This is a genomic window from Actinomadura scrupuli, assembly GCF_050971785.1.
GTDB lineage: Bacteria > Actinomycetota > Actinomycetes > Streptosporangiales > Streptosporangiaceae > Actinomadura_E > Actinomadura_E scrupuli.
The window spans coordinates 1-110,875 of sequence record NZ_JBPCCU010000013.1 but is presented as its reverse complement, the minus strand read 5'-3'; the positions used below and the strand labels follow the sequence as shown (position 1 = coordinate 110,875).

General features: G+C 72.8%; 105 protein-coding genes and 1 tRNA gene (1 of these 106 cut by a window edge). 51 read left to right on the top strand and 55 right to left on the bottom strand.

Translation table 11 applies throughout. The features are described 5' to 3' along the window. Window positions 1-34, top strand: partial view of a hypothetical protein gene (locus ACRYCC_RS39750; protein ID WP_433819255.1) — the final stretch only. 953 nt of this gene lie to the left of the window's left edge; only the last 34 of its 987 coding nucleotides appear in the window; the start codon falls outside the window, past its left edge; the stop codon is at window positions 32-34. Window positions 35-437: 403 nt separating this feature from the next. On the opposite strand, the gene ACRYCC_RS39745 is transcribed toward ACRYCC_RS39750, so the two are convergent. After that, window positions 438-1,700: a beta-ketoacyl-[acyl-carrier-protein] synthase family protein gene (locus ACRYCC_RS39745; protein ID WP_433819254.1), complete on the bottom strand. Its 1,263-nt coding sequence runs from the start codon at window positions 1,698-1,700 to the stop codon at window positions 438-440. A gap of 201 nt (window positions 1,701-1,901) precedes the next feature. Between ACRYCC_RS39745 and ACRYCC_RS39740 the strand changes: the two genes are divergently transcribed. The 3 genes from ACRYCC_RS39740 (at window position 1,902) to ACRYCC_RS39730 (ending at window position 7,744) form a co-directional block, all read left to right on the top strand. Then, window positions 1,902-4,394 carry a DEAD/DEAH box helicase gene (locus ACRYCC_RS39740; RefSeq protein ID WP_433819253.1) on the top strand — a complete coding sequence of 831 codons (2,493 nt, stop codon included), beginning with the start codon at window positions 1,902-1,904 and terminating at the stop codon, window positions 4,392-4,394. 36 nt (window positions 4,395-4,430) lie between these two features. Beyond that, entirely contained in the window at window positions 4,431-5,420 is a 990-nt protein-coding gene (locus ACRYCC_RS39735; protein ID WP_433819252.1) for a ketopantoate reductase family protein, read from the top strand. A 509-nt stretch (window positions 5,421-5,929) separates the two neighbouring features. After that, the gene (locus ACRYCC_RS39730; protein ID WP_433819251.1) at window positions 5,930-7,744 is read left to right on the top strand and encodes a phosphoenolpyruvate carboxykinase (GTP); all 1,815 of its coding nucleotides are present in this window, start codon (window positions 5,930-5,932) and stop codon (window positions 7,742-7,744) included. An 84-nt stretch (window positions 7,745-7,828) separates the two neighbouring features. Here the strand turns inward: ACRYCC_RS39730 and ACRYCC_RS39725 are convergent, their stop codons facing one another. After that, window positions 7,829-8,848: a DUF2510 domain-containing protein gene (locus tag ACRYCC_RS39725; protein WP_433819250.1), complete on the bottom strand. Its 1,020-nt coding sequence runs from the start codon at window positions 8,846-8,848 to the stop codon at window positions 7,829-7,831. 255 nt (window positions 8,849-9,103) lie between these two features. Between ACRYCC_RS39725 and ACRYCC_RS39720 the strand changes: the two genes are divergently transcribed. The 3 genes from ACRYCC_RS39720 to pepN all read left to right on the top strand — a co-directional run bounded on the left by ACRYCC_RS39720 (window position 9,104) and on the right by pepN (window position 13,823). After that, complete coding sequence (locus ACRYCC_RS39720; RefSeq protein ID WP_433819249.1) at window positions 9,104-10,309, top strand: lipase family protein; 1,206 nt, start codon at window positions 9,104-9,106, stop codon at window positions 10,307-10,309. 89 nt (window positions 10,310-10,398) lie between these two features. Then, the gene (locus ACRYCC_RS39715) at window positions 10,399-11,115 is read left to right on the top strand and encodes a maleylpyruvate isomerase family mycothiol-dependent enzyme (RefSeq protein ID WP_433819248.1); all 717 of its coding nucleotides are present in this window, start codon (window positions 10,399-10,401) and stop codon (window positions 11,113-11,115) included. Between the two features lie 131 nt (window positions 11,116-11,246). Continuing rightward, complete coding sequence (gene pepN, locus ACRYCC_RS39710; RefSeq protein WP_433819247.1) at window positions 11,247-13,823, top strand: aminopeptidase N; 2,577 nt, start codon at window positions 11,247-11,249, stop codon at window positions 13,821-13,823. 25 nt (window positions 13,824-13,848) lie between these two features. Here pepN and ACRYCC_RS39705 read toward each other — a convergent pair whose 3' ends face one another. Continuing rightward, window positions 13,849-14,568: a TetR/AcrR family transcriptional regulator gene (locus tag ACRYCC_RS39705; RefSeq protein ID WP_433819246.1), complete on the bottom strand. Its 720-nt coding sequence runs from the start codon at window positions 14,566-14,568 to the stop codon at window positions 13,849-13,851. 126 nt (window positions 14,569-14,694) lie between these two features. Here ACRYCC_RS39705 and ACRYCC_RS39700 point away from each other — a divergent pair, with 126 nt between their 5' ends. The 5 genes from ACRYCC_RS39700 (at window position 14,695) to ACRYCC_RS39680 (ending at window position 18,895) form a co-directional block, all read left to right on the top strand. Continuing rightward, window positions 14,695-15,147 carry a nitroreductase family deazaflavin-dependent oxidoreductase gene (locus tag ACRYCC_RS39700; protein WP_433819245.1) on the top strand — a complete coding sequence of 151 codons (453 nt, stop codon included), beginning with the start codon at window positions 14,695-14,697 and terminating at the stop codon, window positions 15,145-15,147. Window positions 15,148-15,243: 96 nt separating this feature from the next. Next, entirely contained in the window at window positions 15,244-15,792 is a 549-nt protein-coding gene (locus ACRYCC_RS39695) for a GtrA family protein (protein WP_433819244.1), read from the top strand. 57 nt (window positions 15,793-15,849) lie between these two features. Next, window positions 15,850-16,815: an endonuclease/exonuclease/phosphatase family protein gene (locus ACRYCC_RS39690; protein WP_433819243.1), complete on the top strand. Its 966-nt coding sequence runs from the start codon at window positions 15,850-15,852 to the stop codon at window positions 16,813-16,815. A 254-nt stretch (window positions 16,816-17,069) separates the two neighbouring features. Continuing rightward, entirely contained in the window at window positions 17,070-18,425 is a 1,356-nt protein-coding gene (locus ACRYCC_RS39685; RefSeq protein WP_433819242.1) for a transaminase, read from the top strand. Further along, entirely contained in the window at window positions 18,422-18,895 is a 474-nt protein-coding gene (locus ACRYCC_RS39680) for an Lrp/AsnC family transcriptional regulator (RefSeq protein WP_433819241.1), read from the top strand. The genes ACRYCC_RS39685 and ACRYCC_RS39680 overlap by 4 nt, the downstream gene beginning before the upstream one ends. 4 nt (window positions 18,896-18,899) lie before the next feature. Here the strand turns inward: ACRYCC_RS39680 and ACRYCC_RS39675 are convergent, their stop codons facing one another. The 3 genes from ACRYCC_RS39675 to ACRYCC_RS39665 all read right to left on the bottom strand — a co-directional run bounded on the left by ACRYCC_RS39675 (window position 18,900) and on the right by ACRYCC_RS39665 (window position 21,878). Next, a complete protein-coding gene (locus ACRYCC_RS39675) occupies window positions 18,900-19,256 on the bottom strand; it encodes a DUF427 domain-containing protein (RefSeq protein WP_433819240.1) in 357 nt (118 codons plus the stop codon). Between the two features lie 140 nt (window positions 19,257-19,396). Further along, window positions 19,397-20,932 carry a glycosyltransferase family 39 protein gene (locus ACRYCC_RS39670; RefSeq protein ID WP_433819239.1) on the bottom strand — a complete coding sequence of 512 codons (1,536 nt, stop codon included), beginning with the start codon at window positions 20,930-20,932 and terminating at the stop codon, window positions 19,397-19,399. Between the two features lie 79 nt (window positions 20,933-21,011). Continuing rightward, on the bottom strand, window positions 21,012-21,878 hold the full coding sequence (locus ACRYCC_RS39665; protein WP_433819238.1) for a MarR family winged helix-turn-helix transcriptional regulator: 867 nt from the start codon (window positions 21,876-21,878) through the stop codon (window positions 21,012-21,014). 108 nt (window positions 21,879-21,986) lie between these two features. Between ACRYCC_RS39665 and ACRYCC_RS39660 the strand changes: the two genes are divergently transcribed. The 4 genes from ACRYCC_RS39660 to ACRYCC_RS39645 all read left to right on the top strand — a co-directional run bounded on the left by ACRYCC_RS39660 (window position 21,987) and on the right by ACRYCC_RS39645 (window position 25,055). Next, window positions 21,987-23,546: an MFS transporter gene (locus tag ACRYCC_RS39660; RefSeq protein ID WP_433819237.1), complete on the top strand. Its 1,560-nt coding sequence runs from the start codon at window positions 21,987-21,989 to the stop codon at window positions 23,544-23,546. 75 nt (window positions 23,547-23,621) lie between these two features. Beyond that, window positions 23,622-24,047 carry a MarR family winged helix-turn-helix transcriptional regulator gene (locus tag ACRYCC_RS39655; protein ID WP_433819236.1) on the top strand — a complete coding sequence of 142 codons (426 nt, stop codon included), beginning with the start codon at window positions 23,622-23,624 and terminating at the stop codon, window positions 24,045-24,047. 156 nt (window positions 24,048-24,203) lie between these two features. Next, complete coding sequence (locus ACRYCC_RS39650) at window positions 24,204-24,563, top strand: helix-turn-helix domain-containing protein (protein ID WP_433819383.1); 360 nt, start codon at window positions 24,204-24,206, stop codon at window positions 24,561-24,563. Between the two features lie 81 nt (window positions 24,564-24,644). After that, window positions 24,645-25,055 carry a VOC family protein gene (locus ACRYCC_RS39645; protein WP_433819235.1) on the top strand — a complete coding sequence of 137 codons (411 nt, stop codon included), beginning with the start codon at window positions 24,645-24,647 and terminating at the stop codon, window positions 25,053-25,055. Window positions 25,056-25,150: 95 nt separating this feature from the next. On the opposite strand, the gene ACRYCC_RS39640 is transcribed toward ACRYCC_RS39645, so the two are convergent. The 5 genes from ACRYCC_RS39640 to ACRYCC_RS39620 form a co-directional block, all read right to left on the bottom strand. Beyond that, the gene (locus ACRYCC_RS39640) at window positions 25,151-26,470 is read right to left on the bottom strand and encodes an AAA domain-containing protein (protein WP_433819234.1); all 1,320 of its coding nucleotides are present in this window, start codon (window positions 26,468-26,470) and stop codon (window positions 25,151-25,153) included. After that, the gene (locus ACRYCC_RS39635) at window positions 26,467-27,957 is read right to left on the bottom strand and encodes a hypothetical protein (RefSeq protein WP_433819233.1); all 1,491 of its coding nucleotides are present in this window, start codon (window positions 27,955-27,957) and stop codon (window positions 26,467-26,469) included. Before ACRYCC_RS39635 ends, ACRYCC_RS39640 begins: the two co-directional genes overlap by 4 nt. Then, entirely contained in the window at window positions 27,954-29,063 is a 1,110-nt protein-coding gene (locus tag ACRYCC_RS39630) for a hypothetical protein (protein WP_433819232.1), read from the bottom strand. The genes ACRYCC_RS39635 and ACRYCC_RS39630 overlap by 4 nt, the downstream gene beginning before the upstream one ends. Further along, window positions 29,054-29,866 carry a hypothetical protein gene (locus tag ACRYCC_RS39625; RefSeq protein WP_433819231.1) on the bottom strand — a complete coding sequence of 271 codons (813 nt, stop codon included), beginning with the start codon at window positions 29,864-29,866 and terminating at the stop codon, window positions 29,054-29,056. Before ACRYCC_RS39625 ends, ACRYCC_RS39630 begins: the two co-directional genes overlap by 10 nt. 63 nt (window positions 29,867-29,929) lie before the next feature. Then, complete coding sequence (locus tag ACRYCC_RS39620; protein ID WP_433819230.1) at window positions 29,930-30,328, bottom strand: PPOX class F420-dependent oxidoreductase; 399 nt, start codon at window positions 30,326-30,328, stop codon at window positions 29,930-29,932. A 173-nt stretch (window positions 30,329-30,501) separates the two neighbouring features. Between ACRYCC_RS39620 and ACRYCC_RS39615 the strand changes: the two genes are divergently transcribed. The 4 genes from ACRYCC_RS39615 to ACRYCC_RS39600 all read left to right on the top strand — a co-directional run bounded on the left by ACRYCC_RS39615 (window position 30,502) and on the right by ACRYCC_RS39600 (window position 35,786). Further along, window positions 30,502-31,752, top strand: coding sequence for a sensor histidine kinase (locus ACRYCC_RS39615; RefSeq protein WP_433819229.1), 1,251 nt, complete (start codon window positions 30,502-30,504; stop codon window positions 31,750-31,752). Further along, a complete protein-coding gene (locus ACRYCC_RS39610; RefSeq protein ID WP_433819228.1) occupies window positions 31,749-32,414 on the top strand; it encodes a response regulator in 666 nt (221 codons plus the stop codon). Before ACRYCC_RS39615 ends, ACRYCC_RS39610 begins: the two co-directional genes overlap by 4 nt. A gap of 133 nt (window positions 32,415-32,547) precedes the next feature. Beyond that, the gene (locus ACRYCC_RS39605) at window positions 32,548-33,282 is read left to right on the top strand and encodes an ABC transporter ATP-binding protein (RefSeq protein WP_433819227.1); all 735 of its coding nucleotides are present in this window, start codon (window positions 32,548-32,550) and stop codon (window positions 33,280-33,282) included. After that, window positions 33,282-35,786: an ABC transporter permease gene (locus tag ACRYCC_RS39600; protein WP_433819226.1), complete on the top strand. Its 2,505-nt coding sequence runs from the start codon at window positions 33,282-33,284 to the stop codon at window positions 35,784-35,786. The genes ACRYCC_RS39605 and ACRYCC_RS39600 overlap by 1 nt, the downstream gene beginning before the upstream one ends. 66 nt (window positions 35,787-35,852) lie before the next feature. Here the strand turns inward: ACRYCC_RS39600 and ACRYCC_RS39595 are convergent, their stop codons facing one another. Continuing rightward, on the bottom strand, window positions 35,853-37,169 hold the full coding sequence (locus tag ACRYCC_RS39595) for a sensor histidine kinase (protein WP_433819225.1): 1,317 nt from the start codon (window positions 37,167-37,169) through the stop codon (window positions 35,853-35,855). Window positions 37,170-37,534: 365 nt separating this feature from the next. Here ACRYCC_RS39595 and ACRYCC_RS39590 point away from each other — a divergent pair, with 365 nt between their 5' ends. After that, window positions 37,535-38,032 carry a DUF4232 domain-containing protein gene (locus tag ACRYCC_RS39590; protein WP_433819224.1) on the top strand — a complete coding sequence of 166 codons (498 nt, stop codon included), beginning with the start codon at window positions 37,535-37,537 and terminating at the stop codon, window positions 38,030-38,032. Between the two features lie 77 nt (window positions 38,033-38,109). Further along, window positions 38,110-38,183 (top strand) — tRNA-Pro (locus ACRYCC_RS39585). A gap of 32 nt (window positions 38,184-38,215) precedes the next feature. Here ACRYCC_RS39585 and mtnA read toward each other — a convergent pair. Continuing rightward, window positions 38,216-39,274: an S-methyl-5-thioribose-1-phosphate isomerase gene (gene mtnA / locus ACRYCC_RS39580; protein ID WP_433819223.1), complete on the bottom strand. Its 1,059-nt coding sequence runs from the start codon at window positions 39,272-39,274 to the stop codon at window positions 38,216-38,218. Between the two features lie 122 nt (window positions 39,275-39,396). On the opposite strand from mtnA, the gene ACRYCC_RS39575 reads away from it, so the two are divergent. Continuing rightward, entirely contained in the window at window positions 39,397-41,664 is a 2,268-nt protein-coding gene (locus tag ACRYCC_RS39575; protein WP_433819222.1) for an FdhF/YdeP family oxidoreductase, read from the top strand. Window positions 41,665-41,737: 73 nt separating this feature from the next. Here the strand turns inward: ACRYCC_RS39575 and ACRYCC_RS39570 are convergent, their stop codons facing one another. After that, the gene (locus tag ACRYCC_RS39570; RefSeq protein ID WP_433819221.1) at window positions 41,738-42,577 is read right to left on the bottom strand and encodes an SGNH/GDSL hydrolase family protein; all 840 of its coding nucleotides are present in this window, start codon (window positions 42,575-42,577) and stop codon (window positions 41,738-41,740) included. 181 nt (window positions 42,578-42,758) lie between these two features. On the opposite strand from ACRYCC_RS39570, the gene ACRYCC_RS39565 reads away from it, so the two are divergent. Continuing rightward, entirely contained in the window at window positions 42,759-43,679 is a 921-nt protein-coding gene (locus ACRYCC_RS39565; protein WP_433819220.1) for a hypothetical protein, read from the top strand. Between the two features lie 64 nt (window positions 43,680-43,743). On the opposite strand, the gene ACRYCC_RS39560 is transcribed toward ACRYCC_RS39565, so the two are convergent. The 3 genes from ACRYCC_RS39560 to ACRYCC_RS39550 are packed head-to-tail and all read right to left on the bottom strand — an operon-like array spanning window position 43,744 to window position 46,361. Beyond that, window positions 43,744-44,181 (bottom strand): SRPBCC family protein, encoded by a 438-nt coding sequence (locus ACRYCC_RS39560; RefSeq protein WP_433819219.1) that lies wholly within the window; start codon window positions 44,179-44,181, stop codon window positions 43,744-43,746. 43 nt (window positions 44,182-44,224) lie between these two features. After that, on the bottom strand, window positions 44,225-44,875 hold the full coding sequence (locus tag ACRYCC_RS39555) for a pentapeptide repeat-containing protein (RefSeq protein WP_433819218.1): 651 nt from the start codon (window positions 44,873-44,875) through the stop codon (window positions 44,225-44,227). 22 nt (window positions 44,876-44,897) lie between these two features. Beyond that, the gene (locus ACRYCC_RS39550) at window positions 44,898-46,361 is read right to left on the bottom strand and encodes an MDR family MFS transporter (RefSeq protein ID WP_433819217.1); all 1,464 of its coding nucleotides are present in this window, start codon (window positions 46,359-46,361) and stop codon (window positions 44,898-44,900) included. On the opposite strand from ACRYCC_RS39550, the gene ACRYCC_RS39545 reads away from it, so the two are divergent. Together ACRYCC_RS39545 and ACRYCC_RS39540 are read left to right on the top strand one after the other, a co-directional pair. Beyond that, complete coding sequence (locus ACRYCC_RS39545) at window positions 46,285-46,995, top strand: TetR/AcrR family transcriptional regulator C-terminal domain-containing protein (RefSeq protein WP_433819216.1); 711 nt, start codon at window positions 46,285-46,287, stop codon at window positions 46,993-46,995. The two genes, ACRYCC_RS39550 and ACRYCC_RS39545, sit on opposite strands and share 77 nt — an antisense overlap. 209 nt (window positions 46,996-47,204) lie before the next feature. After that, on the top strand, window positions 47,205-48,011 hold the full coding sequence (locus tag ACRYCC_RS39540; RefSeq protein ID WP_433819215.1) for a helix-turn-helix domain-containing protein: 807 nt from the start codon (window positions 47,205-47,207) through the stop codon (window positions 48,009-48,011). A 25-nt stretch (window positions 48,012-48,036) separates the two neighbouring features. Here ACRYCC_RS39540 and ACRYCC_RS39535 read toward each other — a convergent pair whose 3' ends face one another. Together ACRYCC_RS39535 and ACRYCC_RS39530 are read right to left on the bottom strand one after the other, a co-directional pair. Continuing rightward, entirely contained in the window at window positions 48,037-48,246 is a 210-nt protein-coding gene (locus ACRYCC_RS39535) for a hypothetical protein (RefSeq protein ID WP_433819214.1), read from the bottom strand. A gap of 67 nt (window positions 48,247-48,313) precedes the next feature. Next, entirely contained in the window at window positions 48,314-48,697 is a 384-nt protein-coding gene (locus ACRYCC_RS39530; protein ID WP_433819213.1) for a hypothetical protein, read from the bottom strand. Window positions 48,698-48,907: 210 nt separating this feature from the next. Here ACRYCC_RS39530 and ACRYCC_RS39525 point away from each other — a divergent pair, with 210 nt between their 5' ends. Continuing rightward, entirely contained in the window at window positions 48,908-49,183 is a 276-nt protein-coding gene (locus ACRYCC_RS39525) for a hypothetical protein (protein ID WP_433819212.1), read from the top strand. Here ACRYCC_RS39525 and ACRYCC_RS39520 read toward each other — a convergent pair. The 4 genes from ACRYCC_RS39520 to ACRYCC_RS39505 all read right to left on the bottom strand — a co-directional run bounded on the left by ACRYCC_RS39520 (window position 49,180) and on the right by ACRYCC_RS39505 (window position 51,477). Further along, window positions 49,180-49,848: a GNAT family N-acetyltransferase gene (locus ACRYCC_RS39520; protein ID WP_433819211.1), complete on the bottom strand. Its 669-nt coding sequence runs from the start codon at window positions 49,846-49,848 to the stop codon at window positions 49,180-49,182. The genes ACRYCC_RS39525 and ACRYCC_RS39520 overlap by 4 nt on opposite strands. Before the next feature lie 56 nt (window positions 49,849-49,904). Next, window positions 49,905-50,723 carry a GntR family transcriptional regulator gene (locus ACRYCC_RS39515; RefSeq protein ID WP_433819210.1) on the bottom strand — a complete coding sequence of 273 codons (819 nt, stop codon included), beginning with the start codon at window positions 50,721-50,723 and terminating at the stop codon, window positions 49,905-49,907. Window positions 50,724-50,966: 243 nt separating this feature from the next. Next, window positions 50,967-51,239 carry a hypothetical protein gene (locus tag ACRYCC_RS39510; protein WP_433819209.1) on the bottom strand — a complete coding sequence of 91 codons (273 nt, stop codon included), beginning with the start codon at window positions 51,237-51,239 and terminating at the stop codon, window positions 50,967-50,969. Window positions 51,240-51,303: 64 nt separating this feature from the next. After that, window positions 51,304-51,477, bottom strand: coding sequence for a hypothetical protein (locus tag ACRYCC_RS39505; protein WP_433819208.1), 174 nt, complete (start codon window positions 51,475-51,477; stop codon window positions 51,304-51,306). Window positions 51,478-51,685: 208 nt separating this feature from the next. Between ACRYCC_RS39505 and ACRYCC_RS39500 the strand changes: the two genes are divergently transcribed. The 3 genes from ACRYCC_RS39500 to ACRYCC_RS39490 all read left to right on the top strand — a co-directional run bounded on the left by ACRYCC_RS39500 (window position 51,686) and on the right by ACRYCC_RS39490 (window position 53,695). Continuing rightward, window positions 51,686-52,531 carry a GntR family transcriptional regulator gene (locus tag ACRYCC_RS39500; protein ID WP_433819207.1) on the top strand — a complete coding sequence of 282 codons (846 nt, stop codon included), beginning with the start codon at window positions 51,686-51,688 and terminating at the stop codon, window positions 52,529-52,531. 120 nt (window positions 52,532-52,651) lie between these two features. Next, a complete protein-coding gene (locus tag ACRYCC_RS39495) occupies window positions 52,652-53,044 on the top strand; it encodes a DUF6292 family protein (protein WP_433819206.1) in 393 nt (130 codons plus the stop codon). 360 nt (window positions 53,045-53,404) lie between these two features. Further along, window positions 53,405-53,695: a hypothetical protein gene (locus ACRYCC_RS39490; protein WP_433819205.1), complete on the top strand. Its 291-nt coding sequence runs from the start codon at window positions 53,405-53,407 to the stop codon at window positions 53,693-53,695. A 118-nt stretch (window positions 53,696-53,813) separates the two neighbouring features. Here the strand turns inward: ACRYCC_RS39490 and ACRYCC_RS39485 are convergent, their stop codons facing one another. Both ACRYCC_RS39485 and ACRYCC_RS39480 read right to left on the bottom strand, forming a co-directional pair. Then, window positions 53,814-54,374, bottom strand: a complete 561-nt coding sequence (locus ACRYCC_RS39485) for a TetR/AcrR family transcriptional regulator (protein ID WP_433819204.1) — start codon at window positions 54,372-54,374, stop codon at window positions 53,814-53,816. 2 nt (window positions 54,375-54,376) lie between these two features. After that, window positions 54,377-55,528, bottom strand: a complete 1,152-nt coding sequence (locus ACRYCC_RS39480; protein ID WP_433819203.1) for an acyl-CoA dehydrogenase family protein — start codon at window positions 55,526-55,528, stop codon at window positions 54,377-54,379. A 194-nt stretch (window positions 55,529-55,722) separates the two neighbouring features. On the opposite strand from ACRYCC_RS39480, the gene ACRYCC_RS39475 reads away from it, so the two are divergent. The 4 genes from ACRYCC_RS39475 to ACRYCC_RS39460 all read left to right on the top strand — a co-directional run bounded on the left by ACRYCC_RS39475 (window position 55,723) and on the right by ACRYCC_RS39460 (window position 61,379). Next, the gene (locus ACRYCC_RS39475) at window positions 55,723-56,670 is read left to right on the top strand and encodes a peptidylprolyl isomerase (RefSeq protein ID WP_433819202.1); all 948 of its coding nucleotides are present in this window, start codon (window positions 55,723-55,725) and stop codon (window positions 56,668-56,670) included. A gap of 406 nt (window positions 56,671-57,076) precedes the next feature. After that, complete coding sequence (locus ACRYCC_RS39470; protein WP_433819201.1) at window positions 57,077-57,412, top strand: hypothetical protein; 336 nt, start codon at window positions 57,077-57,079, stop codon at window positions 57,410-57,412. Window positions 57,413-57,659: 247 nt separating this feature from the next. Beyond that, window positions 57,660-57,923, top strand: coding sequence for a hypothetical protein (locus tag ACRYCC_RS39465; RefSeq protein WP_433819200.1), 264 nt, complete (start codon window positions 57,660-57,662; stop codon window positions 57,921-57,923). Window positions 57,924-58,280: 357 nt separating this feature from the next. Then, on the top strand, window positions 58,281-61,379 hold the full coding sequence (locus ACRYCC_RS39460; protein WP_433819199.1) for a M14 family metallopeptidase: 3,099 nt from the start codon (window positions 58,281-58,283) through the stop codon (window positions 61,377-61,379). Window positions 61,380-61,465: 86 nt separating this feature from the next. Here ACRYCC_RS39460 and ACRYCC_RS39455 read toward each other — a convergent pair whose 3' ends face one another. The 3 genes from ACRYCC_RS39455 to ACRYCC_RS39445 form a co-directional block, all read right to left on the bottom strand. Next, window positions 61,466-62,014 carry a DUF302 domain-containing protein gene (locus ACRYCC_RS39455; RefSeq protein ID WP_433819198.1) on the bottom strand — a complete coding sequence of 183 codons (549 nt, stop codon included), beginning with the start codon at window positions 62,012-62,014 and terminating at the stop codon, window positions 61,466-61,468. 53 nt (window positions 62,015-62,067) lie between these two features. After that, entirely contained in the window at window positions 62,068-63,036 is a 969-nt protein-coding gene (locus ACRYCC_RS39450) for a zinc-binding dehydrogenase (RefSeq protein ID WP_433819197.1), read from the bottom strand. 164 nt (window positions 63,037-63,200) lie between these two features. Further along, window positions 63,201-65,108, bottom strand: coding sequence for a zinc metalloprotease (locus ACRYCC_RS39445; protein WP_433819196.1), 1,908 nt, complete (start codon window positions 65,106-65,108; stop codon window positions 63,201-63,203). 317 nt (window positions 65,109-65,425) lie between these two features. Between ACRYCC_RS39445 and ACRYCC_RS39440 the strand changes: the two genes are divergently transcribed. Then, window positions 65,426-66,430, top strand: a complete 1,005-nt coding sequence (locus ACRYCC_RS39440) for a DUF7064 domain-containing protein (protein ID WP_433819195.1) — start codon at window positions 65,426-65,428, stop codon at window positions 66,428-66,430. After that, window positions 66,427-67,491, top strand: coding sequence for a phosphotransferase family protein (locus ACRYCC_RS39435; RefSeq protein ID WP_433819194.1), 1,065 nt, complete (start codon window positions 66,427-66,429; stop codon window positions 67,489-67,491). The genes ACRYCC_RS39440 and ACRYCC_RS39435 overlap by 4 nt, the downstream gene beginning before the upstream one ends. A 243-nt stretch (window positions 67,492-67,734) precedes the next feature. Here the strand turns inward: ACRYCC_RS39435 and ACRYCC_RS39430 are convergent, their stop codons facing one another. The 4 genes from ACRYCC_RS39430 to ACRYCC_RS39415 all read right to left on the bottom strand — a co-directional run bounded on the left by ACRYCC_RS39430 (window position 67,735) and on the right by ACRYCC_RS39415 (window position 70,721). Further along, window positions 67,735-68,430, bottom strand: a complete 696-nt coding sequence (locus ACRYCC_RS39430; protein WP_433819193.1) for a hypothetical protein — start codon at window positions 68,428-68,430, stop codon at window positions 67,735-67,737. A 157-nt stretch (window positions 68,431-68,587) separates the two neighbouring features. Continuing rightward, window positions 68,588-69,739 (bottom strand): IS4 family transposase, encoded by a 1,152-nt coding sequence (locus ACRYCC_RS39425; RefSeq protein WP_433819192.1) that lies wholly within the window; start codon window positions 69,737-69,739, stop codon window positions 68,588-68,590. Between the two features lie 194 nt (window positions 69,740-69,933). After that, entirely contained in the window at window positions 69,934-70,374 is a 441-nt protein-coding gene (locus ACRYCC_RS39420; RefSeq protein ID WP_433819191.1) for an SRPBCC family protein, read from the bottom strand. Beyond that, the gene (locus ACRYCC_RS39415) at window positions 70,371-70,721 is read right to left on the bottom strand and encodes an ArsR/SmtB family transcription factor (protein WP_433819190.1); all 351 of its coding nucleotides are present in this window, start codon (window positions 70,719-70,721) and stop codon (window positions 70,371-70,373) included. The genes ACRYCC_RS39420 and ACRYCC_RS39415 overlap by 4 nt, the downstream gene beginning before the upstream one ends. Before the next feature lie 81 nt (window positions 70,722-70,802). Between ACRYCC_RS39415 and ACRYCC_RS39410 the strand changes: the two genes are divergently transcribed. Both ACRYCC_RS39410 and ACRYCC_RS39405 read left to right on the top strand, forming a co-directional pair. Further along, complete coding sequence (locus ACRYCC_RS39410; RefSeq protein WP_433819189.1) at window positions 70,803-71,069, top strand: hypothetical protein; 267 nt, start codon at window positions 70,803-70,805, stop codon at window positions 71,067-71,069. Between the two features lie 52 nt (window positions 71,070-71,121). Continuing rightward, entirely contained in the window at window positions 71,122-71,865 is a 744-nt protein-coding gene (locus ACRYCC_RS39405; RefSeq protein WP_433819188.1) for an SDR family NAD(P)-dependent oxidoreductase, read from the top strand. A 34-nt stretch (window positions 71,866-71,899) separates the two neighbouring features. On the opposite strand, the gene ACRYCC_RS39400 is transcribed toward ACRYCC_RS39405, so the two are convergent. The 3 genes from ACRYCC_RS39400 to ACRYCC_RS39390 form a co-directional block, all read right to left on the bottom strand. After that, window positions 71,900-72,826 (bottom strand): hypothetical protein, encoded by a 927-nt coding sequence (locus tag ACRYCC_RS39400; RefSeq protein WP_433819187.1) that lies wholly within the window; start codon window positions 72,824-72,826, stop codon window positions 71,900-71,902. Between the two features lie 183 nt (window positions 72,827-73,009). Further along, window positions 73,010-73,390 carry an SSI family serine proteinase inhibitor gene (locus ACRYCC_RS39395; RefSeq protein ID WP_433819186.1) on the bottom strand — a complete coding sequence of 127 codons (381 nt, stop codon included), beginning with the start codon at window positions 73,388-73,390 and terminating at the stop codon, window positions 73,010-73,012. A 122-nt stretch (window positions 73,391-73,512) separates the two neighbouring features. Continuing rightward, window positions 73,513-73,869, bottom strand: a complete 357-nt coding sequence (locus tag ACRYCC_RS39390) for a nucleotide pyrophosphohydrolase (protein WP_433819185.1) — start codon at window positions 73,867-73,869, stop codon at window positions 73,513-73,515. Between the two features lie 215 nt (window positions 73,870-74,084). Here ACRYCC_RS39390 and ACRYCC_RS39385 point away from each other — a divergent pair, with 215 nt between their 5' ends. After that, window positions 74,085-74,522, top strand: coding sequence for a Fur family transcriptional regulator (locus ACRYCC_RS39385; RefSeq protein WP_433819184.1), 438 nt, complete (start codon window positions 74,085-74,087; stop codon window positions 74,520-74,522). 33 nt (window positions 74,523-74,555) lie between these two features. After that, the gene (katG, locus tag ACRYCC_RS39380) at window positions 74,556-76,787 is read left to right on the top strand and encodes a catalase/peroxidase HPI (protein WP_433819183.1); all 2,232 of its coding nucleotides are present in this window, start codon (window positions 74,556-74,558) and stop codon (window positions 76,785-76,787) included. A gap of 114 nt (window positions 76,788-76,901) precedes the next feature. Here the strand turns inward: katG and ACRYCC_RS39375 are convergent, their stop codons facing one another. The 3 genes from ACRYCC_RS39375 to ACRYCC_RS39365 form a co-directional block, all read right to left on the bottom strand. Beyond that, window positions 76,902-77,735: a patatin-like phospholipase family protein gene (locus ACRYCC_RS39375; protein WP_433819182.1), complete on the bottom strand. Its 834-nt coding sequence runs from the start codon at window positions 77,733-77,735 to the stop codon at window positions 76,902-76,904. 153 nt (window positions 77,736-77,888) lie between these two features. Then, on the bottom strand, window positions 77,889-78,236 hold the full coding sequence (locus ACRYCC_RS39370; protein ID WP_433819181.1) for a winged helix-turn-helix domain-containing protein: 348 nt from the start codon (window positions 78,234-78,236) through the stop codon (window positions 77,889-77,891). Beyond that, complete coding sequence (locus ACRYCC_RS39365; RefSeq protein WP_433819180.1) at window positions 78,233-78,685, bottom strand: hypothetical protein; 453 nt, start codon at window positions 78,683-78,685, stop codon at window positions 78,233-78,235. The genes ACRYCC_RS39370 and ACRYCC_RS39365 overlap by 4 nt, the downstream gene beginning before the upstream one ends. A 191-nt stretch (window positions 78,686-78,876) precedes the next feature. Here ACRYCC_RS39365 and ACRYCC_RS39360 point away from each other — a divergent pair, with 191 nt between their 5' ends. After that, window positions 78,877-79,623: a class I SAM-dependent methyltransferase gene (locus ACRYCC_RS39360; RefSeq protein WP_433819179.1), complete on the top strand. Its 747-nt coding sequence runs from the start codon at window positions 78,877-78,879 to the stop codon at window positions 79,621-79,623. A gap of 12 nt (window positions 79,624-79,635) precedes the next feature. Here ACRYCC_RS39360 and ACRYCC_RS39355 read toward each other — a convergent pair whose 3' ends face one another. Both ACRYCC_RS39355 and ACRYCC_RS39350 read right to left on the bottom strand, forming a co-directional pair. Further along, window positions 79,636-81,261, bottom strand: a complete 1,626-nt coding sequence (locus ACRYCC_RS39355; protein ID WP_433819178.1) for a PD-(D/E)XK nuclease family protein — start codon at window positions 81,259-81,261, stop codon at window positions 79,636-79,638. Window positions 81,262-81,557: 296 nt separating this feature from the next. Then, window positions 81,558-82,901: a DUF2786 domain-containing protein gene (locus tag ACRYCC_RS39350; RefSeq protein ID WP_433819177.1), complete on the bottom strand. Its 1,344-nt coding sequence runs from the start codon at window positions 82,899-82,901 to the stop codon at window positions 81,558-81,560. A 172-nt stretch (window positions 82,902-83,073) separates the two neighbouring features. Between ACRYCC_RS39350 and ACRYCC_RS39345 the strand changes: the two genes are divergently transcribed. Next, window positions 83,074-83,715: a restriction endonuclease gene (locus ACRYCC_RS39345; protein ID WP_433819176.1), complete on the top strand. Its 642-nt coding sequence runs from the start codon at window positions 83,074-83,076 to the stop codon at window positions 83,713-83,715. A gap of 148 nt (window positions 83,716-83,863) precedes the next feature. On the opposite strand, the gene ACRYCC_RS39340 is transcribed toward ACRYCC_RS39345, so the two are convergent. From ACRYCC_RS39340 to ACRYCC_RS39325, 4 genes are all read right to left on the bottom strand, one after another. Continuing rightward, window positions 83,864-85,336, bottom strand: coding sequence for a serine/threonine-protein kinase (locus ACRYCC_RS39340; protein WP_433819175.1), 1,473 nt, complete (start codon window positions 85,334-85,336; stop codon window positions 83,864-83,866). Between the two features lie 6 nt (window positions 85,337-85,342). Beyond that, window positions 85,343-87,862, bottom strand: coding sequence for a serine/threonine-protein kinase (locus ACRYCC_RS39335; RefSeq protein WP_433819174.1), 2,520 nt, complete (start codon window positions 87,860-87,862; stop codon window positions 85,343-85,345). Window positions 87,863-88,160: 298 nt separating this feature from the next. Beyond that, on the bottom strand, window positions 88,161-88,790 hold the full coding sequence (locus ACRYCC_RS39330; RefSeq protein WP_433819173.1) for an MBL fold metallo-hydrolase: 630 nt from the start codon (window positions 88,788-88,790) through the stop codon (window positions 88,161-88,163). Then, the gene (locus ACRYCC_RS39325) at window positions 88,790-89,875 is read right to left on the bottom strand and encodes an S-(hydroxymethyl)mycothiol dehydrogenase (RefSeq protein WP_433819172.1); all 1,086 of its coding nucleotides are present in this window, start codon (window positions 89,873-89,875) and stop codon (window positions 88,790-88,792) included. Before ACRYCC_RS39325 ends, ACRYCC_RS39330 begins: the two co-directional genes overlap by 1 nt. Before the next feature lie 59 nt (window positions 89,876-89,934). On the opposite strand from ACRYCC_RS39325, the gene ACRYCC_RS39320 reads away from it, so the two are divergent. Further along, window positions 89,935-90,924, top strand: coding sequence for a C-terminal binding protein (locus ACRYCC_RS39320; protein WP_433819171.1), 990 nt, complete (start codon window positions 89,935-89,937; stop codon window positions 90,922-90,924). Here the strand turns inward: ACRYCC_RS39320 and ACRYCC_RS39315 are convergent. Both ACRYCC_RS39315 and ACRYCC_RS39310 read right to left on the bottom strand, forming a co-directional pair. Further along, window positions 90,872-91,930 (bottom strand): MBL fold metallo-hydrolase, encoded by a 1,059-nt coding sequence (locus tag ACRYCC_RS39315; RefSeq protein ID WP_433819170.1) that lies wholly within the window; start codon window positions 91,928-91,930, stop codon window positions 90,872-90,874. The two genes, ACRYCC_RS39320 and ACRYCC_RS39315, sit on opposite strands and share 53 nt — an antisense overlap. Window positions 91,931-92,107: 177 nt before the next feature. Next, the gene (locus ACRYCC_RS39310) at window positions 92,108-92,518 is read right to left on the bottom strand and encodes a PPOX class F420-dependent oxidoreductase (RefSeq protein WP_433819169.1); all 411 of its coding nucleotides are present in this window, start codon (window positions 92,516-92,518) and stop codon (window positions 92,108-92,110) included. 50 nt (window positions 92,519-92,568) lie between these two features. Between ACRYCC_RS39310 and soxR the strand changes: the two genes are divergently transcribed. Then, on the top strand, window positions 92,569-93,117 hold the full coding sequence (soxR, locus tag ACRYCC_RS39305) for a redox-sensitive transcriptional activator SoxR (RefSeq protein ID WP_433819168.1): 549 nt from the start codon (window positions 92,569-92,571) through the stop codon (window positions 93,115-93,117). Between the two features lie 143 nt (window positions 93,118-93,260). Next, a complete protein-coding gene (locus ACRYCC_RS39300) occupies window positions 93,261-94,937 on the top strand; it encodes a substrate-binding domain-containing protein (RefSeq protein ID WP_433819167.1) in 1,677 nt (558 codons plus the stop codon). Window positions 94,938-94,964: 27 nt separating this feature from the next. Here the strand turns inward: ACRYCC_RS39300 and ACRYCC_RS39295 are convergent, their stop codons facing one another. The 3 genes from ACRYCC_RS39295 to ACRYCC_RS39285 all read right to left on the bottom strand — a co-directional run bounded on the left by ACRYCC_RS39295 (window position 94,965) and on the right by ACRYCC_RS39285 (window position 96,967). Beyond that, a complete protein-coding gene (locus ACRYCC_RS39295; protein WP_433819166.1) occupies window positions 94,965-95,387 on the bottom strand; it encodes a hypothetical protein in 423 nt (140 codons plus the stop codon). An 87-nt stretch (window positions 95,388-95,474) separates the two neighbouring features. Continuing rightward, window positions 95,475-95,810: a PCC domain-containing protein gene (locus tag ACRYCC_RS39290; protein WP_433819165.1), complete on the bottom strand. Its 336-nt coding sequence runs from the start codon at window positions 95,808-95,810 to the stop codon at window positions 95,475-95,477. After that, a complete protein-coding gene (locus tag ACRYCC_RS39285) occupies window positions 95,801-96,967 on the bottom strand; it encodes an NUDIX domain-containing protein (protein WP_433819164.1) in 1,167 nt (388 codons plus the stop codon). The genes ACRYCC_RS39290 and ACRYCC_RS39285 overlap by 10 nt, the downstream gene beginning before the upstream one ends. Before the next feature lie 125 nt (window positions 96,968-97,092). Between ACRYCC_RS39285 and ACRYCC_RS39280 the strand changes: the two genes are divergently transcribed. Beyond that, a complete protein-coding gene (locus ACRYCC_RS39280; protein WP_433819163.1) occupies window positions 97,093-97,878 on the top strand; it encodes a CPBP family intramembrane glutamic endopeptidase in 786 nt (261 codons plus the stop codon). 54 nt (window positions 97,879-97,932) lie between these two features. On the opposite strand, the gene ACRYCC_RS39275 is transcribed toward ACRYCC_RS39280, so the two are convergent. The 3 genes from ACRYCC_RS39275 to ACRYCC_RS39265 all read right to left on the bottom strand — a co-directional run bounded on the left by ACRYCC_RS39275 (window position 97,933) and on the right by ACRYCC_RS39265 (window position 101,905). Further along, entirely contained in the window at window positions 97,933-98,502 is a 570-nt protein-coding gene (locus ACRYCC_RS39275; protein ID WP_433819162.1) for a hypothetical protein, read from the bottom strand. Window positions 98,503-98,624: 122 nt separating this feature from the next. Continuing rightward, the gene (locus ACRYCC_RS39270) at window positions 98,625-100,076 is read right to left on the bottom strand and encodes a hypothetical protein (protein ID WP_433819161.1); all 1,452 of its coding nucleotides are present in this window, start codon (window positions 100,074-100,076) and stop codon (window positions 98,625-98,627) included. Next, window positions 100,073-101,905 (bottom strand): NAD(P)/FAD-dependent oxidoreductase, encoded by a 1,833-nt coding sequence (locus tag ACRYCC_RS39265; protein ID WP_433819160.1) that lies wholly within the window; start codon window positions 101,903-101,905, stop codon window positions 100,073-100,075. Before ACRYCC_RS39265 ends, ACRYCC_RS39270 begins: the two co-directional genes overlap by 4 nt. Before the next feature lie 340 nt (window positions 101,906-102,245). On the opposite strand from ACRYCC_RS39265, the gene ACRYCC_RS39260 reads away from it, so the two are divergent. Then, on the top strand, window positions 102,246-102,668 hold the full coding sequence (locus tag ACRYCC_RS39260; RefSeq protein ID WP_433819159.1) for an ATP-binding protein: 423 nt from the start codon (window positions 102,246-102,248) through the stop codon (window positions 102,666-102,668). Window positions 102,669-102,678: 10 nt separating this feature from the next. Here ACRYCC_RS39260 and ACRYCC_RS39255 read toward each other — a convergent pair whose 3' ends face one another. Then, the gene (locus ACRYCC_RS39255; protein ID WP_433819158.1) at window positions 102,679-103,731 is read right to left on the bottom strand and encodes a phosphotransferase family protein; all 1,053 of its coding nucleotides are present in this window, start codon (window positions 103,729-103,731) and stop codon (window positions 102,679-102,681) included. 124 nt (window positions 103,732-103,855) lie between these two features. Here ACRYCC_RS39255 and ACRYCC_RS39250 point away from each other — a divergent pair, with 124 nt between their 5' ends. The 4 genes from ACRYCC_RS39250 to ACRYCC_RS39235 all read left to right on the top strand — a co-directional run bounded on the left by ACRYCC_RS39250 (window position 103,856) and on the right by ACRYCC_RS39235 (window position 107,940). Continuing rightward, window positions 103,856-105,157, top strand: coding sequence for an acyl-CoA dehydrogenase family protein (locus ACRYCC_RS39250; protein WP_433819157.1), 1,302 nt, complete (start codon window positions 103,856-103,858; stop codon window positions 105,155-105,157). Continuing rightward, window positions 105,150-105,839, top strand: a complete 690-nt coding sequence (locus tag ACRYCC_RS39245) for a TetR/AcrR family transcriptional regulator (RefSeq protein ID WP_433819156.1) — start codon at window positions 105,150-105,152, stop codon at window positions 105,837-105,839. The genes ACRYCC_RS39250 and ACRYCC_RS39245 overlap by 8 nt, the downstream gene beginning before the upstream one ends. Window positions 105,840-105,936: 97 nt before the next feature. Further along, window positions 105,937-106,536, top strand: coding sequence for a hypothetical protein (locus tag ACRYCC_RS39240; protein WP_433819155.1), 600 nt, complete (start codon window positions 105,937-105,939; stop codon window positions 106,534-106,536). Window positions 106,537-106,656: 120 nt separating this feature from the next. Next, the gene (locus tag ACRYCC_RS39235; protein WP_433819154.1) at window positions 106,657-107,940 is read left to right on the top strand and encodes a citrate synthase; all 1,284 of its coding nucleotides are present in this window, start codon (window positions 106,657-106,659) and stop codon (window positions 107,938-107,940) included. A gap of 24 nt (window positions 107,941-107,964) precedes the next feature. Here ACRYCC_RS39235 and ACRYCC_RS39230 read toward each other — a convergent pair whose 3' ends face one another. Then, window positions 107,965-109,143: a L,D-transpeptidase gene (locus ACRYCC_RS39230; RefSeq protein ID WP_433819153.1), complete on the bottom strand. Its 1,179-nt coding sequence runs from the start codon at window positions 109,141-109,143 to the stop codon at window positions 107,965-107,967. Between the two features lie 243 nt (window positions 109,144-109,386). Then, window positions 109,387-110,253: a ribonuclease H family protein gene (locus ACRYCC_RS39225; RefSeq protein ID WP_433819152.1), complete on the bottom strand. Its 867-nt coding sequence runs from the start codon at window positions 110,251-110,253 to the stop codon at window positions 109,387-109,389. Window positions 110,254-110,875 lie beyond the last annotated feature (622 nt).

Genomic DNA, 110,875 nt, shown 5'->3' with positions numbered 1-110,875 from the left:
AGCCCGCGCCCTGGTCCGGTCGCTGCGCGGGTGACGGCCGGCCGCGCCCGCCTTTTCCAGTGCCAAGCCGCATCTTCTGGAATGCTTTTCCAGCCAATCCGGGAGAGCTGTGGAATTGTTCGCGGTATTTGTTTGAAATGTCATCAGTATGGCAAACTCGGTAGTGGCAGGGGGTGCCGGAATTCACTGGTTCATCGCACGGGGCTGACGGGGAAACACGGCTCCGCGAGCGGTCGGCCGAGGCCTGGACATGGGGGAGGGCCGCGGCCGGACCCGGATTCCGGCCCCCCAGGTCACCCCGCCCGCCCGGAGTCCCGGCGGGAGTCCCGGCGGGCCGGCCGGCGGGTGACAGGGCGGTGAGACGGGCGGGGGAGGGGCTCACCGTGAGCGGGGGCGAGCCTCTCCCCCCGCCGGTCGGGCGGACTTCCGGCCGCCGCTCACCGCGGCGTGAGGACCAGCGCGGCGTTGTGGCCGCCGAAGCCGATGGACGTGGACAGGGCGGGCGCGGGGGCCGTCTCGCGGGGCTGGGCGTGCACGATGTCCAAGCCCGCTGTGTCCGGGTCCGCGCCCCGCGCGCCGGTGAAGTTGGCGATCGGCGGGACGAGCCCGTCCCGGGCGCACAGCAGCGCGATGGCCGCCTCGAAGGCGCCGCCCGCGCCGAGCAGGTAGCCGGTCACGCCCTTGGTCGCGGTGACCGGCGGCGCCGGCCGGCCGAAGCAGGTCCGGATCGCCGCGGCCTCGGCGCGGTCGTTGACCACGGTGGAACTGCCGTGCGCGTTGACGTGCCCGATGTCGCCGGGCCGGAGCCCCGCGTCGCCCAGCGCCGCCCGCATGCACCGGGCCACCACGGCGCCGTCGTCACGGGGCTTGACGATGTGCCCGGCATCGGTGGTGGCGGCGTATCCGGAGATCTCGCCGTAGATCGTGGCGCCCCGCCGGGCGGCGTCCTCCAGGCGTTCCAGCACCAGGAACGCGGCGCCCTCGGCCATGACGAAGCCGTCGCGCTCGCGGTCGAAGGGCCGGCTGGCCTCCGACGGGGCCTCGTTGCGGCGTGACAGCGCGCCGAGCCGGGCGAAGGCGGCCATGAAGAACGGCGTGAGCAGGGCGTCCAGGCCACCGGCGACCGCCCGGTCGATCCGGCCGGCCCGGATGGCCAGCATGGCCTCGCCGATCGCCGTGGCCCCGCTCGCGCAGGCCGCGTTGACCGTCAGGCAGGGGCCCCGCAGCCCGTGCCGGATGGCGATCCGCGCGGCGGTGGAGTTCGGCATGATCATGGGTACCGCGATGACCGGGACCCTGCTCAGGTCGCCGCCGTGCTGGTGCCCGGCGAGCGTGACCGTGGAGGCGAGGTTGACGCCGCCGGTCCCGACGTACACTCCCGACCGGTCCGGGTCGGCGCGGAAGTCCTGGCCGGAGTCGGCCACCGCGTCGGTGGCCGCCGCCACGCCGAGCTTGGTGGCCCGGTCCAGGTGCCGGTCGTCCACCGTGCCGAAGTAGGCGCCGGCGTCGTACTCCGGCACGGGACAGCCGAACGTGACCGGCAGCCCGGCGTCCATCAGCTCGGGGAGATGCGTGGCCTGCGACTTGCCTGACAGGACCGTCGCGTACGCCTCCTCGATCGAGTTTCCCGCGGGGCTCTTCACGCCCAGCCCGGTGACGACGACACGGGGGGTCCCGTCGGGTCTCCGTCCGAACGTCATCGCCGGTACCTCACGATTCAGGAGCGAACGCCCACGGTGTGACGGGCACATCAGATCTGCAATTGGTGGCAGATCATGGGCGGCGGGGCCATTGATGTCAAGGAGACGGAAGTGACCGCGGAGCCGGTTCTGGCGGCCGTTCCGCCGGGGGGCTTGACTCGGGCGGCGCGGCCATGCCCCGGTTGCGGGCAGGATGGTGGGGTGAAGCTCATCGATCAGCTGCCCAGGGAAGCCGACCCCGATGCCCTCTACGGCGCGTTCCAAGGGTGGGTGGAGGAGCGGGGGATCACCCTTTACCCCGCCCAGGAGGACGCGCTGATCGAGGTGGTCTCGGGGGCGAACGTCATCCTGAGCACCCCCACCGGCTCCGGCAAGAGCCTGGTCGCGGCCGGTGCGCACTTCGCCGCCCTGGGCCGGGACGAGTGCAGCTTCTACACCGCGCCCATCAAGGCCCTGGTGTCGGAGAAGTTCTTCGACCTGTGCGCGATGTTCGGCACCGAGAACGTCGGGATGATGACCGGCGACGCCAGCGTCAACCCGCTCGCCCCGATCATCTGCTGCACCGCGGAGGTGCTGGCCCAGATCGCGCTGCGCGACGGCGCGAACGCCGACATCGGGCTGGTCGTGATGGACGAGTTCCACTTCTACGCCGAGCCTGAGCGCGGCTGGGCCTGGCAGATCCCGCTGCTGGAGCTGCCGCAGGCGCAGTTCCTGCTCATGTCGGCGACGCTGGGGGACGTCACGCGGTTCGAGAAGGACCTGACCCGCCGCAACGGCCGGCCGACCGCGGTGATCCGGTCGGTCGAACGGCCCGTGCCGCTGCTCTACGAGTACCGCACCACCCCGCTGCACGAGACGATCGAGGAGCTGCTGTCGATCCAGAAGGCCCCGGTCTACGTCGTGCACTTCACGCAGGCGGCCGCGATCGAGCGGGCCCAGGCGCTGATGAGCATCAACGTGTGCAGCAAGGCCGAGAAGGAGCAGATCGCCGATCTCATCGGCAACTTCCGCTTCACCACGAAGTTCGGCCGCAACCTCTCCCGGTTCGTCCGGCACGGCATCGGCGTGCACCACGCGGGGATGCTGCCCAAGTACCGGCGGCTGGTCGAGCGCCTCGCCCAGGCCGGCCTGCTCAAGGTGATCTGCGGCACCGACACGCTCGGCGTCGGCGTCAACGTGCCGATCCGCACGGTCGTGTTCACCGCGCTCAGCAAGTACGACGGGACCCGGGTGCGGCGGTTGCGCGCCCGCGAGTTCCACCAGATCGCCGGGCGGGCCGGGCGGGCCGGCTTCGACACCGTCGGCTTCGTGGTCGCGCAGGCCCCCGAGCACGTGGTGGAGAACGAGAAGGCCCTCGCCAAGGCCGGTGACGACCCCAAGAAGCGGCGCAAGGTCCAGCGCAAGAAGGCCCCCGAGGGGTTCGTGAGCTGGGACGAGGAGACGTTCACGCGGCTGCAGACCGCCGAGCCCGAGCAGCTCAGGTCACGGTTCCAGGTCAGCCACGCCATGCTGCTGTCGATCATCGGCCGGCCCGGCAACGCCTTCCAGGCGATGAAGAAGCTGCTCACCGACAACCACGAGGAGCGCCCGGCCCAGCGCCGGCACATCCACCAGGCCATCGCGATCTACCGGTCGCTGCTGGCCGGGGGAGTGGTGGAACTCCTCGAGGAGCCCGACGAGGAGGGCCGGTACGCCAGGATCACCATCGACCTGCAGTCCGACTTCGCGCTCAACCAGCCGCTGTCGACCTTCGCGCTGGCGGCCTTCGAGCTGCTCGACCCCGCGTCGCCCTCGTACGCCCTCGACGTGCTCACCGTGGTGGAGTCGACGCTCGACGACCCGCGCCAGATCCTCGCGGCCCAGGAGAACAAGGCGCGGGGCGAGGCCATCGCCGAGATGAAGGCCGAGGGCATCGAGTACGAGGAGCGCATGGAGCTCATCCAGGACGTGACCTACCCCCGGCCGCAGGAGGACCTGCTGTACGGGGCCTACGACATCTACCGGCGGGGCCATCCGTGGGTCGGCGACCACGAGCTGCGGCCCAAGTCGGTGGCGCGCGACCTGTTCGAGCGGGCCATGACCTTCGTGGAGTACGTCGGGTTCTACGAGCTGGCCCGGACCGAGGGGCTGGTGCTGCGCTACCTCTCCAGCGCCTACAAGGCCCTCCAGCAGACCGTGCCCGAATCCATCAAGACCGACGAGCTGATCGACCTCATCGAATGGCTGGGCGAGCTGGTCCGCCAGGTCGACTCCAGCCTGCTGGACGAGTGGGAGCAGCTCACCAACCCCGCCGACGAGGTCGACGACGTCCTGGAGGAGCGGCGCACCAACGTCACCGCCAATCCCCGGGCGTTCCGGGTGCTGGTCCGCAACGCGATGTTCCGCCGGGTCGAGCTGGCCGCCCTCGGCCGCTACGGCGACCTCGGCGAGCTCGACCCGGAGCTGGGCGCCGGTGGCTGGACGGAGGCCATGGAGGCCTACTACGCCGACCACGACGAGCTGCTGACCGGCCCGGACGCGCGGGGACCCAAGCTGCTGCTGATCGAGGAGGAGGCCGGTCTCTGGCGGATCCGGCAGATCTTCGACGACCCCGCGGACGACCACGACTGGGGCATCAGCGCCGAGGTCGATCTCGCCGCCTCCGACGAGGCGGGCGAGGCCGTCGTCCGGGTCCTGTCGGTCGACCGGATGTAGGCGTCGCCGCTACGGGCCCGCACTTAGGCTGACATCGTGCGATACATCATCATCGGTGCCGGCGCCGTCGGCGGCACCATCGGCGCCCGGCTGTTCGACAACGGGCACCAGGTCGTCCTGGTGGCGCGCGGTGCCCACCACGCGGCGCTCGCCGCGGACGGGCTGCGCTTCGCCACCCCGGACGGCACCCGGACACTGCGCGTGCCGGTGGCGGACCGGCCCGAGTCGGTCGGGCTGCGCGCCGGTGACGTCCTGGTGCTGGCGGTCAAGACCCAGGACACCGTCGCCGCCCTGGACGCCTGGCGGGACCGGCCGGTGGCCGGCGGGGGCACGGCGGCCGGGGAGCTGCCGGTCGTCTGCGCGCAGAACGGGGTGGAGAGCGAGCGGCTGGCGGCGCGCCGGTTCCGGCACGTCTACGGCATGTGCGTCTGGCTGCCGGCCTCCCACCTGGAGCCGGGCGCCGTCGAGGCGGCGGGCGCGCCGCTGTCGGGGATCCTGCATCTGGGCCGGTACCCGTCCGGCACCGACGAGGTGGCCGGGCGCATCAGCGCGGACCTGGAGGGCAGCGTGTTCCTGGCTCCGGTCAGCGCGGACGTCATGCGCTGGAAGTACGGGAAGCTGCTGGGCAACCTGGGCAACGCCGTCGAGGCGCTCTGCGGGCCCGGCGACGAGGCCGCCGGGCTGACCGGGCGCGCCCGCGACGAAGGCGAGAAGGTGCTCGCCGCGGCGGGGATCGGCTACGCGAGCGCGCGCGAGGCGGCCGAGCGCCGGGGCGATCTCGTCCGGCTGCGACCGGTCGACGGCGCACGGCGCGGCGGCGGGTCGTCCTGGCAGAGCCTGATCCGCGGTACGGGCTCGATCGAGGCCGACTACCTCAACGGGGAGATCGTCATGCTCGGCCGGCGGCACGGGGTGCCGGCACCCGTCAACGAGGTGCTCCAGCGGGAGGCCAACCGCTTCGCCCGGGAGCGCCGGGCGCCGGGCGGCATGACGCCCGCGGAGCTGCTGGCGCTCATCGACGGCTGAGCCGCATAGGGCCGCCGCCGGCGGCCCTCCTCGAATGGCCGGAACGGCCTTCGCGGCGAGAGGCGGGGCGCGGAGCACGCCCATCGCGAGTGCGCGGTAATGGCCGGGAAATGGCGTGGAATTGCGGCGGAGCCGCCATCGGCCGGGCGGCCGGGAAGCCGCCGGACGCCGAAGCCCGTGGCTCCGCCCGGCCATTCCCGTGCCCGGTACGGGAGACCGGCGGAGCGGCGTGACGCGGGCAACGCCAGGTCACCGGCCGGGGGGCGCCGACGAAACCGCACTACCACGGATCAGGGCCTGCGACGACCACCATTTCGCTCACTCTGAGTAGAGGAGTATACTACTTTGTGTCATTAGTCGGAGTCATGGCACGTGCCAGCCTAGTGACATCTGTCACAGAATCAGCCACATCGCAGGAAAACTTACCGGAATTGGTCTGGACCAAATGGCGAAGAGCTGCATTTTTCTTCAAGATGCAAAGATCCTGCAATCCGCTAGAGGAGCTACCCGTGTCCCAACTGATCCCCGGCCTCGACCAGGCCCCCACCAGTCACGCAGGGCTGATTGACTGGGTGCGGGGGATCGCCGAACTCACCCAGCCGGAGCGAATCGAGTGGTGCGACGGCTCGGACGAGGAGTGGCAGCGCCTGACAGGCCTCCTCGTTGAGCAGGGCACCTTTAAACGCCTCAACCCTGACAAGCGGCCCAACAGCTTCTACTGCGCCTCCGACCCGAGTGACGTCGCGCGGGTCGAGGACCGGACGTTCATCTGCTCCGAGAAGGAGGAGGACGCCGGTCCCACCAACAACTGGATCGCGCCCGCGGAGATGCGGACCACCTTCGCCGATCTGTTCAAGGGCAGCATGCGCGGCCGCACCATGTACGTGGTGCCGTTCTGCATGGGCCCGCTGGGCGGCAACATCTCCCAGCTCGGCGTTGAGATCACCGACTCGCCGTACGTCGCCGTCTCGATGAAGATCATGACGCGGATGGGAACGGGCGCGCTGCGGCTCATCGAGGAGCGCGGTGGTTTCGTCAAGGCGGTGCACAGCGTCGGTGCGCCCCTCGAGCCCGGTCAGGCCGACGTGGCGTGGCCGTGCAACACCACCAAGTACATCTCGCACTTCCCCGAGACCCGGGAGATCTGGTCCTACGGCTCCGGCTACGGCGGCAACGCGCTGCTCGGCAAGAAGTGCTACGCCTTGCGGATCGCCTCGACCATGGCCCGCGACGAGGGCTGGCTGGCCGAGCACATGCTGATCCTCAAGCTGACCCCGCCGTCCGGTGAGACCCGTTATGTCGCCGCGGCCTTCCCGTCGGCCTGCGGCAAGACCAACCTCGCCATGCTCCAGCCGACGATCCCCGGCTGGAAGGTCGAGACGATCGGCGACGACATCGCCTGGATGCGCTTCGGCGACGACGGGCGGCTCTACGCCATCAACCCCGAGGCCGGCTTCTTCGGGGTGGCCCCCGGCACCGGCGAGTCGACCAACGCCAACGCGATCAAGACGCTGTGGGGCAACAGCATCTTCACCAACGTCGCCCTCACCGACGACGGCGACGTGTGGTGGGAGGGCCTCACCGACGAGGCGCCCGCGCATCTGACCGACTGGAAGGGCAACGACTGGACGCCCTCCTCGGAGACGCCCGCGGCGCACCCGAACGCCCGCTTCACCACGCCGGCCGGGCAGTGCCCGACCATCGCGCCGGAATGGGAGGACCCCGGCGGCGTGCCGATCTCGGCGATCCTGTTCGGCGGCCGCCGGGCCACCGCCGTGCCGCTGGTCACCGAGTCCTTCGACTGGGAGCAGGGGGTCTTCCTCGGCGCCAACGTGGCCTCCGAGAAGACCGCCGCGGCCGAGGGCACGGTCGGCGAACTGCGCCACGACCCGTTCGCCATGCTGCCGTTCTGCGGCTACAACATGGGCGACTACTTCGCGCACTGGCTGAAGCTCGGCAGGGACGCCGACCCGGAGCGGCTGCCGCGCATCTACTACGTCAACTGGTTCCGCAAGGACTCCGGCGGCAAGTTCCTGTGGCCCGGCTTCGGGGAGAACAGCCGGGTGCTCAAGTGGATCGTCGAGCGGCTCAACGGCAAGGCGGACGCCGTCAAGACCGCGATCGGCAACGTCCCGGCGCCCGGTTCGCTGGACACCGACGGCCTGGACATCGACCCGCAGGACCTCGAGCTGCTGCTCTCGGTCGACCTCGAGGTCTGGAAGCAGGAGGCGGCGCTCATCCCCGAGCACCTCGCCACCTTCGGCGACCACCTGCCCAGGGAGCTCACCGCCGAGTACGACGCCCTGGTGGCACGGCTGTCCTGACCCGCCGACGGCACCCGGCCGGGGACACGGCTGACGACGTCCCGGCGCCCACCCGGCGCCGGGACGTCGTGCGGTGCGCCGGCGTCAGGAGACCCGCACGGAGGAGAGCACCAGGTCGAGGTCCCCCTGGCCGGGGAAGGTGTCGGGCACCGAGACCCACAGCAGCCCGAGCCTCCGGTCGCCGAGATCGACCACCATGATCGCCACGGTGTCCGCGGTGAACTTCCAGCCGCGGGTCCTGGCGTCGGTGAAGTCGAGGCGGAACCGCTCGATCCAGGCGGGCCGCCCGCTCACCGAGAACGCGCGTGACCCGAGCTCGGTCCGCGTCCTGGCCAGGGCGAAATGCTCGGTCAGGATGCGCCGGGTCACCCGGCCGGTGACGGCCTCCAGGTCCCCGGAGCCGGAGTGGCCCGCGCTCTCGGCCGCCCGGGGCACGCCCGACAGGCTGGTCGCGTTGAAGCTCGCGTACTCCTCGAAGGGCTCCTGCACGATCGACACCTGCCCGGCGGAGAAGTATCCGGGCCGGAACCAGCTGCTGCCGGCGTCCGCCCACGGGGAGCCGAGCCGGGCATAGGACAGACCGGCCTGCTCGTCGGTGATCCGGCCGATGGAGCCCGACGTCGTGCCGCCCGGAGCCGCACCCGGTGACGTGGGCCGCGGGGAGACGGGCCCCGTCGCGGCGGGCGGCACCGGCTCGGGCCCGGGGCCGGGCCCTCGCCCGCCGGAGGAGCGCAGCCCGACGACCACCCCCACGGCGACGAGCACGACGACGACCAGCGCGGCACCCCCGGCCAGCGCCCAGAGAGGCCCGTTGCCGGAGCCCGCCCGCGCCGGAAGACCGGTCTGCCCGGCGTACGGCGGGCCCGGCGGACCGGGCACGGTGTCGTACGGCCGCTCCGGAGCCTGGAAGGGGTACGGCTCGTGCCCGGGCGTGCCGTACGGGGACGTGCCGCCGTCCGACGGCCCCGCAAGCGGCGGGAGGAAGGCGGGCTCGTCCGCGACGGGCTGGGTGGACTGCGTCCAGTCGGTCCCGTCCCAGAAGCGCAGCAGCCCGGCGCCGCCGTACGGATCGGGAAACCAGCCCGGGGGAGAGGGTGCGGACACGACGGACAGACTATGGCGTACCGGACCGGATCCGGGGTCGTACCGGCCGGATACGCCGGGCGCCGTTGTGCCTCGCCGTCAATCGCCGCCACCGGCCGGGTGGCCCGGTGACAACGTTGGGTCAGATACGAAGATTCTTCACCTTTGCCTCTTCTCGGCAAGGCTACCCAACCGTAACTTCGGGATCGGAGGGCCCGCCGTCCCCCCGTCGGGTCCTCGTTCGCAGCCCCTCCGAGGTTCCAGGAAAAGGCAGCCATGCGACCACCCCCGCGACCCCGCCGTGTCCTCTCCCTGCTCGTCGCCCTCCTGCTGTGCGCGCCGCTGACGTTCGCCGCCCTCGGCGCCGGCGCCGTCACCTCCCCCGCGGCCGCCGCCGACGACGACTTCTACACCCCGCCCTCCCCGCTCCCGCCCGGACCGGCCGGCGGCATCATCCGGTCGCGTGCCGTGAATTCGCCCAACGCCGCGGCGAAGGCCTGGCAGATCCTCTACCGGTCGGCCGACGCGGCCGGGGCGCCGATCGCGGTCTCGGGCACCGTGCTGGTGCCGGACGCCCCGTACTCCGGAACCCGCCCGCTGATCGCGTACGCGGCGGGCACGCAGGGGTGGGGCGACCAGTGCGCCCCCTCCAAGGCGATGGTCTCCAAGCTCTTCGACGAGCAGTTCGCGGTCGACAACCTGCTGGGCCGGGGCTGGGCGGTCGTCGTCACCGACTACCCCGGGCTGGGCACTCCGGGAACCGAGCTCTACAACGTCGGCGTCGCCGAGGGCCACGCGGTGCTCGACTCCCTGCGGGCCGCGAGCGACCTGCCCGGCGCCGGCCTGAGCCGCACCGCCCGGACGGCCATCGAGGGCTACTCCCAGGGCGGCGGCGCCGCGGGCTGGGCCGCGCAGCAGCAACCCGGCTACGCGCCCGGCCTGCGGCTGGTCGGGGTCGCGGCCGGCGGCATCCCCTCGAACCTGCAGGCGGTGGCGCAGAACATCAACGGCAGCCCCTTCTTCGCGTTCCTGGCCGGCACCGCCGCGGGCTTCGACGCCGCGTACCCGGCCCTGGAGATGGACCGGTACCTCACCGACGAGGGCAGGGCGGCGCTGCGGAGCCTGAGCGGCATGTGCCAGATCGGGGCGCTGCTCACCTACGCCGGCAAACGGATCGAGGACTACACCGTCGGCGGGGTCAACCCGATGAACAACCCCGACTGGAAGGCGGCGCTGGACGCCAACAACCTGGGCGCCACCAGGCCCGCCGCGCCGATCCTGCAGTACCACGGGCTCCTCGACGAGGTCATCCCGCCCGCCTCCGCGCGGGCCCTGCAGCGCGCCTACTGCTCGATGGGCGTCGCGACCCGGCTCAACTTCTACGCGGGTGACCACCCCCTCACCCACGTGTTCGCCCAGAACGACGTCGGCACCTGGCTCGCCGACCGCATCGCCGGCAAGGCGCCGCCGAGCAACTGCTGACCCGGCCGGTGCGGGCACGGACGCGCCGTGCCCGCACCGCCCGGCACCCGGTCGTGCGGCCGCGCCGGTTTCGGGGTAGCGGTGAGGACATGACCACTCAAACGCACGCCGCACTCGCGGACCTCGACCCGTTCGAGATCTTCGATCGGGAGGCCGCGCGGCTGGACCGTTTCTTCTCCTCACTCGACGCCGCGGGCTGGGCGCGGCCGTCCCGCTGCGCGGGATGGTCGGTGCGCGACGTCCTCGGCCATCTGGCCGGGGAGGAGCTCTACAACCACGCCTGCCTGGACGGCGATCTGGAGGGGTTCCTCGAGATCATCGAGCGGGAGGGCGCCGGCGGGGGATTCGACGGGTTCAACGACTGGTGCGTACGGCGGCGCCGTGAACAGCCGGTCGAGGAGGTGCTCCAGGAGTGGAGGGCGCAGAACGGCGAGACGCGCCGGCGCATGCGCGAACTCGGCCGCGACGGGACCCTGCAGACGCTGTCCGGGCCCTACCCGGCCGGGCTGCAGACCTTCCACTACGACTCGGAGTACGCCACCCACGCCGACGACGTGGGGGCCCCCGTCGCGCGCGAGGAGGCGGAGGGGCGCACCCGATGGCGGTCGGCCGTCGGTCTCTTCGTCCTGGCCGAGCAGGGGTCGAAGGCCCGGGTCGAGCCCTCGGCCGGGCGGGTCCGGGTGCACGCCGGCGGCGAGGACGCGGAGCTGTCCCCCGGCGACTTCGTGGACGCCACCGTCGGCAGGCTGCCCGGCGACCACCCGCTCGGTCCCCGGGTGAAGGCCGCACTCCGCTGCCTGGCCTGACCCACGCGCCGGCCGCACGCGCCGCCCACACGCGCCGCCCACACGCGCCGGCCGCACGCGCCGCCCGCACGCCCAGACCGGACCGCATCAGGCCACCGGACATCCGGCGGCGATGCAGCAGCATGGTCGTCATGCCTCCACTCACCCGCTCGGAAGCCCGCTCCCGCGCCCGCCTGCTCGACGTCCGGTCGTACGAGGTGGATCTGGACCTCACCCGTGGCGGGCAGGTGTTCGGCTCCACCACCGTCATCCGCTTCGGCTGTGCCGAGCCGGGTGCGGCGACCTTCGTCGAGCTCAGGCCCGCCGTCCTGCGCGGCGCCGTGCTCAACGGCCGGCCGCTGGACCCGTCGTCGCAGGCGGGCGGCCGTCTCGAGCTGCCCGGCCTCGCCCTAGACAACGAACTGCGCGTCGAGGCGGACATGCGCTACTCCCGTACCGGCGAGGGCATGCACCGGTTCACCGACCCCGCCGACGGCGAGGTCTACGTCTACACCCAGTGCGGACCCGATGAGGCCTCCCGGGTCTTCGCCTGCTTCGACCAGCCGGACCTGAAGGCCGTCCTCCGGCTCCGCGTCACGGCCCCCCGGCACTGGACGGTGCTGGGCAACGGCGCCGGCGGGCAGCGCGAGCCGGGCCGCTGGGAGTTCGACCCGACCCCGCCGATCAGCAGCTATCTCGCCGCGGTGGTCGGTGGCCCGCTGCACTCGGTGCGCGCCGAGCACGACGGCATCCCGCTCGGCCTGCACTGCACCCGTTCGCTCGCCGCCCACCTGGACGCCGACGCCGGGGAGATCCTCGGGATCACCCGGCGCGGCCTCGACCGGTACCACGAGCTGTTCGAGGAGCGGTATCCGTTCGGGAAGTACGACCAGGCGTTCGTGCCCGAGCTCAACTTCGGCGCCATGGAGAACCCCGGCTGCGTCACCTTCCGCGACGACTTCGTCTTCCGCTCCGCGGTCACCGGCGCCGAACGCGAGGTCCGCGCCGTCGTCATCCTGCACGAGATGGCGCACATGTGGTTCGGCGACCTGGTCACCATGCGCTGGTGGGACGACCTATGGCTGAACGAGTCCTTCGCCGAGTACATGGGGCACTGGGTGGCCGTGGAGGCCGGTCCCTTCCCCGACGCCTGGACCGGCTTCGCCGTCACCCGCAAACCCTGGGGTTACGACGCCGACCAGCGTCCGTCCAGCCATCCGGTGGCGGCCCAGGGCATCGACGACACCGCCGCCGCGCTGGCCAACTTCGACGGCATCTCCTACGCCAAGGGAGCCTCGGCGCTGCGCCAGCTGGTCGCCTGGGTGGGGGAGGAGGCCTTCCTGGCCGGGGTCAACGACCACTTCGCCCGGCACCGCTTCGGCAACGCCGACCTCGCCGACCTGCTGGCGGCCCTCGCCCGGTCCAGCGGCCGCGATGTGCACGGCTGGGCCGAGCGCTGGCTGCGCACCAGCGGGGTGGACACCCTGCGCGCGGAGATGGTGGAGCTGACCGGCCGTCCCGGCACGCTGAGGTCGGCCTCGGTGGTGAACCTCGGGACACCCGGCGGCTCCGCGCCGGTGCGCCCGCACCGGGTCCTCGTCGGGGCCTATGACCTGGTGGCGGGGCAGGGCGGCCCGCGCAGGCTGGTGCGGCGCGACCGGCTGGAGGCCGACCTCCCCGCGACTCCCGGCGACGACGGCACCGTCCGCGGCCCGCTGCCACCGCTCGCCCGCGCGCTCCGCCCGGACCTGCTCCTGGTCAACGACGGCGACCTCGGCTACGCCAAGGTCCGCCTCGACCCCCGCTCCTGGGAGGCCGTGACGGAGGGGCTGTCCACCCTCGAGGACGGGCTGTCCCGCGCCCTGCTCTGGAACACCGCCCGCGATCTGGTGCGCGACGCGGAACTGCCGCCCACCGGCTTCCTCGCGCTCGCCGCGGCCCACCTGGCCGCCGAGCCCGTGGTCGCCGTCGTGGAGGCCGTGCTCGACTTCGGCCGCCGGCACGTCGCCGACCGGTACCTTCCCGCCTCCGGGCGCCCCGCGGCCCTGGCCACCCTGGCCGGCGTCTGCACGGAGATGCTGCGGCGCACCGCGCGCGACGGCGATCCCGGGCTGCGCCTCGCCGCCGTGCGCGGCCTCATCCGGTGCGCGTCGGCCCCGGACGAGCTCGGCGAACTGCGGGAATGGTCGCGCGCCGGCCGGGTGCCGGACGGCCCGGACCTCGACCCCGAGCTGCGCTGGCTCATCCTGCTGCAGCTGGCCGCGCTGGGCGCGGCCGGCGAAGAGCAGATCGCCGCCGAGCTGGCGCGCGACCCGGGTGCGACCGGCCGGCAGGGCGCCGCCCGGTGCCGCGCGGCCCTGCCCGGCCCGGAGGCCAAGGAGCGGGCCTGGCGGGTGCTGTTCGGCGAGGGCGCGTTCTCCCGCCAGGAGCTCATCGCGACGGCCCAGGGCTTCTGGCAGCCCGCACGGCCCGAGACGACGGCCGGTTTCGTCGAGCGGTACTTCGCCGAGGTGCCCGCCACCGGGGAACGCGGTCCGGCGATGGCCCGCGTCTTCGGTGGCGAGCTCTTCCCCGTCCACGCCGCGGCGCCCGGCACCGTCCGGGCCGCCGAGGGCTGCCTGAGCCGCACGGACCTGACGCCCGCACTGCGCAGGGTCCTCGCCGACCAGTCCGACGATCTGCGCCGCGCCGCACGGATCCGCGCGCTGCCGCACGGCTCCGCGGTCTGACGCCCGCCCGGTTCCCGCGTCGTGGTCAGGCCGGCAGGGAGGTGCCGGCGGGCAGGCCGACCAGATCGGCCATCTGCTCGACCGCGTGCGCGAAGAACTCGTCGGCGGGATCGACGCTGCCGACGAGATGGCCGAAGAGCTCGAAGCTGATCATGCCGAAGAGCTGGGTCCAGGCGATGGCGCAGCGGGCCAGTACCGGCCCGGGCAGGCCCGGTGCCACGGCGGCGGCGACCTGCTCGGTCTGCTCGGCGAGGCCCCGCGGCAGGGGCGGGCCGTCCGCGCCCGGGACCAGGGCACCGCGCGCCCAGGCGTCGCGGGCCAGGCCGAGCAGGGCGATGGGGATGCGCCCGGCCGGCCCGACGGTCTCCTGCGGGGCGCTGTAGCCGGGCACCGGGGTGCCGTAGACCAGCGCGTACTCGTGCGGACTGGCCAGCGCCCACTGCCGCACGGCGTGCGACATGGCACGCCACCGGCCGCGCAGGTCGGCGCCCGGCCGGGAGGTGTCGGCGGCCTCCATGTGGTCCGCGAGGGATTCGTAGGCGTCGATGATGAGCGCGGTGAGCAGGTCGTCACGGCTGGGGAAGTAGCGGTAGAGCGCGGAGGAGACCATGCCCAGCTCGCGGGCCACCGCGCGCAGGGACAGCCGCTGCGCCCCCTGCGCCGCCAGCTGGCGGCGCGCCTCTTCCTTGATCTCCTGGGTCAGCTCTGCCCTGGCCCGCTCTCGCGCGGTACGGGTCGCACTCATGTCCTCAGTGTGCCAGATGATTGGAGCGGTGACCACAAACAAGAGCAGTGCTCTTGACGCCCTCGGGTTGAAGGTGCACACTGATCTCAAGTGAGAGCGCCGCTCTCGACAATGAAGGAGCCTTCCATGGCCGACTCCACCGCCCGCCGCTATCTCGAGCCCGGCTGGTTCACCCGCAACGTCTTCAACCGGACCATGGCCGCCCTCACCAGGATGGGGCTGAGCGTGTGGGGCTCCCGGGTGCTGGCGGTCCGGGGCCGCACGAGCGGCGAGTGGCGGACCACCCCGGTGAACCTGCTGGACTTCGAAGGCGGGCGTTACCTGGTCTCACCGCGGGGCCAGACCCAGTGGGTCCGCAACCTGCGGGTCGCCGGGACCGGCGAGCTGCGGCTCGGCCGCCGGGCCGAGGCGTTCACCGCCTCCGAGCTGCCCGACGAGGACAAGCCCGCGCTGCTCCGCGCCTACCTCAAGCGCTGGAAGTTCGAGGTGGGCGCGTTCTTCGAGGGGGTCGACACCGACGCCCCCGACGATGAGCTGCGCCGGATCGCCCCCGGATACCCGGTCTTCCGGATCTCCTGAACCCCGCGGACGGCCGGCTCCGGCGAGCGATCACTATGCGGTGACTTCTGCGCCGGCCGGCGGCTGGCCTCCGGCAACCTTGCGTAGACTGCCCCGGTGTCGGTTGCCCGTGTCGCTCTCGCCCGAGTCCCTGCCCCGCTGCGCCCGCTGGTGGTCAAGCACCGCGAGCTGGTGAAGTTCGCCTTCGTCGGAGGCACCTGCTTCCTGCTGACGGCGGCGGTCAACTACGGGCTCAAGCTGACCGTGCTGCGCGCCAAACCGGTCACCGCGCTCACCATCGCGACCATCGTCGCCACGATCGTCTCCTACCTCCTCAACCGGGGCTGGTCCTTCCGCTCCCGCGGGGGCCGGAGCCGTCACCTCGAGGCGACACTGTTCTTCCTGGTCAGCGCGCTGGCCATCGGCATCAACGACATTCCGCTCTACCTGGCGCGGTATGCGTTCGACTTGCAGTACCCGACCGTCAGCCACTTCACGCAGGAGTGCTCCGACTTCGTCAGCGGCATGATCATCGGCACCCTGCTCGCCATGGGGTTCCGCTGGTGGGCTTTGAAGAAGTGGGTCTTCCCCCACCAGGGCCAGGGTGCCCGGAGCCTGCGGTCCATCGGCGACCAGCCGGAGGCGGTCTCCGAGCGGGTGGCCTGACCTCCCTGCCCGAACGGCCTGCCGAGGAGCCGGTCTGCCGGTACGCTGCCGCAGATCGTGAAGAAGATCGTCGAGAGGCCGCGCCGGTGGGTGACGGCGGCCGTGTGGGCGCCGGTGCTGCCGGTGCTGGCCTGGGCCCTGCTGCGGCGCAGCGGCTGGGAGCCGGGGTTCTGGTGGACGCAGTGGGTCGCGTTCACCCCGTACGTGGCCGGTGCCGCCCTGCTGGTCGTGCCGGGCGCGCTGCTCCTGCGGCGCTGGCCGGCCGCCCTGGTGGCGGTGGTCGCCGCCGCGACCCTGCTGCACGCGGTGCTGCCGCGGGCGCTGCCCGACCGTAACCCCGCCGCGCACGGCCAGGTCCTGCGGGTGCTGACCGCCAACCTGCTGGTCGGCTCGGTGCCGCCGCGGGCGGTGGTGGACCTGGTGCGGCGGCTGCGGATCGACGTGCTGGCGGTCCAGGAGCTGACCCCCGAGGCCGCCGTGGGCCTGCACGCCGCGGGCCTTCCCGCCCTGCTGCCGCAGAGCCTCACGCACCCGCTGCCGGGGTCCCGGGGGTCGGGGATCTACGCCAGGTTCCCGCTCCGGGAGGCCACCCCGATCGAACTCGGGGGCTTCCGCCAGGAGCAGGCCACCGCGGAACTGCCCGGCGGGCGCGTCGCGCGGATCGTGTCCGTGCATCCGTGCGCGCCCGTCCGGCCGGGCATGCGCGCGTGCTGGGCGGACGGGCTCAGGGCGCTGCCGGCCGCCGACGGGCAGGCGCGCATCCTCGCGGGGGACTTCAACGCCACCCTCGACCATGCCGGCCTGCGCCGCCTGCTGGCCACCGGTTACCGGGACGCGGCGGACGTCACCGGCGAGGGACTGCTGACCACGTGGCCGTACCGCGGCCGGCGGGCCCGGACCGTGCCTCCGGTGACGCTCGACCACGTGCTGGCCGACCGCGGGATCGCCCTGCACGGGTTCCGGACCTTCGCGCTGCCGCGCTCCGACCACCGCGCGGTCCTCGCCCAGCTCACCCTGCCCTGACCCGGCCCCCAGCTTTCCAGCCTCCCGCTCCCGGCCTTTCGCTCCCTGCCTCCCGCTCCCTGCCTCCCGCTCCCTGCCTTTCGCTCCCTGCCTCCCGCTCCCGGCCTTCCGCTCACCGCCGCCGGCGGTGCGCCGGGCTTCGCCGTGCCGGAGACGGCGCACGGGCGGGCCCGTACAGAAGAAACTGGTCAGCGACCTTTACTTTGGAATATGTTGAGCAAACACGCTTTGACTATGCTTTCTGGAGTGAACCCGTGATCGACCGCTCTCATCTGAAGACACTGCTGGACCGGGAGCGGCGCGAGTTCCGGGCCCGCAACCCGCGCTCGGCGGCGGCGTACGAGGCCGCCCGGGGCAGCCTGTTCGGCGGCGTTCCGATGACCTGGATGAACAAGACGGCGGCGGGCTTCCCGCTCTACCTGGATTCGGCCCGGGGCGCCCGCGTCACCGACCTGGACGGGCACGAGTACGTCGACCTGTGCCTGGGCGACACCGGCGCGATGGCGGGGCACTCGCCCGAGGCCACCGTGTCGGCGGTGACGCGGCGCTTCGGCGAGCTGGGCGGCGCCACCGTCATGATGCCGACCGAGGACGCGGCCTGGGTGGGGGCCGAGCTGGCCCGCCGCTTCACGGTGCCGTACTGGAGCTTCTCCCTCACCGCCACGGACGCCAACCGGTGGGCCATCCGGCTCGCCCGTGCCCTCACCGGCCGGCCCAAGATCCTGGTCAACAGCCACTGCTACCACGGCAGTGTCGACGAGGTCCTGGTCGTGGTGGGGCCGGACGGCCGGCAGGTCTCCCGCGAGGGCAACGTCGGCGCGCCGGTGGACCCGACCGTGACCACGCGGGTGGTGGAGTTCAACGATCTGGCCGCGCTGGAACGCGAGCTCGCCCACGGCGACGTCGCGGCGGTCCTCATGGAGCCGGCGCTGACCAACATCGGCATCGTGCTGCCGGAACCCGGCTACCTCGAGGGCGTCCGGGACCTCTCCCGGGAGTACGGCTCGCTGCTGATCAACGACGAGACCCACACGTTCTCCGCGGGACCCGGCGGCTGCACCGCGGCGTGGGGGCTGGAGCCCGACATCGTGACGATCGGCAAGGCCCTGGGCGGCGGGATCCCCTGCGGCGGCTACGGGCTGTCGGCCTCGGTGGCGGCCCGCATCGAGGCGCTGAGCGGGCTCGACCTGATCGACATGGGCGGGGTCGGCGGCACCCTGGCGGGCAACGCCCTGTCCATGGCGGCGATCCGGGCGACGCTGGGAGAGGTGCTCACCGAGGAGGCGTTCACCCGGATGATCTCGCTGGCCACCCGCTTCACCGAAGGGGTCCAGCAGGTCATCGACGCCCACCGGCTGCCGTGGTCGGTGACCCGGCTCGGTGCCCGGGCCGAATACCGGTTCTGTGACCCCGCGCCCCGCGACGGCGGGGAGTCCCACGCCGCGGGCGATCCCGAGCTCGACGACTACCTGCACGTCCACCTCGCCAACCGCGGGGTGCTGCTCACCCCGTTCCACAACATGGCGCTGATGTGCCCCGCGACGACGGAGCGGGACGTGGACCTGCACCACGAGGTGTTCGCCGCGGCCGTCCGGGAGCTGACCGGATGAACCTCGACGACATCGACCGGATCATCCTGCGCGAGCTGCAGCGGGACGGCCGGATCTCCTACACGGCGCTGGCCGGGCCGACCGGGCTGTCCGGCCCGGCCGTCCGCCAGCGCATGCAGCGGCTGCGGGACGAGGGCGTCGTCCAGGTCGTCGGGGTCACCGATCCGATGGCGCTGGGCCTGCCGGTCATGGCGCTCATCGGGGTCCGCACCGACGGCGACGTCCATGCCGTCGCGGACCGGATCAGCGCGCTGCCCAGCGTCATCTACGTGGTGCTCACCTCGGGCTCCTTCGACCTGTTCGTCGAGGTGGTGTGCAAGGAGGCGGCCGAGCTGCTGTCGATCATCAACGACCACCTCAAGCAGATCCCGGGGGTGACCCGCGCGGAGTCCTTCACCTACTTCGGCATCCACACCCACCGGTTCGCCTGGCCGGTGCCGGCCCCCGTCGGCGAGGACCCGGCGACCTGACCGGTCAGGGCTGCTTGACCCCGTCGACCACGATGGTGACGTCGTCGCCGTAGAACGACACGTAGTCCTTGATCGGAGCCACCGCGGGGATCGGGTCCGGGTACGCCCACGCGAAGTCCGGCATGACCCCGCCCTCGCGGAACGACCAGTACGAGGCGACGCCCTTGAACGGGCACCGGGTGTGGGTGTCGGTGGCTTCGAGCAGCTCGAAGTTCACATCCTCCGGGGGGAGGTAGTAGCGCACGGGAAGGTTGGTCTCGGTCAGCACGATCGGCCGCCGGCTCTCGGCCACCACCTGGCCGCCGACCTCGACCCGGACGTGCTGGTCGCCTTCCACCGTCTCAACGACGTGACCCTTCATCGGCTCTCCCCAATCGATCGGCACCGACGGGCCCCCGGTGGGCCCTCGTCTGGTCGAACACGGATCGGGCCCGGGATCTTCCAGCCCTCGCCGGCCCGCTCGTCCGCCCGGCGGGGCGGGCCCTGGCGGCCCGGGCGGGCTCAGCCCAGACGCCTGAACTCCGGCCACAGCACCGGCCAGCGGTCCCGCTGCCCGCGGCAGACCCACACCGGCTTGCCCTGTTCCTCGTTGTCGAGGCCGACGCCGTTGTCGATGCGGCCCGCGGCGGTCACGTCGGTCCAGTAACGCCGCAGGGAGGCCGCGCCCTCGGCGCCCTCCGGTCCCACGACGATCGTGGGACCGCCGGTGTCCGGCGGCCGCCCGAAGTACCAGAACCCGTTGTGGCCGCTGTAGGCGCGGGGCAGGCCGAGCGCCGGCCCGTAGCGGTCGAGTGCCCCCGCCTCGCCGTAGTTCATGGTCACGACGGTCGTCCGGGGGCGGTCTCCCGCCGGCAGCGCGTGATAGACCCGGGCCACCTCGGCGGCGAACCCGGGCCAGCCGACGGTCTCGGCCGTGTCCGGGTTGATGGCCGGCTGCGGGGTGTCGGCCAGCGCGCCGACCGGGTAGACGGGCAGGGTGAGCAGGACCGAGGTGACGCCGGTGATGACGTACGCCGGGACCGAGACCGCCCAACCCCAGCCGCGCGGGGCGCCCCGCCGCTCGACCTCGACGGCTCCCGCCGCCCACAGTGCCGCCCAGAGTCCCGCCAGGTAGTACGGCTTGCCCGCGGTGACGAGGAAGACCACGGTCAGCAGCAGGTACCCGTGGCCGAGGAATCGGTAGGGCGCGAGCTCGCCGGAGCGGAACAGCCGCCACAGGCCGTAGAGCCACAGCCAGGACAGCAGCACTCCGGTGAGGAGCACCTGGAACGGCAGGAAGCCGGGACGCCCGCCGAAATCGCCCTCGTCGGCGATCTCACCGGCCATGTCCAGCTGCGGCCATCCGTGGCCGGCCTGCCAGAGCAGCCCGGGGAGCAGCGCGGCCACCGCGACCGCCGCCCCGGCCGCCAGCATCGGACGGCGCAGGAACTCGCGGGGCCCGCGGATCAGCAGGCCCGCGACGAGCGCGGCGACCAGGAAGACGACCAGGTACTTGATGTTGAGCGCCACGGCCGTCACGGCGCCCACGGCGAGCAGCAGCCGCTGGTCGCGGGTGCGCACCCAGCGGACCACCAGCCACACGAGCGCGGTGGAGACCAGCATGTCGAGCGTCGCGGTGTAGAGCGCGTGACCACTGGCGACCACGAACGGGCAGACCGCGTACGCCCCGGCGGTGAGCAGCTGGGCGCGGCGGCCGCCGCCCATCTCCCGCGCCGTCAGCGCGGCGACCACCACTCCCGCGGCGGCCGTGAGGGCCGCCAGGAGCCGCAGCATGACCAGCGAGTCCCACAGCGCCGTCAGGGCGCGGGTGATCAGCGGAAGCAGCGGCGGCTGGTCGGGGTAGCCCCAGTCCAGGTGCCTGCCCGCGACCCGGAAGTACAGCTCGTCGCGGTGGTACCCGTACCGGGCGCCGACGGCCACCAGCACCAGGCCCAGTGCCCCGGCCATCAGCAGCACCGGCCGCCAGGCGATCGCGGCCGCCGCCGGGCGTGCGGTCACCCCGGCGGGGCCGGGCGCCGCGGACGCGGGAGCGGGCATGCGTGCACCCTATGACGCCGATGTGTCCTAAGTCACGATCTTCCGCCGCGTTCGGTGCCGTGATCGTCAGCGGTCCCGGTCATGGGGTGACGAGCTTGATCAGCAGCGCGTTCAGCTCCCCGGCGGCGGAGGGGCCGAGCAGTGCGGCGACCTCCCGCTGGATCCCGTCGAGGGTGTCCCGCGCCCGGTCGAGATGGGCCCGGCCGGACGCGGTGAGGCGCAGGACGTGCTCCCGGCGGTCCGCCGGATTGCGGTCGCGGACGATCAGCCCGGCGGTGTGCAGGTCGTCGACGGTCTGCACGATGGCCGGGCCGCTCACGCCCAGCCGGGCGGCGAGGCGCTGCTGGGAGCAGGGCTCGGCGGCGGCGAGGGCGGTGAGCGTGCCGAAATGGCGGGGCTCGATGCCCAGGGCCCGCAGCGCGTGGGCCGCCCTCTGGCGCAGGGCCACGTGTGAGCGGGCGATCAGGAAGCCGCTGCGGCTCGTGATCGACTCGGGCAGCGCCCCGGTGAGGTCGGGAACGAGCGGCCTGAGCAACTCGTTCAGGCGGCGGTGCTCGGCGGGGGTGAGCCCGGCGGTGAGCGCATCCTCGCCGCCGGCCGCGGCGCGGTGCATGGCGTCCCGTGCCGCCCTGCCCTCGGCGGTGAGGGCCAGCGCGTAGCAGCGGCGGTCGGCCGGGTCGCGCTCCCGGCGGACCAGTCCCGCCTGCTCCAGCCCGTCCACCAGCTTCACCATGATCGTGCGGTTGATCTTGAGCAGCTCGCCGAGGCGTGCCTGCGAGACGGGACCGCTCTCCACCAGCGCGCTGAGGATCGCCAGGTCGCGGGGGTGCCGGCCGGCCGGCATGGCGGCGAGGCCGCAGGCCTCCGCCCGGAGGAAAGCGCGGAACAGCAGGTACCCGGTGTATCCGGTGAGCGCGGGTTCGAGGACGGTCTCGTGATCGGTCATCGCAGGTCAGACTACCAAAGGTGATAGATGATTAAGCATGTTGACGATTAAGGTTGTTGACGTTACGGTGGTCGTACTCCTGATCCCCCCGAAGGGACACCTGCTCTCATGGCACGGAAATGGTGGACACTGACCGCGGTCTGCGTCGGTGTGTTCATGCTCCTGCTCGACGTCACGATCGTGAACGTCGCGCTCCCCGACATCCAGCAGCGGTTCCACGCCTCGCTGTCCGACCTGCAATGGGTCATCGACGCCTACGCGCTCACCCTCGCCGCCGCGCTGCTGACCGCCGGCTCGCTCGCGGACCTGTGGGGCAGGCGTGCCCTGTTCGCCGCCGGGACGGTCGTCTTCACGGCGGGCTCGCTGCTGTGCGGCCTGGCCACCGGCCCGCTCTTCCTCAGCCTCGCCCGCGCGGGCCAGGGGATCGGCGGCGCCGTCATGTTCGCCACCTCCCTCGCCCTGCTCAGCGACGCCTTCCGCGGCCGGGACCGGGGCATCGCGTTCGGCGTGTTCGGCGCGATCACCGGCGTCGCGGTCGCGGTCGGGCCGGTCCTCGGCGGCGTCCTCACCAGTGGCCTCGGCTGGCGCTGGATCTTCTTCGTCAACGTCCCGGTCGGGATCGCCGCCCTCGCCGTCACGCTCACCCGGGTGGCCGAGTCGCGCGACCCCGACGCCGCCCGGCCCGACTGGCTCGGGTTCGCCACCTTCAGCGCGGCGCTGGGCCTGCTGGTGTACGGGCTGATCGGCAGCGGTGACGGGTGGCTGGAGACCAAGGTCGTGGTCGGCCTGGCGGCCGCGGGGGCGCTCCTGGTGGCCTTCCTGATCATCGAGCTGGTCCAGGCCCGGCCGATGCTGGACCTCTCACTGTTCCGCAAGCCGGCGTTCACCGGCGGCCTCATCGCCGCCTTCGCGATCTCGGCGTCGCTGTTCTCCCTGCTCACCTACCTGGTGCTCTACCTGCAGAACCTGCTCGGCCTCTCCGCGGTCGCCACCGGCGTGCGCTTCCTGGTCCTCACCGGCGCGATCTTCGTCACCGCGGGAGTGGCGGGCCGGCTGACGACCCTGGTCCCGGTCGGCTGGATGATCGGCTCCGGGTTCGCGCTGATCGGCGCAGGGCTGCTCGCCATGCGCGGCCTGAGCGTCACCTCGGACTGGACGCACCTGGTGCCCGGGCTGCTGCTGGCCGGCGTCGGCGCCGGCCTGGTCAACGTGCCGCTCGCCTCGACCGCGGTCGGCGTGGTCGAGCCGGCCCGCGCGGGCATGGCCTCCGGCATCAACTCGACCCTGCGCCAGGTCGGCATCGCGACGGGCATCGCCACCCTCGGCTCGCTGTTCACCGCCCGGCTCCGCGGCACGGCCGCGCACGAGCTCGCCGGCACGTCGCTCGGCGCCCAGGCCCACCAGATCGCGTCCGGGCTGGGCGGGACCCAGGGCTCAGGCGCTCCGGACGGCGCCCCGCCGGCCGCCCAGCGGCTGGTGGCCGCGGCGGCCCGGACCGGCTTCGTCGACGGGCTCAACCACATCCTGCTCGTCGGCGCGGTGATCGCACTGACCGCCGCCGTCACCAGCGTCCTGCTCATCCGCACGCGGGACTTCGTCACGACGGACGGGCCGCCCGCAGGCCCGGTCCCGGCCGAGGACGACGCCGCCGCCGCGCCCGCCCGCTAGCCCCCGCCCCGGTGACCCCGGCCGGTGGTCCCCACAGACCCGCTCGATCCGTACGACCTCGCAAGGAGCGCGACGATGACCCAGGCACCCCCGCTGACGGGACAGGACATCGGACTGGCCGCCAACGCCACCCGGAAGCTGCTCGACATCCTCCTCGACCGGACCGGCACCACCTTCGACGAATGGGTCGCCCTGCGCACCCTCGCCCTGGAGGGGCCGGTCATCCCGCCCGCGGCCCTGCTGCCCGACCTCGCCGGGAAGCTCAGCGCCGGGGAGCCCGCGGTGGCCGCGCTGCTCGACCGGCTCACGGCCCGGGGCCTGGTCCAGGAGGGCTTCGCCCTGACCGCGGACGGGCAGGCCCTGTTCGCCCGGCTGCGCGACGCGGTGGCCGGGGTCACCGCGCGGATGTACGGCGACCTGGACGCCGGCGACCTCGCGGTGACCCGCCGGGTGCTGGCCCAGGTCACCGAGCGGGCCCACCGCCTCCGCACCGAGCTCTGACACGGCACGCCGGGAGGCGCGCCCGCGACCGGCCCGCGGCCGTCCGGACACCGCCGGGCGCGGGCCGCCGTGGTGCGCCACCCTGCGCCGGGAGGGGGCGGGGCGCCGTGGTGTGATGGTCCCGTGAGCCGCGCCGCAGAGGAGTCCAACCGCCGCATGCTGCGGGCCCGGGACGCGATGGACCGCGGCTACGCGCAGCCGCTGGACGTCCCGGCCCTGGCCCGGATCGCCCATGTGTCGGAGGCGCACTTCACGCGTACCTTCCGGGCCACGTTCGGCGAGACGCCGCACCGCTACCTGCAGCGCCGCCGCGTCGAGCGCGCGATGTTCCTGCTGCGGGAGACCGACCGGAGTGTGACCGACATCTGCTTCCAGGTCGGCTTCGGCAGCCCGGGCACCTTCAGCCGCACGTTCCGCGACATCGTCGGCCGGTCACCGAGGACGTACCGCAAGGAGACGGCGGCCATGGGCGTGCCGACGTGCTTCACCATGGCGTGGACGCGGCCGACCGCCTGACCGTCCGCGCCGGCCGTGCCGTCCGCCGGCTGAGCAGTTTCGGATAAGTTCTCGCCCGGCTCGCCCGGTAGCGTGATGGACATGTTCAACGGCATCACGCACTCACAGATATACGTCCTCGACCAGGACAAGGCCCTCGACTTCTACGTCGGCAAGCTCGGCCTGGAGGTCAACGCCGACGTCGACCTCGGCTTCATGCGCTGGCTGACCGTCAGCGTCCCCGGCCACCCGGAGCGGCAGATCCTGCTGGAGCGGCCGGGCGCTCCGGCGATGTCCGAGGAGACGGCGGAGCAGGTCCGCGAGCTGGTGACCAAGGGCGTCATGGGCGGCCAGCTCATCTTCAGCACGGACGACTGCCGCAAGACCTACGAGACGCTGCTGGGCCGGGGCGTCGAGTTCACAGAGGAACCTACCGACCGCCCGTACGGAATCGACTGCGGCCTCCGCGACCCCTTCGGCAACCACATCCGCTTCACCCAGCCGAAGGCGTGAGGACCGGCCGCGGTGACGAGCGGGCCCAGAGCCGGATCGGGGCGACGGTGACGGTCCCGTGAAAGACCTGGGCCCCGCTCGTCGCGGCCGATCGCCTAGACCGGATCGGCCGTGACGCGGTGCGGGGCCAGATGGGCCAGCACGGCCTGGTTGGCCTCCCAGCCGTCCGGGAAGGTGACCGGCACCCCCAGGTGGACCGGCTCCGCGGAGGGGTGGGCGTCCAGCAGCTCCGGGATCCCGGCGCGGGCCACCACGATGCAGGCGTGCCGGTGCCGGGAGGCCAGCACGCACAGCCGGCCGGTCTCCAGGTGGAAGGCGGTGGCGTCGCGCCGTCCCGACAGCGGATGCAGCACCAGTGTCACGTCGAACTCCCGGCCCTGGAGCCGGTTGGCGGTGTCCACGGTGATGCCGGCCGCGAGCTCCTCGCCGGCCAGCGCGGCCCGGATCGCGGCGACCTGGTCGCGGTGGGCGGCCCCGACGGCGATCCGGGAGGCGTCCAGCGGCGCCTCGCCGAGCTCGGACCGGGTGACGCCGCCGCGCTGCAGGAGCCGTAGCGCCAGCGTCGCGATGGCCCGCACCGCCTCGGCGTCGGTACGGACCGCATGCCGGTGCGGCAGCTCGAACAGCGCCCAGCCGGTCCGGGCCGCCTCGTCGATCGCCCGGTCGTAGGCACCGGCCATCCCGCGGGTGGAGAACTCCAGGGTGCGGTCGCCGGCGGCCGTACCGGAGGTGAAGCCGGTGAACGGATAGAACGCCTCGGCGACCAGCGGCGCGGCCGACGCGGGCAGCCGCCACGACACCGGCAGCCGGTGCACGGGCAGGTCCGGGTTGTGGGCGAGCAGCACCGACACCGCGCTCTGCATCGGGTCCCACGACAGCCCGCTCCAGCGCCCGGCCTCCACGGTGGAGAACGGGTCGAGCTGCCCGGGGTCGCCGACGAACAGCGCCCGCTCGAACCGCGGCGCGATCCGCAGCAGCATATCCGAGCGCATCTGGTACGCCTCGTCGAGGATCGCCCACGGCCGGCGGCCCTCGGTCAGCGTCGCCCACTTGGCCGAGGTCCCCACCACCACCGCGCGGTCCGACAGCGCGCCGGCCTTCTGCGCGACCAGCACGCCGGGGTGCGCGGCGATCCGCTCGGAGGGCCGGTAGCCGCCCGCCGAGAGCCGGCCGATCGAAAGCTCCGGGTCCTTGGCGGCGAGCCGGTCGATGAGGTCGTCGACCTGTTCGTTGGTCTGCGCCACGATCATCAGCGGCACGCCCCGCGCGGCCAGGTGCAGCGCCGCCCGGACCACGAGGGTGGACTTGCCGGCGCCGGGCGGGGAGTCCACGACGATCCCGGGATGGCCGGGCCGGTCCAGGTCGGCGAGGACCGCGGAGACGACCCGGTCCGCCGCGGCGCCGGGGCCGGTCATGACCACTCCTCCTGTGCGTCGTCGTCATTGGGCACGTACTCGCGTGGCGGGCCGCCGTGCGTCCAGGGGGTGTCCTCGCGCTCCGGGAACGAGGTGGCCCCGAAGCCCCTGCCGCCGAAGGCCGAGAAGCAGACGTGGTCGCCGGTCTCCGGCACCGAGCCGGGCCGGGGGGTCTTCGCCCCGCCCATCCCGCTGCACAGCTCCAGCAGCACCGTGTCCCCGGCCAGCTCCAGGATCCGTGCCTCCTGCGCCGGGCGGGCCGCGTTGTGGACGGTCCGGCCGGGGGAGAGGCGGACCGGATCCTCGGTACGGACCCGTACCAGCGGCCGCGGCCGCGCCCGGGGGCCGGACTCGTCCAGCCGGGCCGGGTCGCACTCGACCACCACCCCGCCGAACGCCTCGCCGGTCAGCCGGAACTCGGCCATCACCAGGGGGTCGTCGAAGGCGCGCTGCGCGTCGTACTCGGCCCGGGCCCGCTCCATCCGGTCCAGCCGTACGGCGGCGGCGACGGCGCCGTCCCGGCGGGCCTGCGGGAGACCCTCGGGCAGGGACGCGGTGAAGCGGGTGAACGACTCGCGGTCCTGGCGCAGCCGGCCGGGCACGCTCGCGGCCTCGGGCAGGGCGCGCAGCAGGTCGGCCGCCCGCCACATCAGCCGCCAGGTCGGCTCCAGCTGCCCGGCGATCACGTCCCGGATCCGCTGCTCGGCCGCGGTGCGGGCGGTCCCGCCGGACGGCGGAGGGGCGGCGGCGTCGTAGGCGGCCAGCGCGGGTGCGAGCACCTCGTTGTCGAACCCCGGATGGGTGGTGGGCCCGGCGGGCGGGAAGTCCACCGGGTCCTCGGCGCGCAGCGCCGCCTGCGCGCCGGTCAGCCCCGGGGGCGGGTCGATCCAGCCGAGCAGGGCGGCGAGGTCGCCGTCCTCCAGGGAGCTCTGGCCGGTCGCCCAGTGCAGGGCGAGCACCTCGGTCATCGCCAGCAGGGTGGACGTGCCGGGACGCTCGGCCCGGTCGGCGAACCAGGTCAGCCAGCGGCCCAGCAGCGGTACCGAGGCGTCCACCGGATAGGGCCCGTCGGTGCGGCGGAACCGGGTCGACCGGCCCAGCAGCCGCAGGAAGGCGACGGCTCCCGGGTTGGGCACCAGCAGCTGCGGCGCGTCGGCGTACCGCTCCCGCGGGGTCCCGGCCCGGTCGGTCACGACCTCGGTCGCGGTCCGGCACGACGCGACGTAGGACAGGACGACCTCCGCCAGCTCGGCGGCGAACGCGAACCTCAGGTTGCGGTTCCGGGGTTGCGGCACCACCAGCAGCGTCGCGTCGCCGGGACCGGTCCCGGCCATCACGGCCAGCGGCGCGGCGGCCTCCCCGGCCAGCCGCAGCGGGATCACCACGAGGGGCCGCCCGGCAAGGTGGCAGTGCCGTACGGTCGCCAGCGGCTGGGCGCGGCCGGCGCGGGCCGCCTCGATCCTGGCCAGCGCGGTCAGGGTGCTCACGCGCCGGGCCCCAGCGCCTCGCGGCGCAGCCGGGCGGCGGTGCGCAGCCACGCGGCGCCCTCGGCCTGGTCCGCGGCCGGCTGCAGCGAGCCGTCGGCGAGCGCCAGCGCCGTGCCGATCGTGCCGATGCCGCCGAGCTCGTCGCGGACGGCCCGGCCGAGGGCGTCGGTCGACCCGCAGGCCCGCGCCTCGTCCCGGCAGAACAGCGCCAGTTCGCACGCCGACATGCAGTCGGGGGAGTAGCGGGCCTCGACCGACCGCACGGCGGAGTCCAGCCCCGGGCCGGCGCCGAAGCCGAGCCCGGCGGGCAGCTCCGCGAGCACGTCCTCGGCCCGGGTCACCCGCTCCAGCTGGCGGCGCAGCACCGCGAGCTGCCTGCGCACGTCCACGAACGTGGCGGTCGGCCGGTTGGAGAAGTTCTCCGGGCACACCAGGATGACGTCGTGGCCGACCAGGCCGGGGTCCAGGCCCAGCTCGCCGAGCAGTTCGCGCAGCGCCAGGACGTACACCGCGGACTGCCGGGCCGCGGCCGCCACCTGCTCCGGATCCGCCTGCCCGTCGATCACCGCGAACGACTTGATCTCGATGACGTGGAAACGGCCGGCCAGCTGGAAGGCGATGACGTCCGGTTCGAGATAGGCGGGCTGCCCGGCGATGTCCAGGCGCAGCAGCGGATGGTCGAACAGGGTGCCGCCGTTCGCGGTGGCCGCCCGCAGCAGCAGGCGGCGGGTCCTGGCGTGCCGGACCTCGTTGCCCTCGTCGGCGCCCACCGCGCCCAGATCGTCGTAGGCCACCTCGGGAACGGGCAGGCCCAGCCGGTCGCGCAGCAGCGTGAGCAGTTCCGCGCAGCCGTCGGCCTTCACCTGGGACTCGAAGACGTTCCCGCGGGTGAGGGCGAACTGCGACTGGCCGAACCGCGGCGCGAACCCCAGCCGGGTGGCCACCTCCGTCTTGTCGACCCCGGCGGCGTCCATCAGGCCGCGGCGCACGCAGCCGGGATTGCTGGTGAAGGCCGCGATGGTCCGGGCGTCGTGGGCGCGCGGCGGAGCGCCGCCGCGCAACCGGGCGAGCCGCGTCCCAGGATCGGGCAGGTCGGTCACGGGCATGTCGTCTCCGGTCGGGTCGCCGGCCGGCTCACGGCAGGGACGTCGCGCGGCCGGGCGCCGAACAGCCGCCCGGCGTCGTCGAGCCGGGCCAGGGCCCGGTCCGCCGCCCGCAGCCGCTGTTCCCGGTCGGCCTCGGCGTGCACCTCCAGCTCCGCGCGGGCCGCCTCGATGATCTGCTCGGGGCGCGGCCCGGTGCCCGTGCCGGCACCGGGGATGCTCGCCGCGAACCGCCACAGCAGCCGCCGGGCGGCATCGCCGTCCGGGACGCGGAGCGTGTGCTCGGCGATCCGGATCGCCGCGGTGAGGAAGTCGGTGCGGGCGCTGAGCGGGCCGACGACCCGGCGCCGCAGCGGCCAGGTGCTCACCGCCAGCAGACCCCGGGCCGGGGCGAGCAGGTCCGCGGTGAGCGCCGCGCACAGGTAGTACGGCCGCGCGTACGGGGCCGCGCGGAACGAGCGTTCCTCGTCCCGGCGCAGGCTGGTCAGCCGCGCGGCCACGATCTCACCGGGCAGGAACGCCTCGTGCACCCGCAGGACCAGCTTGGGCGCCGCCGGGGCGCCGAGCAGGGTCAGGGCGTGATGGACCTGCTCCCGCAGCGGCACCATCGGCCCGTCCGGCCGCCGGTCGCGGGCGTCGCGGGCCTCGCCGTCCCCGAGGACCGACCGCTCCCATGCGGCCTCGAGCTCCTTCAGCTCGGCGCGCAGGGCCCGGGCGCGCGGCCGGTCACCGCCGGCCGCCGCACGCCGTACGTCCTGGCGCAGCCCGGCGATGCGCTCCTCCAGGGCCTCGGGGGTCTCGTGCACGCCGGATACGATAGATCAAATTCCAGCGTCTTCCAGTCATTTCCAGCGTGCCGCGCCGTGCGGTCAGCCGCCGGGGTTGTAGATGACGCCCTGCGGCTCGACCCGGACGTTGACGCGCTGCTCGGCCGCCGTCCGGCCCGGGTACTCGTCCACGCCGAGGTACTTCCCGGCCAGCCGGTCGATGACCTCGTCCGCGCCCTCGGTGTCCAGCCGGGCGGTGCCCGACACGCTCGCCAGGCGATAGGGGTTCGCGGGGTCCAGGACGCTGATCGACACCCGGGGGTCGTGCCGGAGGTGCCGTTCCTTGGCCCGGCCGATGGCCGTGTTGAAAAGGATCTCGTTCCCGTCGACGTCGACCCAGACGACCGTGCTGTGCAGGCTCCCGTCGGGCCTGACGGTCGTCACCCAGGCGTGGAAGGGCTGCTCGAACAGCGCCTTCACCTCTTCGGTCAGCGTGGCCATGAGCGTCTCCCACATCTCGGCTCGTCGCCCCGCAGGTCGCCGCGGGGCCGAACCCGACGTTAGTCCCCGCCGGCCGGTGACGATCAACGAACCCCGCCGTACCACCGGGGGAGTACGGGCGGCGCCTCCCCCGCGCCGATGACGGGCCCGGGTCGCTGCCCTACCGTGAGTACGTGACGACCGGCGACCAGACCCCACCCCGCTGGTCCCGGGTGGCCGCCCTGCCGGTGTGGCTCGTGCCGCTGGTGGTGCTGGTCCTGCAGGTCATGGGATCGACCGGGGCCGACCAGGGCGGCCGGTACGGCCACGCGCACACCCCGCTGGACGAGTTCGGCTACGCGCTGCTGACCGCGAGCGCGGTCGCGCTGCTGGGCCGGCGGCGGCACCCGGTGCCGACGCTGCTCGTGGTCGCGCTCGTCACCCTCACGTACTACCTGCGCGGGTACGTCCTCGGCCCGTCCTTCCTGGCCGTGGTGGTCGCCCTGGTGGCGGCGGTGACCGCCGGGCACCGCAAGGCGACCTGGGCGACCGCGATCGGCGCGATCGGCGGCTACCTGGCCGTGGCCGGCATGGCGGGGGCGGCGCCCGGAAAGGCTCCGGGCCCGGACGGGCTGCTCCACCTCGAGCGGCCGTCCCTGGGAGCCGTGGTCGGCCTGACCGCCTGGGCGCTGGTGGTGCTCACCGCGGCCGAGATCGTACGGTTCCGGTCGGAGAAGGCGGCGGAGGTCCGGCGCACCCTCGCCGAGGAGCACCGCCGGCGGGCCAGCGAGGAGCGGCTGCGCATGGCCCGCGAGCTGCACGACGTACTCGCGCACAACATCTCGATGATCAACGTGCAGGCGGGGGTCGCGCTGCACCTGATGGACCAGCAGCCCGGGCCGGACGCGACCGCGACCGCGCGGACCGCGCTGGCCGCGATCAAGGAGGCCAGCAAGGAGGCGCTCACCGAGATGCGGTCGGTGATCGGGGTGCTCCGCCAGGCCGGGGATGAGGCGCCACGGAGCCCGACGGCCGGACTGGGACGGCTGGAGGACCTCGCCGACCAGGCGCGCACCGCGGGACTGCGCGTGCACTTGGAGATCGAGGGGGAACGCCGGCCGCTGCCCGCCGGGGTCGATCTCGCAGCCTTCCGCATCGTGCAGGAGTCGCTGACCAACGTGACCCGGCACGCCCGTCCCGGCGACGGGGGCGGCGCCGTCACCGTGCGGATCCGGATCGGCTACGGCGAGCACGACGTGAGCGTCCGCGTCGACGACGACGGCCGGGGTACGACCCTGCTGGGAGAGGACCCGGGGGGCAGCGGCATCCCCGGCATGCGCGACCGCGCGGCGGCCCTGCACGGGCAGTTCGTGGCGGGCCCGGGACCCGGTGGCGGCTTCCGGGTGCACGCCCGGCTGCCGGTCGACGAGGGAGGTACCGGGTGATCCGCGTCGTGCTCGCCGACGATCAGGTGCTGGTCCGGGCCGGGTTCCGGGCCCTGCTCGACGCACAGGACGACATCGAGGTGGTCGGCGAGGCCGGAAACGGTCTCGAGGCCGTCGCGCTGGTGCGGCGGCTGTGCCCGGACGTCGTGCTCATGGACATCCGGATGCCCGTCCTCGACGGGCTGGCGGCGACCCGGCAGATCGCCGCCCTGGAGGCGCTGGAGGGCATCCGGATCGTCATGCTCACCACGTTCGAGCTGGACGAGTACGTCTTCGAGGCGCTGCGCGGCGGGGCCTGCGGCTTCCTGGTCAAGGACACCGAGCCGGTCGAGCTGATCCGGGCCGTCCGGGCGGTCTCCGCCGGGGACGCCCTGCTGTCGCCGGGCGTGACCCGCAGGCTGATCGCCGAGTTCGCCAGCCGCGCCAAGGAGCCGCGCTCGTCGCTGCGCCTCAACGTGCTCACCGACCGTGAACGCGAGGTCATGGCGCTCGTCGGCGAGGGGCTGTCCAACGAGGAGATCGCCGCCCGGCTGGTGGTCAGCCCGGCCACCGCCAAGACCCACGTCAGCCGCACCATGGTCAAGCTCGGTGCTCGCGACCGCGCCCAGCTCGTCGTGTTCGCCTACGAGTCGGGTCTGGTCAAGCCAGGCTGGCTGGCCTGAGCGCTACGCCCCGGGGCGTACCCCAAAAAAACGATCATGCCGCGCTCGACGTAGCCGTGATGCCTCTCCCCGCCCGACGACGGCGCCGGTACCCGGCGGTCACCGTTGTGGGGACCCAAGGAACGGAGAGAACATGAAACCCACCACGGTCGCCCGGACGGTACGGGCCACCAAGGTCTACGGCTCCGGCGACACCGCCGTACGGGCACTGGACGACGTCAGCGTCGATCTGCCGGCCGAGCGATTCACCGCCATCATGGGCCCGTCTGGGGCGGGAAAGTCCACGCTGATGCACTGCGTCGCCGGCCTGGACGACCTCACCTCCGGCCAGGTCTTCATCGACGACGTCGAGCTCGGCTCGCTCACCGACCGGCAACTGACCGTGCTGCGCCGCGAGCGGGTCGGTTTCGTCTTCCAGTCGTTCAACCTGCTGCCCACCCTCAGCGCGCTGGAGAACATCACCCTGCCGATGACGCTCGCCGGTGAGCGGCCCGCTCCGGAGTGGATCACCGCGGTGGTCGACACCGTCGGCCTGGGCGACCGGCTCTCGCACCGCCCCTCCGAACTGTCCGGCGGCCAGCAGCAGCGGGTCGCCATCGCCAGGGCCCTCGCGAGCCGGCCAAAGGTGATCTTCGCCGACGAGCCCACCGGCAACCTCGACTCCCGGTCCGGGGAGGAGATCCTGGAATTCCTCCGGGAGGCCGTCTCCGGGCTCGGCCAGACCGTCGTCATGGTCACCCATGATCCGGGTGCCGCCGGTTACTCCGACGCCGTGGTCTTCCTCGGCGACGGCCAGGTCGTCGACCTCATGGAGGGGCCGACCCCGCAGAAGGTGCTCGACCGGATGAAGGCCTTCGGGGAGTCGTGATGATCAAGCTCACCCTGAAGGAACTGATGGCCCGCAAACGGCGGCTGGCCGGCTCGTTCCTCGCCGTCTTCCTCGGCGTGGCGTTCCTCGCCGGCACGCTGGTGCTCGGGGACACCCTGCAGTCGGGCATCAAGGGCTTCCTCACCCAGGCCTACGCGGGCACGGACGTGTCCGTGCGCAATGCGACCAGCGTCAGCGACGCGCCCGGACGGATCCGGGGCATGATCGACGGCTCGGTCGCCGACCGGGTGCGACGGGTGGACGGGGTGGCCGCGGCCGAGCCGGTGATCCAGGGGTCCGGCCAGCTGCTGGATCGTGGCGGCAAACTGATCGACGTCCTCGGCCCGCGGACGGCCGGGAACTGGATCAGCGACCCGGCGCTCAACCCGTACACGATCGCGGAGGGCCGCGCACCCCGCGCCGCCGGGGAGGTGGTGATCGACCGGAAGGTGGCCCGGGACGGTCATCTGCGGCTCGAGGACCATACCGCCGTGCTCACCCCGCAGCGGGTTCCGGTGACGATCGTGGGCATCGCGCGGTTCGGCACCGAGGACGCCTTCGGCGGCACCTCCTTCACCGCCTTCACCCTCGAGGACGCCCGCCGCCATGTCGCCCAGAGCCCCGGCCGGATCACCAGCGTCGCGGTCAGGTCCGCGCCGGGCGTGAGCCAGGACGCTCTTGCGGACCGGATCCGGCCGCTGCTGCCCCAGGGCGTCGAGGCCATCACCGGTGAGCGCCTGGCCGACGAGAGCATGGCCGGCATCACCTCCTCCTTCCTGGGCTTCGTCCGGGCGTTCCTCATGGTGTTCGCCGGGGTGGCTCTCCTGGTCGGCGGCTTCAGCATCCACAACACGTTCTCGATCGTGGTCGCGCAGCGCACCCGCGACGCCGCGCTGCTGCGCGCCCTCGGCGCGTCCCGGCGGCAGATCCTGCTGTCGGTCGTGGTGGAGGCACTCGCCATCGGGCTCACCGCCTCCTTGGCGGGCGCGGTCGGCGGATTCGGGTGCGCCGCACTGCTCAAGGCGCTCTTCGCCGGTTTCGGGTTCGGCCTGAAGGCCACCGGGGTGGTGTTCTCGGTGACACCCGTGCTCATCGCGGTGCCGGTCGGAGTGTTCGTCACCCTCGCCGCCTGCCTGGCCCCCGCGCTGCGGGCCTCCCGGGTACCGCCGCTGGCGGCGCTCCGGGAGGTCGCCGTCGAACATGCCGGGACGCCACCGTCCCGGCTGATCACCGGAAGCGTGCTCGCGGCGCTCGGCACGGGCCTGCTGCTCTGGTCCGCCCTCACCGGGACGCTGCCGGTCGCCGGTCTCGGCGCCGTCATCGCCCTGGTCGCCATGGTGGTGCTCGGCCCGGTGGCGGCCCGTCCCGTGGCCGCGCTGGCGGGCGTTCCCGCCGTACGGCTGCGCGGTGCCGCCGGGGGACTGGCCCGGCAGAACGCCATGAGAAGCCCCCGCCGGACGGCGGGCGCCGCCACCGCCCTGATGATCGGGGTGGGGGTGGTGACGCTGTTCACCGTCTTCGCCGCCTCGCTCAAGGCCACGATGGGCGACGAGGTCGCCCGGTCGTTCGGCGGTGACCTGGTGGTCAGCGCGGGCGGCTACGGCGCCGCAGGGTTCGGTCCCGGGCTCGCCACCGGGGTAGCCGCGCTGCCCGGGGTCGCCGGGGCCGCCGGGATGGGCTCGGGTGAGGCCGAGATCGACGGCTCCGACCGGACGGTGCGGGTAGCCGATCCCGCCCGGCTCGCCGGCATCGTGCGGCTCACGGTGCGCTCCGGTTCGCTGACCGGCCTCGGCCCGGACCGGATCGCGGTGTCGTCGTCGGCCGGAAAGCCCGTCGGAGCCCCGCTGCGGGTCCGGTTCGCGGACGGATCCGCACAGACCTTCACGGTTGGCGCCGTCTACGCGCCGCTCGACGCGGTGGGGTCCTACCTGATGCCCCGCGCCGCCTGGGCGCAGCACGATCCGCAGGGACTCGACTCGGTGCTCTTCGTGGATCTCCGGCCGGGGGTCGCGGCGGCCACCGGGAAGGCGGCGGTGGCCGCGGTGGCGCGATCGTACGGCAGCCCGGCCGTGCAGACCCGCGCCGAGTACACCGACGCGCAGACCGCCCCGCTCGACAACCTGCTGGCCGTCGTCTACGTCATGCTCGCGCTGGCGATCCTCATCGCCCTGATGGGCATCGCCAACACGCTGTCACTCGCGGTGCACGAGCGTACCCGGGAGATCGGGCTGCTCCGCGCGGTGGGCGCCACCCGCGGCCAGATCCGGTCGATGGTCCGCTGGGAGTCGCTGATCGTCGCCCTGTTCGGCACGGCCGGAGGGCTCGGGCTTGGGCTGTTCCTCGGCTGGGCCCTGGTCGCCGCGGGAGCCCAGAGCTTCGCGGCACCCGTCGTACAGATCGTGGTCATCACGGCTGTCGGCGCGCTGGCCGGGGAGTTGGCGGCCATCCGCCCGGCCCGCCGGGCGGCCCGCCTGCGCGTCATCGAGGCGATCTCCGCGGCGTGAACGGTCACCTGGGGCACCGTGCGGGCGCACGGTGCCCCAGGTCCCTGTCCGGTGGGGGCGTCTGGCTCAGAAGATCATCGGCCCGGTGGCGGACTTCGGCAGGCGCAGGACGAAGCGGGCTCCCCGGCTGCTCTCCTCGAGGGTCAGGGTGCCGTCGTGCGCCTCGGCGATCTGCCGCGCGATCGCCAGTCCCAGCCCGGTCCCCCCGGCGTCCCGGCTGCGCGAGGCGTCCAGCCGGGTGAAGCGCTTGAAGACCACTTCGCGCAGCTCGGGGGCGATCCCGGCTCCGTCGTCGATCACTTCCACGGTCGCCATGGACTCCTGCGGTCTGACGATCACCTCGATCTGGGAGACGGCGTGCCGCTCGGCGTTGTCCAGCAGGTTGGTCAGCAGACGCGCGAGCCGCAGCCGGTCGCACCGGGTGAACACGCCCTTCCGCAGCTCCCTGACGACCTTGACCCCTCCGCAGGGGCGGCGATCCAGCTCACTGCCGACCAGCTGGGCGAGGTCCGTCGGCTCACGGGTGAGGGGTGCGCCGGCGTCCAGGCGGGCGATCGCCAGCAGGTCGGTCACCAGCGCCTGCAGCCGCTCGACCCCGCAGAGCACCGCCTCGGTCATCCGCGGCCAGTCGGTCTCCGCCGGGTACATCAGCGCCTCCTCCAGCTGGGTCCGCATGGCGGTGATCGGGCTGCGCAGGTCGTGTGAGGCGTCGGAGGTGAAGTGCCGCAGCTGCTCGTAGGCCGACTCCAGCCGGTCCAGGGTGTCGTTGACCGTCTCGGCCAGCAGTTTGATCTCGTCCTGGTTCTTGGGCACCGGCACCCGCCGGTCGAGGTCGGTGGCGGTGATCACCGCGAGCTCCGTCCTGATGGCGTCCACCGGCGCGAGCGTTTTGGCGACCGCCCGGGAGGTGAAGGCGGCCATCATCACGATCATCAGCAGGCCGATGGCGCTCAGGAAGCCCACCATCGAGGAGTTGACGTACCAGGGCACCACGGGGGTGGCGTTGTAGACCACCCAGTCCCCGCCGGGCTGGTAGACCTTGAACGCGACGACCGTCATGCAGCCCTTCAGCCCCGCGGGAGGGCACAGCTTCCGGTCGGTGCGCACCTCGTCCGAGGCCGGCTGGAACGCCGCCATCGGCGGCTTGCCGGCGATCGTGGGGGTCGCCGCCAGCACTCTCCCGCGCGAGTCCAGGACCTGGATCACCTCCCTGCCGTCACGGGGCAGGATCGCCGGGAGCGAACCGCGTTTGATCAGGCTCGTCACGTGCTCGGAGGACTCGGAGGCCCGCTCCCGGGCATAGGCGGCCTCCCTGCCGCGCATGGCGAGGATCACGAGCACGCTGACGGCGACACAGATCAGCGTCGCCACGGCGCTGGCCACTAGTGTGATTCGTGCTCGCAGAGACGATCGGCCCCGTCTGAACACCCGCACTCCCCAAGGTGAGGTGATCACCTCTTCAAGCATGGGCCGGGTCAGGTCAAGGCCACCCCCAACGTCCGGCAAAGATCCCGCGATCCCCGAATCCTTTACCGGCATCGATCAGGTCACGGCGGGGGCCGTCAGGTGTGTCGGATCTCTGCCCGGGGGAACAGTGCTGACAAATGCGGTCCGGCTCTCCCGGCGTGCGCGCCGGCCAAGGAGGCGACGGGTGCGGAACATGCGGACGGCCGGGCGGGAGCACGCCCACCCCGCCGCAGACCCCCGCCTCCGCCGCCGCACCCTCGCCTTCCGGAACGCCCGCCGCCGTGGCGTCGCCGTCCGGGCGGCCGGGTGCCCTCGCGCCCCCGGCCTCCCCCGAGGGCTCCACCGGGACCGGGCGGTGCACCACCGCGATGCTGGGCGCCGCGCTGCGTGCCGCCGGTCCCGCGGCCGGCAACCGGTACGCCTTCCTCACGCTGACCAACCGGTCGCGCGTGCCCTGCCGGGTGTACGGATATGTGGGGCTGGGCCTGATCGGCCCGGAAGGCGGGCCGCTGCCGGCCCAGGTGGTGCGGCTGGCCCCGCCGTCACCGGTCTCGGTGACGCTGCGGCCGGGCGGGAGCGCCCACACCCGCCTGCACTGGTCGGTGGTGGCCGGGCGGGGCGAGCCCGAGCACGGCCCCTGCCGCCCGGCGCCGCGCCAGGTGTGGGTGACGCCGCCCGACGAGCGGTCCCACCTGACCCTGCCGTGGGCGCTGGGTGAGGTCTGTGACGCCGGCAAGGTCTCGATCACCGCGCTGACGGCAGGTCCCGCACCCGGCTGATCCGGCCCGGCGGGGGTTTATGGTGCGCGAGACCGCACCGGATTGCGCTAGGATTATCCACGTCCGCAAGGGCGGTTCGGGATGTAGCGCAGCTTGGTAGCGCATCACGCTGGGGGTGTGAGGGTCGCAGGTTCAAATCCTGTCATCCCGACGGTGAGTCCGGATAGGCCGAGTTCTTGGAGATCAAGAGCTCGGCCTTCCGGCTTTTCCGGCCTCTGCCAGGCCCCGGTCCGGCGTCCGGCCCGCGGCGGGCTCCAGCACCCCGGTCTCGGTGGCCAGCGCGGTGATCAGCCGGGCCGGAGTGACGTCGAAGGCCGGGTTGAAGGCGCGCGCGCCGTCCGGGGCGACCCGTACCCCGGCGAACGACAGGATCTCCGCCTCGTCGCGTTCCTCGATCCGGATGTCGTCCCCGGTCTGGGTGGCCAGGTCGACGGTGCTCCACGGCGCGGCGACGACGAACGGGATGCCGGCGTCTGCGCAGGCCAGCGCCACCCCCAGGGAACCCACCTTGTTGGCGGTGTCGCCGTTGGCGGCGATGCGGTCCGCGCCGATGATCGCCACATCGGCGAGCCCGCGCAGGATCGTGCCCGCGGCCGCCGCGTCCGCCTGGAGGCGGTAGGCGATGCCGTCCCCGGCGAGTTCGACGGCGGTGAGCCGGGAGCCCTGCAGCAGCGGCCGGGTCTCGTCGGCGTAGACCATCTCCAGCGCGCCGAGCGCGTGGAGTTCGCGGATCACGCCCAGCGCCGTGCCCCGTCCGCAGGTCGCCAGCGAGCCGGCGTTGCAGTGGGTGAGCACGCGCAGCGGCCGCCGGGCGGTGCGCGCCAGGATCCAGCCGGCCCCATGGACGCCGATGGCGTGACAGGCGGCGACGTCCTCCGCCACCAGGGCGCCGGCCTCGGCGACGACCGCGTCCACCCCCGCGGCGATCAGCGGGCGCACCCGGTCCACGCCGAAGGCCAGGTTGACGGCGGTCGGCCGGGCCTCGCGGATCCGGCCGATCGCGGCGTCGAGGGCGACCGGGTCCCATCCCTCCCGGGCGCCCTGCAGGAGGGCGATCGCCACCCCGTAGGCCCCCACCCCGCCGAGCACCGGGGCGCCGCGCACGGCCAGCCGCTGGACGGCGCCCACGAGGCCGTCCACGTCCCGCACCTCCAGATGGGCGAGTCTCCCCGGCAGGGACGTCTGATCGATCAGTCGCAGCGCCTCGCCCGTCCACGAGAGGGCGCGCAGTTCCTCGGCCATGGCCCCACTCTCCCAGCGCGGGGGCCGTCCCCGGTAGACGAGGGTGTCGGCGACCCCGGAGCCGGGCGACAAACGAGCATAGACTCGCCGTTAACAACCTCTTTGCGCATGAGATGGACACGATGAGCCGTAAGCCTCCGATCGACGACGTCGACGACGGCGCGCTGGCGGTGACGCCGCCGAAGGACACCGCAGCGGGCATTCCCGGGGTCACCGCGGCCCTGAAGCAGGCGTGGGACCAGATGGGGGCCGGGCGCACGGCCCTGACGCTGGTGCGGATCAACCAGAAGAACGGCTTCGACTGCCCCGGCTGCGCGTGGCCCGAGGGCGGCAAGCGCCATCTCGCGGAGTTCTGCGAGAACGGCGCCAAGGCGGTGGCCGAGGAGGCCACCACGCGCCGGATCACCCGGGACTTCTTCGCGGAGCACCCGGTGTCGGAGCTGGCGGAGCGCTCCGACCACTGGCTGGGCCAGCAGGGCCGGCTGACCGAGCCGATGATCAAGCGGAAGGGCCGCGACCACTACGAGCCGGTGAGCTGGCCGGAGGCGTTCGCTCTGCTCGCCGGTGAACTGCGGGGCCTGGCCACCCCGGACGAGGCCGTCTTCTACACCTCGGGCCGGACCAGCAACGAGGCGGCGTTCGCCTACCAGCTGTTCGTCCGGGCCCTGGGCACCAACAACCTGCCGGACTGCTCGAACATGTGCCATGAGTCGTCCGGCTCGGCGCTCACCGAGACGCTCGGCGTGGGCAAGGGCTCGGTGCTGCTCGAGGACCTCTACCAGGCCGACCTGATCTTCGTGGTGGGGCAGAATCCCGGGACCAACCATCCCCGGATGCTGTCGGCGCTGGAACGCGCCAAGGACGAGGGCGCCCGCATCGTGGCCGTCAACCCGCTGCCCGAGGCCGGGCTGATGCGGTTCAAGAACCCGCAGCGGCCGTCCGGGGTGGTGGGCGCCGGCACGGTGCTGGCCGACCTGTTCCTGCAGATCAGGCTGAACGGCGATCTGGCGCTGTTCCAGGCGCTCAACCGGCTGCTGCTGGAGAAGGACGAGATCGACCGGGCGTTCGTCCAGGAGCACACCGCCGGGTTCGAGGACCTCGAGCGGCACCTGCGCGCCCTGGACTGGGAGCAGGTGCTGGAGGCGACCGGCCTGACCCGCGAGCAGATCGAGTCGGCCCTGCGCGAGGTGCTGCGCGCCGACAAGATCATTGTCTGCTGGGCGATGGGGCTGACCCAGCACAAGAACTCCGTGCCGACCATCCGCGAGATCGTGAACTTCCTGCTGCTGCGCGGCAACATCGGCCGCCCCGGAGCGGGCGTGTGCCCGGTGCGCGGTCACTCCAACGTGCAGGGCGACCGCACGATGGGCATCTACGAGAGGCCCGCCGCGGCCTTCCTCGACGCGCTGGGCGCCGAGTTCGGGTTCGAGCCGCCGCGCGCGCACGGGCTCGACACGGTCCGGGCGATCCAGGCCATGCGCGACGGCGAGGTGAAGGTCTTCCTCGGCATGGGGGGCAACTTCGTCCGGGCCACCCCGGACTCCGCCGTCACCGAGGCGGCGATGCGGTCCTGCCGGCTCACCGCCCACGTCTCCACCAAGCTCAACCGCTCCCACGCGGTCACCGGGGAGCAGGCGCTGATCCTGCCCACCCTGGGCCGCACGGAGCGGGACGTGCAGGAGACCGGCCCGCAGGTGGTGTCGGTGGAGGACTCGATGGGCATGGTGCACGCCTCACGCGGACGGCTCGCCCCGGCCTCCGGCCGGCTGCTGTCGGAGGTGTCGATCGTCTGCCGGCTGGCCCGCGCCACCCTGGGCGACGGCGCCATCGACTGGGCCGCCATGGAACGCGACTACGACGTCGTCCGGGATCACATCTCCCGGGTGGTCCCCGGGTTCGCCGACTTCAACGCGCGCCTCCGTACGCCCGGCGGGTTCACGCTCCCGCACGCGCCACGGGACGAGCGGCGCTTCCCGACGGTCTCCGGCAAGGCCGGGCTCACCGTGAACGAGCTGCGGGTCCTCCGCGTCCCGCCGGGGCGGCTGCTGCTGCAGACCGTCCGCAGCCACGACCAGTACAACACCACGATCTACGGCCTGGACGACCGCTACCGCGGCATCCGGCAGGGCCGGCGGGTGGTGTTCGTGCACGCCGACGACCTGGTGGCACTGGGCCTGGCCGACGGCGCGATGGTGGACCTGGTCAGCGAGTGGCACGACGGGACCGAGCGCCGCGCCCCGGGGTTCCGGGTGGTGGCCTACCCCACCGCCCGGGGCTGTGCCGCGGCGTACTTCCCCGAGACCAACGTGCTCGTGCCGCTGGACAGCACGGCGGACGTGAGCAACACCCCGACCTCGAAGTCGATCGTCGTCCGGCTCGACCCCGCCTGACCGGCGGCCACCGCCGCCGGCCCGGAGGCCGCCGCCGGCCGGTGACGGCGCACCACCGGCCGGCGAGGAGCGCTCAGCGGCGCGCCAGGGTGGTGGCGAAGGTGGCGGCGATCCGCTGGTAGCCGGTCGGGTTGGCGTGGATGTCGCCCTTGGCGCACATGTAGGTCCAGGTGCAGATCCGGGCCACGTTGAGGGGCACCTGCCCCACGGACGGCAGGGTGGCCTGGGTGGCGAAGTCGTTGGTCGCGAACGCCGCCGAGACGTCGGCCACCCGGAACCCCGCGACCAGGTAGACCGAGGCCTCCAGGGAGTTGATCACGTTGGTCAGCAGCGCCGACTCCACGGCCAGGGTGTGCCCGTCGGTGCCTTTGAGCCAGGACGCCAGGAACGGGTCGTAGTAGTTCATCGCCGCGAAGCCGACGCCCGTCCCGGCCGCCAGCCGGAGCCGCGCGGTGATCTGCGGCAGGTTGGTGGTGATGGCGCCGGCGCCCTCCAGGATGCAGGAGGCGTTGATGGCGCCTCCCACCAGGCAGCGCTGGACGTCGTTGGCGCCGATGTCGATCGTCAGGTAGCGCACCTGGCCGCGGTGGGCGCGCAGGAACGTCTCGGCGGCGGCCAGCTGCGAGGAGGCCCCGTCGTAGGTGCACCGGCCGCCCTTCATCATCGAGGTGCTCGTCTCGCCGCTGCAGCCCAGTTTGACCAGCTCCAGCGCCGGGTCCCCGGCCTTGAGCGTCGCGAACAGCTGGTCGGGGTAGCCCTCGTTCGTGTCGCCCAGGCCGGGCTGGTAGCCCTGCGACAGCGAGTCGCCGAGCGAGACGTAGTAGTGCGGGGTCGCCGCCGAGACGGCGGGCTGCCCCGCCGCCAGCAGTCCCAGCGCGGTGAGGGCGGTCATCAGGAATCGGCGCAGGAGCATTCCCTCTCCTCTGCGGGGTGGGGGGTGGGACGCGATGGAACGGTCCGAAGTATGACCGCGCGCGTGCGCCGGTGGAATCCCCGCTACCGAATCGCAACCCAAGCGTCGTCCAACGGCGGTGGAGCCGACCGGGCGGAACGGCTATTGCTGTTCGTCCCGGATCGTTACGCTCACAGGCATCATGGACGCGCTCGCGGATCTGTGGCGGGACCGCTCGGCAGGCACGCTGACCGAGTGGGCCTGGCATGACGCCGTCCTGGCCGCGTCCCCGGCCGAGCTCCAGGACGCGCTCCGCGGTCCCCGGGCCGACGACGACCTGCTGCACGCGCTCGCCGCGATCCGCCGGGACGACGTGCTGGCCGCGCTGCACACCCTGGTCGCCGGCCGGCCCGAGACGGCCGGCACCAGGACTGACGCCGCCCGCGGACTGCGGGCGCTGTGCGAGGCCGCCTCCTGGCCGGTGCTCCGCCCGATCGCCGTCGACCCCGCCGAGCCGGGCCCCGTCGTGGCCGCCGTGCTGGAGGGCATCGAGCGCCTGTACGTCGCCGACCTGGTGACCGAGGACGAGGTGCGCCGGCTGGTCGCCGACCTTCCGGTGCGCCGGGACCGGGCCGTACGGCTGGCGGTGACCGGGCTGCTCGGCGCGGTCCGCGCGGTCTGGGCGGTGGCCGAGCTGGACCGCAGGGTCGGCGACCGCGACCTGACCCGGGACGCCCTCAACCGGCTGGCCGGCAACCGGCACCCGGCGGCGCTGGAGCGGCTGCGCGCCCACGCGGACGCCCGCGACCCCGCCATCGCCGAGCTCGCCCGCTTTCTGGCCCGGCGGCGGGAGGGGCAGGAACTCGCCGAGGCGGTCCGGGCAGGTTCCGGCACCGTCGAGTCCCTCCAGGTCAGGGCGCTCGTCGGGTACGGCAGGTACGGCGACGTCTGGCGGCTTCTCGTGCACGGCCGCGTCACCGCGCGGGACCTGCCCTACCTGCGTGACCTACCCGACGAGCCCACCGCGTCGCGGGCGCAGCGCCGGCTGCTGCGCCGGATCCGCTCGCACTGCGAGGACCTGCTGCCCGGTGACCTCGACATCCCCACCGAGCCCATCTGGTGACGGCCTGCAGCGCCGGAGCGGACCCGCCTCGCGGAGGGGCGCGCCCCGGCCCGGTACGAAGGCGTCAGCCGCTGAACCGCTCCTTCAGGGCGGCGAGCCCCGGCCGGTAGATCTGGTCGCGCAGCACGGCGATGGTCTTGTCCGCCTCGGCGGCGTCCGCGCGGAAGCTGCCCGACCACTCGACCACCGAGCGGTCCCCGTCGGTCACCGGGGTTACGTGCAGCGTCCCGACGTAGTCGTTCACACCCAGCGCCGATTCGAGGATGGCGTACTTCTGGGTGAGCGACACGTCGTCGAGGGCGAGCAGCCGCTCACGGGCGAGCAGGGTGCCGTTGGCCTCCAGCCGGCGCACGCAGCCCACCTGGTCGGCCGCCTTGCCGTCCTCGATGACGCTGGGCGGCATCGAGGTCGCCCAGGCCGACAGCCCGTTGAAGTCGCGGATGAGCGCCCATACGGCCTCCGCGGGGGCGTCCACCAGCGTGCTCTCCGTCAGCATGGCCATGCGACGACCTCCTCGAACGTGATCCGATCTTCTCCGGAAGCTATCAAACGTCCTTGACGGTGATCCCGAGCACCTGGGCGAACGTGGGAGCGAGGTCGATCAGCTGCGTGGTGTCGATGATGGCCCCCCGCAGGGACTCGTACCCGCCGGAGATCTCCAGCTGCGCGCCGCGCAGGTCGACCTTCTTCAGGGTGGCCTTGGTGAAGTCGACGCCGCTCAGCCGGGAGCCGGGGAAGCGGGTCCGCTCCAGGTTCGCGCCGCTGAAATCGACGTCGCGCAGCAGGCAGTCGTCGAAGACCACGTCGATCAGGCCGGCGCTGCGGAAGTTGACCGAGTCGATCTTGCAGCCCCGGAACGTGACCCGCCGCAGGCGGGCGTTGTAGGCCTGGGCGCCGGCGACGACCGTGGACACGAACGCGGCGTCCAGCCAGTCCGACTCGGCGAGATCGGTCGCGACCAGCCGTACCTCGCGCGACCAGACCTCACTCAGCCGGGACCGCCGGAAGCTCCCGCCGTCGAACGTGACCCTGGTGAAGGCGCACTCGATGAAGCGCGAGCCCACCGCGCCCGCGGCCGTCAGAGTGCCCCCGTCGACATGGACGCCGTCGTAGGTCTCGTCCGGGGACCAGCTCCCGTCGTGCGGGACGAGGGCGGTGGCGAAGGGCAGCTCGGACAGTTCCTGGTACGCATCCATGCACTCAGCATGCCGTGTCCGGTCAGCCCGCCGGGTCCGCCCCGGCGGACCGGCGGCGGGGGAGCAGCAGCAGCGGCACGAGCGCCACGGCGCCGACGGCCACCGCCCACCAGAAGGCTCCGGCGAAGTCGCCGGTCAGCAACGCCGGGGCCGCCGGGGTCCGGACGGTGGCCACGCTCGCCAGGTCACGGCCGGTGCCGGGGAGATCGGCCCGGATGTAGATCTGGAGCACCACCGCCAGCAGCGCGGTGCCGAACGCGCCGCCCACCCGGACCAGGATGTTGCCCGCGGTCGTCGCCGCGGGCACCGAGGCCTTGTCCAGTCCCTGGTACATGGCCGCCATCAGCGACGGCATGACCAGGCCGTGCCCCAGGCCGACGGCGAACACCGCGCCGACCAGCGTCGCCGTGCTCGTCGTCACCGCGATCCGGGTGAACGGCAGCATCCCCAGCAGGACGACGAGAACGCCGGCCAGGCCGACCCCGCGCGGGCCGATCCGGTCGGTGATCCGCCCGGAGACCGGCATGGTGAGCATGGCGCCGAGCCCCCAGGGTGCGATCAGCAGCCCGGCGTGCAGCGGGCTCTCGTGCCGGACCAGCTGGAAGTACAGCGGCAGCAGCACGGTGAGGCCGATCACCCCGGCGGCGTAGCAGAACAGCGCCGCGGTCGAGGCGGCGAACGCGCGCGAGCGGAACAGCGACAGGTCCACCAGCGCCTCCCGCCCCCTGCGCAGGGCGTGCACGCCGAACGCGGCGAGGAGGACGACCCCGGCGCCGAGACCCAGGAGCACCCGGGCACTGGTCGGCGCGGACCCGTTGCCCGCCTCGGACAGGCCGTACACCAGCGCCGCCAGCCCGGGGGAGAGCAGCGCCAGCCCGAGGACGTCCAGCCGCCGGCCGGGCCGCCGGTCGGTGTCGCGGGGCAGCAACCGCACCGCCATGACCAGGGCCAGCGCGCAGAACGGCACGTTGACGTAGAACATCCACCGCCAGCTCAGGTGGTCCACGATCACACCGCCGAGCACCGGGCCGAGCACCGGGGCGAGCATGGCCGGTACGGCGATCACGGCCATCATGCGGCCCATCCGCTCCGGCCCGGCGGCCCGCGCCAGCATGGTCTGGCCGACCGGCATGAGCATGCCGCCGCCGAAGCCCTGGAGGATCCGGAAGGCGATCAGGCTGCCCACCGACCAGGCCGCGCCGCACAGGATCGAGCCGGAGATGAACAGGCCCAGCGACAGGATCCAGAGGGTCTTCGGCCCGAACCGCTCGACCGCCCAGCCGGTGAGCGGGATGGCCATCGACAGCGCCAGGGCGTAGCCGGTGGACACCCACTGGATGGTGGCCAGGGATCGGCTACCCGTACACCGTATCAGCCTGCCGCTACGGTGTACGGGTAGGATGGGAGGGGTGGAAGGCTCCTCTCCGGCCGATGCGGCCCCCGGCGCGGACGGGCACGGCCCCGTCTGGACGCGCCCGAAGAACACCGGGCGGCGGCCCGCGCTGACCCGCGAGGCGATCGTCGCGGCGGCCATCGAGCTCGCCGACGCCGAGGGCCTGGCCGCGGTGTCGATCCGCAGGGTGGCGGCCAGGCTGGACGCCCGGGCGATGAGCCTCTACACCCACATCGACCGCAAGGACGACCTGCTCGAGCTCATCCGGGACGAGGTGGCCGGTGAGCTCCTGCTCGAGGGGGAGCTGCCCGGCCGGTGGCGCGAGGCGCTCACCCTGATCGCCCGGCGGACCCGGGAGTCGGCGCTGCGCCACCCGTGGATGGTCGATCTGCACGCTGTCGGCGGCGCGCCCGGCCCCAACGCGCTGCGCCATGTCGACCAGTCGATGGCCGCGCTCAGCGGGCTGGGACTCAACGCCGTGGTGGCCTGGCGGATTCTCAGCGCCGTCGACCACTACACGCTGGGCTGCGTCATCCAGGAGATCATGCAGCTGCGCCGGGGCGACCAGAGCGAGCTGCTCGGGCCCTACCTGGAGAACGTCGCCGCGAGCGGTGACTATCCGCATCTCGAGCCGATACTGAAGAACGGCCTGCCGGACGAGCAGGACTTCGAGCGCGGCCTGGGCTGGCTGCTCGACGGCATCGAGCGCGACCTCGGGGGAGAATGACGCAGCGAGCCTGCCGTCCGCCCATACGCCTATACGCCCGTCCGCCTGTCACGGCATGGCCCGGGCAAGGCCGCGCCTCGTCGCGGGCACTACCTCCCAGGTAATCGACGCCGTGACCTCACGGGCACGAAGGTGGGGACGGCGGGATTACCGCAGTTTCCGGGGTGTCTGCCACGCTGGCCCGCGTACCGTCGGCCGGGAGGGACCACATGAGCACACGGCAACTACAGCGGCCGGTCGGCGAGCTGCTGCGGCAGTGGCGCGAGCTTCGCCGGCTCAGCCAGCTCGAGTTCTCCATCCAGGCCGACATCTCCACCCGCCATCTGAGCTTCGTGGAGACCGGGCGGTCCCAGCCGAGCCGGGACATGGTGCTGCACCTGGCCGAGGAGCTCGAGGTGCCGCTGCGCGAGCGCAACCACCTGCTGCTCGCCGCCGGCTTCGCGCCGGTGTACTCCGAGACCGCCCTGGACGCGCCGCGGCTGACGGCGGTGCGCGCGGCCGTACGGCAGGTGCTCACCGGCCACCAGCCCTACCCGGCCGTGGTCGTGGACCGGGGCTGGAACCTCGTCGACGCCAACGCCGCGGCCGGCCTGTTCACCGACGGCCTTCCGGCGGACCTGCTGGCGCCGCCGACGAACGTGCTGCGGGCGAGCCTGAGCCCCGGCGGGCTGGCGTCCCGGATCGTCAACCTCGGCGAGTGGCGGGCCCACCTGCTCGGCAGGCTGCGCCGCCAGATCGCGCTCACCGCGGACCCGGACGCCTCGGCGCTGCTGGCCGAGCTGGAGGCCTACCCGTGCGACCAGCCGGAGCCCGACCACGAGCCGTCCGGCCCCGGCGAGATCGTCGTTCCGCTGCGCCTGCGCCACGGTGACGGGGAGCTCACCTTCTTCAGCACGGTCACCACGTTCGGCACCCCGCTGGACATCACCGTGGCCGAGCTCGCCATCGAGGCCTTCTACCCCGCCGACGACGCCACCGCCGCCGTCCTGCGCGCGCTGCCGGACACCCCCGGCTGACCCGATCTGGTGAGCGGCACCCGGGTCACCGGTCGCCGTTCAGACGGCAGGGCGGCAGGTCGGCGTCGGGCCGGTGGGTCTCGCGGAGCCCGACCCAGCGGCGGTCGTGCTCGTCGCGCCGGCTCACCGGCCGCTCGCGCAGCCGGGTGCGGCGCGTGCGCACCCCGAACCCGACCACGTGGCCGAAGAAGATGCCGAAGACGAGGGCTCCGGCGAGGAGCAGGACAGTGATCATGGTGAGCTCCCCCTGGTACTGAAGGTGCGGTGATCGGCGGGGAGGCGGGTGAAGAGATGGCGCATGGTCAGTCCTCGTCTGTCCGGGCGTCTCGCGGGGCGCTGTCCTGCGGGGCATCGTCCTGCGGGGTGTCTCCCGGGACCTTTCGCTGCGCGAGAGCCTGGCGGCCGGCGATCGCGACGAGGACCACGCCCGAGACGCCGAGGGCCACTGCGGCCCAGCCGGGACCGCCGACCAGCAGGACCAGGCCGGCCAGCGTGCCGGACGACACGGTGCCGGCCACGATGAGCAGCATGAGGGCGGCGGCGCGGTCGCCCGCCGAGTGGGCAGAGGTACGGCTCTCGGCGTCGAACCGGAAGCCGAGCGGGGTCCGCAGCGACACCTTGACGAACTGGACGTCGGCCCGCGGCGTGGGTTCGCCGTCCTGCCGGGTGAGGTCGGTCTCTTCCACACCGAGCCTCCCTGTTCGCGCTGGCCTTCACACACAGGGTAAATCGCCGTACGCGTGAAGTACAGTCATCACGCATACAACAGGCATACTGAGGCGGGCTGGAAGTCTGATGATGGCCAGAGAGTAAGCTCACTATTGACAGCAGGCGCCCATCATCTGCATACTCGATGCAGACGGCAGCCTCATCATTGACGTTGGGGGACCCGCGTGATGTCCAAGGACCGCGAAGCACGGCTCGACGAGCGCGCCCATCCCGACCAGGCGGGGGGTCCTCGGCCGCAGATGGAGCGGGTCACCGTCAACCTCACTGCTCGGGCCTCGGAGGCGCTGCGGGAGTCGGTGGAAGTGTCCGGCGACACCAAGACCGACACCATCAACCGGGCACTGCTGGTCTATGCCTTCCTGCAGGGCGTCATGCGGGAGGGCGGCGCCGTCTACACCAAGAGCGGCGACACCGGTGAGCTGGAGCGGGTGCGCTTCCTCTAGATCACTTCGCGATGCAGGGCGATGGCCGGGCCGCGGCCGCCGCCACCGTGGCCGTGATGAGGTCGCGGGCGGCGGACCGTGCGGACGGCGGGCTCCCGGCCGTGGACCAAACCGGAGGTGTCCACGACGAGCGCCTGGTAGATCGGCTTCTGGAAGAGCCGACCGGACGGATGCCGCCCGGGAGCCTGGCGGACTCCGACGAACTCGAAGCCCTGTCGCTCGTAGTACTTGTGCAGGCCGTGGTTGTCGGTCCAGGTGTCGATCCGGATGCAGGTCGCCTCCGGGTTCTCCTGGAATCCGCGCTGCCCGGCCCATGCGATCAGGCGGGCGCCGAGCCGCATCCCGGCGTAGGCGCGGTTCAGGACCAGGCGGTGCAGATAGATGGCGGGCGTCCGGCGCTCTTCCTCGGTCCAGAGATACGGGCTTCCGGTCAGGTGGATGGTGACCGACGCCGCCGCGACGTCGCCGTCCCACGCGATCCAGGTACGGCCGCCGAGCAGCCCGTCCCGGACCCGCTGATCCCGGGCTCCGCGAGTGGGCCACGGGCGGTTCCACTGGGTGCTGCCCTTCTCATCCCGCAACCAGGCCCCGGCCTCGTCGATGAGGCGAATGATGATCTCTTGGTGGTCTATCAAGGCGCGACGTACCAGGAATTGTGTCGTCATGTCTCCGGGCAAAGAATGTCCCTCTGCGGACGGTGACCGAGGGAGCATCGGGCGGTTCAGCGGCCGGCCTCATCACCAGGCGCTTCGGTGACCGAGTCGGGGACGATTCCCACGTTGTAGTGCAGCCGGTTACGGTCGGCGGGCCAGATGGTCACGGTGAGCCGGAACGGGTCGCCGTTCTGGTCGTAGGCGGTGCGGAACGTCTCGTACACCGGGACACTGCCGTTCTCGGGCAGGCCGAAGAAGGCGGCCTCGTCGTGGTCCGGCGGGCGCACCTTGATCTCGTCGTGATATCCCATCTGGGTGATCTGGAAGGTGTGCTCCAGGTACTTCACCACGCCTTCGGCGATGTCCGTCGCCTCCAGCAGCCTGCTCGCACCCCGGGCGGCGAAGTCGAGCGGGTAGTAACTGGTCTGGATCGACCAGGCCTTGCCGTCGAGGTAGCGCCGCTGGTGCCGGAGGACGACCTGCGTGTTCTCCGCCAGCTTGAGATGTCGCGCGGGTCGGCCATCGGCCTGCTGAATCTCCACGCGAGGCGCTGAGTCGGTTGCCGCCAGCCCCTGGACCTTGGCGTCCCAGGTGTAGTCGGTGCCCTCACCGCCGCCGGGGCCGCCGCCGCGCGCCGACAGCGTGACATGAAAGGGGGCGGGCCGAAAGAGCACGAATGTGCCCTTGCCCGCCTCGGTCTCCACAAGGCTCTGATCGGTCAGCCATCTGATGGCCTCACGGACCGTATTACGGGACGTCTGGTACTGGCCTTGGAGGGTCAGTTCCTGGGGCAGCCGGGATCGGCCTTTTTCCGTGTCGAACTCGCCTGCCTCGATCCTTTGACGCAGATCCTCGGCGACCTCCCGCCACTTCGGCTGCCCAGCCATCGGCGGACTCCCTTCGCCTGTCGGGTGAGCCTCTTGGTCGGGCCGCCGACCCGCCACCCGTGTGGCATATAGCAACTTCTCTATTGTCTCACGGGTAAACTTGCATCAAATGTGCCAAATGACATACATGTTTGAGAGGCGAGTGCGGCCGGGGTACTGACACCCGGTCCAGGGCAGCCGCAAGCGCCGGCGACCCCGCGCGCTGAGCGGCCGGATCGCCGGGCCCATCGTCATGCCTGTCCTTCAGCGTCTCCGGGAGACACCGATGGCGAGCGCGACCAAGATCGTGATCATCCAGCAGATGGTGATCACCAACGTGGGTGAGCCGATCCAGAGGCCGATCGCCGTGATGCCCGCCGTGACGGCCATCCCGGCGAGGACTCCTGCCGGTGCGGCGGTCGCGCCCCCAGATGCCTTACGGCGGATCGGGATGCGTTCGATGTGCGGGGTGGCGCGGCTGGTCGGTTCCCCGTCCAGCTGAGTGAGGTCGCTGAACGCGACCGGCCTTTCGTCCACCGCGACGTCTCCTCCGTCATCGGCGCCCCGCGCCCCCGTGCTCTTGCGGGCGTGCGGTGCGGGCTTATCGATCCTGGCTGTGGGTCTCCCAGAACCCGACGGACTGCCGGTCGCGCAGGTCGCGGGAGGTTTGCGGCTCGGCGTGGAGCTGGGTGTGCCGGGTGCGCAGGCCGAACCCGCACACATGGCCGACGAAGACGCCGAACGCGGCGACTCCGATGAGGATGAGGACGAGCATCTTCGGGACCCTTCTCGAGTTCGACGCGGACGGTGTCCGGCGCGCCAGGTGCCATGGGGGGTCCGGGCCGATAGCCTCTATGGACCCGGTTAGATAACTTCTGCCTAAAGAAGGTTTTACCGCTATAAGCTGACGTAAACCGCTTCCACCAACAAAGTGGTTGACGCATCTGAATGGGTCTAGACAACCGGTCGCGTGAGGAGTGGTCGTGGTTGAGGCGAAGTACCGGCAGATCGCGGACGAACTCCGAGGTCAGATAGAGGAAGGCGTGCTCCAGCCCGGAGACAAGCTGACCGAGAAGGAGCTGGCCGTACGCTTCGACGTCTCGATCAACACCGTCAAGGAAGCGTTGCGTGAGCTCAAGCGGGGCGGGCTGGTGAGCACCCAGCCGAAGGTGGGCACCATCATCGCCAAACCCGTCAAGCCGCTCACCAGCACCCTCAGTCACGTCGACCTCGCCGGTAAAGGCGCCGTGGGCAAGGGGTTCGGCGGCGGCGAGGGTGAAGCCTGGGTCCTCGAAGCCGCGCTTCAGGGCCGGATGGCGACGGTGGGCCCTCTCACCGTCGAGATGAAGAAGGCCAACAAACGGCTGGCCGAAAAGCTGGACACGGCGGTCGGCGCCCAACTGGTGGCGCGTACCCAGTTCCGCTACATCGACGACGTGCCCAACTCGATCCAGACCTCGTACTTCTCGCTCAAGCTCGCGATGGAGAAGGCGCCTCTGCTCCTCGAGGCGGAGGACATCAAGGACGGCACCGTCGTCTATCTCCACGACCGGGGCCGCGAGCAGGCGTGGTACGAGGACGAGATGACGGCGCGCCAGCCGACCCCCGACGAACTCGATTTCTTCGGGCTGTCCAAGGACAGCCTCGCGGTGCTCGAGGTCATCCGCACCGCCTACGACCAGAATGACGTCCCTTTCCGGCTGACCGTAACGGTGTCGGCGCCGGGTCGAAATGTATTTCGAATCCTCGGCGGCGACGTTCCCGCACAGGTCAGGGAGCTGGAGGAGCATGATTCCGGCTCCTCTGGAGAGGGGAAAACGGCAGGGTAATGCCGTTGATCCACTTGGCGGTGCCGGTGTGCTCCGCCAAGCCACGCAAGCGAGGTAAATCCCACCTCATGTCTTCGCCCAGGCGGGACTCGTCTTCACCATCTCGAAAGGACACGCCATATGTCCCAAGAAAAGCGGCCACTGCCTCACCCCGACCCGGAGGTCGATGAGGCGCGTGGTTACATCACCGACGCGGTCGATGCGCTCGACGCCCTAGGGGTGCGCGTCGAGCGCAGTTGGCTGGACCCGAAGGGCCCGGTCGACGCGACGATCGTGACGGACTCCTTCGCGCTCGTGTGGGACGAGTGGCGCGGATGGGTGCGCGGTGACTTCGTCTCCGGCCGGCAAGGGGAGCGCACCGTGCTGCGGAACCTCACCGAGCTCGGCGGAGGTCTCCTGCTCGACCCGCGCGAACTCGCCGTGCTCGCCCGGGACGGCCGTACGGTCGCGCCCGCCGGGCGCCGTGCCGCCGATGCGCGTGACGGGCTCTTCGACGGCCTGCGCAGGTACTGACGCGGTGGCCCGTCGTGGTCTCGCCCGTCATGAGGCCACGACGGGTTCCTGCCGGTTCGGCCCTTCCTCGGCGGCAGTGGGCCGGCGCCGAAGCCGAGCCCGGCGGGCAGCTCCGCGACGTAGCGCGCGCCGCAGCGAGGCCCGGTTCTCGCGCATCGCCATGGTCGGGCGAGACCCCGATCAGACGCAGCGGTCGACTCCCGGTCGCCCGGTGATGCCTGGATGGTCTTCGTGGTGAGGCTCGCCACAGCGGGGGATGGAGGGCCCTTCAGCAGGGAGGATCCGGGAACGGGCGGAGGCGTGAGATTGCTCTCGGTGGTCGGTGGAACACCGGGGGAGGGCGGTCCACGTCTATCAGGCATGAACATCCAAGTTCTGACATCAGGGGCCGTGTCCGCCGGCGACATCGAACTCGCCCGGGAAATGCTGATGGACGTCATGTCCGAGCTCGGAGAGCCCGAGCCGACCGCCCGGCTGACGCTCAGCCTCCTGGCGGATCCGGCGCCGCCGCGACCCGCGCTCGCCCAGGTCGTCATCGCGCAGGGTCTGCGCGTCGTACGGGCCCAGGCCGCCGGGACGACCCCGGAGGAGGCGCTCTACCTGCTCCGTGAGCGGATGGGGTTCCGCCTCGGCCACGCTCGCGCCGGCTGAGCCGGCACCGGGCCGGGGCCTGGTGTTCGCGGTGCAGGGGTTCGCCGTCGGTCCCGCCCGTGCGGGCTCGCGGGGTGGTCGGCCGCGTGCGGAGGAGCCCCCGCCGGCGATCGCGGGCTCACGGGTGGTCGGACGCCTCGCTCCGTCCCGCCAGGAAGAGGCCGAGGGATCGTTCGAACCCGTCGGGCCCGGTGTTCGCCGTGGACGCCACGAAATAGCCGCCGACCGTGACCCGCAGCATCATGACCGCGCGCAGTCCGGCGTCGTCGGGTGGGAAGCCCAGCTCGCCGAGGATGGCGGTGAGATGGCCGATCAGACTCTCGTCGGCGTGCCGTACGGCCTCGGCGACCTTCGGGTCGTTCTCCGCCCACAAGCGCATCGCCCGGTCGATCGGCGCGACCTCTCTGCCGAGCTCGTGCATCCGGCGCAGGCGGTCCGCCGGGCCGGTCCCGCCGAGATCGACGGCCAGCAGCTCGTCGGTACGCTCGTAGGCCCAGCGGTCCAGCAGGGCCTGCACGAGTGCGGCCCGGTCGGGGAAGTGCCAGTAGAAGCTGCCCTTCGTGACCCCCAGCCGGGCGGCGAGGCCGTTGACGGTGATGCCGCGCTCGCCGTCCCGGGCCAGCGCGGCGTAGGCCGCCTCGATCCAGTCGCGCCGGGTCCTGCGGTGGTTCGTCGGCATCGTCACACCAGGGTGGTCGGGTCCAGCTCGACACCGAGTTCGACCTTGCCGTACAGGGCGTAGGTCGCGTCCAGGTCGAACACGACATGGCCCGAGATCGTAGCGACATCGCGCTGCACGCGCTGGAACGGCGAGTCCATGAACTGCGCGCTCGCGCCCGCGGCCACGCACAGGTCGCCGACGACGGTACGGGCCGTACCGACGACGTGCGCGCCCACCAGCCGGGCCCGGGCCCGGTCGGCGAGCGTGTAGCGCCCACTTGAGGCGTAGGTCCGCTCCAGCGCCGCGACGGCGTCCTCCAGCAGCAGGCGGGCGGCGGCGAGCTCGGCGGTGGCCCTGGCCAGCCGGATCTGCCCGCTCATCAGGTCGCGCTGCTTGATCCCGGTGTAGGCCATCACCCGGGACTCCAGGCGTTCCCGGAACCGGGCCAGCAGGCCCTCCGCCGCGCCGAGCACCGGGGACGCCCCGACCAGGGTCAGCACCGGCACCAGCGGCCAGCGGTACGCCGGGCCCTCGTGCAGGGCGGCTCCCGGGGTCGTGCCCCGCGCCACGTCGAGCAGCGGCAGGGATCGGTGCTCGGGCACGAAGGCGCCGCGGGCCTCGATGTCGTTGCTGCCGGTGGCGCGCATCCCGCTGACGTGCCAGACGTCGTGCACGGTCACCTCCGCCCGCGGCAGCAGGAACACGCGTGGCTCGAAGGCGCCGGTCAGAGCGGTCACCATCACCCAGTCGGCGTGCATGACCCCGCTGCCCCACGACCAGCGGCCGGTGAGCCGGTGGCCGCCCTCGGCAGGTTCGGCGCTGCCGGTCGGGGCCAGGACGCAGGGCGCGAGCGCGTACGGCCGGTTCGCGAACACCTCGTGCTGGGCCCGCTTGGGGAAGAGCGAGAGCATCCAGTTGTGCAGCAGGTAGATGGCCGACAGCCACCCGGTGGAGGTGCACCCTGCGCCGATCTCCCGGCAGATCCCGACGGCGGTGGCCAGATCCAGCTCCCGTCCGCCGGCCGCCTTCGGCACCAGGACGTCGAGGAAGCCGGTCAGGTCGGTGACGGTCTCGTCCGGCAGCCGGCGCCGCTCCTCGGCGGCCTGGGCGCGGCCCGCCAGCGCGGGCGCCAGGTCCCGGGCGCGGGCGACCAGCTCGGCTCCATACCCCATGGTACGGAGACCATACCCCTAGGTATGGTCGACCGCCAGACGAGAGCGCTCGCAATACGGGGTCGCATCAGTGGAAGAGCATCCTTCGTCGACGCCATGACACGCCATGACACGTTGCGAGGATCCTGATGCGCGGACGCGGCTAGGCTGCCACCTCGGCAGAGGTGAGCACTACGGCCCACGGAGAAGCACATATGAGTTATGGCATTGGGCCAGGCTACGGACCGCAGCCTCCGCCCGGCCGGGGTCACCACCAGGCTCCTCCGCCCAATCACCTCGTCTGGGCCATCATCACGCTGTTCTGCTGCCAGATCCTGGGCATCGTCTCGATCATCTTCGCCGCCCAGGTCAACGGCAAGTTCCAGCAGGGTGACCACGCCGGAGCGGTGGACTCCTCGAACAAGGCGAAGACGTTCGCGCTGATCGGCACCATTCTCGGCGCGGTGCAGGTGATCGGCATCATCATCTATGCCGTCGTCGTCGGCGTGGCCGCGTCGACGAGCACCCCCGACAGCGGCGCCACCCCGGATGGGGGCAGCACTCCCGGCGCCTTCGGGAGTAGTCCAGCCCAGGTCACGGGCGCGTGCAACTACCTGGAGTCTTCCGATCCGGGCGCGCCACCGGGTCTCGGCCGGCCACCGGCCCAGCCGGTCTACAAGGGCACGGTCGGGGCCACCATCAAGACCAACCTCGGTGACGTGGGGGTGAGCCTCGACGCGGCGAAGGCACCGTGCTCGGTCGGATCGTTCGCCTTCCTGAGTCGGCAGAACTACTTCGACAACACGCAGTGCCACCGGCTGACCAGCGGATCCCTTCGGGTGCTGCAGTGCGGGGATCCGACGGGCACGGGGACGGGCGGACCGGGATACCGGTTCGCCAACGAGAACACCACCGGCGCCAGGTACACCCGCGGTGTCCTGGCGATGGCGCACAGCCAGCAGCCCGACAGCAACGGCAGCCAGTTCTTCATCGTCTACGGAGACTCGACGACCCTGCCGCCCGACTACACCGTCTTCGGCCAGGTGACCTCGGGGCTGGACGTCATCGACCAGGTGGCGAACGCGGGGTCGGACGACTCCACCGGTGCCGGAGACGGCAAGCCCAACAAGAAGATCGAGATCAGCGACGTCACGATCCCCTGAAGGTGCCCGGGGGTCCCCGCGCTCGCGGTGGCGAAGGCCGGAGATCCCCAGTGCCAATGTCTTTCATCAGGGCCCGCAGGCCGGGCGGCAGGGCTGCTGGAGGTCGCAGGCCTCATCGCACGAGCGTCCACGGACGATGTCTACCCGTCCTGGCATACGGCCACGGGGTCGCGACCTGGGTTTTCTGACTGGGTTTTCTGATCGGCAAAGGGGCGTCGTCCGGGACGGGCAGGATCGAGATGGCGTTCTCCTTAGTTGATGCGCCCCGCTCGGTTTGCAGGCCGGTAGCGTTATCGGATGCGTACGTTCTTCGAGATCGAGCAGGGTGATGAATACCAGGCCGCGCAGGAACTGCTGACTCGCCGCTGTGGCATGGGCGCGGGCCGAAGGGCTCCCGGCTGACCCGATGGTGTTCGCTGCGGCTCTGGACTCACGGCATCTGAGTTCGGACGGACGGCTGGCGTTCTGGACACCTGCCGATGTGCGCAGGTTGCTGCTGGAGTGGATCCCGCGGCGGGTGGCCGCTGATCCGGCGGAACTGGAGGGGGTCCCGGCGAGCCTGGTGACGTGGTTGCGGTTCCTGGCGGCAGGTGGCCTGCTGGATCCGCGCGGGGCCTCGCTGCTGGAGAACGAGGCGGCCGTGGCGGAGGCCGCCGAAGAGTTCCGACCCGCAGTCGCTGATCCCTCTCGTTATGGTGTCGCGAAGTTCTGGCGTTGGAGGCGCTGGGCGCAGTGGAGGTGACCTACGGCTTGGCCGATGAGTCGTACGCCATGGACCTCGCCGAGGATTTCGTGCCGCCGGTCGGGGCGGAGGGGCCATACGCACGCGAGGTGGCGGCACGGCTCCGCGACGAGCTCGCCAAGCCCGGCCAGCTCGTCAAGCTGACCCCGCTGGGCACCCGAGCGATGCGCGCCCGGCTGCTGGCCGAGGGCGGGAGGCCAGCCTGGTCGGCGAGCTGGCCGGTGCACCGCCTGCCGGTCTGCTCGGGGTGGTCGCCGAGCACTACACGGCCGAGACGGGCACAGTGGAGATCGGGGGCTGGCTGGCCACGCACGACGGTGATCCGGAGCCGCTGCTGGAAGCCGTACGCACCTGTCCGTTCCGAGGCCGGGCCGCGGCGATGCTGAGCGTGGTGACCATGGCGCTTGGTGAGGGTACGCCGTTGCTGCACCGGCTGCGCGGCGACCAGGTGCTGGCGCCGCTCGCGGTGACGGCCCTGCTGGACTCCGGCGAGATCCAACCGACGACCTGACCCGCCACGAGCAGGTTCTTGTCATGGCCGAAGGACTCCTGCAGCCGCTCGAACTCGGCGGACCTGACGTCGTCCGCGAACAGCTCGCCGAACTGCCACGGCAGGGAAGCCGGGGTGACGCGCCTGTATCGGGTGCGGTTGCAGGATCCGCAGCCTCCGAGAGAACGCTGACCGCGGCGCACCGAGTGCCGACCCGGACGAGTGCGCGCGACGGAAACCGAGTCGCACGTCAAGTATTGACGAAACTTTTACCTGACATTGACCGGCCCCTTGCCATGGCAGAAGCTGATCTTCTCCCCCCGTCGTGGGGCTCGCGTGCTGCGCGAGCTCTTCGGCACCCCCCGTAGAGGAGGCGCGATGCGGCGCGTTATGACGTCGTTCTTTGCTGCGATCACATTGGGGGCCGGACTGGTCGTGGCCACCCCGGCCGCGGCCGCCCCGCCGGGCTCCGATCGCGGCAAGGACCGGCTCGAGGTCTTCGCCGGGCAGCTCACCCCTGATCAGGTCAGAAAGCTTCGCGAACTCGGGTTCGATCACGAGGACATCTCTCTGGGCAAGGCCGTCAACGGCAAGGCCGGAGTCGAGGTCGTCATGAGCCGCACGCAGGGTGATGCCCTGCGCGCCAAGGGCGTTCCGCTCCAGGTCAAGAAGATCGACGGACAGACCGCCGCACAGCGCTCAAAGGTGCTGGCCGACCAGGGCAAGGTGTTCCGCCCCTACAGCGGAGCGGGCAACATCCGCGAAGAGATCGTCAACGCGGCGAACGCCTACCCCGGAATCGCCAAGGCGGTCGATATCGGCAAGTCCCTGCAGGGAAAGCCGATCACCGCCGTCCGCGTGACGAAGGGAGCCCGTACCCTCGAGACGGGTGGCAAGCGCCCGGCCGTAGTCTTCCAGGCGACGCAGCACGCCCGTGAGTGGATCACACCGGAGAACGTCCGCCGGCAGCTCCACCACTTCCTCGACAACTACGGCAAGAACGCGGAGATCACCAAGATCGTCGACACGACCGATCTCTGGTTCATCCCGGTCGTCAACGTCGATGGTTACGATCTCACCTTCAACCCCGACTTCCGGATGTGGCGCAAGAACGTGCGCGACAACGACGGAGACGGCCAGATCACGACCGCCGACGGCGTCGACCCCAACCGCAACTTCGGCTACAAGTGGGGTTACGACAACGAGGGCTCCTCTCCGGTGCCCGACAGCCAGACCTACCGCGGGACCGGCCCGAACTCGGAGCCGGAGACCAAGGCGCAGGACGCCTTCGTGAAGCGGGTCCGGCCCAAGTACCTGATCAACTATCACTCCGCGGCGGAACTGCTGCTGTACGGCGTCGGCTGGCAGACCCAGACCCCCTCTCCGGACGACCGGCTCTTCACCGCACTGCTCGGTGACGACGAGCACCCGGCCGTGCCGGGCTACGACCCCGACATCGGCGCGGAGCTCTACACCACCAACGGCGACACCGACGGATACGTGACCAAGCGGTACGGAACACTGGCCATCACGCCGGAGATGTCTACCTGCCAGACGGCCAGCAACATCGACCCTGACGACCAGTGGAAGCCCGAGGACTGCCTGAGCGTCTTCCACTTCCCCGATGACGAGAAGCTCATCCAGCAGGAGTTCGAGAAGAACCTCCCGCTGGCGATCGCCACCGCCAAGTCGGCGCAGACACCGGACCAGCCCGTCTCGGTCGTCGGCAAGACCACTCCGGACCTGGTCATCGATCCCTTCGAGGTGTCGCAGGGCCGCACGCAGCCGGTGGCGGTCGAGGCCCGTCGCTCGCTCAAGAACCTGCGCCTGCGGTACAGGGTCAACGGTGGTTCCACTCGTACGGACGGCACCCGTGAGTGGCGGGGCGGCGAACGCTACGGCGATGAGAACGATCTCTACTACGCCGAGTTCCGCGGCACCGTGCGCGGCACGAAGCCCGGAGACAAGGTGGAGGTCTGGTTCACCGCGGAGAAACAGCGCAAGCCCATCTCCAGCCAGCCGTTCACCTACACCGTGGCCGACGACATCGGCGGCGACGTGCTCGTGCTCGCGGCAGAGGACGTCACAGGCGCCAGCCCGGCACAGGGTGCCACCGAGGCCAAGTACGCCAGTGCCTACACCAAGGCGCTGACCGCGGCCGGCCGCAGCTTCGACGTGTACGACGTCGACAAGCGCGGCCGCAAGGCACCCCACCACCTCGGCGTGCTCAGCCACTACAAGGCGGTGGTCTGGGAGAGCGGCGACGACGTCGTCACGCGTGCCGTCGGTCAGCCGGGCGGCACGGCGGCGAAGCTCGCCGTCGATGTCGAGCTGAACGTCCGTGACTACCTCAACGAGGGCGGGAAACTGCTCTACACCGGCAAGTACGCCGGGCTGGCGCAGGGCGCCGACGGCGCCTACTTCTACGAGCCGGACGTCCCGGCTCAGCCGGAGTGCAGCGTCCGCGCGGACCCGCCCTGCCTGCCGATTCTCAACGACTTCCTGCAGTACTACCTCGGTGCCTACAACTACGCGGACGGCGGGGGCACCGGAACAGATGGGAAGCCGTACCCGGTCAAGGGTGCGGGCGGTGCCTTCACCGGCTTCCAGAGCACGCTCAACGGCGGCGACTCGGCGAACAACCAGGACCACACCGCGTCCTTCCTGACGACGTCGAGCTTCCTCCCGACCACGCAGTTCCCGCAGTTCAGCAGCTCCGCGCCGATCAAGTGGGACCGGCCCGGCGGCGCTCCGTTCGACCCGAAGACCGGTGACTGGTACGCCTACAGTCAGGCGGCCGACGTGTCCTACAAGAGGCTCAGCCAGACGGTCGACCTGACCGGCAAGGGCAGCGGCAAGCTGACCTTCCAGACCTCGTTCGACACCGAGGCGGCCTGGGACTTCGTGTTCGTCGAGGCGCACACCGTGGGTGCCGACGACTGGACGACCCTGCCGGACGCCAACGGTCACACGAACCAGGCGACCGGTGAGAGCTGCGCCGCCGCGTGGCGCACTCTGCACCCGTTCACGAGCCGCTACCAGGGTGCGGACTGCTCGCCCACGGGCACGACCGGGGTGTGGCACGCGGCCTCCGGCAAGTCCAACGGCTGGCAGGAGTGGTCGATCGACCTGTCCGCGTACGCGGGCAAGAAGGTCGAGCTGTCGATCTCCTACGCCAGTGACTGGGGGACTCAGGGCATCGGCATGTTCGTCGACGATGCCAAGGTCACCGTGGACGGCGCGACGGTTTCGGAGACCTCCTTCGAAACCGATCTCGGCGGCTGGACGGTCGCGGGCCCGCCCCCGGGATCCGCCCCCGCGGCCAACGACTGGATCCGGTCGCAGCGAGCGTTCGAGGAAGGCGCGGGTGTCGTCACCAAGGACACCGTGTACGTCGGCTTCGGCGCTGAGGGGCTGACCACTCAGGCGGCGCGGACGAACTTCGTCAAGAAGGCGCTGAAGCACCTGCTCGGCTGATCTCCGAAAGGCCGCGAATGGGCCCGTCCGGTGCAAACCGGGCGGGCCCTTGGCGTCGAGGTGAACCGGGCGGGCTACCCGAGATGTCAGTGAGGAGGGCCGGCGGTGAGCACCTCCGGCACCGGTGTGCCGAGGTATTCGAGCAGCGTGGCGAGTTTGCGGTCCAGTTCGAGGCCGACCCGGGCGATGTCGGGGTTGCCGAAGGCGCTGAACTGGGTGCTGGGCTGGTCCACGGTGAACCAGGCCGCGCCCCCGGCGTCCTGGTAGATCGCCGTGCGCAGCGGGGCGTACAGCAGGACCGCCGGGTCGTGGTGGTACATCCGCTGGGCGATCATGTGGTTGCCCATGAGGTACTCGACGCAGGGCAGCCGCTCGCCGGCCAGGCCGAGCAGGGCGCGGAAGTCGCCGCTCCAGTAGATGATGAAGCCGTGCGGCGCGTTCTCCTCCGTCGCCGCGACGACGGTCTCCCAGCCGGCGTCGTCCTTGATCAGCCGTTCGAAGCGCCCGGTCTCGAAGGGCGGGACGGCTCGCTCGTAGCGGGCACGGAAGTCCTCGAACGACTCGGGGACTTCGATCGACAGGCGATTCACCTCGTGCGGCGCGGTGTGGATCCGGCCACGTGACGACTGGGCCATGATGACCAGCCTAACTTTCCGCCCGGCGGAGGGGCCCGCCGACCTGGGCGTACTCAGCCTCCGGTCAGCAGCAGGGTCTTGCCGAGGACGGTGCGGGCCTCCATGGCGGCGTGCGCGTCGGCGGCCCGGTCCAGGGGGAAGGTGCGCCCGATGACCGGCTGGATCCGCCCCGCCGACGCCTCTGCCAGCGCCCGCTCGGTGAGCGGCCTCCGGTCGAACCGCAGGTCGAACAGCCCGACCACGGTCACCTCACGGCGCCGGGCCTCGTCGGGGTCGGCCTGGGTGAGCGCGCCGCTGGGCGCCCCGTAGGCGTGGAACCGGCCGCCGCGTGCGGTGAGGCCGAAGGCCGCCCGGCCGTTCTCGCCGCCGACGCCGTCGAAGACCACGGCGGGTCCGGTGCCGCCGGTCGCCGCACGTACGCGCTCGGGCCAGCCCGCCTCGGTGTAGTCGACCGTGACCTCGGCGCCCAGCTTGCGGGCCAGGTCCAGCTTGTGCTCGCCACGGGCGGCCGCGACGACCCGCGCCCCGGCCGACGCGGCCAGCTGTACCAGCAGGATGCCCAGTCCGCCGGCCGCCGGGGCGACCAGCACCCACTCGCCCGGCTGGATCCGGGCCGTCTCGGCGAGGCACAGCGCCGCGGGGCCGTCGTGAACGAGCGCCGCCGCGTCGCGCAGGCCGAGCCCGTCCGGCACCGGGACCAGCCCGTCGGCCGGGGCCACGGCCCGCTCGGCGTAACCGCCGCGCTCTCCGATGCTGGTGACGACGCGGCGGCCGACCCAGTCGGGGTCCACGCCTTCCCCCGCGGCGACGACCTGCCCGGCCACCCCGCCGCCGGGCACGTACGGCGGCGTCATCGTGAAGTACTCGCCTCCCCAGCCGCTGCGCAGCTGGGTGTCGAGGAAGATGGTGTCCACGACCGACACCCCGATCACGACCTGACCCGGTCCCGCGACCGGGTCGGGTACGTCTCTGGTGACCAGGACCTCGGGACCCCCGAACGCCGTGACCTCTGCGACCCGCATGCCGACCCTCTTCCGCTCCGACTGTTCACCGACTCGGGGAACAGTCTGGGAGCTCAACCATGCTTGAGGTCAAGGGCGGCTGACCTGGGTGAGGGGTGCAAAGGACGTGTCACCGGCCGGCCGGTATCCGCGCCGTGGCGACCGGCCGGCCGGTGGGGGACGGGTCAGCCCGGCAGGGTGCGCGCCAGCGCCATGGTGTGCTCGGCGGTGTGCCGGTCGAAGGCGCGCAGCGCGACCGCGTCCAGGGACTCCAGCAGCGCGGCGGCCCGCTCCGGGTCTCCCGGGCTCTCGGTGAAGCGCCCGTCGCGGTAGCGCACCGAGGGGCGTGCCGCGTCGAGGCCCGCGGCCCGTACGATCGCCGCCGCGACCGCGTCGCCCGGCCCGTTGACGGCCTCGCGGCGGTCGCGTACCTCCTCCAGCGCGTCGCGCGCGGTACCGAGGCAGTCGCTGCCGCCGAGGGCGAACCAGGCGCCGACGTCCGGCCGCAGCAGGACCATGGCGTCGCGCTCCTCCTCCAGACTCTGCGGATGGGCGACCCGGATGCGCAGCGGCGTACCCGCGATGATCTGGTCGATCTGCTGGCCGAAGAGGGCCGTGCTGGGGAAGTTCAGCAGCGGGACGATGTCGTAGTCGCCCGGCTCGGGGAACGGGAACCCGCCGGACCCGAAGGTGAGGTTGAGGTTGTTGCGCAGGCGGCCTCCCGGCCGCACCACCTCGCCCGTCCCGGGCAGCTGGTCGAAGCACCGTTGCATGATCGGGGTGAACGGCATCGCGTCGGTGAGCGCGGTCGGTGCGGCCGGTACGGAGCCGGAGCGGCGGCGGATGAGGATCTCCAGGATGCCGGCCTTCGGGTCGAGGACCTCGGCGGGGAAGGTCACGTCGGCGGGCGTCGCGTTCTCCAGCGTGATCTCCAGGAACACCGGCTGGCCGAAGGCGAAGAGAGGGCCGGCCGCGGGCGGCGTCAGCGTGAGCTTGAAACCGGGCACCGGAACCTCGGGAAGGTAGGGGGAGTACCCGCCCGTGCCGTCGGCCCAGTAGCGGATGGAGTGGAAGGGCGCGCCGCCGGGGACGACGGCCGCCTTCGGCGCGTGCCGCAGGAACTCCCGCTCGTCGGGGTCGAAGGTGAACGCGAACCGCTCCCAGAACTCGGCGGTGTGGCCGCCGCCCCGGTAACGCCAGTCGTAGTTCATGAAGGAGGTCGAGTCGGCCCGGCCCACCTCCCGTTCGAAGCGATGCGCGAGGTTGAGCGCGTGCCCCAGCTCGTGCACGGTGGTCTGGAGGATCTTCCGGTCCTCGACGTCGTCCGGCAGGTGCCCCCGGATCTCGTCGACGAAGATCGCGACCCCCTGGCGCTGGAGCACCCCGGAGGCGTCGAACATCACGCCCAGCAGGCCGTCGCGCGTCGACCGGGACAGCATGAGCAGATGGAGCTGCCAGTCCGGGGCGGAGAGCTGGGCCTGGGCCGTCGAGCTCATCAGGTCGTTGAGCACGGTGAACGTCTGCGAGAGGGCCCATCCGTCGGCCGACCGGGGGATCTCGGTGAAGTCGCCGGCGTCCGAGACGGCGAAGCCCGCCGCCCGCAGGCATCCGTGCAGCGTCTGGTCCGGGTGGTCCGGGAAGGCCACCGGCCCCGGCAACCGCACCCCGTCCTCCTTCTCGACCTCGATGCCGAGCTCGCGCAGCTCCGATCCGGCCAGCGCGGCCGTGACGACCAGGTCCCGGCCCTGTGGCACGCCGTTCAGCACGCGGTCGGCCCGCAGCGTCAGCGTCACGGTGTCCTCGCTGTCCGCGGCCGCGGTGAGCCCCAGCGTCCCGGTGGTCGCTGCGCCGAGCCCGTCCAGCCACTCCGCGGCCCAGTGCCCGCCGTACGGGGGAATGCGCAGGCCGGGGGCGGTCCGGACCGAGGCGACGTAGTCGCGGAACGACGGGCCCATCCGGTAAACGTCGCCGCTCACCACCCCGGTGTCCTCGGTGTCGACCCGGAGCACGACGAAGATCTTCCCGTCGCCGCCCTCGTACCGCCCGTCCCGTATCCGCTGCTCCTTGTCGGAGTGACCGCCTGTCTCGGACATGTCCCGCCTCCTCGGCCCGGTCCGGACGGTGCGCGGTCTCGGCTGATCGCTGGAAGTCCCCGCCCGGTTCGCCTCCGAGCCTGGGACCGTGGAGGCGGGCACGCCTGAGTACCCCCGTACTCGGATCGCGGTCGTCACCGGACGGTCACATGGTGTACGCGGGCGCCTGGAGCCCTTCGAGCCGGGAGGGCGAGGTTCCCTGTATCGCTTGACCGCCACCGAACGGAATTCTAGTGTGGCGATGCCCGCGATGATCGCCGGGACGCAGGCCACCCGGTGGCGTGCGACGGTTCATTCGCCTGCCAGGGAGCCGCGTCGTGAGCCTGATCGTCGATCATGGGACGTGGTCGCTGCGGCCCGCCGACGAAGCGCTGCACGACCCCGGGCCCGAGCTGCTGTGGAACGAGTCGTACTACTTCGACTTCGTGTCGGAGGACGGCTCGGTCGCCGGCTACGTACGGCTCGGCCTGTACCCCAACTGGGACCGCGCCTGGTACTGGGCGTGCGTGGTGCGGCCGGGCCGGCCGCTGGTGCTGGTGGCCGACAACGCCGTGCCGCTGCCGCGGGACGGCTCGCCCGGGCCGGCGGAGATCCGCGGGAGGTCCGCCACCGGGCCGTACGTTGCGGGCCAGCAGATCACGCGCCCGATGGAGGCCGCGCGGGTCACCATGAGCACGGCGTCCGCCGCGGTGCTGCCCGATCCGTCGGCGGCCTACCACGACCTGGCCGGCGCGGAGACCACCGCCCTCGCCCTCGATCTGGAATGGGCGACGCTCGGCGGCGTCTACCCGTACAAGGACCTGCCGAGGTACGAGATCCCCTGCCAGGTGACCGGCACCGTCCGGGTCGGCGACGAGCGGATCGCCGTCACCGGTCACGGGGAGCGCGACCACAGCTGGGGCGAGCGCGACTGGTGGCAGATCTCCTGGATGTGGTCCTCGGGGCGGCTGGCCGACGGCACCGCCTTCCACGGCATGCAGGCCAACCTCGGCATCCCCTGGCCGTGGCCGTCGTTCACCGTGGCCCCGGGGTCGCGGATCGAGCACCGTGACGGCTTCCGGGCCTCCACCGGGTTCGGCGCCGACGACTTCCCGGTCGTCTCCCGGTTTCGGCTGGCGGGGGAGCCGGTGACGGCGACGCCGGTCTGTTTCGCGCCGGTCGCGATGACCGCTCCCGACGGCCGGGTGGCGCACTTCCCCCGGGCGCTGTGCCGCTTCGAGACGGGCGACGGCCGGGCTGGCCACGGCTGGACCGAATGGCACCAGCCCCCGGGCTGGCGCGACCACGACTGGTCGGGGGCGGCCGGGGAGCCGCCCGGATGACCGGCCCGCCGCCGGTCGTCGGCGGGGCCGCCCAGCTGACGGCGCCGTGGCTCACCGCGGCGCTGGCGGGCCGGCTGGACGGCGCGACGGTCACCGAGGTCGGCGCGGCCCCGGTCGGCACCGGCCAGGTCGCCGACAGCCTGCGGCTCACCCTCACCTACGACCGGCCGGTCGACCTGCCCGCCACCCTCGTCGCCAAGGTGCCCGCCGCGGCCGAGGCGAGCCGCGCCGCCGCCCGCGCCGTCCGGACGTACGAGATCGAGGCGAGCTTCTACGCGGAGATCGCCCCGGGCCTGCGCGCCCGGGTCCCGGAGTGCTTTCACTGCGCCTACGACCCAGAGCACGACGACTTCGTCGTCCTGCTGGAAGACCTCGCCCCGGCCGTCCAGGCGGACCAGATCACCGGCATGACCGTCCCCGACGCGGCGGCGGCGCTCGCCGAGCTGGCCCTGCTGCACGCCGCCCGGTGGGGCGATCCGGCCCTGGCCGAGTCGCCCTGGCTCAACCGCAACACCCCCGAGGCCACCGCCTTCACCGCCGAGATGGTCACCGGCCTGTACCCCGGGTTCCGGGAGCGGTACGCCGGCCGGCTGGAGCCGGACTCACTCGCGCTGATCGAGCGTTTCCTGCCGCACCTGGCCGGATATCTCGGCGCCCGGTACGAGACGTGGACGATCGTGCACGGCGATTTCCGGGCCGACAACCTGCTCGTCGGCGCCCCCCGGGTCGCGGTGCTCGACTGGCAGACCTGCGCCTACGGCCCGGCCGCGGCGGACGTGTCCTACTTCCTCGGCTCCAGCCTCTCGGTGACCGACCGCCGCGCCCACGAGGAGGACCTGGTGCGCGGTTACCACCGGGCCCTCACCGCGCACGGCGTCGGCCTGGACTGGGACGAGTGCTGGACCGGTTACCGGCGCTACGCCTTCAACGGGCTCGTGATGGCGGTCGGGGCCGCGATGCTCGTCGAGCGCACCGTCCGGGGCGACGAGATGTTCTGCACCATGGCCGACCGGCACGCCAGGCACGCGCTCGACCTGGACTCGGCCGCGCTGCTGCCCTGACGCTCCCGCGACGACGGCGCCCGCATTATCGCCGGGGGACGGCCGCTGAGACCGCGGAAAAAACGACCCAATGAACCCTCAGGAACAGGGACCAGGGCTCCGGTCGCGAGCGAGAACAAAGGCCGGGTCGCCTTTCCCGGGAATGGCCGGAGAAAGGCCCCGGCCGGCTTCGCGGACCGCAGCCGGGCCGCTTTCCCGGAGGGCGGGGAGGCGGCCCGGCCATGGCGGCGGGGTGGAGACCCGTCAGGACGTGAGGTGCAGCGTCTGGTCGTAGGTCCCGGATCCGGCGGTCGTCTCGCCGAGGATCTTGAAGGCCGCGGAGTAGGTGGCGGTGCCCGGGCACAGGAAGCTGCCGCTGTCCTTGGTCAGCGTGATGCCATTGGCCCTGGCCTGGGCCTCCGGCACGGAGGTGTCCGGCCGGCTCGTGTTGTCGGAGTTGTAGAAGTCCATGGTGACGCTGTTGCCCGCGCCGGAGCCCCGGTAGGTGCAGTTGATCGAGCCGAACCAGCCGGTGGTCACGGAGGTGACCTTCAGGCTGTTGACCGTGAACGTGCCGTCACGCCCGCCGGGCACGGGCGCGTAGGCGATGCTGCCGCCGTTCCAGGGCAGGCCGACCGGGGTCGTGGTGGACGTGCCGCCCGCGCTGTTCGGGCAGGTCGTGGCGGTGCCGTTGTGGAACGCGTAGACCGAGACGTTCAGGTTGGTGCCGTCCGAGCCCACCGTGGCGTCGATGGTCCCGGTGTCGCAGGAGGCGCTGCCGAGCGAGGTCGTGGTCGTCACGGGGGCGATCAGCGTCGCCCGGACATTGCCGGCGTAGGCGGCACCGGCCGCGTCGTCCGCGTGGACGGTGGTGGTGGCCGCCGAAGCGGAGGGGGAGGTGAGGGCGATCGCCATGGCGGCTCCCGCACCCACGAGGGCGACGTTTCTGATGCGTTTCATCGGACACTCCTTTGTGATCTATCAGCCATGGTGAGGGTAAATAGCCCTAAATGGCGCGTCAAGGCCCATGTCATGGCAATCTCAACAAAAGAGGAATATGTCCTGGTCGGCGGTACTTAATACAATTATCGTGAGATAAGCGCTCGGTTTCTGAGGGCTATTGTCCGGCATTCTCGGCGGGTGCCCGGTAGTCGGCGCGCCAGGCGCAGGGGCAGGGCGGCCGGGTGATGCCGGTCGCCTGGCAGGTCAGCATGCGGACGGCCTGGTACGTGCACAGCAGAGCCCAGATCTCCTGGGCCACCAGCTCCGGATTCTTCGAGCGCAAGGTGATCCTCGAACCGTCCTGGTCGGACTTCACCCAGGCGAGCGCGCTGTCCATCACCCATCGCCGGGCGTAGCGGAGGGCGAGCTCGGCCGCGGGCGCCTGCCCGGGGTCGGTCAGCGTGGTGACCAGCCGGACGGGCGCCGGTTCCGTACCGGGCCGGGGTCCACCGGCGGGGAGCTCGACGACCCGGACCGGGACGCCTGCCAGGCCGTCCGGCCAGGACAGGTACGACCCGTCGGCGAGGTCGCGCCCGACCGGCAGTGCCTGGCGGGAGGAGACCTCCCACAGCAGTTGCGCCCCGGTGCCGGCCGCTGTGCGCCACAGCTCGGGGTCCCAGTAGGCGGAGCCGGCCAGCAGCAGCATCCCGGGCGCCAGGCAGCGCAGCATCCGCCGGGCCAGCACCCGCTCGCCGACCGTGGGGTCCCCGAAGGTCGCGTCGATCAGCGCGTGCGTCCCGCACTCGGCCACCGCCAGCACCCGGACCTGGGGGATCCGCGAGCGCCCCGCGGCACCCGCGAACGCGGCGTTGTCGCTGGTGCCGGACACGTCCAGCGTCGAGCCGTCCAGCGTGACCAGCCGCAGACCGGCGTACCACGAGTCCCGGGCCCTGGGCGCGGCGACCGGCCCGGACACCCGGCAGAACAGGATGCGCATCGGCTCGGCGCCCAGCCGGGCCCGGGCGCGGCTGATCGCGGACGCGGTCGGCACCTCCCACCTGCGCGCCCCCCGTGACCGCCAGGCCAGCCCGTTCAGCAGCAGGCGCATGACCTGGTCGTAGTTCCGGCCGATGAACAGGCACAGGGCGAGGACGTAGTAGATGGTCAGGCGGGCGGGCAGAGCCCGGCGGCGCCGGTCGGCGCAGCCGCCGGCCTCCACGACCTCGTCGATGAGCGACATGGGGAAGATCGACGTCAGCAGGCCGATCGACACCCGGTCCGCCAGGCTCTCGTCCGGGAAGGGCCTCTCTCGTTCAACTCTGGCCACCGGCGCACGGTAGCAGGACTGAGCAAGCAAGCGCTTGAGTCAACATGATCGCGGTTACGGCGTCCGTTTCCCGGCGATTCGATCGGTCCGCAGGCCGGTGATGAGCGCGAGCCCGTGTTCGGCCTCGATGGCCCGCCAGGTCGCCCGGCCGAGCACGGCCGGGGCGTCGGTGCGGGCGATCTGGATTGGGCCCCCTACCGGCCCGCCGCGAGGTGGGTCTCGAGCTTGCCGGCCATCTCCGTCCAGATCGGCGTGGCCCTGTCGCGGAAACCACGGCTGGGCAGCCGTTCGTGGGTGATGGTCATCTCGGTGGTGTCGCCGCCGGCCCGGAGGGTGACGGTGACCTGGGTCGGGTGGCCGCCGGTGCTGCCGGCACGCCAGGTGAAGACCAGCCGCCGCGGGGGCTCCACGACCAGGTATTCGCCGGTGACCTCGTCGACGCCGTCGGGGAAGAGCTTGACGATGCGGTAGCGGCCGCCCACCACGGGGTCGCACTCGGCTTCGGCGACGGTTCCCGGGCCGGGGCAGAGCCACTGCTGGAGCCGGTCGGCGCTGGTCCAGGCGTCGAAGACGTCCTGCGGGGTGGCCTTCAGGGTGCGGGTCACCCGGACGATGCCGGTCAGCGGCTCGGTCAAGGGGTCTGCTCCTCGTCGGGCCGGCGCTGCTCCAGGTGCTGGACCAGGGCGTCGGCGCGGTGCTCCCAGAAGGCGGTGTACTCGGCGATCCAGTGCTCGGCCTCGGCCAGCCGCCCGGGGTCGGCGCGCAGGTAGTGGTCACGGCCACGGATCTCCCGGTGGACCAGCCCGGCGCGCTCCAGGACCAGGATGTGCTTCGACACCGTGGCCAGCGACATCGGCAACGGCCGGGCGATGTCGGTGACGCGCGCCTCCGCCCGCCGCAGCCGGTGCAGGATCGCGCGCCGGGTGGGGTTGGCCAGCGCGGCGTAGGTCAGGTCCAGCGCCTCGGCAGAACGTTCAGCCACATTGCGAAATGTTAGCCGCTCGATTATGTTCAGCCAAGTGGCTGAATGTCTTGGTTCGCACCTGACGAGCGGAGTGACGGGATGACGATGCGGGCTTCCCGGTGGGGATGGACGCTGGGCCTGGCGTCGATGGGAGTGTTCCTGACCTCCCTCGACGTGGTGGTCGTGGCGACGGCGCTGCCGGTGCCGTGCTTCCCGACCGTGGCCGGCGCCGTGGTCTCCTCCGCGCCCCTGGAGGACGCCGGCATGGTCTTCGCCTTGCTCGCCCCGCCACGGTCACGGCCCCCGGGCCTCGCCGTCCCCGGCCCGGCCGCGGCGGCCACCGCGTCGGCGGTCGAGGCCGGATGACCGCACCGCACCACAGCACAGCACAGCACCGACACGAAAGTGAGGATCCACTATGACCGATCTCAAGGGGACCACCGCGCTCGTCACGGGCGCCGGCCGCGGCTTCGGGCGCGCCGCCGCCACCGCGCTCACCGGTGCCGGAGCGGAGGTCGTCGGGGTGGCCCGCGACCGCGCGGCACTGGAGGACCTGCGAGCCGAACTCGGGGACGCCTTCGTACTGGTGGCCGCGGACGCCACCGACCCCGGCCTGGCGAACCGCCTGCTGGCCGCGCACCGGCCGCGGACCCTCGTGCTCAACGCCGGAGCACGCCCGGTGTCACGGCCCCTCCACCACCACACCTGGGAGACCTTCAGCCGTAACTGGGAGACCGACGTCCGCCATGTCTTCCACTGGGTCCGGGCGGCGATGCTGCTTCCCCTCGCCCCCGGCAGCACGGTCATCGCCGTCTCCAGCGCGGCGGCCCTGGGGGGCTCGCCGCTCAGCGGCGGCTACGCGGGGGCCAAGGCCGCGGTCAGGTTCGTCGCCGCCTACGCGGCCACCGAGTCCGAACGCGACGGGTCGGGGCTGCGGTTCACCGCGGTGCTCCCGTCGCTCACACCGGCCACCGAGCTCGGCGCGGAGGCGGTCGCCGCCTACGCGGGTCGGGAGGGCGTCCCGGTCGAGACCTTCCTCGGCCGCCTCGGCCCGATCCTCACCCCGGAGCAGGTGGCCGCCGCCGTCCTCGACCTGGCCACCACCGCCGCCCCCCGGGCGGCCTACCGGATCACCGCCGCCGGGCTCGTGCCGCTCGACTGAGCCCGCCGCCGCCCCGGCGATGGACGGCGGGCTCCTACCCGGGGAAGGCTCCGGGGTCGACCGGGCTTGTGCGCGCCGTTCCGCCGGCGACGGGCTGCAGGGTGATCCGCCACTTGCTCCACCGGATCTGGGTGGAGGTGTAGGTGGTCTTGAAAGCCAGTGAGTCCTCGAACCGCTCGAACGCGCAGTTGCGGGAGAACGACTTGGCCCCGGCGTCCCAGCCCGCCCCGGTGCTGAAGAAGACCTGGTAGGTGCCGTCGTTCACGCCGGTCACCTCGTACTTCTTCCCCTTGCGCACGTAGACCGAGTACACCGGGCGCCTGCCGCGCAGGAGGGTGATGACGGCGTCCGCGGAGCCGCCGTTGTCGATGTTGAGCGAGCCCCGGCCGCCGCGGCCGCCCGACCGCACGAAGCTCCCGTTCGACAGGCGGCGGGAGGCGTCCTTGACCGCGGTCGGCGGCTTCAGGGCGATCGGGTAGGCCGGGTCCTTCGCCGTGAGCGCCCGCGCCGCGTCACGGACGGCGGTCGTCGTCTCGGCGGGGGCCAGCCGGGCGCGTACGGCGGACGCGGTGCACAGCGCCCGGTCGTTCACGTCCTGCCTCAGGGCGGTCAGGTCGTCGCGCAGCCGCTGCATCCCGGTGACCAGTGCCGTGTGCTCGGCCGCGACGGCCGCCGGTGGCGTGACCTGCCCCAGCTGGGCGACGGCCGAGGCCGCCGCCTGCTCGGCGGCGGTCATGCGCTGGGGCAGTGCCTTGTACGCGGCGGCCTTCTCGAAGGCGGTCAGTGCCGCGTTGAGCTGCTTCACGGCGCCGTCCAGCGCCCGGCGGTAGTCCTCGGGCGACGTCGCCGGAGTCGCCGGGGCCGACGGCGCCGCGGTGGCGCTGGCACCTCCGGCCAGTGACCCGGACTTCTGACCCGACCCCGTGCAGGCGCCGAGCGCCAGCGCCGTCGAGATCGCCACCCCACAACCGAGTACGCGCCCGCCGCCCCACCTCATCACCTGACGATCCGCGAGGCCGTACCCGCCGTCAAGGGATGTCGGAGCAGCAGTGGCCCCTGTGACGGCCATGGCCGCTTATGGCCTCCGGCGGTGGCTCTCCGTGACGGGCGGTACGGTCCGGGCGGGGTCCGGTCCGGCGGCGGCTCAGGCGCCGAACTGGAAGACCGGGTCGAGCGCGGAGTGCATGATGCACGCGTTGCCGTACCTCTTGCGGAAGATGACTCCGTGGCCGTGCCAGACGCCGACCGCCTTCGCGACGACCGGGTCGTACTGCAGGGTGCAGACCCGGCCCTGGTCGGGCAGCCGGTTCAGGTCCCCGCCGACGGTCCGCAGCGCCGCGCAGGCCTCGGCGGGCCGCGGATGGGAACCGCCGTCCGGCTCGCAGGTCAGCAGCACGCTCGTCGGCTTGCCGGTGGTGGGCGTGATGGTCAGCCGCAACAGCCCCCGTGCCCCCTGGGCATGGGCGGGCGCCGCCGCGGCGGCCAGGACGAGTGCACCCAGGGCGCTGGCGGTGAGCAGACGCATGAACGATCCTCACGTACGGTGTTCGAATGACCACACCACGTTAGAACCGATCCGACCCGCGCTGTGTCACCAACGCGCCCGGGCGCTCAGCCGATGAGACCGGCGCCGAGCGACATTTCGGGTCAGGTCAGCGGAGGCGCCTTGCGGATGGTGCCCCGGTAGGTCTCCGGGTCGTAGCGCCGCTCGCTCTCGTCGAGCTTGGCGTGGGCGGCCTCGACCAGGTCGACGTCCAGGACGTCGGCCAGCCGGGTCAGATAGAGGAACACGTCGGCCAGTTCCGAGCGCACTCGCGCGCCCGCCTCGGGATCGGCCATGACCGTCCGGGACGCCTCCGGGGTGAGCCACTGCAGTTCGGCGATCAGCTCACCCGCCTCCCCGGCCAGCGCCATCGCCAGGTTCTTCGGGGTGTGGAACTGCTCCCAGTCGCGTACGGCCGCGAACTCCCGGAGCCGCCGTGCCAGTGCTCCGAACTCGTCCATGGTGCCCAGGCTAGTGCCGCGTCGGGCGACGCAGGCCCTGTTGGCGATCTTGCTGTCCGACCGCGTGCGGGCGGGGCAGGCCGCCCGCACGCGGGCCTGGGCCGGAGGCCGGGATCACGTCACGCGCCACGAGGCAAATGTTGACCGATGCCACACTAAACTTGGACTATTCGTTATATTGTGGTCTTCGTGTTTATGAGGGTAGGTTCGGCGCTATGACCCCATCCGGGACTCCGACCATCGCCGAGGAACTGCGCGGTGCCGGCCTGCGGGTGACGGCCGCACGCGTCGCACTGCTCGAGACCGTCCGGCACGGTGACCACCTCGGCGTCGAGGCGATCGCCTCCGGGGTGCGCGATCGCGTGGGCCACATCTCGCTTCAAGCCGTGTACGAGGCACTCCACGCGCTCACCGCGGCCGGACTCGTACGCCGTATCGAACCGGCCGGCAGCCCGGCCCGCTACGAGGGACGGGTCGGGGACAACCACCACCACGTCGTGTGCCGGTCGTGCGGTGTCGTCGCCGACGTCGATTGCGCGGTCGGCGAGGCGCCCTGCCTGACCTCGTCCGACGACCACGGCTTCTCGATCGACGAGGCCGAGGTCATCTACTGGGGCCTGTGCCCCGGCTGTTCCACCACCCGAACCTCCTGAGCACCGTGATTCCCCTAGTCCGGAAGGATTCCCATGTCCGAGAACCATGACGCAATCGTCACCGACGCGAAGCCGGAGAGCGCAGATGGCTGCCCGGTCGCGCACGGGCGCGCCCCGCACCCGACTCAGGGTGGCGGAAACCGCCAGTGGTGGCCGGAACGGCTCAACCTGAAGATCCTTGCCAAGAACCCCGCCGTGGCCAACCCCCTCGGTGAGGAGTTCGACTACGCGACGGCGTTCAAGGCCCTCGATCTTGCGGCCGTGAAGCAGGACATCGCGGAGGTGCTGACGACCTCCCAGGACTGGTGGCCGGCCGACTTCGGCAACTACGGCCCGTTCATGATCCGTATGGCGTGGCACAGCGCCGGAACCTACCGGATCAGCGACGGCCGCGGCGGCGCCGGCGCCGGCCAGCAGCGTTTCGCCCCCCTGAACAGCTGGCCGGACAACGCCAACCTCGACAAGGCCCGCCGCCTGCTGTGGCCGGTCAAGAAGAAGTACGGCCAGAGCCTGTCGTGGGCCGACCTGCTGGTCCTCACCGGCAACGTCGCCCTGGAGTCGATGGGCTTCGAGACCTTCGGCTTCGCCGGCGGCCGCGAGGACGTCTGGGAGCCCGAGGAGGACGTCTACTGGGGTCCCGAGTCCACCTGGCTCGACGACCAGCGCTACACCGGCGACCGTGAACTCGAGAGCCCGCTCGGCGCGGTCCAGATGGGCCTCATCTACGTCAACCCGGAGGGCCCGAACGGCAACCCGGACCCGCTCGCCTCGGCCCGCGACATCCGTGAGACGTTCCGGCGGATGGCGATGAACGACGAGGAGACGGTCGCCCTGATCGCCGGCGGTCACACCTTCGGCAAGACCCACGGCGCCGGCCCGGCCGACCACGTCGGCGCCGACCCCGAGGCCGCCTCGCTCGAGGAGCAGGGCCTCGGCTGGAACAACACCTACGGCACCGGCAAGGGTGGTGACACGATCACCAGCGGTCTCGAGGGTACGTGGACGAACACCCCGGTGAACTGGGACAACAGCTTCTTCGAGATCCTGTTCGGCTACGAGTGGGAGCTGACCCAGAGCCCCGCCGGCGCGAACCAATGGAGGCCGAAGGACGGCGCCGGCGCGGGCACGGTCCCCGACGCCCACGACCCCTCGAAGAGCCACGCCCCGACGATGCTGACGACCGACCTCGCGCTCCGCGTCGACCCGGTCTACGAGCAGATCTCGCGGCGCTTCCTGGAGAACCCCGACCAGTTCGCGGACGCCTTCGCCCGCGCGTGGTTCAAGCTGACCCACCGCGACATGGGCCCGGTCGTGCGCTACCTCGGCCCGGAGGTCCCGACCGAGACGCTGCTGTGGCAGGACCCGCTCCCCGCGGTGACGCACGAGCTCGTCGACGCCGAGGACGTCGCCTCCCTCAAGGACCGGATCCTCGCCTCGGGCCTGTCGGTGTCCGAGCTCGTGTCCACCGCGTGGGCGTCGGCCTCGTCCTTCCGTGGCAGCGACAAGCGCGGCGGCGCCAACGGTGCGCGCATCCGCCTCGAGCCGCAGAACGGCTGGGAGGTCAACGACCCCGACCGGCTGGCGACGGTGCTGCGCACCCTGGAGGGCATCCAGGAGGCCTTCAACGCCGCCCAGACCGGCGGCAAGCGGGTCTCGCTCGCCGACCTGATCGTGCTGGCCGGCGGCGCGGCCGTCGAGCGGGCCGCCAAGGACGCCGGCTTCGACGTCGAGGTCCCCTTCACGCCGGGCCGCGTGGACGCCTCCCAGGAGCAGACCGACGTGGAGTCCTTCACCGCGCTCGAGCCGACCGCCGACGGTTTCCGCAACTACCTCGGCAAGGGCGTCCGCCTGCCGGCCGAGTACCTGCTGATCGACCGGGCGAACCTGCTGACCCTGAGCGCCCCCGAGATGACGGTCCTCGTCGGCGGGCTCCGGGTCCTGGGCGCGAACTACCAGCAGTCGCCGCTCGGTGTCCTGACCACGACCCCCGGGTCGCTGACCAACGACTTCTTCGTCAACCTGCTCGACCTGGGCACGACGTGGAAGGCGACGTCCGAGGACGAGAACACGTTCGAGGGCCGCGACGCCGCCACGGGTCAGGTCAAGTGGAACGGCAGCCGTGCCGACCTCGTCTTCGGGTCGAACTCCGAGCTGCGCGCGCTCGCGGAGGTCTACGCGAGCGATGACGCGAAGGAGAAGTTCGTGCGCGACTTCGTCGCGGCGTGGGACAAGGTGATGAACCTCGACAGGTTCGACCTCGTCTGATCACGACGTCCAGGCCGGCCGGCGCCCCGGCCGGCCTGGACGTTCCCGGTCCGAAGCGGACGACGGGCCCTTTTGCCGGGATGCCGCCCGTACGGGCGACGCGGACGGCCGGCTTCAGGCCGACCAGACGGCGGCGACCTGGTCGGCGACCGCGGCGGCCTGCGCGTGGCCGGCCCGCGCCGCGGGGGCCCGGCGGGACGGGTCGAGGCTGTTGCGGCCGATGGCCCGCCGGGCGTCCTGGCCGGGGGAGACCACCGTCGCCTTCCCGTTCAGCCGCGCCACCTGGGAGGCCACTCCGGCGATCGGGCCGAAGCCCCGGGTGATCGGGGCGATGACGACGACGCGGTCGTGTCCGGTGGCCAGGTCGGCGTTGGTGGCCGAGCGCATGCCACCGTCGATGTAGCGGCGGCCGCCGATGGTCACCGGCGGCCACACCCCAGGCACGGCGCAGCTCGCGGCCACCGCCTCCACCAGCGGCACGCCGCTGCCGGAGTGGAAGACGGTGAACTCACCGGTGGCGGCGTCCACCGCGGTCAGCAGCAGCCGCCGGTCCTCCGGCCAGGTCTGGACCGGAAGCCGGGAGGCGATGACGGCCCGCCGTTCCGCCTCCGGAACGGTGATGGCGGCAAGCGCGAGCCGCCCGAAGGCGGCGCCGGCCTGCTGGGCGCCGCGCGACCGCAGCGTCGCCCAGCCGAGCCGCGCGATCGTCAGCGGGCGTAGCCTGGCCGCGATCTCCCCGGCCGCCCCGGCGAGCTGCACCGCGTAACGCTCGGCCGGATCGACGCCCGCCGCGACCTGCGCGCCCACGGCCGCACCGGCCGAGGTGCCCACGACCAGGTCGGCCGTCGTCAGGTCGACCCCGGCCTCCCGCAGCCCGGTCAGGATCCCCCACTCCCAGGCGATCCCGGTCACCCCGCCGCCGCCCAGCACCAGTGCCCTGCCCGCCATGTACGCGCTCCCTCCGGGGTCGGCCGCCGTCCCTGCAATGTACGCCGGATCACAGCGGCCGCTGAGCGGCTACTTCGCGGGGCCCGGCCTGACCCGGACCATGGGCCTGGTCCGGACGGGTGAGCCGCCGCCGGTCGGTGGCCGCGGCGCGCGTCACCCGGGACGTGGCCCCGGCGATCTCCGGCTCCCGGCGGCGGGAAGCCCCCCGGCGTCCTCCGCGATCATCCGAAGCGCCGCGCAGTGCGCGGCGAAGGCCCGTCGGCCCGCGCCGGTCAGGGACAGCCAGGTGCGCGGGCGCTTGCCCACGTGCCCCTTGGTGACCTTGACGTAGCCGGCCTGCTCCAGGGTGGCGGCCTGCTTGGACAGGACCGAGTCGCTGATCTCCACGGTGTCGCGCACGTACCCGAACTCGGCCTTCTCCGCGCCCGCCAGCGTCGCCACGATGGAGAACCTGACCGGCGAGTGGATGACCTCGTCCAGCCCGTGCCGTGGATGGCTCACCGCGGCCTCTCCGGCCGGGCCAGGCGGCGGGACGTCAGGTACGCGCTCACGAAGCCGGGCAGTGACACCGCCACGGCGCCGGGCAGCCACCAGCCGGGTTCGCCGGGGAACAGCGCGGTGCCCACGGCCAGTACGGTCGCGTACAGCAGCCCCCAGGTGGTGAGCATCGCCCCGTGCGCCACGGCCGTTCCCCGGTGGGCGACCGGCTGCCGGATCGCGTAGACGCTCAGCGCCACGATGACGGCCACCCAGACGGCCGTGCCGGCGATGACCCCGGCCGGCCCGTCCAGCATCCCGAGCGTCAGCACCATAAGGAAGGCCGCCGCGCCGAACACCGTCTGGTAGCGGACCAGCCAGCGGGAACGGTGGTCCACCGTGGCACGGAGCCGTGCGGCGTGGTCGAGCGCGCCCTGCGCGGTCACGGCGTCCACCGGGTCGTGCCCGTTCATGGGTCCTCCGGAAGGTCGGTTCGTTTCGAGTGTGGCAAGTACTTTCCACTATGGCAAGTAGTAGACCGATGGCCGGCCGGTGTTCTGGATGGTGAGACGATCTGTCTTGCCCAGTGAGATGCGAGTAGGGTGCGTACGGCAGGCGAGGCGTCCGCGGTGCCGTTCATCGCGGACCGGTGAGGAGCGGTGCCGTGGAGCTGCTGGAATGGGACGCGCGGAGCTACGCGGCACTGCCGCTCCCGCACGAGCGCTGGGGCGGCGAGGTCATCGAGCGGCTCGGCCCGGCGGGTGACGAGACGGTCCTCGACCTCGGCTGCGGGACCGGGCGCGATGCCGGCCGGCTGCTCGACGCGCTGCCCGCGGGCCGGGTGGTCGCCGTGGACGGGTCGGCGCAGATGCTCGCCGAGCTCAGGACCCGGCTGCGCGGCCGTCTCGACCGGGTCACCGTCGTCCAGGCCGACGTGCGGGAACCGCTGCCCCTCCCGTCACCCGTGGACGCGGCGATGAGCGTCGCGACCCTGCACTGGCTGCCCGACCACGCCGCGGTGTTCCGCCACCTCGCCGCGGTGCTGCGGCCCGGCGGCAGGTTCGTCGCGGAGGCCGGCGGCGCGGGCAACATCGTGGAGTTCCGCCGGGCGCTGGCCGAGGTCCAGGGCGGGGACGACGGCCGGTACTGGAACTTCGCCGGGATCGACGAGACCACCGAGCGGCTGCGCGCGGCCGGCTTCCGGGACGTCCAGGTCCGGCTGGTCCCGGATCCGGCGCGGCTGGAGCCCGGCGACCCGCTGGAGGCCTATCTGGCCACCGTGATGCTCGGGCCGCACCTGCGCGAGCTCCCGCCGGCCGCGCGGCCGGGCTTCGTCCGGGCGGTGGCCGCACGGCTCACCGAGCCGGTCATCGACTACGTCCGGCTCCAGATCCGCGCGGTCCGCGGCTGAGCGCGGCTTCGCTCAGAACGGGGGCTCCTCGTCGGGCTCGGGATCGGCGATGGCCGCCGACACGGCCTCCGCGCGCCCGCTGAGCAGGCCGGTGCCCTCCAGGACCTCGCCGGTGCGGGGATCGATGAGGACGCCGTCGACCTCGATCGGCAGGTCCCCGGGCCCCTCCGCGCCGGCCCGGTCGGGACACCACCGGGCCACCGGGCAGGCGGTGCACCAGCGGCCCGGCCGGGCCCGGAAGGCGGTGTCGTGGTGCCAGTCGCGCACCAGGCCGGTGACGATCCGGCGGGCGGCGCCGACGACGGCCGGGTCGGCGGTGTCGAAGGTGAGGACCCCGGCGCGCAGCGGCGACATCACCTCCAGCTCGACGGTGCCGGGCACCGGCCCGCCCCCGCCCGATCGCCCGCCGCCGGCCCCGCCGAAGACCCCGTCGGCGATCAGGCAGACGGCCAGGGCCAGCTGCGGGACCTGGGCCAGCGCCCCGTCCGCCGTGAAGCGGTCCGGGCCGGTGGTGGTCTTCTGCTCGCGGTAGACCAGCCGGCCGTCCACCCGCCGGAGCAGGTCCGGCCCGGCGATCACCACGACGTCGGCCGCGGGGTCGTAGGCGGCGACGGTCGGCTCGGCCGTGATCCCGGTGATCGCGCCGCTCCCCGCGAGCGGGCAGACCTCCAGATGCCCGATCAGGAACGGCCTGGCCTCCCGGTACTCCTCGGGCGTCATGAACTCCCCGGCCAGGCCGAGGCGTACGGCGTCCGGCTCGGGCAGGTCCGCCGGTGTGCAGGGCCGCGTCGGCGTACGGGAGTGGGCGGCCGCGAGCCATTCGTGCACGACCCTGCCACGGCGTACCGCGGGGCTCTCCTCGCCGTGGTCGCCGGGGATGCGCAGCTCCCGCAGGTGCGCCTGGGCGGGGCAGATCTGATACTGACGCCCGGTGGTCACCGACCAGGTCCGCCGGTGCGTGCCCCGGTCTGCCAGGCCCAGCAGGCCGGGGGTGCGGGGGAGGGCGTCACAGCTCTCCCGGAGCTTGCACTCGGCGCAGTCGGCGCCGGGCCTGCGCTCCCCGCCGAAGGCCAGATCGGCCGCGACCGGCTGGGCGTGCACGCGATAACCCCGCCTGACCTCCTCGGGCGCGGCGTCGACCAGGACCTTGGGCATCACGTCCTCGGCCAGGGCGACCTCGACCACCCTGATCCGCGCCGGTGCGCCGTCGTCGGGCCGTACCTCCACCGGGAGGTCGCGGTAGACGGCGCCCACGGCGCGCAGCCCGGTGGCCGCCACGAACGCGATCGCGTGCGCCGAAGGAGCGTCGGCCGGCCCGGTACGGCTGATGCGCAGCCGCCGGAACTCCCGGACCGCCCCGTCCTCGGAGGCGTACCACCGGCCCCAGGCGGTCAGCATCCGCAGCTCGGCGGGCGAGCCGTGCTGGACGACCCTCGGCCGGCTCTCCGGCCGCAGGGCGACGCCCTCGGCGGCGAGCTCGTCCTCCAGCCAGCGGCAGGCCCGTACGTACTCGGAGCAGGCGTGCCGCACCCAGCCGGCGGCGCCGGGGTGCAGCGGCGACCGGCTCTCGGTGAGCGCCTCGCCGACCGCCACGTCCAGGTCGGTGCCGTCGAACTCCGCGGCGTCGAGCGCCCGCATGACCAGACCCAGGGGGAACGACTCCCAGGGGGCGTAGCGGCGGCGCTCGGACGGCTCCGGCCACAGCCGCGGCCTGGCCTTGAGCGCCGCGAACTCGCGGCACCGCTCGCCGGCCTGGTCGAGCTGGCTCGCCGACAGCCGGATGACGCCCGGGGTGCCGCGCAGGCCGGGGCGGGGCGTCCAGGTTCCTGAAGTGATGTCCGCTCCCTGGGTGGATCTTCACCTGCCTCAGGGGGATGGTAGAGCGGGGGACCACCGCGGGCGACCGGAACCGCCGGGCCGCCGGGAGGGGCCTTTCAGTCCCGGGTGACCTCGGAGCGGGCGTTCAGGCTGGCCAGGTCGGCGGCGGCACGCCCGGCCAGCCAGCCCTCGTGGTTGCGGACGGCCCCCACCCGGTGGCGGGTCAGTTTCGGGAACAGCGCCGCGACGGCCTGCTCGACCGACTCCTCGCGGGCGGCGAGCACCGGAAGCAGGTCCCGGCCGGCGGGCTCGGCGGCCGCCTGCCGGACCGCCTCGCCGGTGGCCCCGTCCAGCCGCTCGCCGATCCGCTGGGCGTACGCGGTCAGGAACGAGTGCCGGAAGGAGCGGGTGCTGGAGCGCCCCCGCGCGTCCTGCCGGGAACCGGCGTGCACCAGCGCCGTGGTGGCCTGCACCAGCAGTGACGTGAACAGCAGCTCCACGGCGTCCAGATCGGAGGGGAAGCCGAGCACGGTGGAGAAGCCCAGCTCGCGATGCCAGACCGTACGGCACCGGTTGGCGGCGGCGACGAGGTCCAGCAGCACCGCCTTCGGCGCTTCGTACGGATTGTCGATCGCCAGACGGCGGCCGATCGGCTCCTCCGGGGTGCCCGACTCGGCCGCCAGCAGCGCGTGGTCGATGCTGTGCCGGGCCATGAGCTGCTGTGCCCGCCCGCTCAGCGCCTCGGCCTCCTCGGGGAACTCGGTCGACTCCGCCTTGGCCAGCAGCGCCCGGACCCGGCCCAGGATGCGCTGGTCGACGGACCGGGCGGGCCGGGGAGCGGCCTGCGCGCGGCGGCGGGCGGCACCCGGGGCCGGGCCGAGCGGGGCCAGCTCGGGCAGGGCGCTGAGCAGGTGCAGCAGCTCCAGCGCGCAGACCACCATCGCGTGCCGGTCGATGCCCTCGCGGGCGGTCCACTGCGGGAGGTGACGGTCGTCGCCGTCCCACCAGACCCGGGCACCCGCCGCGGTGAGCTGGGCCTCCCACTGCTCGTCGACGGTCGCCGCGGAGTAGGCCCGCATCTCGGCCGCGATCACGTCCGTGGCCAGGCGGGCGTGCCGTCTGCCGAGCTCGCGGCCGGCGAACCGGATCACGTCGGCGGGCTGCCAGCCCCGGCGCCAGGCGGCGGCCACGCCCCGCTGCAGTAACGTCGTCAGGCTCCGGTCGGCGCTCGGCGAGCCGGTGACGGCGGGATGCACGGTCAGCTGGTCCGCCCAGTGCTGGAACAGGGTGTCGTCCCGGCCGAACAGGGCCTGCACCGCCTCGGAGATCAGCAGCTCGGCCTGCTCCGCGGGAGGGCGGGTGCCGTCGCCCGATGGCCGGCCCGAGCCGGTCTGCTCCGCCCTGGACTGCCTGCGCGCCCGCTCCGCGGCACGGCGGCGCTCCCGGTTCGCCTTCCCCACACGTCCCCCTCTAACCGCTGATCCGTCCGTCCGGCCGCTCCCGGCCACGGCAACCCTATGCAGGCCGCCTCCGCCGGGTCGCCTCTTGGCGGACCTGTGGATTATGTCGGCACCGGATGAGACCGTTCTGGATGACGGGCGGTGTCCCGGCCGGTGGCGAGAGGTGGTGCGGGTGGCGGGTCGGTCGCGTCGCGACGACGCCCGGTCATGGGTCCTCGTCATGGTGATCGGGACCGTGATCGGTGGCCTGGCGCTGGTCCAGGCCGTGACCACGGTGGCGACCCGGCACCCGGGCGCCGCGCTCGCGGCGGCCGCCCTGCTCGTCGCCCTGGCGGTGCTCGCCGGGGCGCTGTGGTGGCGGCGGCGCGCCGGGCTGGCCGCGGCCGATGCCCGGCGGCAGCAGGTCCAGGCGGCCCGCGCACGCGAGATCGCCACCTATCACGCCATGAGCCCGCGCGAGTTCGAGCACGCCCTGGCGTACCTCTGCGCCCGGGACGGCTGCTCCGACGTGCGGGTCGTCGGAGGCGCGGGCGATCTCGGCGCCGATGTCGTGGCGACCACCCCCCAGGGACAGAGCCTGGTGATCCAGGCCAAGCGCTACCGCGCCGGCAACAAGGTCACCGGGCCCGACCTGCAGAAGTTCGGCGGCACCTGCTACGGCATCCACGGCGCGCAGATCGCGGCCGTCGTCACGACCTCGGGCTTCACCCGGCAGGCCATGACCTACGCCGCGCAGATGGGCATCAGGGTCTACGACAACGAGGCCCTGGCCGGCTGGGCGTCCTGCACCGGCCCCGCACCCTGGGCGCTGTGACCCGCGGGCGCCACGTGCCCGGAGCCTCGCCGCCGCCGTTCCGCGCTCGAGCCGCCGCCGGTGCGCGGCGCCGTCGCGTCGTACGGCGGGTCGTCCGGCGGTCGTACGGCGGTCGTACGGGCGGGAGACGTCCGCCGGGCCGGTGGGGTCAGGGCGCGACGGACGGCAGCAAGGCGATCAGCAGGTCGGCCTGGCCCTGGGAGATGCCGCCCTCCCCGAGCCGCCGGGCGATGGTGGCGCGCAACTCGGCCACCCGCTGCTCGAGATTTACCCGGCGGCCGGCCAGCACGTCGTCGCGTAGCCCGGTCACGATGCCGTCCAGCTCGATGCCGACCCCGTGCCGGATCTCACCCAGGCCGACCCCCGTCCGGACGGCGCGCATCAGCCGGTTCAGCGCGCGGGCCGGCCCGGTCTGGACGGGCGGTCTCATGGGTTCGGCCATCACCGGTGTCCTGGCCTTGGTCCTGGCCGGCTTGGGGGTCCGAGCCGGCTGCGGTCGCTTCCCGGGCTGCAGGGCGGGGGCCGCGGCATGGTTGGTCAGCCCGGCAGGGGACCGGCCCGAGTGGTCGGAGGTGCCCCTCATCACGCCCACCAGGAAGAACAGGACGATCGCCGCGGCCACCGCGTCGATCACGAACTGCCGGCGCCGGCGCCGGCGTCCCGCCTGTTCGGCGGCGCGCCGCCGCCTGCCCGCCCGCCGGGGCCGCGGCGCGTCCGCACGGCCGGGCGCGGCGTTCCGCGCGCCTTCCCCGGCGCCAGAGGTCCTCCCGGCGCCGGAGCGCCTCACGGGCGCGGACGGCGTTGCAAGGCCGGGCAGGTCGTGGACGGGCCGTACGAGAGCGGCGAGGTGCCGGGCCACGTCCGCGGCGGACGGCCGGGTGCGGGGGTCGGGCGCCAGGCACTGGACGCAGAGCAGAGCGAGATCGTCGGGGACGTCGGACGGCACCGGAGTCTCCCGGGTCAGCCGGCCCACCAGCGACTCCGCCAGGATCCTCCCGAGCCCGTACACGTCGGCGGCGGGAGTGACGGGTCCTCCGCCGAACTGCTCGGGAGCGGCGTACGCGGATGCGGCGCGCGGGCCGGCCGGCTCGAACAGCGCCAGCGCGGAGAACTCCGCCCCGTGCACCGTCTTGCCCATGCCCAGGCCGAGTACCTTGGCGCCGTCCGCGGTCAGGAAGATGTTGGCCGGTGTCACGTTGTGGTGGATGAGCCCCCGGCCGTGCACGAAGGCCAGCGCCGAGGCCACCTGCCCGCACATGCGGGAGGCCTCCCGCCACGGAAGCCGGCCGCGTGCGAGCCGGGACACCAGGCTCTCGCCGTGGAGGTACTCCATCACGAGGAACGGCGTGCTCCGGCCTCCCGGGACCGAGGCCTCGCCGAAGTCGTGGACGGCCAGAATGCCCGGATGCGTCACTTCGGCGATCGCCCGGGTCTCGTCCCTGAGCCGGGCGCGCAACGCCAGGTCGGGCAGCAGCGAGACGCTCAGCACCTTGACCGCGACGGGCCGCCCGAGCAGCTCGTCCCAGGCCCACCACACCGTCGACGTCCGGCCGCAGCCGATGCGGCGCTCCAGCCGGTAACGGTCCGCCAGGCGCAGCCGCGCCGGTTCCTCATGGGACATCCCGGCTCACCTCCGATCCGGGTACGGCGCCCCCGGCAAGGCGGCCTGCCGCGGGGAGACGGCCGACAGCGCGAGGTTCAGCTCTGCGGCACGGCCCTGGGTGAGACCGCCCTCCCGCAGCCGGGTCGTGATCTTCGTCTGCAGTTCGGTGACCCCCTGCCGCGGGTCGGTGCGCTGGCCCGCGACGAGATCGTTCTGCAGGTTGGTGATGACGTTGGTGAGGTCCAGGGCCACGTCGGAGCGGATCTCGCCCGCGGCCAGGCCCCGCTGGATGATCGGCGGGATCTTGGTCAGAGCCGCGATCTCGCGCGCCAGCGGGCCGGCGGAGGCGGACGGGGCGGCGGCCCTCCCCGCGGGGCGCGAGACCGCCGGGTCGGCGGGCGGGTCGGGACTGCGCCGATGCGCGGACACCGCGGACAGCAGGAGGATCGTGACCGCGCAGCCCGTCACGGTGAGCGTCCCGTCGAACAGGAACCGCCGGAGCCGTGGGTGCGAGCGGCGGCCCAGCTCGGGCTCCTCGGCGGCGGGTTCGACCGGCTCCGGCCGGGGCGTGCCCGGTGGGGCCAGATGCTCCTGGGAGAGGTGCCGGTGGGCCTGCGGCGCGGGGCCGGAGTGCCGCGGTGCCCAGCGGTGCCGGAGCGGCTGAGGGTCGCCCGGCGGGTCGTCGGGTCGCTCCAGCCGGATGGTGAACTCACCGGTCATGCCGGTCGGGACCCGCTGAGCGGTTCTGCCGTCGGCCGGCGGCCACACCGGATCAGCCGGGCGCCGGGGCCGGGCGGAATCGGCGGGCGGCTCCGCCGTCACCGCCGGTGACGAGACGGACCCGGGCGACAAGACCGCCCCGGGGGACGGTGCGCGCATCGAGGCGGACCCGGGCGACGACCCCGGATCGGCCGGCAACGCCGCGGGGCCGGCAGCGGGTGGTGCTGCGCCCGTCGGCCGTGCCACCGGCTCGGTGGTGCGCGGCCCCGTGCCGGTGAGGTGTGACGCCGGTGCGACCGGTGGCAACGCGGGATCGGCCGGGCGCGGTGGTGCGCCGGTCGGCCGTGCCGCCGGCTCGGTGGTGCGTGTGCCGGTGGGCTGTGCCGCCGGAGCGGCGGGCGGCAACGCGGGATCGGCCGGGCGCGGCGCGACGCCGGCGGGCCGGAACGCGGGACTGGCCGGGGAAGAGGCGGCGCCGGCCGGGTGCGACGGGGGGCCGGCCGGGTGCGACGGGGGGCCGGCCGGGGGAGACGAGGTGCCGGCCGGGGGAGACGAGGTGCCGGCCGGGGGCGATGGGGGACCGGCCGGGGGAGGCGGGACGACCGTCGGCCGCGACGCCCGATCGCTCGGCGGCGGCGCTGCGCCGGTGGCCCAGGGCGTCGGATCGGCCGGAGACGACGGCGGGCCGGTGGGCGTGGGTGCGGGACCGGCCGGGGGTGCCGTGGAGCCGGTGGCCGCCGGCCTCGGCCCGGTGGGCGATGGTGCCGGCCCGGTGGCCGACGGTGCCGGCCCGGTGGGCGGTGGTGCCGGAGGGGCCGGGGACGGCCCGGGACCGGACGGCCACGCGGTGCCGGCCGGGGCCGGCGCGCGACCCGTCGGGGCATGAGCGGGGGGTACGGGAGGTGGACCGGCCCGCGGGGGCGGCGGCTCCGCCGGAACGGGAGACCGGCCCGGGCCTTCCCGCACCGCCCGGCCGGCCTCCGGTGCCCGCCCGGTGCGGGGGCGCGAGAACCAGGACTGTTCCTGACGCGGCGACGGGGGCGGGTCCTCGGCGGGCGACCCCGAGGACGCGGTGAGGATCTCGGTGACGTCCGCGGCGGACGGCCGCGCTGCGGGGTCTCGTGCCCGGCAGCGCGAGCACAGCACGGCCACCTCCACCGGGATGCCCTCGGGCAGTGAGGCGTCCAGAGCCCGCCTTCCCGTGAGGGCCTCGGTCAGCATCACCCCGAGGGCGTACACGTCGGCGGCGGCGGCCATGGTGGGAGACGAGCCGAGCCGCTCCTCCGGCGCGAGGTAGGCGGATGTGCCCCGCGGTGGCTCCGCCGGCCCGGACCACATGCCGGCGGCGGGAGCGCGCTCCGCCCGGGCGAGGCCGAAGTCCAGCACCTTCACGCCTTCGGGGGTGAGGAAGACGTTGGCCGGCTTGAGATCGCCGTGCGCGACCCCCGTGCTGTGGGCGGCGGTCAGCGCGTCGGCGATCTGGGCGCACACGCGCACGGCCTCGCCGACCGGCAGCGCGCCCCGGCGGATCCGGTCCGCGAGGGTCTCGCCCTCCAGGAACTCCATCACGATGTACGGGACCGCGGGGCCGTCCTGACCGCCGATCTCGTCACAGTCGTAGATGATCACAATATGGGGATGGAGAACGGCCGCGGCGGCCCGTGCCTCGTCCTGGAACCGGTGGCTGAAGCCCGCTTCCGGCGGTGGCTGGGCGCTGACCAGCTTGACGGCGACGGCCCGGGAGAGCCGCTCGTCCCAGGCCTGCCACACCTCGGTCGTGCGGCCACTGCCGATGTGCCGCCGCAGCACGTACCGCTCCTGCAAACGAGCACCTGAGTCCACAACATCAACCTCCTCTGACACACCGAGGCCGCACCGTGGAGGAAACAGCGGCACAACGCCGCGTGGACGCCCACGTCCTCAGATACGCACCGAAGCCCGCGCAGGGTTCGATGCGATCGCGATCAGAGCCGGCGAATTGGGCCGGAACGGCCGAAGACAGGTCGAAGAGCAGGTCGGCGAGCAGATAGGCGAGCAGGTGGAAGAGCAGACCGAGGAGCAGGCCGGTGGCGAAGGGCCCGCCGCGGAGCGCGTACTCCGCGGCGGGCCCTTCAGCCGGTGCTCAGTGGCCGCGGGCGATCCACTCCTCCAGGTGCGGGCTCTCGGCGCCGATGGTGGTGGACTCGCCGTGCCCGGTGCGCACCACCGTCTCGGGCGGCAGCGTCAGCAGCCGTTCCCGGATCGAGGTGATGATGGTCGGGAAGTCCGAGAAGGACCTGCCAGTGGCGCCCGGACCGCCGGCGAACAGGGTGTCGCCGGAGAACACCGTGCCGAGCGCGGGCGCGTACAGGCAGACGGCGCCGGGGCTGTGGCCGGGGGTGTGCAGGATCTGCAGGGCGACCCCGGCGATCGTGATCGTCTGCCCGTCGGACATTTCCCCGTCGGGCTGCCGCCCGGGATGGGTGTTCTTCCAGAGCATCAGGTCGCCCGGGTGCAGCAGGATCGGCGCGCCCGTCCGCTCGGCCAGCGCCGGGGCGGCATCGATGTGATCGTCGTGACCGTGGGTGGACACGATGGCGCGCAGCCGCCGGTCGCCCACCGCCGAGGCGATGGCGTCCGCGTCGTGCGCGGCGTCGATGACGACGACCTCGTGGTCGTCCCCGACCAGCCAGACGTTGTTGTCCACCTCCCAGGTGCCGCCGTCGAGCGAGAACGTGCCCGAGGTGACCAGGTGGCCGATGCGGGTGCTCATCAGAACAGCACCACCGAGCGGAGGACGTCGCCGTGCTCCATCTTCGTGAACGCGTCCTCCACGTCGTCCAGAGTGATCGTCTCGGAGACGAAGGCGTCGAGGTCGAGCCGTCCCTGGAGATAGAGGTCGATCAGCATCGGGAAGTCCCGGGACGGCAGGCAGTCGCCGTACCACGAGGACTTCAGCGAGCCGCCGCGTCCGAAGACCTCCAGCAGCGGAAGCTCCAGCCGCATCTCCGGCGTGGGCACCCCGACCAGCACGACGGTGCCCGCCAGGTCGCGGGCGTTGAAGGCCTGCTCGTAGGTGGCGGGTACGCCCACCGCGTCGATGACCACGTCGGCGCCGAAACCGCCGGTGAGGTCGCGGATCGCGGTGACGACGTCGCTGTCGCGGCCGTTCAGGGTGTGGGTGGCGCCCAGGCCCCGGGCGGTCTCCAGTTTCCGGTCGTCCAGGTCCACCGCGATGATCTTCGCTGCGCCGGCCAGCCGGGCCCCCATCACCGCGGCCGAGCCGACGCCGCCGCAGCCGATCACCGCCACGGAGTCGCCGCGCCCCACGTTGCCGGTGTTGAGCGCCGCGCCGATGCCCGCCATGACGCCGCAGCCGAGCAGGCCGGCCGCGGCGGGACTGGCGGCCGGGTCCACCTTGGTGCACTGCCCGGCCGCCACCAGGGTCTTGTCGGCGAACGCGCCGATCCCCAGCGCGGGCGACAGCTCGGTGCCGTCGGTGAGCGTCATCTTCTGCGTCGCGTTGTGGGTGTCGAAGCAGTACCAGGGACGGCCGCGCCGGCATGCGCGGCACTGGCCGCACACCGCACGCCAGTTGAGGATCACGAAGTCGCCGGGGGCCACCTCGGTCACCCCGGCGCCGACCGACTCGACCACCCCGGCCGCCTCGTGACCGAGCAGGAAGGGGAAGTCGTCGTTGATGCCGCCCTCGCGATAGTGGAGATCGGTGTGGCAGACCCCGCAGGCCTGTACCTTCACCACGGCCTCACCCGGTCCGGGATCGGGGATGATGATGGTCTCGATCCGGACGGGCTCGCCCTTGCCGGGGGCGACGACTCCGCGAACCTCTTGTGCCATGCTGACCGCCTCTTCTGCGCCGGGTTACGGCGCCGATTCTTCCCTAGGAAGGACCATCCGTGAGCCTGACCGTCCTCGTCACCGACTATGCCTTCCCTGATCTGGACGTGGAGGAGCGAGTGCTCGGCGCGGAGGGGGCCCGGCTGCTGGTGGCCGCCCCCGGGGACGAGGACGAGCTGATCGCGCTGGCGCCCCGGGCGGACGCGATCCTCACCAACTGGCGGCCGGTGACCGCGAAGGTGCTGGACGCCGCGGTCCGGTGCCGTACGGTCGCCCGCTACGGGGTGGGGCTCGACAACATCGACGTCGCCCACGCCACCGCGCTGGGCATCCCGGTCACCAACGTGCCCGACTTCTGCACCGACGAGGTCGCCGACCACACCCTCCTGCTGCTGCTCGCCCTGGCCAGGCGCTTCGTGCCGCTCACCGAGGACCTGCGGCGCGGCGGCTGGGACAACCAGGCGGGAGGCATGCCGGTACGGCTGCGCGGCAAGACCCTCGGGCTCGTCGGGCTGGGCGCCATCGCCCGGGCCGTCGCGGTACGCGCCCGTGCCCTGGGCATGGAGGTGATCGCCTACCGCAGGTCCGAGGGCGGCCCGGACGGCGTCCGGGTCACCACGTCCCTGCCCGGGCTGCTCGCCGAAGCCGACGTCGTCTCGCTGCACGTGCCGCTCGACTCCGGCACCCGGGGGATCATCGGGGAGACCGAGCTGGCGGGGATGAAGGACACCGCCTTCCTGATCAACACCTCGCGCGGCGCCCTGGTCGACACCGCCGCACTGGTGCGGGCGCTGGACGCCGGCCGCATCGCCGGAGCGGGCATGGACGTCACCGACCCCGAGCCGCTGCCCGCGGACCACCCCCTGCGCACCCACCCCGCGGCGATCGTGACGCCGCACGCGGCCTTCTACTCCGACGGCGCGGTCGCCGAGCTCGCCGGGAAGGCGGCCCGCAACGTCGCCCAGGTGCTGCGCGGCGAGACGCCCGCCACGCTGGTCAACCCGGAGGTCCTGGACTCGCCCCTGCTGCGCCGGCCGGACCGCCGCTGACCGAGCCCCGGGTCAGGGCATCACCCCGCAGCGCGTCCGCCGGCTCCAGCAGCCGGGACTCGCCGACGGCCAGATCCCACAGGTCGGCGCGGGGGCGGCCCGTCCCGGCCCACGCCCGCCGGGCCTGCTCGACGGGTGACAGCACCGGCTCGGCGCTCAGCACGAAGGTGCCCCAGTGCATCGTGGCCATCCGCGGGGCGCCGAGATCGAGGCAGGCCTGGACGGCCTCCCACGGGTCGGTGTGCCAGTCCCGCATCATCCGGCGGGGCTCGAACGCCCCGATCGGCAGCAGCGCGAGGTCGATGCCGGTGTAGCGTCTGCCGATGTCGCCGAAGAAGTGCCCGTAACCGGTGTCCCCGGCGAAGTAGATCCGCCGGCCGGCGGCGGTCAGCACCCAGCCGCCCCACAGGGACCGGCACGTGTCGGTGAGCGTCCGCCGGCTCCAGTGATGGGCGGGCACGAACCCGAAGTCGACCTCGCCCAGCCGTGCGGACTCCCACCAGTCCAGCTCGCGGACCCGGCTGAAGCCGCGCCGCCGGAACCAGCGGCCCAGCCCGGCGGGCACGAACACCGGGGTGTCCCGGGGCAGCCGCCTGAGGGTCGGCCCGTCCAGGTGGTCGTAATGGTTGTGACTGATCACGACGGCGTCCACGCGGGGGAGGTCCCGCCAGGCGACCCCGGGCGGGGTCAGCCGGGGCCGTACCCCCGGGATCCGGCGGGACCAGACGGGGTCGGTCAGCACCACGAGCCCGCCGATCTGCACGACGAACGACGCGTGCCCGACCCAGGTCACCGCGGTCTGGGCGGCGGTGACCGCGGGAAGCCCGGATGGCCGGACCGGCACGTCGGCCGCCCGGGCGAGCGCCTGGCGGGAGGGGCGGGCCTCGCCCTGGACGACCATGCCGAGGAAGTCCCGCCAGCCGCCCAGCGGGGCGGTGAGCCGGTCCCGGAAGCTCCGTGGCCAGGCACGGGTCTCTTCGGCGGCGCGACGGGCGAGCTGGTCCATGCGCGGGCTCCCAACCGGGCGGGCGGAGGCACCACCGCCCCGATCCCCATGTCGGCCCCGGGCGAAGAGTGGTTTTCCCTGCCGAAGGAGAAATACCCATCCGGCTCGGCGGCGTACCCCGGGGCGCCGTGAAGGGCGGCCGTCCGCCGGACGAGGATCAGGTGAACGGAGCCCTGGTCAGCGTGCGGGCTCGACGGTCCGCGCCTGCATCCCCTGGAGCGCGGGGTCCAGGCCCCAGGAGATGATCCGGCGCGGATGCACGCGGATGAGCTCGCCGCTGAACCCCGGCCCCGGCGGGGTCTGGTCCGCCAGGGCCTCGGCGTGACCGCGGATCTCCACGCCCCGGACCTTCCACGGCCGGAGGGAGGCGATGTCGTCGACGACGAAGGCGACCTCGCCGCCGGCCAGCACGTTGCGGAACTTGCGGCTGGCGCCCATGTCGTGGCCGCCGATGTCGATGGTCGCGGTCTCGGGGTTGTACCGGAACGAGACCGGGTTGTTCTGCAGGGTGCCGTCGGGCGCGGCGGTCGCCAGCCGGCCCAGCCGCTGGGTGGACAGATATTCGAGTTCCGCGTCGGTGAACGTCATGCGTCTAGTGTTGAACCTGAAGCACCCTTGAGGTCAACCGCGGAGGACCAGTGCCGAGCCTTTCCCAGGGACAGCAGGAGCTCACCGTCGGCCAGCTCGCCGAGCGGAGCGGCGTCGCCGTGTCGGCCCTGCACTTCTACGAGTCCAAGGGGCTCATCACCAGCCGCCGCACGGCGGGCAACCAGCGCCGCTACCACCGTGACGCCCTGCGCCGGGTGGCGTTCATCCGGCTCTCCCAGCGCGTGGGCATCCCGCTCGGCGACATCGGGGAGGCGCTCTCCCGGCTGCCCGAGGGCCGCACCCCCACCCGGGCCGACTGGGCCCGGCTGTCCGCGGGGTGGCGCACCGAGCTGGACGAGCGCATCATCCAGCTGCAGCGGCTGCGCGACGACCTCACCGACTGCATCGGCTGCGGCTGCCTGTCCCTGCAGCGCTGCCGGCTCTCCAACCCTGGCGACGTGCTCGGCGACGAGGGCCCCGGCGCCCGCCGGTTCGCCCGCCGGGACCCGCTGCCCGCCGGTGGGCCGCCCGCGGCCCGCACCTCGCCGGCCCACGCCTCCGCGCCCGGGGGCTGCGCCCCCGAAGTCTGCGCCGACTGAGGCTCCGCCCGGGCCGAGGCGCGGCCGGTGCCCGGGGTCCCCGGAAGGCCGGTGACGCTCTGACCGCGAATTCTAGACAAGCGCTTGCTCGGTTGCTGTAGGGTGCGGCCACCTGACTGGGGGTCCGCGAAGGGAACATGGGCATGAGGCGCCACCTCGTGATCGGAACCATCATCGTGACCACGGCCGCCGGGCTGGTGGCCTGCTCGGGCCCGGCGAAGACCACCGGATGCCGGGGCCTGACGATCGCCGCCGCGCCGGACATCGCTCCGGCCCTGGCCGGAGCCGCCGCCCGTTTCGACGGCACCGAGGTGGGCGGGCACTGCGTACGGGTGCGGATCGACCCGCGGGCTCCCGCCCAGGCGGCCGACGGGCTGTCCGGGACGGTGGAGGACCCGGCCGCCGCCGCTCCCGACGTCTGGGTGCCCGACTCCTCGCTGTGGATCCCGGTGGCCCGGCGGACGCCGCAGGGGACGGCCGGCGTGACCGCGACCGGCACCTCGCTCGCCTCGTCTCCGGTCGTCTGGGCGATGCCGGCCGAGGCGGCGCGCGCCCTCGCCGGTCAGGGGGCGAAAGCGAGCTGGAAGTCGCTGATCCCCGCCCAGGTCCAGGTGCCGGCGGCCGCCCGCGGCCCCCGTTTCACCCTGCCCGAGCCGGCGGCGAACACCGCCGGTCTGGCCTCGCTGCTGGCCGTGCACCCGCTGGCGGGGTCCGGTCAGGCGGGTCTGCTCCGCTACGCCACCGCGATGCTGGCCTTCCGCCAGCTGGCCGTCAAGGACACCGCCGCGGTTTACGCCGCCCTGGACGCCGCGAAGGGCAAACCGGTCATAGCGGTCACGACCGAGCAGTCGGTGGCCGGGCACAACCAGGGCCAGGGGGCCTCGCCGGTCGTCGCGGCGTACCCCGTGGAGGGCACGATCATGCTCGACTACCCGTACGTCGTGACGACGCGGGACCGGGACCGGGCCAGGGCGGCGGCCGCGTTCCGGGCCACCCTGGGCGACACCGCCACGACGGCCGCGCTGAGCCGGCTCGGCTTCCGCGCGCCCGACGGGACGGCCGGCCCCGGCCTGGACCGCGGCGCCGGAGTCGATCCGGCCCCGCCCCGGCGGCTCACCCCGCTGGACGCCGCCACGACGGCCAAGATCCGCAAAATGTGGAACCGCATCCGGCTCGGGGCGCGGCTGCTCGACGTGATGGACGTGTCGCCCTCGATGGGGGAGACGGTGCCCGGCACCGAGACGGCCCGGATCGACGCACTGAGCAGGCAGATCCAGCAGAGCTTCGCGCTCACCCCCGACTTCGTGGAGATCGGCATGTGGGAGTTCTCCACCCGGCTGAAGGGCAAGCGCGACTACCGCGTCGTGGCGCCCATCCGGCGGATGGGCGCCACCGTCGGCGGCACCAGGCAGCGCGACCTGCTGCTGGAAGCCGTGACCGGCGCCAAGCCCGAGGAGGGCACCTACACGGGCCTGTACGACACCGTCCTCGCGGCGTTCCGTGAGGTCTCCAGGGACTACCGGCCGGACGTCTACAACGTGGTGACCGTGTTCACCGACGGGGTGAACAACGACCCCTACGGCGGGCTCGAGCTCTCCGGGCTGCTCCGGACGCTCAAGCGCGAGTACGACCCGAAGCGGCCGGTCAACATCGTGATCGGCGCCTACGGCCCCGGCAACGACGTGGGGCCGCTGCGCGACATCGCGAAGGCCACCGGCGGGCAGGTCTACCTCTCCCAGACGCCCCGCGAGGCCGAGCGCATCTTCCGCGACCTGCTGGTCCGGATGCTGTGCACCGGCTCGGAATGCCCCGTCTCCTGACCCGGCGGGGACCGGGGCCCCACGGGATCAGGAGGAGGCGGCGCGGGAGACGCTGAACTCCTGGCGGGCACCGGCGGCGCCGGGGGCCTGGAGGACGCCGTTGAGGTACACCTGGGCGGCCCCTCCGTCGCTGAGCACCAGGGCGAGCCGGGGGTCGTCGAACCGCACCGACTCCCCCCGCCGGAGGGTCCGGTCGAGCAGCACCTCACCGGCGGGGACGCTCACGAAGACGTGGCATTCGGGGCCGGTGACCGTCACGGTCAGGGTCCGGGCGGGCGAGGCGGTGGAGGTGGCCGAGGCCGGAAGGGCGGAGGGCGAGGGGGTCTCGGCGGTGAGCGCCAGGAAGAGCGCGGAACCGCCGACGCCCGCGAGGGCGATCACGGCCGCGGACGCGGCCACGGTCATCGCGACCCGGCCACCGCCCCCTGGATCCGTACGGTGGCGTGCCATGCAGGCAGGCTAGCGATGAACACAGCGCAAACCAAGCGCTTGATTTGCCAGTTTCAGGCGCTTTCCGGGGGCTGGAAGGGGCGCCCGCTACCGGTCCATCGGCAGAACGTAGACGTGCGCGAACCAGGTCTTGACGGTGGCCGCGTTCAGGTGGCCGGAGATGGCCTTCCCGCCCTCGATCGCCATGGTCGCGTGGATGTGCGGCAGGCCGTTCACGACCTCTCCCGAGCCGCTCATCTCGGCGGGCTGACGGTGCTCGTGGACGACATTGAGGGTGGCGTCCCGCTTGGGCATGGTGGAGAGCGTGAACGAGTCGACGGCGCCGATCAGGGAGACGATGGCGCCGAAGGCGATGCCGAGCTCGGCCAGCCGCTCCTGCAGGGCCGACATCAGCTCGGCGTTCTTGATCTCGATCACCTGCACCGGCCGGCCCCCTCCGCGGTCCCGGGCGCCAGCGAGGGGAGCTCCCGGGCGTGGGCGCGCAGGTACTCGGCCAGGTAGTGCGGGCGGAGGTTCAGCGCGCCGATGGCCTCGGGGGTGCAGGGGACCCGTTCGGGGTCGTACCGGCCGCGCGCGGGGTTGTCGAGCTCGGGTCCGTGCCGCCGGCTCAGGTCCATCGACACCAGCCGTCCCGCGTAGAAGGTGTGGAGGTGGTCGCCGACCGGGGTCTGCTCGGCGAGCGTGAACACCTGCCGCAGTTCCCCGGCGACCGCGCCCAGTTCCTCCTCGAGCTCCCTGCGCAGCGCGGTCACCGGGTCGGGGTCGCCGGGCTCGACGCCGCCGCCCGGGGTGGTCCAGTACAGGTCACGGTCCGGCCTCGTCCGGCGGAAGAGGAGGAGGTCGTCGCCGTCGAGCAGCAGGGCCCGCACGCTGTGCCGGACGAGCTCGGGCGTCTCGGCGTGCGGGTCGCCGGGGAGGCCGAGCACCTGGCGCCCGCCGAACCCGCCCCGCTCGCCGGCCTTGCCCGCCCGCAGCCGCTCCAGCCGGTCCGGGTCCACCCCGTGCGTACGGGCCAGGGCCAGCACGACCTCGAGCAGGTCGGCGAGTTCCCCGGGGTCCCCGCCGGCGACGTACTCGCCCGCCTCCTCGTAGAGCTTGGCGCGCAGCAGCTCGACGTACTCGCCGTCGGCCGCGGTGCGCACCCGGGGCTCGCCGCCCGCGGCGCGGATGAGATCGGGTATGCGGTCGCGGACCAGTTTCTCGCGACGCCCGCCGCCCCGGCGGGGCCGGTGGCGGACGTAACCGTTGCGGCGGTCCAGCGACTGGATCCACTTGACCGCGACGGCGGCGGTCTGGACGAGCTCGGTGCGCAGGGCCCGCGGCTCGGATTCGGCGAGCGCCTCGAGGTACTCCTCGGTGAGGATGTGCCGCCAGGTCAGCTCGCCCCGGGTCCAGGCGTCCCGGCAGGCGCTCTTGGCCCGGTCGGCGGCGTCGCTCCGCTCGGGCCCGGTCCCGTCGGGGAACTCCTGGAGCCCCCACATCGCGTCCTGGGCGGCCCGCTCGGCGGCCACGTCCGCCAGCACCCGGGCCATCGACCCGGGGATGTTCACGTCGCCCGGCCGCCCCTCGGCTGCTTCCACCCGTGCCGCTCCCATCCCTCGGTGCCCGGTGGTCCCACCGGTATGTCGTTCACCGTAGCCGCCGTTCCGCGAGATCAGGCCCCAAGTGGCCACACCCGCTCCGCCGCGGTGGCACGATCATCGGTGTGACCCAGGATGTGATGGAGCCGCTGCCCGTGGACCGGCGGGTGCTCGGCCGTGAGGTCGTCCTCGTGCTCGCCCTGTCGCTGGGGGCCTCCGGCGTCTCGGCGCTGATCTCCTTCATCGGCTCGGTGACCCGGTCCCGGCCGCTGGCCGAGCAGACGGCCCCGCTGGTCACCGACTACGCCCCCGGCAGGCCCTGGCTGGGGCTGGCCTGGCAGCTGTTCTCGATCGCGACCGCGCTGGTGCCGGTGGCCCTGGTCGCCCACCTGCTCGCCCGCGGCGGGGAGTCGCTGCGCGGCACCCTCGGCTTCTCGCCGGACCAGAAGACCCGCGACCTCGGCCGGGGCGCGGTCGTCGCCGCGGTGATCGGCGGCTCGGGGCTGTGCCTGTACCTCGCGGCCAGGGCGGCCGGGTTCAACCTCACCGTGGTGCCCTCCACCCTGTCGGACGTGTGGTGGCGGATCCCGGTGCTGGTGGCCTCGGCGATCCAGAACTCGGTGGTGGAAGAGACGATCGTGCTCGGCTACCTGGTGCACCGGCTGACCGAGCTGGGCTGGAGCACCGGCCGTACCATCGCGGCCAGTTCCCTGCTGCGCGGCAGCTACCACCTCTACCAGGGGCTCGGCGGGTTCGCCGGCAACGTGGTCATGGGCGTGGTGTTCTGCCTGCTCTACCGGCGGTGGGGCCGGGTGATGCCGCTCGTGGTGGCGCACGCCCTCATCGACATCGTCGCCTTCGTCGGATCCGTGCTCCTCACCGGCCATGTGAGCTGGCTGCCGAAGCGGTGACCGGCCGGCGCCGGGCGGTCCCGGGGTCCGGGCTCAGGGGCCCGGATTCGCAGGTCAGGACGGTGCCGGGGCGGGGGCGCCGGTGGGCAGCAGCGGGCGGCAGATCTTCAGCGCCGCGGCCACCTTCGGGTCGGAGGTCTTCAGCCCCCGCAGGCCACGGCCCGGTCCGCCGCCGGGCGCCGGAGTGGCGCCCGGGGCCGGAGTGCCGGCGGGGCCCTGGCCGCGGCCCGCGGGGAGTTTCACCCCGTGGTCGCCCAGGCAGGCCTGGAAGGCCCGCATCGCCGAGGAGTCCCGCCCGAACGCCCCGCCGCCGGGCATGAGCGAGCGGCACGCCTCGAAGGCCTTCTGCTGCTCGGGCGACATCGACCGCTGAAAGCCCCCGGCGCCGCCGGAAGGCCGTCCGGAAGGCCGCTCGGAGGGCCGTCCGGAGGGCCTCCCGCTCGGCAGCGTGACCCCGTTCTTGCGGAGGCAGTCGGTGAAGGCCGACCGCGGACCGGGAGTGGCGCCCGGCGTCGCGGCCTGCTTGGCGGTGGCCGGGCTCCCTCCGCAGCCGGCCGCCAGCAGCAGGGCGGCGGCCGCGCCGATCAGGTGGATCTTCGCGGTGGCGCGGGGCCTCGGTCGCACGGTGACACTCCATGGAATCGGTTGCCGGAACGGGGCACCATCCGAAACCACCGTCCTGTACGGAGCATGGGGCGAAGCTGCGAGTTCGCTGTGAACGCCGCCCGGCCGGCGAGGGGGCGCGGTCAGCCGCCGACGACCAGCGGAATGGTCAGCGCGATCAGGACCGTGAGCATCCACAGCGCCGGGGCCGAACCCAGGGTCTGCTCCCGGCGGGCGGCGACCCGCTCCGCCTCGGCCTGGCCGCGCGTGATCCACCACGGGTTCTCGCGGATCTCCAGCCGGTGGAAGACCGTCCCCAGCGCCGCCCCGTAGGCGAGATGCCCGACCAGGGACGGGAAGGCGCGCGCCATCGCCGGGGCGGTCCACCACGTCACGTCGCCGAGCAGCACGGGCAGCAGGGTCAGCACCCCGAACACCCACCAGAAGAACCCGTAGGCCACCCCCCAGCCCAGGCCGGAGGCGAGGTCGAAGCTGCGCCGCCGGAACAGCAGCGCGTAGCAGACGCCGATGATCACTGCGATCACCAGGTGCACGACGAGGCCGGTCGTGGTGCCCCGGGCGCCGACGAGCCCCGCCACGGCCGACAGCCGGTCGACCGCGCCCCACACCGCTCCGAAGACCAGCCCGCCGACCAGGCCCGCCACCGCCCCGAAGGCGGTGGCCCGGAGCCCGCGGGCACCGGCCCCCTCCTCGCGCAGCTGCCGGACGTCGTCCACGAACAGCCCGCGGGCCAGCGCCCCCAGCCAGGTGAACACCACGCCGACGCCGGCCCCGAGCAGGACGTAGCCGGGCAGCAGGGCGACCGCGGTCTGCGCGGCCCGGTGCGACCAGTCGAGCGTGGCGTCCTCCAGCAGCGGCGGCGCGGTGAGACCGGCCACGATCCACCACAGGAACCCGTACGCCGTGCCGCGCACGAGCGCCGGGCCGGTGCCCTCGGCCCGGCCGGTGAACAGCAGCGGGTAGCCGAGCCCCATGACCAGGGCGATGACCGGCATCCAGGTCAGCGACCCGCCGAGGTCCGGGGCGGGCGCGTCCGGCGGGCGGCGGCCGTCCGGCCCGGCGCCAGCGGCGAACAGCAGCAGCAGCCCGCCCGCGGCGACGGCCCCGGCGAGCAGGCCGCGCAGGAGCGTCCACGGGTGGAAGTGCGCCCGGGTGCTCCGGTCGCGGCGCAGCGCCACGAACACCAGGGCGGTGGTGGCGCCGTAGAACAGATGCCCGATGAGGCTGGGCAGCAGCGCCTGCGCGCCGGTCAGATCCCACGCCACCGGCCGCCCAAGGAGCAGCGGCAGCAGGGTCTGCGGTCCGAGGAACCACCAGAACGCGCCGTACACGAGCCCCCAGAACAGCAGCTCGCTGGTCTGCGCCCGCTGGTGCGCCACCAGCAGGCCGAACCCGGCGCCGATGAGGGCCGCGATCGCCATGTGCACCACGAAACCGAGGTACGGGGAGTCCGCCCGGACGATGGAGGCCACCGTCGGCAGCGTGCCGAGCGAGCTCATGGCCGCGCCGAAGACCAGGCCGCCGGCCACCCCGGCCAGCGCCCCCGACACCGCGCCCTGCCGGTACGTCGTCATGAGGCCGAGCCCTTCCCGAGCAGGCCCGGGGAGCCCGTGGCGGCGGGGCCGCCCTCGCCCGGGCGGGGGTCCGGCACGCGGGGAGCGGCCGGCGGCGGCGCGGTGACCACGATGTCGCGCGGGAACGCCAGATCGAGGGTCCAGTCGAAGAGCACCCGGACCTTCTTCTCCATGCCGGGGAGCTTGGCCAGGTAGATGCCGCGCCACATCAGCCACGCGGCCAGGCCGGAGAAGCACCGGCCCCGGATCTCCCCGGCGGCGGTCCGGTGGCCGAGCGCGACGAAGATCCCGATCGTACGGAACCGGAACGCCTTCGGCTTGCGCCCGCGCAGCACGGCGGCGACGTTGTCGGCGGCCGTCCTGCCCTCGCGCAGGGCGTGCTGCGCGGTGGGCGGGAAGGGCGCGCCGTCGGAGTCGAGATCGGGGATCTGGGCGCAGTCGCCGATGGCCCAGACCCGGTCGATCCCCACCGCCCGGAAGGCCGCGTCGACCACCACCGATCCGCCCCGGCCCCGCTCGCCCGGCAACGAGGCCAGCAGCGGGCTGGGCCGGTTGCCCGCCGTCCAGACGAAGGTGCGGGTCGCGATCCGCTCGCCGTCGCTGAGCCGTACGTCCTGCGCGGTGGCCTCCGCGGCCCGCACCCCGAGGCGGAACTCGATGCCGCGGGCCCGCAGCTTGGCCAGCGCGTAGCCGCCCAGCTCGTCCGGCAGCTCGGGGAGGATCGCCGGGCGGGAGTGGATCAGCACGAAGCGCGGCTCGTCCGGGTGGATGCCGGGGTAGTAGTGCAGCACCCCGTGCACCAGGTCGAACAGCTCCGCGACCGCCTCGGTGCCGGCGAAGCCGCCGCCCGCCACGACGAAGGTCAGCTGCCGCGCCCGCTCGCCGGCGTCCGGCTCCAGGTCGGCCCGCTCCAGCAGCGCCAGCACGTGGTCGCGCAGCCCGGTGGCGTCGGCGAGGCTCTTGAGGGTGAAGGAGTGCTCGGCGACCCCGGGCAGGTCCAGGAAGTGCGGGACCGCCCCCACCGCCAGCACGAGATGGTCGTAGGGCATCGTCTCGGGCGCCGCCGCGCCGGTGTCGACGCGGACGATCCGGCGCTCGGTGTCGATCTCCTCCACCACCCCGCGCCGGAACCGCGTGTGGGCCGCGGCCGCCCGGACGGGCGCGCTGATGTGCTGGGCCTCGAGCGCGCCGGAGGCCACCTCGGCGAGCATCGGCGTGAACAGCAGGAAGTTGGAGTCGCTGACCAGCGTCACGTCGACCCGGTGGCCGCGCAGCGCCAGCCGCTCGAACCGCTGGGCGGCGCTGACCCCGCCGAACCCGCCGCCGACGATGACCACGTGCGGCGGCGGGACGGGCGCCGGGGCGGGGGCGGAGCGGCGGCCCCGGGAGCGCAGCGTGACGAGCGCCTGGTAGAGCACCCCGGCCAGGGTGCCGTGCAGCAGGTCGCCGACCAGCTCCCGGTAGGTCCGGCCGGCCGCCCCGGCCGACCAGGTGGGCAGGTCGCCGCGCAGCAGCGGATCCACGGTGAGGTACCACACCAGCCAGCCGAGCAGCCCCAGCAGCAGCCCGCCGGAGGCGGCCACCGCGACCCCGTGCGGCCGGTGGCCCACGACCAGCGACAGCAGGGCCCCGGTCGGGATCGCGTACAGGGTGAACACCGCCCAGCCCGGGAGCACGCCCAGGGCCTGGCCGGCGAACATGGTCTGGGAGGCCATCAGCGCCCCGACGAACAGGCCGCTCACCAGACCGGCCCCGGCTCCGAGCAGCACCAGCTCGATCCGCCGTGGCCCGGAGCCCGCCAGGGCCTGCTCGTGCTCGGGCAGGGTCATGTCGCACCACCGTCCGGTCCGCGAGGCGGCCGGGGCACCGGCGGGCCGCATCGGGATCAGCGTCGCACGAAGCGGCCCGCCGGTGCCTTACGAATACGGAACACTTCCGGGCACTTCCGGAACGCCCCGCCGTCTCCGGTTCCCCGGCGAGGGCGGTGAACCGGACCCCGGCACGGCTGCGTACGTCCTGGTGATTTCTTCGCTATGCGATCACGGGAGAGCATTCGATGGAACGAACACAGCCGCGCCCCCTCCGAGCCGGCGGCGGGACCCAGTCCGGAGCAGGCCACGGCGGAACCGGCGGCCCGGCGACGTCATAGCTCTGAGCGGGGCGGAGACGATGAGCGGCGTCACAGCGACGGACCCTGACCTGGACGGCGAACCCCCGTACTACGCGATGGCGTTCCGGCCCACCGAGGTGGCGGTGCCCGCCGGGCGGGCACTGACGAAGGCGGCCCTGGAGCTGTGGGGGCTGGCCGAGCTGAGGCACGATGCCACGCTGATCGTGAGCGAGCTGCTGACCAACAGCATCCGGTACGCCGGGGCCGTCACCCTCCTGCTCTATTTCCGGGACGCCGAGCTCACCGTGGAGGTCGGCGACGACTCCCCGGAGCTCCCGGTGCTCGAGAACGGGCGGCTCCTGGCGGAGAGCGGCCGGGGGCTGTTCCTGGTGCAGGCCTACGCCGACGACTGGGGATGCCGGCCGGCCGGCGCGGGCAAGGTCATCTGGGCCACGCTCCGGTACCGGATGGCCGGGCCCTGACTGGGACCGGTCAGCCGGCCATGAAGCCCTCGGCCCGGCGGAAGAGCCCGAGGGTGATGGCGTGCAGCAGGTCGCCGGTCTCCTTGGCGGCCTTGCCGGCGAACGCGCGGGCGTGAGTGCCCTCCAGGACGATGCCGAGCTTGAAGCAGGCCAGCACCGCGTACCAGTCGATGGCCGACAGGTCGCGGTCGGAGTGCTCTCCGTAGGCGGCGACGATCTCGGCGGCGGAGGGGAGCCCGCCCGCCAGCCCCAGCGGGCCGGCGATGCCCGCGCTCTCGTCGTCGCGGTCCGGCCAGGTGGCCAGCAGCCAGCCGAGGTCGACCAGCGGATCGCCGATCGTGCACATCTCCCAGTCGACGATCGCGGTGACCTGGGGCCCGTCGAACGCGAACATCAGATTGGCCAGGTGGTAGTCGCCGTGCATGATGCCCGGGCGCCAGGACGCCGGGAGGTTGCCCGACAGCCAGCCGGCGACCCGGTCCAGCTGCGGGATCTCGGGTCCGGGGTAGCCCGCCAGCGCGCCGTAGGACTCCAGCTCCGACATCCACCGCCCGACCTGGCGGTCGAGGAAGCCCTCCGGCCGGCCGAAGTCCGCCAGCCCCACGGCGACATGGTCCACGGCGCCGAGCGTGGCGAGCGCCGTGGCCGCCTCCAGGCCCATCCGGTGCCGCAGGGCCGGGTCGGACGCGTGCGGCTCCGGGAGCGTCACCGTCGCGTTGAAGCCGTCGGCCCGGCTCATCAGATAGAAGACCGCGCCGCCCATGATCTGCTCGTCCGGGCACGCCGCGAGCAGTCTCGGCGCGGGCACCCCGGTGCCGTTCAGCGCCGCCAGCACCCGGGCCTCCCTGCGGAGTACGTCGTTGCTCTTGGCGCGCAGATGCCGGGGCCCGCGGCGCAGCACGTACTCGGCGCCGCCCCGGCGGAACCGGATCAGCACGTTCTGGGTGCCGCCGCCGAGCTCCTCGACCTCCTCGAACGGGCCGCCGGGCAGTCCCTCGCCGTCCATCCACCGGCCGAGCACCGAGAAGTCGACGAGGGCGGGGTCGATCTGCTCGGGTTGCACGGTGTTCTGACTCCCAGCTCCGGATCACGTTGTCGGCTCGGAATCCTAACAATGATGCAGTTGCATTAGATCTAGGGGCGAGCGCATCATCGGAGGTGACACCCCCCGGGAAGAGGAGCACGCCATGGCATGGGACTTCGAAACCGACTCCGAATACCAGCGGCTGCTCGACTGGGCGGACGAGTTCCTCCGCGAGGAGGTCGAACCGCTGGACCTGGTCCTGCGCGACCCGTACGACAAGAGCGACCCGCGCACCATGGCGATCGTGCGGCCGCTGCAGAAGCAGGTGAAGGACCAGGGGCTGTGGGCGTGCCACCTCGGCCCCGAGCTCGGCGGCAAGGGCTTCGGGCAGGTCAAGCTGGCCCTGCTCAACGAGATCCTCGGCCGGTCGCGGTGGGCGCCCTCGGTCTTCGGCTGCCAGGCGCCCGACTCGGGCAACGCCGAGATCATCGCGCACTTCGGCACCCCGTCGCAGAAGGAGCGCTACCTGCGGCCGCTGCTGGACGGTGAGATCTCCTCCTGCTACTCCATGACCGAGCCGCACGGCGGAGCCGACCCCACGCTGTTCACCACCCGGGCGGTACGGGACGGCGACGAATGGGTCATCGACGGGGAGAAGTGGTTCTCCTCCAACGCCAGGCACGCCGCCTTCATCATCGTCATGGCGGTCACCGACCCCGAGATCAGCGCCTACAAGGGCATGTCGATGTTCATCGTGCCCGCGGGCACTCCCGGGCTGAGCATCGTGCGCAACGTCGGCGTCGGCGGTGAACGCGAGGGCTCGCACGGCTACGTGCGGTACGAGGGCGTACGGGTGCCGGCCGACCATCTCCTCGGCGACGAGGGCGGGGCCTTCGTCATCGCGCAGACCCGGCTCGGCGGCGGCCGCATCCACCACGCCATGCGCACGATCGCCCAGGTGCGCAAGGCCTTCGACATGATGTGCGAGCGCGCGGTGTCCCGCCAGACCCGCAAGGGGCCGCTGGCCACCCTCCAGATGACCCAGGAGAAGATCGCCGACAGCTGGATCGAGATGGAGCAGTTCCGGCTGCTGGTGCTGCGCACGGCCTGGCTGATCGACAAGCACCAGGACTACCGCAAGGTCCGCAAGGACATCGCCGCGGTCAAGGCCGCGATGCCCAAGGTCTTCCACGACGTCGTCCAGCGGGCCATGCACCTGCACGGCGCCCTCGGCATCTCCAACGAGATGCTGTTCTCGGCCATGATGGTCGGGGCGCAGTCACTGGCCATCGCCGACGGTCCCACCGAGGTGCACAAGGTCACGGTGGCCAGGCAGCTGCTCAAGGGGTACGAACCGGTCGAGGGACTGTGGCCGTCCGGGCACCTGCCCACCCGCAGGGCCGCGGCCCGCGAACGCTACGCCGAGCTCCTCGAACACCAGGTGGGAAACGAGTCCTTTGCCTGACCCGCGGCCGGAGGCACCGCCCGGAGCACCGCGTCCCCTCCCTGACACCAGGAGCCGGCTGCTCAGGGCGGCGGAGCGGCTGTTCGCCGAGCGCGGGATCGACGCCGTCAGCCTGCGGGAGATCAACCAGGCCGCCGGCGCCCGCAACGCCATCGCGGTCCAGTACCACTTCAAGGACCGCGCCGGGGTGATCGCCGCGATCCTGGCCAGGCACCTGCCGGAGGTGGACGCCCGCCGGCACGCCCTGCTCGACCAGTACGAGGCGCAGGGCGAGCCGGACGTCCGGCTGCTGGCCGGCGCGCTGGTCCGGCCGCTCGCCGCCAAGCTGAGCGACCCCGAGGGCGGCCCGGAGTTCCTGCAGATCTGGGCCGGGCTGCTCAACCGGCCCGACCCGATGATCCCGCCCGGCCAGCTGGAGGACCCCGCCGACGGCATCTGCCGCTGGCGCGCCCTGGTCGAGCCGCTGCTCGAAGCCGACGCCGCCCGCCTGCACCGCCGCTTCACCGCGATCCTGTACGCGGCGATCGAGCTGGCCAGGAGGGCCCGGTCCGGGCCGCACACCGACGACCGCCTGTTCACCAGCTACCTGGTCGACGTCGTCACCGCGATCCTCGCCGCGCCCGTCTCCCCGGAGACCCGCCGGCTGGCCGACGAGCGCGACGCGGCGCGAGCCCGTACCTGACCGTTGCCGACCGGCGCGGCCATGTCACCACCGCGCACGGCCGGTGACGGTCCATGATGGAGCGAGTCCGGACCGTCACATCTTCCGAGGAAGCGGCATGAGCGAGCAGCCGTACACGGCCACGATCACCGAGGCCGGCGACGCGTGGGTGGCCACTCTGCCCGACGTCGGCGAGGTACGGGTCGACGACCCGCGCGTCGCCGACCACCGGCTCCGCGAGATGCTCGGGGGGCGGCTCGGCCTGCGCGGTCACGAGCAACGCGAGGACCTCGAACTCCGGCTGGTGGACGCCGACGGCGAACAGGTCTTCGGGTTCCTGCTGCTGTTCAACTCCTACGGCGACGAGCGGCCACCGGAGGAGTACCAGCGGATCCTCGACGACCCGCCCGCGGGCTGCCGCTGGTACGACTCCCGCTACCACGCCGGGCTGTACTGCCTGCGCCGCGGGGCCACCCGGCTGGAGGCCATCGCGAGCGTCGTCGCCGAGGTCCGCGACCGGTACGGGCTCGGCACCGAGCTCAACGACCTGGGCTTCGAGAAGCTCTGGGAGTGGTACGGCTCGCCCGAGCGGGGCGGGGACCTGGTCGCCCATCTGCTCCTCATGGCCGTGCACCGCGCCGAGCTCGTCGGGCTCAGCCCCGAGGAGCTGGTCGCCTTCGTCAGCCGGGTGTCCGGAGCGTCCGTCCCGGACCGCTGACCTGCCGGGGTCCCGCCCCGCCGACCCGGGATGACTGGACAGAGGATCTTCGGCAGACTGGTGACAGGCCCGGGCGCCACTGCCGGCCGGCCGGGAACACTGACGGAGCGGAGCAGACGCATGTCCGACATCGAGCTGAACCACGCGGGCGGACGGATGCCCCTCGAAGTGAGGCAGGCGACCGAGGGGCCCGCCGGTCTCGGCGTCGCCAGCCTGCTCAAGGAGACCGGGTACGTCACCCTCGACCCCGGCTTCGTCAACACCGCCTCCTGCACCTCCGCGATCACCTACATCGACGGCGACGCGGGCATCCTGCGCTACCGCGGCTACCCGATCGACGTGCTCGCGGAACGCTCCTCCTTCATCGAGGTCGCCTACCTGCTGATCCACGGCGAGCTGCCGACCTCCGCCGAGCTCGAGAGGTTCCTCGAGCTGATCGGCAGGCACACCCTGCTGCACGAGGACTTCAAGGCGTTCTTCTCCGGGTTCCCCCGCGACGCCCACCCGATGGCGGTGCTCTCCTCGGCGGTGAGCGCCCTGTCGACCTTCTACCAGGACAGCCTCGATCCGTTCGACCGTGAGCAGGTCGAGATCTCCAGCATCCGGCTCATCGCCAAGCTGCCGACCATCGCGGCGTACGCCTACAAGACCTCCATCGGGCAGCCGCTGCTGTACCCCGACAACTCCCTCGGCTACGTCGAGAACTTCCTGCGCATGACCTTCGGCCTGCCGACCCAGCCGTACGAGGTGAACCCGGAGATCGCCCGGGTCCTGGACATGCTGTTCATCCTGCACGCCGACCACGAGCAGAACTGCTCGACCTCGACGGTGCGCCTGGTCGGCTCCAGCCAGGCCAACCTGTTCTCCTCCGTCTCCGCCGGGGTCAACGCGCTGTTCGGCCCGCTGCACGGCGGCGCCAACCAGGCCGTGCTGGAGATGCTGGAGGGGATCATGGCGGACGGCGGGGACGTGGACGCGTTCGTGGCCAGGGTCAAGGCGAAGGAGCCCGGTCTCAAGCTGATGGGCTTCGGGCACCGCGTCTACCGCAGCTACGACCCGCGTGCCGCGGTGGTCAAGAAGGCGACCGGGCGGGTGCTGGAGCTGATGGGCAAGTCCGACCCGCTGCTCGACATCGCCATGCGGCTGGAGGAGGTCGCCCTCGCCGACGAGTACTTCGTCGAGCGCAAGCTCTACCCGAACGTCGACTTCTACACCGGCGTCATCTACAAGGCGCTGGGGTTCCCCACCAACGCCTTCACCGTGCTCTTCGCGATCGGCCGGCTCCCGGGCTGGATCGCCCAGTGGCGCGAGATGATGGCCGACCCGGCGACCAAGATCGGCAGGCCGCGCCAGGTCTACATCGGCCCCACCGAGCGCGAGTACGCCGACATCGACCGGCGCTGACCTCCTCCCTCGGCTCCCCGGGGCTCAGCCCGAGGGGGAGGCGCTGGGCGCGGGCTGGGCGGTGGCGACGGCGGCCGGGCCCAGCGCGCTTCCCGCCTTCCAGTCCTCCCAGGACTTCGCCCAGGGGGTGGGGCCGTTGCCGAAGCGCAGCTTCCGGGAGGTCCCGCTGACCTCGATGATGTCGCCGCGCTGGGTGAAGGTGAAGAACCAGTGCGCGTCCTCCGGGCTGGCGTTGACGCAGCCGTGGCTGACGTTGGAGTTGCCCTGCGCACCGGTCGACCAGGGAGCGGCGTGGAAGAACGTGCCGCTGTAGGTCATGCGGACGTTCCACTTGGTCGGGATGCGGTATTCACCGGGGTTGCCGGTGGTGGCCGAGTCCATGACGATGTCGGCGGCCTTCTCCTGCGCGATCATGATTCCCGAGTAGCTGTCGTCACCGGGCCTGCCCAGGCTGACCGGGATGGTCCGGACGACCTTCCCGCCGTTGGTCACCGTGGCCTCGTGCGTCCGGGCGTCGACCTTGGTGATGTGCCGGGGACCGACGGTGAAGTCGAGGGTGCGGTCCTTGCCGCCCCACAGCCCGTCACCGGCCTTCACTCCGGCCAGGTGCGCGACGACCTTGACCTTCTCGCCGGTCGGCCAGTAGTCGCGCGGACGGTACTGGAGCTCCTCGTCGCCGACCCAGCTCCAGGAGCCCTCGACGGGCTGGGACATCCGTACCTCGAGGGAGCGTTCGACCGCGGCCTTGCCCTGGCGGGTGCTCACGGCCCGCGACAGCAGCAGCTGCACGGGCATGCCCACTCCGACGGTCTCGCCCGACAGCGGCGACATCCCGCTGTCCAGCGTGTGCTGCGGCTTAAGGGTGGTGAAGGTCGCCTTGCCGGTGACCTGCTTGCCGTCGTCACCGGTCGCCTGCGCGGTGACGGTGTAGGTGCTCGCCGGGCGCAGCGTCCACCTGGTGCGCCACGAGCCGTGGTCGGCCGCCAGCCGCCCCTCGGCGGTGCTGCCCCCGGGGCCGGCCACGACCACCCGGGTGAGCTTTCCATGGGCGGCCTTGACGGACACCCCGGCGTCCGGGCTGACCTGCTGGGTCCCCGTCGCGGGAGTGATCACCAGCTCCGCCGGCCTGCCGTTCTTGCCCCCGATCCCGGAGGAACAACCGGCCGTCAGGACCCCCATGGTCATCGCCACGGTCACCGTCACCCGAACACTCTGCCGTCGCATCCTCTGTCGCCGTCTTCCTCGTGTCGGTCGTGTCGTCATGTCTTGTCGTGCCGGTCATACGTGCCGGTCGTCTCCGTCGCGCCGGCCCGCCGGGGCGTGCCGTGCTCCCGGAACGCCCGGCCCACGGCGCTCGAACCCCTTCTCTTCCCGTTGAGCGGCCGGTAACCCTCCGCTCCAGAGTGCACGACCCGCCGGGGCGGCGATAACGGAGAACCCGGGTCGCTACTGGTGCCAGGCGAGCAGGAAGGACTCCACCAGGCCCTGTGCACGGGCACGGACGTCGAGCTTCTGCGCCGCGTGGCGCCGCCCGAGCGAGGCGAGCGAGTCGGCCGCCTCGTTGAGCAGATGGCCGGAGTGGCTCCGGACGTGCTCCAGCCGGAGCCCCGGCATCCTCGCCACCCGTTCCGCCAGGTGCACCAGCGTCGGTTCGGCGCCGGTGGTACGGGGCCGCAGGTCGTACCCCTCGGGCATGGCGGTGACCACGCCGCGCTGCCACCGGCGCAGGAACGCGAGCGCCGAGGTGTTGTCGACCAGCAAGGTGAGCTCGGTGCGGGGATCCTCGATCGTCGCGACGAGCAGGTCCACCGCACGCAGTTCGTTGATGAGCACCTTCGAGGGGCCGCTCGGGTCCGTACGCCCGCTGTTCCAGCCGCGCAGCCCCCACCGGCCGTCGGTGGTGAGATAGCCGTAGCCGGTGCTGTGCCGCTTCCAGCTGGCATCGGTGGCGGCGACCAGCGGGCGCTGCCCCCTCCACCGGACGACCTGGCCGTTGACACTCCCGCGCGGGCGCCTCCTGCGCACCCGTGCGGTCGGTTTCGGCAGCGTGGGTTCGGGCCGGCAGCCCTCGACGTGGTCGTTCTCGGCGAGCCGGCGCTCGGCGACGGACAGCAGCCGCTCCGCGGCCGGCAGATCACCGAAGCGAGCGGCGGTGAGTCCCTGCTTGGCCGCCTCACCGACCTCCCGGCAGGCGTCGCACTCGACGCTGCGGAGCACATAGCGCTGCAGCCGCACCGCGCGGTTCACCAGTGCGAGGGGGAGGTGGGACAGCGCGGCCTTGTACTCGCCGGGGCGCATCGCCGGAGAGGTCATCCAGGACCACCTCCGTTCACCGCCGTGCCTGATCTCTATGAGACGCCCGAGACGAGCACTCAGTCCAGCCGTTCGCGGGGGTCTTCTCGGGTTCCTCCCCGCCTCCTCCGATCGGACGGCGGGCGATGGGCGGTCCGCGTCGAGCCGCCCATAATCCCTAATAAGGTGCTGACCAGGAGAAATGCAAGGGCAATGCGCCGGATTTGACGCTCCTCTGCGATCACCCTAATGTTCTCCATGCCCAGGGGATGCGGGACATCGCGAGATGGCCGAACTCCGGGTGGAGCGTTTCAGCGAATACGGACCGAGCACTGCGAGGTCTGAGGTAAGCTGGAACAACTGGCCCGAGCGGGATGCAGAACACCTCACGGTGGTCGGCCCCGGGCCCTTCTCAAATCCTCTGACCGGCGGGATTCATTCTGCCGTGTCATGAGATGACGAGAAGAGATGCCATTGCCCGGCAATTGGATCCGCAAGATCTAATTGACAAACAATGAACATCTGGTAAGTTAGCAGGGTTGCCCCGGATGGGATCAGGGTGTGGTTTCCTGGTTCTTGGTGGTGTGTGTCCGTTTCTTGAGAACTCAACAGCGTGTTAAAAGCCAGTGCCTAATACAGGCGC

What these genes read in the sequence shown, in the direction of transcription:
- ACRYCC_RS39555 (WP_433819218.1), bottom strand. Translation starts at nt 44,875, where the DNA reads ATGGATGCGTACCAGGAACTGTCCGAGCTGCCCTTCGCCACCGCCCTC.
- ACRYCC_RS39650 (WP_433819383.1), top strand. Translation starts at nt 24,204, where the DNA reads ATGCTGCGGGCCCGGGACGCGATGGACCGCGGCTACGCGCAGCCGCTG.
- ACRYCC_RS39270 (WP_433819161.1), bottom strand. Translation starts at nt 100,076, where the DNA reads ATGACGACGTACCGGCAGGGCGCGGTGTCGGGGGCGCTGGCCGGGGTG.
- ACRYCC_RS39475 (WP_433819202.1), top strand. Translation starts at nt 55,723, where the DNA reads ATGAGTTATGGCATTGGGCCAGGCTACGGACCGCAGCCTCCGCCCGGC.
- ACRYCC_RS39715 (WP_433819248.1), top strand. Translation starts at nt 10,399, where the DNA reads ATGACCACTCAAACGCACGCCGCACTCGCGGACCTCGACCCGTTCGAG.
- pepN (WP_433819247.1), top strand. Translation starts at nt 11,247, where the DNA reads ATGCCTCCACTCACCCGCTCGGAAGCCCGCTCCCGCGCCCGCCTGCTC.
- ACRYCC_RS39655 (WP_433819236.1), top strand. Translation starts at nt 23,622, where the DNA reads ATGACCCAGGCACCCCCGCTGACGGGACAGGACATCGGACTGGCCGCC.
- ACRYCC_RS39600 (WP_433819226.1), top strand. Translation starts at nt 33,282, where the DNA reads ATGATCAAGCTCACCCTGAAGGAACTGATGGCCCGCAAACGGCGGCTG.
- ACRYCC_RS39645 (WP_433819235.1), top strand. Translation starts at nt 24,645, where the DNA reads ATGTTCAACGGCATCACGCACTCACAGATATACGTCCTCGACCAGGAC.
- ACRYCC_RS39375 (WP_433819182.1), bottom strand. Translation starts at nt 77,735, where the DNA reads ATGGCGGGCAGGGCACTGGTGCTGGGCGGCGGCGGGGTGACCGGGATC.
- ACRYCC_RS39680 (WP_433819241.1), top strand. Translation starts at nt 18,422, where the DNA reads ATGAACCTCGACGACATCGACCGGATCATCCTGCGCGAGCTGCAGCGG.
- ACRYCC_RS39410 (WP_433819189.1), top strand. Translation starts at nt 70,803, where the DNA reads ATGACGATGCGGGCTTCCCGGTGGGGATGGACGCTGGGCCTGGCGTCG.
- ACRYCC_RS39480 (WP_433819203.1), bottom strand. Translation starts at nt 55,528, where the DNA reads ATGGGGTATGGAGCCGAGCTGGTCGCCCGCGCCCGGGACCTGGCGCCC.
- ACRYCC_RS39330 (WP_433819173.1), bottom strand. Translation starts at nt 88,790, where the DNA reads ATGAGCACCCGCATCGGCCACCTGGTCACCTCGGGCACGTTCTCGCTC.
- ACRYCC_RS39640 (WP_433819234.1), bottom strand. Translation starts at nt 26,470, where the DNA reads ATGACCGGCCCCGGCGCCGCGGCGGACCGGGTCGTCTCCGCGGTCCTC.
- ACRYCC_RS39455 (WP_433819198.1), bottom strand. Translation starts at nt 62,014, where the DNA reads ATGGCCCAGTCGTCACGTGGCCGGATCCACACCGCGCCGCACGAGGTG.
- ACRYCC_RS39505 (WP_433819208.1), bottom strand. Translation starts at nt 51,477, where the DNA reads ATGCTCGTCCTCATCCTCATCGGAGTCGCCGCGTTCGGCGTCTTCGTC.
- ACRYCC_RS39250 (WP_433819157.1), top strand. Translation starts at nt 103,856, where the DNA reads ATGGCATGGGACTTCGAAACCGACTCCGAATACCAGCGGCTGCTCGAC.
- ACRYCC_RS39445 (WP_433819196.1), bottom strand. Translation starts at nt 65,108, where the DNA reads ATGTCCGAGACAGGCGGTCACTCCGACAAGGAGCAGCGGATACGGGAC.
- ACRYCC_RS39405 (WP_433819188.1), top strand. Translation starts at nt 71,122, where the DNA reads ATGACCGATCTCAAGGGGACCACCGCGCTCGTCACGGGCGCCGGCCGC.
- ACRYCC_RS39340 (WP_433819175.1), bottom strand. Translation starts at nt 85,336, where the DNA reads ATGTCCCATGAGGAACCGGCGCGGCTGCGCCTGGCGGACCGTTACCGG.
- ACRYCC_RS39665 (WP_433819238.1), bottom strand. Translation starts at nt 21,878, where the DNA reads ATGACCGATCACGAGACCGTCCTCGAACCCGCGCTCACCGGATACACC.
- ACRYCC_RS39385 (WP_433819184.1), top strand. Translation starts at nt 74,085, where the DNA reads ATGACCCCATCCGGGACTCCGACCATCGCCGAGGAACTGCGCGGTGCC.
- ACRYCC_RS39295 (WP_433819166.1), bottom strand. Translation starts at nt 95,387, where the DNA reads ATGGCACGCCACCGTACGGATCCAGGGGGCGGTGGCCGGGTCGCGATG.
- ACRYCC_RS39570 (WP_433819221.1), bottom strand. Translation starts at nt 42,577, where the DNA reads ATGCTCCTGCGCCGATTCCTGATGACCGCCCTCACCGCGCTGGGACTG.
- ACRYCC_RS39225 (WP_433819152.1), bottom strand. Translation starts at nt 110,253, where the DNA reads ATGACCTCTCCGGCGATGCGCCCCGGCGAGTACAAGGCCGCGCTGTCC.
- ACRYCC_RS39540 (WP_433819215.1), top strand. Translation starts at nt 47,205, where the DNA reads ATGAGCACACGGCAACTACAGCGGCCGGTCGGCGAGCTGCTGCGGCAG.
- ACRYCC_RS39325 (WP_433819172.1), bottom strand. Translation starts at nt 89,875, where the DNA reads ATGGCACAAGAGGTTCGCGGAGTCGTCGCCCCCGGCAAGGGCGAGCCC.
- ACRYCC_RS39565 (WP_433819220.1), top strand. Translation starts at nt 42,759, where the DNA reads ATGGACGCGCTCGCGGATCTGTGGCGGGACCGCTCGGCAGGCACGCTG.
- ACRYCC_RS39300 (WP_433819167.1), top strand. Translation starts at nt 93,261, where the DNA reads ATGAGGCGCCACCTCGTGATCGGAACCATCATCGTGACCACGGCCGCC.
- ACRYCC_RS39260 (WP_433819159.1), top strand. Translation starts at nt 102,246, where the DNA reads ATGAGCGGCGTCACAGCGACGGACCCTGACCTGGACGGCGAACCCCCG.
- ACRYCC_RS39575 (WP_433819222.1), top strand. Translation starts at nt 39,397, where the DNA reads ATGAGCCGTAAGCCTCCGATCGACGACGTCGACGACGGCGCGCTGGCG.
- ACRYCC_RS39535 (WP_433819214.1), bottom strand. Translation starts at nt 48,246, where the DNA reads ATGATCACTGTCCTGCTCCTCGCCGGAGCCCTCGTCTTCGGCATCTTC.
- ACRYCC_RS39355 (WP_433819178.1), bottom strand. Translation starts at nt 81,261, where the DNA reads ATGCGGGCGCTCGACGCCGCGGAGTTCGACGGCACCGACCTGGACGTG.
- ACRYCC_RS39265 (WP_433819160.1), bottom strand. Translation starts at nt 101,905, where the DNA reads ATGACCCTGCCCGAGCACGAGCAGGCCCTGGCGGGCTCCGGGCCACGG.
- ACRYCC_RS39495 (WP_433819206.1), top strand. Translation starts at nt 52,652, where the DNA reads ATGTCCCAAGAAAAGCGGCCACTGCCTCACCCCGACCCGGAGGTCGAT.
- ACRYCC_RS39365 (WP_433819180.1), bottom strand. Translation starts at nt 78,685, where the DNA reads ATGAACGGGCACGACCCGGTGGACGCCGTGACCGCGCAGGGCGCGCTC.
- ACRYCC_RS39720 (WP_433819249.1), top strand. Translation starts at nt 9,104, where the DNA reads ATGCGACCACCCCCGCGACCCCGCCGTGTCCTCTCCCTGCTCGTCGCC.
- ACRYCC_RS39675 (WP_433819240.1), bottom strand. Translation starts at nt 19,256, where the DNA reads ATGAAGGGTCACGTCGTTGAGACGGTGGAAGGCGACCAGCACGTCCGG.
- ACRYCC_RS39235 (WP_433819154.1), top strand. Translation starts at nt 106,657, where the DNA reads ATGTCCGACATCGAGCTGAACCACGCGGGCGGACGGATGCCCCTCGAA.
- ACRYCC_RS39490 (WP_433819205.1), top strand. Translation starts at nt 53,405, where the DNA reads ATGAACATCCAAGTTCTGACATCAGGGGCCGTGTCCGCCGGCGACATC.
- ACRYCC_RS39700 (WP_433819245.1), top strand. Translation starts at nt 14,695, where the DNA reads ATGGCCGACTCCACCGCCCGCCGCTATCTCGAGCCCGGCTGGTTCACC.
- ACRYCC_RS39660 (WP_433819237.1), top strand. Translation starts at nt 21,987, where the DNA reads ATGGCACGGAAATGGTGGACACTGACCGCGGTCTGCGTCGGTGTGTTC.
- ACRYCC_RS39240 (WP_433819155.1), top strand. Translation starts at nt 105,937, where the DNA reads ATGAGCGAGCAGCCGTACACGGCCACGATCACCGAGGCCGGCGACGCG.
- ACRYCC_RS39670 (WP_433819239.1), bottom strand. Translation starts at nt 20,932, where the DNA reads ATGCCCGCTCCCGCGTCCGCGGCGCCCGGCCCCGCCGGGGTGACCGCA.
- ACRYCC_RS39745 (WP_433819254.1), bottom strand. Translation starts at nt 1,700, where the DNA reads ATGACGTTCGGACGGAGACCCGACGGGACCCCCCGTGTCGTCGTCACC.
- ACRYCC_RS39705 (WP_433819246.1), bottom strand. Translation starts at nt 14,568, where the DNA reads ATGAGTGCGACCCGTACCGCGCGAGAGCGGGCCAGGGCAGAGCTGACC.
- katG (WP_433819183.1), top strand. Translation starts at nt 74,556, where the DNA reads ATGTCCGAGAACCATGACGCAATCGTCACCGACGCGAAGCCGGAGAGC.
- ACRYCC_RS39525 (WP_433819212.1), top strand. Translation starts at nt 48,908, where the DNA reads ATGTCCAAGGACCGCGAAGCACGGCTCGACGAGCGCGCCCATCCCGAC.
- ACRYCC_RS39605 (WP_433819227.1), top strand. Translation starts at nt 32,548, where the DNA reads ATGAAACCCACCACGGTCGCCCGGACGGTACGGGCCACCAAGGTCTAC.
- ACRYCC_RS39435 (WP_433819194.1), top strand. Translation starts at nt 66,427, where the DNA reads ATGACCGGCCCGCCGCCGGTCGTCGGCGGGGCCGCCCAGCTGACGGCG.
- ACRYCC_RS39395 (WP_433819186.1), bottom strand. Translation starts at nt 73,390, where the DNA reads ATGCGTCTGCTCACCGCCAGCGCCCTGGGTGCACTCGTCCTGGCCGCC.
- ACRYCC_RS39450 (WP_433819197.1), bottom strand. Translation starts at nt 63,036, where the DNA reads ATGCGGGTCGCAGAGGTCACGGCGTTCGGGGGTCCCGAGGTCCTGGTC.
- ACRYCC_RS39390 (WP_433819185.1), bottom strand. Translation starts at nt 73,869, where the DNA reads ATGGACGAGTTCGGAGCACTGGCACGGCGGCTCCGGGAGTTCGCGGCC.
- ACRYCC_RS39460 (WP_433819199.1), top strand. Translation starts at nt 58,281, where the DNA reads ATGCGGCGCGTTATGACGTCGTTCTTTGCTGCGATCACATTGGGGGCC.
- ACRYCC_RS39560 (WP_433819219.1), bottom strand. Translation starts at nt 44,181, where the DNA reads ATGGCCATGCTGACGGAGAGCACGCTGGTGGACGCCCCCGCGGAGGCC.
- ACRYCC_RS39430 (WP_433819193.1), bottom strand. Translation starts at nt 68,430, where the DNA reads ATGAAACGCATCAGAAACGTCGCCCTCGTGGGTGCGGGAGCCGCCATG.
- ACRYCC_RS39310 (WP_433819169.1), bottom strand. Translation starts at nt 92,518, where the DNA reads ATGACGTTCACCGACGCGGAACTCGAATATCTGTCCACCCAGCGGCTG.
- ACRYCC_RS39515 (WP_433819210.1), bottom strand. Translation starts at nt 50,723, where the DNA reads ATGGCTGGGCAGCCGAAGTGGCGGGAGGTCGCCGAGGATCTGCGTCAA.
- ACRYCC_RS39520 (WP_433819211.1), bottom strand. Translation starts at nt 49,848, where the DNA reads ATGACGACACAATTCCTGGTACGTCGCGCCTTGATAGACCACCAAGAG.
- ACRYCC_RS39485 (WP_433819204.1), bottom strand. Translation starts at nt 54,374, where the DNA reads ATGCCGACGAACCACCGCAGGACCCGGCGCGACTGGATCGAGGCGGCC.
- ACRYCC_RS39315 (WP_433819170.1), bottom strand. Translation starts at nt 91,930, where the DNA reads ATGGACCAGCTCGCCCGTCGCGCCGCCGAAGAGACCCGTGCCTGGCCA.
- ACRYCC_RS39630 (WP_433819232.1), bottom strand. Translation starts at nt 29,063, where the DNA reads ATGCCCGTGACCGACCTGCCCGATCCTGGGACGCGGCTCGCCCGGTTG.
- ACRYCC_RS39470 (WP_433819201.1), top strand. Translation starts at nt 57,077, where the DNA reads ATGGTGTTCGCTGCGGCTCTGGACTCACGGCATCTGAGTTCGGACGGA.
- mtnA (WP_433819223.1), bottom strand. Translation starts at nt 39,274, where the DNA reads ATGGCCGAGGAACTGCGCGCCCTCTCGTGGACGGGCGAGGCGCTGCGA.
- ACRYCC_RS39620 (WP_433819230.1), bottom strand. Translation starts at nt 30,328, where the DNA reads ATGGCCACGCTGACCGAAGAGGTGAAGGCGCTGTTCGAGCAGCCCTTC.